General features: G+C 64.3%; 103 protein-coding genes, 1 tRNA gene and 1 other RNA gene (2 of these 105 only partly in view). 60 read left to right on the top strand and 45 right to left on the bottom strand.

What is annotated here, in order from left to right:
- Positions 1-115, bottom strand: partial view of an I78 family peptidase inhibitor gene (locus SH584_RS00615; protein ID WP_324807753.1) — the start only. It extends 179 nt beyond the left edge of the window; 115 of the gene's 294 nt are visible here — the first part of the coding sequence; the start codon lies at positions 113-115; the stop codon falls past the left edge of the window.
- A gap of 56 nt (positions 116-171) precedes the next feature.
- The gene (gene rnd, locus SH584_RS00620; protein ID WP_324807754.1) at positions 172-1,341 is read right to left on the bottom strand and encodes a ribonuclease D; all 1,170 of its coding nucleotides are present in this window, start codon (positions 1,339-1,341) and stop codon (positions 172-174) included.
- Between the two features lie 117 nt (positions 1,342-1,458).
- Here rnd and aspS point away from each other — a divergent pair, with 117 nt between their 5' ends.
- Together aspS and SH584_RS00630 are read left to right on the top strand one after the other, a co-directional pair.
- On the top strand, positions 1,459-3,249 hold the full coding sequence (gene aspS, locus SH584_RS00625; RefSeq protein ID WP_324807756.1) for an aspartate--tRNA ligase: 1,791 nt from the start codon (positions 1,459-1,461) through the stop codon (positions 3,247-3,249).
- Between the two features lie 85 nt (positions 3,250-3,334).
- Positions 3,335-4,105, top strand: a complete 771-nt coding sequence (locus SH584_RS00630) for a polyphosphate kinase 2 family protein (RefSeq protein WP_324807758.1) — start codon at positions 3,335-3,337, stop codon at positions 4,103-4,105.
- A gap of 6 nt (positions 4,106-4,111) precedes the next feature.
- On the opposite strand, the gene greB is transcribed toward SH584_RS00630, so the two are convergent.
- Entirely contained in the window at positions 4,112-4,612 is a 501-nt protein-coding gene (greB, locus tag SH584_RS00635; RefSeq protein WP_322840696.1) for a transcription elongation factor GreB, read from the bottom strand.
- Positions 4,612-6,588 (bottom strand): lytic transglycosylase domain-containing protein, encoded by a 1,977-nt coding sequence (locus SH584_RS00640; protein ID WP_324807761.1) that lies wholly within the window; start codon positions 6,586-6,588, stop codon positions 4,612-4,614. Before SH584_RS00640 ends, greB begins: the two co-directional genes overlap by 1 nt.
- Before the next feature lie 92 nt (positions 6,589-6,680).
- On the opposite strand from SH584_RS00640, the gene dapA reads away from it, so the two are divergent.
- From dapA to recA, 7 genes are all read left to right on the top strand, one after another.
- On the top strand, positions 6,681-7,553 hold the full coding sequence (gene dapA / locus SH584_RS00645; protein ID WP_324807763.1) for a 4-hydroxy-tetrahydrodipicolinate synthase: 873 nt from the start codon (positions 6,681-6,683) through the stop codon (positions 7,551-7,553).
- 51 nt (positions 7,554-7,604) lie between these two features.
- Positions 7,605-8,087: an SsrA-binding protein SmpB gene (gene smpB / locus SH584_RS00650; RefSeq protein WP_322840693.1), complete on the top strand. Its 483-nt coding sequence runs from the start codon at positions 7,605-7,607 to the stop codon at positions 8,085-8,087.
- Positions 8,080-8,655: a DUF2062 domain-containing protein gene (locus SH584_RS00655; protein ID WP_324807766.1), complete on the top strand. Its 576-nt coding sequence runs from the start codon at positions 8,080-8,082 to the stop codon at positions 8,653-8,655. Before smpB ends, SH584_RS00655 begins: the two co-directional genes overlap by 8 nt.
- A gap of 74 nt (positions 8,656-8,729) precedes the next feature.
- Positions 8,730-10,745 carry a M13 family metallopeptidase gene (locus tag SH584_RS00660; protein WP_324807768.1) on the top strand — a complete coding sequence of 672 codons (2,016 nt, stop codon included), beginning with the start codon at positions 8,730-8,732 and terminating at the stop codon, positions 10,743-10,745.
- 39 nt (positions 10,746-10,784) lie between these two features.
- Positions 10,785-13,139 carry a response regulator gene (locus SH584_RS00665; protein ID WP_416385179.1) on the top strand — a complete coding sequence of 785 codons (2,355 nt, stop codon included), beginning with the start codon at positions 10,785-10,787 and terminating at the stop codon, positions 13,137-13,139.
- 61 nt (positions 13,140-13,200) lie between these two features.
- On the top strand, positions 13,201-13,536 hold the full coding sequence (locus SH584_RS00670) for a response regulator (RefSeq protein WP_324807772.1): 336 nt from the start codon (positions 13,201-13,203) through the stop codon (positions 13,534-13,536).
- Between the two features lie 106 nt (positions 13,537-13,642).
- The gene (gene recA / locus SH584_RS00675; RefSeq protein ID WP_322840688.1) at positions 13,643-14,710 is read left to right on the top strand and encodes a recombinase RecA; all 1,068 of its coding nucleotides are present in this window, start codon (positions 13,643-13,645) and stop codon (positions 14,708-14,710) included.
- A 51-nt stretch (positions 14,711-14,761) separates the two neighbouring features.
- On the opposite strand, the gene SH584_RS00680 is transcribed toward recA, so the two are convergent.
- Positions 14,762-16,012: a multidrug effflux MFS transporter gene (locus SH584_RS00680; RefSeq protein WP_324807775.1), complete on the bottom strand. Its 1,251-nt coding sequence runs from the start codon at positions 16,010-16,012 to the stop codon at positions 14,762-14,764.
- Between the two features lie 71 nt (positions 16,013-16,083).
- Between SH584_RS00680 and SH584_RS00685 the strand changes: the two genes are divergently transcribed.
- Positions 16,084-17,337 (top strand): M24 family metallopeptidase, encoded by a 1,254-nt coding sequence (locus tag SH584_RS00685; RefSeq protein WP_324807776.1) that lies wholly within the window; start codon positions 16,084-16,086, stop codon positions 17,335-17,337.
- 53 nt (positions 17,338-17,390) lie between these two features.
- On the top strand, positions 17,391-18,713 hold the full coding sequence (locus tag SH584_RS00690; RefSeq protein ID WP_322840685.1) for a dicarboxylate/amino acid:cation symporter: 1,323 nt from the start codon (positions 17,391-17,393) through the stop codon (positions 18,711-18,713).
- A 3-nt stretch (positions 18,714-18,716) separates the two neighbouring features.
- Here the strand turns inward: SH584_RS00690 and SH584_RS00695 are convergent, their stop codons facing one another.
- From SH584_RS00695 to SH584_RS00705, 3 genes are all read right to left on the bottom strand, one after another.
- Positions 18,717-20,756: an elongation factor G gene (locus SH584_RS00695; RefSeq protein WP_324807777.1), complete on the bottom strand. Its 2,040-nt coding sequence runs from the start codon at positions 20,754-20,756 to the stop codon at positions 18,717-18,719.
- Positions 20,757-20,910: 154 nt separating this feature from the next.
- A complete protein-coding gene (gene rpoH, locus SH584_RS00700) occupies positions 20,911-21,837 on the bottom strand; it encodes an RNA polymerase sigma factor RpoH (protein ID WP_322840683.1) in 927 nt (308 codons plus the stop codon).
- Between the two features lie 45 nt (positions 21,838-21,882).
- Complete coding sequence (locus tag SH584_RS00705; protein ID WP_324807779.1) at positions 21,883-22,836, bottom strand: RluA family pseudouridine synthase; 954 nt, start codon at positions 22,834-22,836, stop codon at positions 21,883-21,885.
- Positions 22,837-22,920: 84 nt separating this feature from the next.
- On the opposite strand from SH584_RS00705, the gene SH584_RS00710 reads away from it, so the two are divergent.
- The 9 genes from SH584_RS00710 (at position 22,921) to SH584_RS00750 (ending at position 30,504) form a co-directional block, all read left to right on the top strand.
- Positions 22,921-23,559 carry a histidine phosphotransferase family protein gene (locus SH584_RS00710; RefSeq protein ID WP_324807781.1) on the top strand — a complete coding sequence of 213 codons (639 nt, stop codon included), beginning with the start codon at positions 22,921-22,923 and terminating at the stop codon, positions 23,557-23,559.
- A 71-nt stretch (positions 23,560-23,630) separates the two neighbouring features.
- Positions 23,631-25,967 carry a chemotaxis protein CheA gene (locus SH584_RS00715; RefSeq protein ID WP_324807782.1) on the top strand — a complete coding sequence of 779 codons (2,337 nt, stop codon included), beginning with the start codon at positions 23,631-23,633 and terminating at the stop codon, positions 25,965-25,967.
- Complete coding sequence (locus SH584_RS00720; protein WP_324807783.1) at positions 25,964-26,410, top strand: chemotaxis protein CheW; 447 nt, start codon at positions 25,964-25,966, stop codon at positions 26,408-26,410. Before SH584_RS00715 ends, SH584_RS00720 begins: the two co-directional genes overlap by 4 nt.
- A gap of 57 nt (positions 26,411-26,467) precedes the next feature.
- On the top strand, positions 26,468-26,833 hold the full coding sequence (locus SH584_RS00725) for a response regulator (protein WP_322840659.1): 366 nt from the start codon (positions 26,468-26,470) through the stop codon (positions 26,831-26,833).
- Between the two features lie 88 nt (positions 26,834-26,921).
- Complete coding sequence (gene cheB, locus SH584_RS00730) at positions 26,922-27,959, top strand: chemotaxis-specific protein-glutamate methyltransferase CheB (protein WP_324807786.1); 1,038 nt, start codon at positions 26,922-26,924, stop codon at positions 27,957-27,959.
- Between the two features lie 62 nt (positions 27,960-28,021).
- Positions 28,022-28,801, top strand: coding sequence for a CheR family methyltransferase (locus SH584_RS00735; RefSeq protein ID WP_324807787.1), 780 nt, complete (start codon positions 28,022-28,024; stop codon positions 28,799-28,801).
- A gap of 31 nt (positions 28,802-28,832) precedes the next feature.
- On the top strand, positions 28,833-29,513 hold the full coding sequence (locus SH584_RS00740; protein ID WP_324809579.1) for an N-acetylmuramoyl-L-alanine amidase: 681 nt from the start codon (positions 28,833-28,835) through the stop codon (positions 29,511-29,513).
- 15 nt (positions 29,514-29,528) lie between these two features.
- Positions 29,529-29,908, top strand: an RNA gene (gene rnpB, locus SH584_RS00745) — RNase P RNA component class A.
- A 53-nt stretch (positions 29,909-29,961) separates the two neighbouring features.
- A complete protein-coding gene (locus SH584_RS00750) occupies positions 29,962-30,504 on the top strand; it encodes a J domain-containing protein (RefSeq protein WP_322840656.1) in 543 nt (180 codons plus the stop codon).
- On the opposite strand, the gene SH584_RS00755 is transcribed toward SH584_RS00750, so the two are convergent.
- From SH584_RS00755 to pspA, 8 genes are read right to left on the bottom strand one after another with little or no spacing between them, the layout of a single operon-like run.
- A complete protein-coding gene (locus SH584_RS00755; protein ID WP_324807789.1) occupies positions 30,494-30,949 on the bottom strand; it encodes a PaaI family thioesterase in 456 nt (151 codons plus the stop codon). The two genes, SH584_RS00750 and SH584_RS00755, sit on opposite strands and share 11 nt — an antisense overlap.
- Positions 30,946-31,377 (bottom strand): SufE family protein, encoded by a 432-nt coding sequence (locus SH584_RS00760; protein WP_324807790.1) that lies wholly within the window; start codon positions 31,375-31,377, stop codon positions 30,946-30,948. Before SH584_RS00760 ends, SH584_RS00755 begins: the two co-directional genes overlap by 4 nt.
- A gap of 37 nt (positions 31,378-31,414) precedes the next feature.
- Complete coding sequence (locus SH584_RS00765; RefSeq protein ID WP_324807792.1) at positions 31,415-31,660, bottom strand: hypothetical protein; 246 nt, start codon at positions 31,658-31,660, stop codon at positions 31,415-31,417.
- The gene (locus tag SH584_RS00770) at positions 31,657-31,956 is read right to left on the bottom strand and encodes a hypothetical protein (RefSeq protein WP_322840652.1); all 300 of its coding nucleotides are present in this window, start codon (positions 31,954-31,956) and stop codon (positions 31,657-31,659) included. Before SH584_RS00770 ends, SH584_RS00765 begins: the two co-directional genes overlap by 4 nt.
- The gene (locus SH584_RS00775) at positions 31,956-32,291 is read right to left on the bottom strand and encodes a hypothetical protein (protein WP_416385136.1); all 336 of its coding nucleotides are present in this window, start codon (positions 32,289-32,291) and stop codon (positions 31,956-31,958) included. Before SH584_RS00775 ends, SH584_RS00770 begins: the two co-directional genes overlap by 1 nt.
- A 15-nt stretch (positions 32,292-32,306) precedes the next feature.
- Positions 32,307-32,696: an envelope stress response membrane protein PspC gene (gene pspC / locus SH584_RS00780; protein WP_322840651.1), complete on the bottom strand. Its 390-nt coding sequence runs from the start codon at positions 32,694-32,696 to the stop codon at positions 32,307-32,309.
- Positions 32,696-32,974, bottom strand: coding sequence for an envelope stress response membrane protein PspB (gene pspB, locus SH584_RS00785; protein ID WP_324807795.1), 279 nt, complete (start codon positions 32,972-32,974; stop codon positions 32,696-32,698). Before pspB ends, pspC begins: the two co-directional genes overlap by 1 nt.
- Complete coding sequence (gene pspA / locus SH584_RS00790; protein WP_324807797.1) at positions 32,975-33,643, bottom strand: phage shock protein PspA; 669 nt, start codon at positions 33,641-33,643, stop codon at positions 32,975-32,977.
- 157 nt (positions 33,644-33,800) lie between these two features.
- Between pspA and pspF the strand changes: the two genes are divergently transcribed.
- Both pspF and SH584_RS00800 read left to right on the top strand, forming a co-directional pair.
- A complete protein-coding gene (gene pspF, locus SH584_RS00795) occupies positions 33,801-34,862 on the top strand; it encodes a phage shock protein operon transcriptional activator (protein WP_322840648.1) in 1,062 nt (353 codons plus the stop codon).
- Positions 34,863-34,943: 81 nt separating this feature from the next.
- Positions 34,944-35,552 carry a superoxide dismutase gene (locus SH584_RS00800; RefSeq protein WP_324807799.1) on the top strand — a complete coding sequence of 203 codons (609 nt, stop codon included), beginning with the start codon at positions 34,944-34,946 and terminating at the stop codon, positions 35,550-35,552.
- A gap of 3 nt (positions 35,553-35,555) precedes the next feature.
- Here the strand turns inward: SH584_RS00800 and SH584_RS00805 are convergent, their stop codons facing one another.
- Genes SH584_RS00805 through dapF form a run of 6 tightly spaced genes read right to left on the bottom strand, consistent with a single transcriptional unit; the run spans position 35,556 to position 40,779 of the window.
- Positions 35,556-36,317, bottom strand: a complete 762-nt coding sequence (locus SH584_RS00805; protein ID WP_324807801.1) for an ABC transporter permease — start codon at positions 36,315-36,317, stop codon at positions 35,556-35,558.
- Positions 36,314-37,255 (bottom strand): ABC transporter ATP-binding protein, encoded by a 942-nt coding sequence (locus SH584_RS00810; protein WP_324807802.1) that lies wholly within the window; start codon positions 37,253-37,255, stop codon positions 36,314-36,316. Before SH584_RS00810 ends, SH584_RS00805 begins: the two co-directional genes overlap by 4 nt.
- The gene (locus SH584_RS00815) at positions 37,252-37,875 is read right to left on the bottom strand and encodes a septation protein A (RefSeq protein ID WP_324807804.1); all 624 of its coding nucleotides are present in this window, start codon (positions 37,873-37,875) and stop codon (positions 37,252-37,254) included. Before SH584_RS00815 ends, SH584_RS00810 begins: the two co-directional genes overlap by 4 nt.
- On the bottom strand, positions 37,872-38,786 hold the full coding sequence (gene ftsY, locus SH584_RS00820) for a signal recognition particle-docking protein FtsY (RefSeq protein WP_324807805.1): 915 nt from the start codon (positions 38,784-38,786) through the stop codon (positions 37,872-37,874). The genes SH584_RS00815 and ftsY overlap by 4 nt, the downstream gene beginning before the upstream one ends.
- Complete coding sequence (locus SH584_RS00825; RefSeq protein WP_324809404.1) at positions 38,783-39,982, bottom strand: MiaB/RimO family radical SAM methylthiotransferase; 1,200 nt, start codon at positions 39,980-39,982, stop codon at positions 38,783-38,785. Before SH584_RS00825 ends, ftsY begins: the two co-directional genes overlap by 4 nt.
- Positions 39,979-40,779, bottom strand: a complete 801-nt coding sequence (dapF, locus tag SH584_RS00830; RefSeq protein WP_324807807.1) for a diaminopimelate epimerase — start codon at positions 40,777-40,779, stop codon at positions 39,979-39,981. The genes SH584_RS00825 and dapF overlap by 4 nt, the downstream gene beginning before the upstream one ends.
- 25 nt (positions 40,780-40,804) lie before the next feature.
- Between dapF and SH584_RS00835 the strand changes: the two genes are divergently transcribed.
- The 4 genes from SH584_RS00835 (at position 40,805) to rimM (ending at position 44,047) form a co-directional block, all read left to right on the top strand.
- Positions 40,805-41,377 (top strand): DUF924 family protein, encoded by a 573-nt coding sequence (locus tag SH584_RS00835; RefSeq protein ID WP_324807808.1) that lies wholly within the window; start codon positions 40,805-40,807, stop codon positions 41,375-41,377.
- Between the two features lie 144 nt (positions 41,378-41,521).
- The gene (gene ffh / locus SH584_RS00840) at positions 41,522-43,000 is read left to right on the top strand and encodes a signal recognition particle protein (RefSeq protein WP_324807810.1); all 1,479 of its coding nucleotides are present in this window, start codon (positions 41,522-41,524) and stop codon (positions 42,998-43,000) included.
- Between the two features lie 25 nt (positions 43,001-43,025).
- Positions 43,026-43,547, top strand: coding sequence for a 30S ribosomal protein S16 (gene rpsP / locus SH584_RS00845; RefSeq protein WP_324807812.1), 522 nt, complete (start codon positions 43,026-43,028; stop codon positions 43,545-43,547).
- Between the two features lie 2 nt (positions 43,548-43,549).
- Positions 43,550-44,047 carry a ribosome maturation factor RimM gene (rimM, locus tag SH584_RS00850; RefSeq protein ID WP_324807813.1) on the top strand — a complete coding sequence of 166 codons (498 nt, stop codon included), beginning with the start codon at positions 43,550-43,552 and terminating at the stop codon, positions 44,045-44,047.
- Here rimM and SH584_RS00855 read toward each other — a convergent pair.
- Positions 44,044-44,970 carry an NAD(P)/FAD-dependent oxidoreductase gene (locus tag SH584_RS00855; RefSeq protein ID WP_324807815.1) on the bottom strand — a complete coding sequence of 309 codons (927 nt, stop codon included), beginning with the start codon at positions 44,968-44,970 and terminating at the stop codon, positions 44,044-44,046. The genes rimM and SH584_RS00855 overlap by 4 nt on opposite strands.
- A gap of 56 nt (positions 44,971-45,026) precedes the next feature.
- Here SH584_RS00855 and trmD point away from each other — a divergent pair, with 56 nt between their 5' ends.
- The 8 genes from trmD to SH584_RS00895 all read left to right on the top strand — a co-directional run bounded on the left by trmD (position 45,027) and on the right by SH584_RS00895 (position 54,056).
- Entirely contained in the window at positions 45,027-45,749 is a 723-nt protein-coding gene (trmD, locus tag SH584_RS00860; protein ID WP_324807816.1) for a tRNA (guanosine(37)-N1)-methyltransferase TrmD, read from the top strand.
- 14 nt (positions 45,750-45,763) lie between these two features.
- On the top strand, positions 45,764-46,159 hold the full coding sequence (gene rplS / locus SH584_RS00865; RefSeq protein WP_324807819.1) for a 50S ribosomal protein L19: 396 nt from the start codon (positions 45,764-45,766) through the stop codon (positions 46,157-46,159).
- Between the two features lie 127 nt (positions 46,160-46,286).
- On the top strand, positions 46,287-48,488 hold the full coding sequence (locus SH584_RS00870; RefSeq protein ID WP_324807820.1) for a S9 family peptidase: 2,202 nt from the start codon (positions 46,287-46,289) through the stop codon (positions 48,486-48,488).
- A gap of 77 nt (positions 48,489-48,565) precedes the next feature.
- On the top strand, positions 48,566-49,594 hold the full coding sequence (locus SH584_RS00875) for an aspartate-semialdehyde dehydrogenase (RefSeq protein ID WP_324807822.1): 1,029 nt from the start codon (positions 48,566-48,568) through the stop codon (positions 49,592-49,594).
- 36 nt (positions 49,595-49,630) lie between these two features.
- Complete coding sequence (locus SH584_RS00880; protein WP_324807824.1) at positions 49,631-50,119, top strand: DUF4440 domain-containing protein; 489 nt, start codon at positions 49,631-49,633, stop codon at positions 50,117-50,119.
- Positions 50,116-50,565 (top strand): GFA family protein, encoded by a 450-nt coding sequence (locus tag SH584_RS00885; RefSeq protein ID WP_324807825.1) that lies wholly within the window; start codon positions 50,116-50,118, stop codon positions 50,563-50,565. The genes SH584_RS00880 and SH584_RS00885 overlap by 4 nt, the downstream gene beginning before the upstream one ends.
- Positions 50,566-51,358: 793 nt before the next feature.
- On the top strand, positions 51,359-52,117 hold the full coding sequence (locus SH584_RS00890; protein WP_324807826.1) for an alpha/beta fold hydrolase: 759 nt from the start codon (positions 51,359-51,361) through the stop codon (positions 52,115-52,117).
- Between the two features lie 70 nt (positions 52,118-52,187).
- Positions 52,188-54,056 (top strand): M2 family metallopeptidase, encoded by a 1,869-nt coding sequence (locus tag SH584_RS00895; RefSeq protein ID WP_416385137.1) that lies wholly within the window; start codon positions 52,188-52,190, stop codon positions 54,054-54,056.
- Between the two features lie 72 nt (positions 54,057-54,128).
- Here the strand turns inward: SH584_RS00895 and SH584_RS00900 are convergent, their stop codons facing one another.
- On the bottom strand, positions 54,129-54,539 hold the full coding sequence (locus SH584_RS00900) for a hypothetical protein (RefSeq protein WP_324807828.1): 411 nt from the start codon (positions 54,537-54,539) through the stop codon (positions 54,129-54,131).
- Positions 54,540-54,617: 78 nt separating this feature from the next.
- Positions 54,618-55,097: a peroxiredoxin gene (locus tag SH584_RS00905; protein WP_322840627.1), complete on the bottom strand. Its 480-nt coding sequence runs from the start codon at positions 55,095-55,097 to the stop codon at positions 54,618-54,620.
- Between the two features lie 97 nt (positions 55,098-55,194).
- Between SH584_RS00905 and SH584_RS00910 the strand changes: the two genes are divergently transcribed.
- Together SH584_RS00910 and ahcY are read left to right on the top strand one after the other, a co-directional pair.
- On the top strand, positions 55,195-55,755 hold the full coding sequence (locus tag SH584_RS00910) for a YqgE/AlgH family protein (protein WP_324807831.1): 561 nt from the start codon (positions 55,195-55,197) through the stop codon (positions 55,753-55,755).
- 105 nt (positions 55,756-55,860) lie between these two features.
- A complete protein-coding gene (gene ahcY, locus SH584_RS00915) occupies positions 55,861-57,285 on the top strand; it encodes an adenosylhomocysteinase (protein WP_324807833.1) in 1,425 nt (474 codons plus the stop codon).
- A gap of 456 nt (positions 57,286-57,741) precedes the next feature.
- Here ahcY and SH584_RS00920 read toward each other — a convergent pair whose 3' ends face one another.
- The gene (locus SH584_RS00920; protein ID WP_324807835.1) at positions 57,742-61,062 is read right to left on the bottom strand and encodes a TonB-dependent receptor domain-containing protein; all 3,321 of its coding nucleotides are present in this window, start codon (positions 61,060-61,062) and stop codon (positions 57,742-57,744) included.
- A 280-nt stretch (positions 61,063-61,342) separates the two neighbouring features.
- Between SH584_RS00920 and SH584_RS00925 the strand changes: the two genes are divergently transcribed.
- From SH584_RS00925 to addB, 6 genes are all read left to right on the top strand, one after another.
- Positions 61,343-64,399 (top strand): TonB-dependent receptor domain-containing protein, encoded by a 3,057-nt coding sequence (locus SH584_RS00925; RefSeq protein WP_324807837.1) that lies wholly within the window; start codon positions 61,343-61,345, stop codon positions 64,397-64,399.
- A 163-nt stretch (positions 64,400-64,562) separates the two neighbouring features.
- Positions 64,563-66,914, top strand: a complete 2,352-nt coding sequence (locus tag SH584_RS00930; protein WP_324807839.1) for a sensor histidine kinase — start codon at positions 64,563-64,565, stop codon at positions 66,912-66,914.
- Positions 66,911-67,345, top strand: a complete 435-nt coding sequence (gene tsaE, locus SH584_RS00935) for a tRNA (adenosine(37)-N6)-threonylcarbamoyltransferase complex ATPase subunit type 1 TsaE (RefSeq protein ID WP_324807840.1) — start codon at positions 66,911-66,913, stop codon at positions 67,343-67,345. Before SH584_RS00930 ends, tsaE begins: the two co-directional genes overlap by 4 nt.
- Positions 67,342-68,340 (top strand): aminoglycoside phosphotransferase family protein, encoded by a 999-nt coding sequence (locus SH584_RS00940; RefSeq protein WP_324809407.1) that lies wholly within the window; start codon positions 67,342-67,344, stop codon positions 68,338-68,340. The genes tsaE and SH584_RS00940 overlap by 4 nt, the downstream gene beginning before the upstream one ends.
- Positions 68,337-69,098, top strand: a complete 762-nt coding sequence (locus SH584_RS00945; RefSeq protein WP_324807841.1) for a nucleotidyltransferase family protein — start codon at positions 68,337-68,339, stop codon at positions 69,096-69,098. The genes SH584_RS00940 and SH584_RS00945 overlap by 4 nt, the downstream gene beginning before the upstream one ends.
- The gene (addB, locus tag SH584_RS00950; protein ID WP_324807843.1) at positions 69,091-72,009 is read left to right on the top strand and encodes a double-strand break repair protein AddB; all 2,919 of its coding nucleotides are present in this window, start codon (positions 69,091-69,093) and stop codon (positions 72,007-72,009) included. Before SH584_RS00945 ends, addB begins: the two co-directional genes overlap by 8 nt.
- Position 72,010: 1 nt before the next feature.
- Here the strand turns inward: addB and SH584_RS00955 are convergent, their stop codons facing one another.
- Positions 72,011-72,172, bottom strand: coding sequence for a hypothetical protein (locus tag SH584_RS00955; RefSeq protein WP_324807844.1), 162 nt, complete (start codon positions 72,170-72,172; stop codon positions 72,011-72,013).
- A gap of 65 nt (positions 72,173-72,237) precedes the next feature.
- Here SH584_RS00955 and addA point away from each other — a divergent pair, with 65 nt between their 5' ends.
- The 4 genes from addA to putA all read left to right on the top strand — a co-directional run bounded on the left by addA (position 72,238) and on the right by putA (position 82,025).
- Positions 72,238-75,639 (top strand): double-strand break repair helicase AddA, encoded by a 3,402-nt coding sequence (gene addA, locus SH584_RS00960; protein WP_324807846.1) that lies wholly within the window; start codon positions 72,238-72,240, stop codon positions 75,637-75,639.
- Positions 75,640-75,692: 53 nt separating this feature from the next.
- Positions 75,693-76,022: a thioredoxin gene (gene trxA, locus SH584_RS00965; RefSeq protein ID WP_322840615.1), complete on the top strand. Its 330-nt coding sequence runs from the start codon at positions 75,693-75,695 to the stop codon at positions 76,020-76,022.
- A 131-nt stretch (positions 76,023-76,153) separates the two neighbouring features.
- Entirely contained in the window at positions 76,154-78,901 is a 2,748-nt protein-coding gene (gene secA / locus SH584_RS00970) for a preprotein translocase subunit SecA (protein WP_324807848.1), read from the top strand.
- Between the two features lie 13 nt (positions 78,902-78,914).
- Positions 78,915-82,025, top strand: coding sequence for a bifunctional proline dehydrogenase/L-glutamate gamma-semialdehyde dehydrogenase PutA (gene putA / locus SH584_RS00975; protein ID WP_324807850.1), 3,111 nt, complete (start codon positions 78,915-78,917; stop codon positions 82,023-82,025).
- A gap of 43 nt (positions 82,026-82,068) precedes the next feature.
- On the opposite strand, the gene SH584_RS00980 is transcribed toward putA, so the two are convergent.
- From SH584_RS00980 to SH584_RS00995, 4 genes are all read right to left on the bottom strand, one after another.
- Positions 82,069-82,143 (bottom strand) — tRNA-Asn (locus SH584_RS00980).
- Positions 82,144-82,225: 82 nt separating this feature from the next.
- Entirely contained in the window at positions 82,226-82,984 is a 759-nt protein-coding gene (locus SH584_RS00985) for an NAD kinase (protein WP_324809409.1), read from the bottom strand.
- Positions 82,985-83,209: 225 nt separating this feature from the next.
- On the bottom strand, positions 83,210-86,707 hold the full coding sequence (gene mfd, locus SH584_RS00990) for a transcription-repair coupling factor (protein WP_324807852.1): 3,498 nt from the start codon (positions 86,705-86,707) through the stop codon (positions 83,210-83,212).
- On the bottom strand, positions 86,704-86,964 hold the full coding sequence (locus SH584_RS00995; RefSeq protein WP_322840611.1) for an FAD assembly factor SdhE: 261 nt from the start codon (positions 86,962-86,964) through the stop codon (positions 86,704-86,706). The genes mfd and SH584_RS00995 overlap by 4 nt, the downstream gene beginning before the upstream one ends.
- A 100-nt stretch (positions 86,965-87,064) precedes the next feature.
- Here SH584_RS00995 and recG point away from each other — a divergent pair, with 100 nt between their 5' ends.
- The gene (gene recG, locus SH584_RS01000; RefSeq protein WP_324807855.1) at positions 87,065-89,122 is read left to right on the top strand and encodes an ATP-dependent DNA helicase RecG; all 2,058 of its coding nucleotides are present in this window, start codon (positions 87,065-87,067) and stop codon (positions 89,120-89,122) included.
- Here recG and tyrS read toward each other — a convergent pair.
- Positions 89,119-90,339, bottom strand: coding sequence for a tyrosine--tRNA ligase (gene tyrS / locus SH584_RS01005; protein WP_322840609.1), 1,221 nt, complete (start codon positions 90,337-90,339; stop codon positions 89,119-89,121). The two genes, recG and tyrS, sit on opposite strands and share 4 nt — an antisense overlap.
- An 80-nt stretch (positions 90,340-90,419) precedes the next feature.
- Between tyrS and SH584_RS01010 the strand changes: the two genes are divergently transcribed.
- Entirely contained in the window at positions 90,420-90,941 is a 522-nt protein-coding gene (locus SH584_RS01010; protein WP_324807858.1) for a DOMON-like domain-containing protein, read from the top strand.
- Entirely contained in the window at positions 90,938-92,137 is a 1,200-nt protein-coding gene (locus SH584_RS01015) for an exo-beta-N-acetylmuramidase NamZ family protein (protein ID WP_322840607.1), read from the top strand. The genes SH584_RS01010 and SH584_RS01015 overlap by 4 nt, the downstream gene beginning before the upstream one ends.
- Positions 92,138-92,144: 7 nt before the next feature.
- On the opposite strand, the gene SH584_RS01020 is transcribed toward SH584_RS01015, so the two are convergent.
- A complete protein-coding gene (locus SH584_RS01020; RefSeq protein WP_324807861.1) occupies positions 92,145-93,323 on the bottom strand; it encodes a vWA domain-containing protein in 1,179 nt (392 codons plus the stop codon).
- A gap of 119 nt (positions 93,324-93,442) precedes the next feature.
- On the opposite strand from SH584_RS01020, the gene SH584_RS01025 reads away from it, so the two are divergent.
- Positions 93,443-94,840: a methyl-accepting chemotaxis protein gene (locus SH584_RS01025; RefSeq protein ID WP_324807863.1), complete on the top strand. Its 1,398-nt coding sequence runs from the start codon at positions 93,443-93,445 to the stop codon at positions 94,838-94,840.
- Between the two features lies 1 nt (position 94,841).
- Here the strand turns inward: SH584_RS01025 and SH584_RS01030 are convergent, their stop codons facing one another.
- The 3 genes from SH584_RS01030 to SH584_RS01040 all read right to left on the bottom strand — a co-directional run bounded on the left by SH584_RS01030 (position 94,842) and on the right by SH584_RS01040 (position 96,828).
- A complete protein-coding gene (locus tag SH584_RS01030; RefSeq protein ID WP_324809411.1) occupies positions 94,842-95,684 on the bottom strand; it encodes an AAA family ATPase in 843 nt (280 codons plus the stop codon).
- Positions 95,685-95,719: 35 nt separating this feature from the next.
- Positions 95,720-96,391 (bottom strand): DUF6975 family protein, encoded by a 672-nt coding sequence (locus SH584_RS01035; protein WP_324807865.1) that lies wholly within the window; start codon positions 96,389-96,391, stop codon positions 95,720-95,722.
- A 149-nt stretch (positions 96,392-96,540) separates the two neighbouring features.
- Positions 96,541-96,828, bottom strand: a complete 288-nt coding sequence (locus SH584_RS01040) for a PspC domain-containing protein (protein WP_324807867.1) — start codon at positions 96,826-96,828, stop codon at positions 96,541-96,543.
- A gap of 389 nt (positions 96,829-97,217) precedes the next feature.
- On the opposite strand from SH584_RS01040, the gene SH584_RS01045 reads away from it, so the two are divergent.
- A complete protein-coding gene (locus tag SH584_RS01045) occupies positions 97,218-97,433 on the top strand; it encodes a hypothetical protein (protein WP_324807868.1) in 216 nt (71 codons plus the stop codon).
- Positions 97,434-97,435: 2 nt separating this feature from the next.
- On the opposite strand, the gene rpoD is transcribed toward SH584_RS01045, so the two are convergent.
- From rpoD to SH584_RS01065, 4 genes are read right to left on the bottom strand one after another with little or no spacing between them, the layout of a single operon-like run.
- On the bottom strand, positions 97,436-99,448 hold the full coding sequence (gene rpoD, locus SH584_RS01050; protein ID WP_324807870.1) for an RNA polymerase sigma factor RpoD: 2,013 nt from the start codon (positions 99,446-99,448) through the stop codon (positions 97,436-97,438).
- A 13-nt stretch (positions 99,449-99,461) separates the two neighbouring features.
- A complete protein-coding gene (gene dnaG / locus SH584_RS01055; RefSeq protein WP_416385157.1) occupies positions 99,462-101,315 on the bottom strand; it encodes a DNA primase in 1,854 nt (617 codons plus the stop codon).
- Positions 101,312-101,704, bottom strand: a complete 393-nt coding sequence (locus tag SH584_RS01060; RefSeq protein ID WP_324807872.1) for an endonuclease domain-containing protein — start codon at positions 101,702-101,704, stop codon at positions 101,312-101,314. Before SH584_RS01060 ends, dnaG begins: the two co-directional genes overlap by 4 nt.
- A gap of 46 nt (positions 101,705-101,750) precedes the next feature.
- Positions 101,751-102,206 (bottom strand): GatB/YqeY domain-containing protein, encoded by a 456-nt coding sequence (locus tag SH584_RS01065; RefSeq protein WP_324807874.1) that lies wholly within the window; start codon positions 102,204-102,206, stop codon positions 101,751-101,753.
- Positions 102,207-102,418: 212 nt separating this feature from the next.
- Here SH584_RS01065 and carA point away from each other — a divergent pair, with 212 nt between their 5' ends.
- The 5 genes from carA (at position 102,419) to SH584_RS01090 (ending at position 109,185) form a co-directional block, all read left to right on the top strand.
- Positions 102,419-103,573 (top strand): glutamine-hydrolyzing carbamoyl-phosphate synthase small subunit, encoded by a 1,155-nt coding sequence (carA, locus tag SH584_RS01070; protein ID WP_324809415.1) that lies wholly within the window; start codon positions 102,419-102,421, stop codon positions 103,571-103,573.
- Positions 103,573-106,908, top strand: coding sequence for a carbamoyl-phosphate synthase large subunit (gene carB, locus SH584_RS01075; RefSeq protein WP_324807876.1), 3,336 nt, complete (start codon positions 103,573-103,575; stop codon positions 106,906-106,908). The genes carA and carB overlap by 1 nt, the downstream gene beginning before the upstream one ends.
- Before the next feature lie 80 nt (positions 106,909-106,988).
- Complete coding sequence (greA, locus tag SH584_RS01080; protein ID WP_322840594.1) at positions 106,989-107,462, top strand: transcription elongation factor GreA; 474 nt, start codon at positions 106,989-106,991, stop codon at positions 107,460-107,462.
- A 113-nt stretch (positions 107,463-107,575) separates the two neighbouring features.
- Complete coding sequence (locus SH584_RS01085) at positions 107,576-108,130, top strand: rhomboid family intramembrane serine protease (RefSeq protein ID WP_324807877.1); 555 nt, start codon at positions 107,576-107,578, stop codon at positions 108,128-108,130.
- On the top strand, positions 108,127-109,185 hold the full coding sequence (locus SH584_RS01090; protein WP_324807878.1) for a winged helix-turn-helix domain-containing protein: 1,059 nt from the start codon (positions 108,127-108,129) through the stop codon (positions 109,183-109,185). Before SH584_RS01085 ends, SH584_RS01090 begins: the two co-directional genes overlap by 4 nt.
- On the opposite strand, the gene SH584_RS01095 is transcribed toward SH584_RS01090, so the two are convergent.
- From SH584_RS01095 to SH584_RS01115, 5 genes are read right to left on the bottom strand one after another with little or no spacing between them, the layout of a single operon-like run.
- The gene (locus tag SH584_RS01095) at positions 109,182-109,406 is read right to left on the bottom strand and encodes a DUF4170 domain-containing protein (RefSeq protein WP_324807880.1); all 225 of its coding nucleotides are present in this window, start codon (positions 109,404-109,406) and stop codon (positions 109,182-109,184) included. The genes SH584_RS01090 and SH584_RS01095 overlap by 4 nt on opposite strands.
- Positions 109,407-109,460: 54 nt before the next feature.
- Positions 109,461-109,931: a hypothetical protein gene (locus tag SH584_RS01100; RefSeq protein ID WP_324807882.1), complete on the bottom strand. Its 471-nt coding sequence runs from the start codon at positions 109,929-109,931 to the stop codon at positions 109,461-109,463.
- Positions 109,928-110,335, bottom strand: a complete 408-nt coding sequence (locus SH584_RS01105) for a DUF3618 domain-containing protein (protein WP_324807883.1) — start codon at positions 110,333-110,335, stop codon at positions 109,928-109,930. The genes SH584_RS01100 and SH584_RS01105 overlap by 4 nt, the downstream gene beginning before the upstream one ends.
- Positions 110,332-110,667 (bottom strand): phage holin family protein, encoded by a 336-nt coding sequence (locus SH584_RS01110; protein WP_324807885.1) that lies wholly within the window; start codon positions 110,665-110,667, stop codon positions 110,332-110,334. Before SH584_RS01110 ends, SH584_RS01105 begins: the two co-directional genes overlap by 4 nt.
- 3 nt (positions 110,668-110,670) lie before the next feature.
- Positions 110,671-111,171, bottom strand: a complete 501-nt coding sequence (locus SH584_RS01115; RefSeq protein WP_324807887.1) for a hypothetical protein — start codon at positions 111,169-111,171, stop codon at positions 110,671-110,673.
- 154 nt (positions 111,172-111,325) lie between these two features.
- Between SH584_RS01115 and eno the strand changes: the two genes are divergently transcribed.
- The 4 genes from eno to SH584_RS01135 form a co-directional block, all read left to right on the top strand.
- Positions 111,326-112,615 (top strand): phosphopyruvate hydratase, encoded by a 1,290-nt coding sequence (gene eno / locus SH584_RS01120; RefSeq protein ID WP_324807888.1) that lies wholly within the window; start codon positions 111,326-111,328, stop codon positions 112,613-112,615.
- A gap of 74 nt (positions 112,616-112,689) precedes the next feature.
- Positions 112,690-113,001, top strand: coding sequence for an FtsB family cell division protein (locus SH584_RS01125; protein ID WP_324807890.1), 312 nt, complete (start codon positions 112,690-112,692; stop codon positions 112,999-113,001).
- A 101-nt stretch (positions 113,002-113,102) separates the two neighbouring features.
- On the top strand, positions 113,103-114,155 hold the full coding sequence (gene pdhA / locus SH584_RS01130; RefSeq protein ID WP_324807892.1) for a pyruvate dehydrogenase (acetyl-transferring) E1 component subunit alpha: 1,053 nt from the start codon (positions 113,103-113,105) through the stop codon (positions 114,153-114,155).
- On the top strand, positions 114,155-115,343 hold the 5' portion of the coding sequence (locus SH584_RS01135; RefSeq protein ID WP_324807893.1) for a pyruvate dehydrogenase complex E1 component subunit beta. 203 nt of this gene lie beyond the right edge of the window; 1,189 of the gene's 1,392 nt are visible here — the first part of the coding sequence; the start codon lies at positions 114,155-114,157; the stop codon falls past the right edge of the window. The genes pdhA and SH584_RS01135 overlap by 1 nt, the downstream gene beginning before the upstream one ends.

Genomic DNA, 115,343 nt, shown 5'->3' on the forward strand with positions numbered 1-115,343 from the left:
CGAGACCGTCGCCGCGGCAGAGCGCGGCAGGATCGCTTACCGTCGGTGGGTCGGTCATGTTGCTAGTGCAGGCCGCCAGCGGAAGTGCGGCAAGGGCGAGGGGCAGATGACGCATGAAAATCTCCTTGTGAGGAGATAACGCGCGACGCCGTCGCCTTGGTTCCCCCCCGCCTAATTCTCGATGCGGCTGAGCTTGAGCTTGCCGTTTTCGGTGGCGAAACCGATGCGGCCTTCGACCAGGTCGAGCGCGTCGCGCCCGAATTCGTCGAAGCGCCAGCCCGAGAGGATGTTAAGCTGTTCGCGAACGCCCGCCGCAAGCGATTCCAGCTCGTCTGAGCGCGCGATGAGCTTTGCTGCGACGCCGGCTTCCTTGGCGCGGATCTTGAGCAGCAGCTTGAGCAGGTCGCTGACCAGCGCGGCGTCCTTGGTCAGGCCGGGTCGGCGAGGTTCGCGGTCGGGCAAGTCTTCGGGACCGAGCGGGGCCGACTTGGCGAGTGCGGCCATCATGCGCGCACCAATGTCGTTGTTGCGCCAGCCGGCGGACAGGCCGCGAACCTTGCCGAGGTCTTCCTGGGTCTTGGGCGGGTGGCCGGCGATGTCGGCCAATGTGTCGTCCTTGACGATGCGGCCGCGAGGCAGGTTCTTTCCGCGCGCTTCGGTTTCGCGCCATGCCGCGAGGGCCTTGAGGCGTCCGAGGACGGCGGGATTGCGGCTCGGCAGCTTGAGGCGTTTCCACGCATCCTCGGGCGGAAAGGCGAAGCTCGACGGATCGGCGAGGCGCTCCATTTCCTCGTCGAGCCACGCACCGCGACCGGTCTTCTTGAGCTTCGCGACAAGCTTCGGGAAGATGGTGGCGAGGTGGGTGACGTCGGCAATCGCATAGTCGATCTGGCGCTTGTCGAGCGGGCGGCGCGACCAGTCGGTGAATCGCGCGCCCTTGTCGAGCGTGTGGCCGAGCACGCTTTCGACGAGGTTCGAATAGCCGATCTGCTCGCCATAGCCGAGCGCCATCGCCGAAATCTGAGTGTCGAACAGCGGCACAGGCACCTTGCCGGTCAGGTTGTGGATGATTTCCAGGTCCTGCCCGCCGGCGTGGAAGACCTTCAGCACCTCGTCATTCTCGACCAGCAGGTCGAGCAAGGGCGTGAGGTCGAGGTCAGTCGCCATCGGATCGATCGCCGCCGCCTCGTCGGGGGTGGCGATCTGCAGCAGGCATAGCTCCGGCCAATAGGTGTTCTCGCGCATGAACTCGGTGTCGACGGCGACGAAGTCGTGGGCGGACATGCGTTGGATGAGAGCGGCGAGGGCGTCGGAGGTGGTGATCAGCGGGTGAATTTTCATGTGCGCGCGGCCATAGCCGCCCTTGCGCGCCTTGACAAAGCGCTTCCTGAAAGGCGAAGCGCCGCCGCACGATTTCGCCGCGCCAAACGGCCCTTTTCCAAGCGAGTTCAACGAACCATGCACGCCTATCGCACGCACAGCTGTGCCGACCTTACCGCCTCCGACGTGGGGTCGACCGTCCGCCTGTCGGGATGGATCCACCGCAAGCGCGACCATGGCGGCGTGTTGTTCGTCGATCTTCGCGATCATTACGGGCTGACCCAATTGGTGTGCGCGGCGGGCAGCGACGCGCTGAAGGCGCTCGATTCGCTTCGCGCCGAATCGGTGGTGACGATCACCGGTATCGTCGTCGCGCGCGAAGGCGGTGCGGTGAACACGCGGCTCGCGACGGGCGAGATCGAAGTGCAGGTGCGCGAGGTCGAGGTGCAGTCGTCGGCGGCCGAATTGCCGATGCCGGTCGCGGGCGAAGCGGAATATCCCGAGGATATCCGTCTCAAGTATCGCTACCTCGACCTTCGCCGCGAGCGACTTCACCGCAACATCATGCTTCGTTCCAAGGTGATCGCGTCGGTCCGCCAGCGCATGATCGACCAGGGCTTTACCGAATTCCAGACGCCGATCCTGACCGCGTCGAGCCCCGAGGGAGCGCGCGACTACCTAGTCCCAAGCCGCGTCCATCCGGGCAAGTTCTACGCGCTTCCGCAGGCGCCGCAGATGTTCAAACAGCTGCTGATGGTCGCCGGGTTCGATCGCTATTTCCAGATCGCGCCGTGCTTTCGCGATGAAGACGCGCGCGCCGACCGTAGCCCGGGCGAATTCTACCAGCTCGATTTCGAGATGAGCTTCGTCACGCAGGACGACGTCTTCAACGCGATCGAGCCGGTCCTGGCGGGACTGTTCGAGGAGTTCGCGGACGGAAAGACGGTTACCGCTGCAGGCGATTTCCCGCGTATTCCCTATCGCGAGGCGATGCTTCGCTATGGCAGCGACAAGCCCGACCTTCGCAATCCGTTGCTGGTCCATGATGTCGGCGACCACTTCAAGGGTTCGGGCTTCGGCCTATTCGCCGGGCTCGTCGAGAAGGGCATGGTCGTTCGCGCGATCCCGGCGCCGGGCACCGCCGAGAAGAGCCGCAAGTTCTTCGATGAGATGAACGACTGGGCGCGCGGCGAAGGCTTTGCCGGTCTTGGCTATGCGACCCGCAAGGGCGGCGAGTGGGGCGGGCCGATCGCCAAGAACCACGGCACCGAGGGCATGGACAAGATTGCCGAACAGCTGGGCATCGGTCCCGACGACGGCATCTTCTTCGCCGCGGGCCCCGAGGGTCAGGCCGCCAAGCTGGCCGGCGCAGCGCGCACGCGCGTGGCCGAGCAGCTTGGGCTGATCGAGGAAGGCGCGTTTCGTTTCTGCTGGATCGTCGATTTCCCGATGTTCGAATATGACGAGGACGCGAAGAAGGTCGACTTCAGCCACAATCCCTTCTCGATGCCGCAGGGCGGGATGGAAGCGCTGGAGACCAAGGATCCGCTCGACATCCTGGCGTGGCAGTATGACATCGTCTGCAACGGCGTGGAATTGAGCTCGGGCGCCATCCGTAACCATCGTCCCGACATCATGTACAAGGCGTTCGAAATCGCCGGTTACACGCCGGAAGAGGTCGACACCAATTTCCCGGGCATGATCGGCGCGTTCAAGTTCGGCGCACCGCCGCACGGCGGATCCGCGCCGGGCATCGACCGGATCGTCATGTTGCTGGCCGACGAACCGAACATCCGCGAAGTTATCGTCTTCCCGATGAACCAGAAGGCCGAGGATCTGTTGATGAACGCTCCGGCCGAGGTGACGCCGAAGCAGCTGAGGGAACTGTCGATCCGTATCGTCGGGGACGGAGCGCCGAAGCCCGCGTAAGTGGCTTTGCGGCATTCGTGCCACAACAGGACGAGTTGATTAGGGCCCGATTGCGAGGCGTATCCATTTTGGTTACGCATCGCGGGTGTCGATCGATTTAACGAAATTTGAACGCGGACAAGCGTTCGACGGTGATGCTTCGGCGGCGCTGGCCGGTCTGCAGGCGAGGTTGGCCCGGCTGCAGCTGTCGCAAATCGTTCATCGACGCCGAGCGATTATCCTGGTTGAAGGATGGATCGGGGCGGGCAAGAAGGCCGCGCTGCGGCGCATGGTCGGCGCTTGGGATCCGAGCCATTTGCAGGTCGTTCGTGTCGCCGCGCAGGAAGCCGACGACCATGGCCGCCACTGGTTGGCCCCGTTCTGGGGAAGCCTGCCCGCGGCGGGCGACACCAGCATTTTCTATCGCAGTTGGTATCGGCGGATCGTCGCCGATCGGCTGTACGGCGCGCTCGACGACAAGCGCTGGGCGCGCGCCTGTGACGAGGTCAACGAGTTCGAATCGCAGCAGCGCGACCATGGCACGCTGTTGGTGAAGCTGTTCTTCCACGTGTCGGGCGAGCGTCAACTGGCGGTGCTTCGCGAGCGGCAGGAGGACGAGTGGCGCCGCCATTTGCTGTCCGAAGAGGACGTTGCGGGGCTTGGCCAGCGCGAGCGCACGACTGAAATCCTTCACGACCTGTTCGCGCAGACCGACACGCGCTGGGCCCCTTGGACGGTGATCGACGCGGCCGACGAGATGGCGGGCAGCCTGGCAGCGTTGACGGCGGTTGCGGACCAGATGCAAAAAGCATTTCCGCAAAGCCCGCCTGCGCAGGGCGATACCGTCATTCATTTCCCGCACAAGAAGCTTGGCTGACCTCGCTCAGTCGGGATAGCGAATCGCAATGATCTCGTAGGATTTTTCGCCAGCGGGCAGGCGGACGATGCGTTCGTCGCCGACGCGGGCGCCGATCAGCGCGCGGGCGATCGGCGCGATCCAGCTGATCCGGCCGGCAGTGGCGTCGGCTTCGTCCATGCCGACCAGGGTCAGAATACGCCGCTCATCTTCCTCGTCGGCGACTTCGACGGTCGCCCCGAAGCGCACGCGGTCTCGCTCGGCCTGCGCGGCGGGATCGACGACCTTGGCCTGCTTCATCACCTTCGAAAGATAGGACAAGCGGCGGTCGATCTCGCGAAGGCGTTTGCGACCGTAGATATAGTCGCCGTTCTCCGATCGGTCGCCGTTGCCAGCGGCCCACGAAATGACGTCGACCAGCTTGGGCCGTTCGCTTCCGAACAATTGCTCATATTCTGCCCGGATTGCCGCGAAGCCGGCGGGCGTGATGAAGCGGGGAGGGCGGTCGCTGCCGCCTTCATCCGCCATCAGCCCGGCCGCGACGCCTTGCCGAGGTAGGCCGAGATGTGGACCGGCTGCGGGGTTCCCAGCGACGGATTGAGGCGGTCGTAGACGACGCTGTTTTCAAGGACACGCTGCACGTAGCCGCGGGTTTCCTCGAACGGGATCTTCTCGATCCACGACACGATGTCGACGTTGCCACGCGGGTCGCCATAGGCGCGAACCCATTTGCGGACGTTGCCTGCACCCGCATTGTAGCTTGCGACCGCGAGTGGATAATTGCCGTCCCATTGGGCAAGCAAGCGCTGGAAGTAGGCGCTGCCGAGCATGACGTTGTACGACGGATCGGACGTCAGGCGGCCATAGTCGTAGCCATAGCCCATCTTGCCAGCCTGCTCTCGCGCGGTTCCGGGCATCAACTGCATCATTCCGCGTGCCCCGGCGTGACTGACCGCGGCGCGGTCGAAGCTCGATTCCTGGCGAGTGATGCCATGGACCAGCGACCAGGTGCGGCCACCGGGGACGCTCGACGAATGCGTCGGGAAGGCAGGGCGGAAGTAAAAGGCGCTGCCCGAGTTGCGGGCCGAGCGTGCGGTCCAGACGGCAAGGTCCTGCCGCCCGATCGCGGTCGCCATTTCAGCGGCGAGCGCGCGGTCCTCGGTCGTCTTCAGATCCTCGGTGAGGGCGCGGATGAACAAGCTCTGCTCGTCGCGGCGGCCCTGCGATTGCAGAATCCGCACCGCGCGGACGAGACGCTTGTTCTGGAATGCCTGTCGCTGCGCCGGTCCCGCCAGGGCGGCCGACGCCGCCGCCGGTGCGGGAACGGCGCGACCGAGCCGTTCGAGCGCGAGTTGGCTGTAGAAAAGTTCGGGTGTCGCGGCCGCGCTCTCGAAATAGGCACGGGCACGGACGGGATCATTGGCCTGCGCCGCGGCGCGACCGGCCCAATAATAGCCCTTGCTGGCGACCTGGAGCGAGCGACCCCCCTTCGCGTAGCGGTCGAACATCGCCATCGCATCGCGCGGGCGACCGAGCCGTTCCAGCGCAGCCATCCCAGCGGTCCAGGTGAGCGTCGTATATTTGTCGCGGACGCCGTAGCTTTTCATGCTGAGGTCGACGCCGGGCGCGAAGCTGTCGTCGACCTGACGGGCAATGTCATACGCCGTCTGGAATTGCCGATCCGCCATCGCGGCCTTCGCCGTCAGCTCGAGCATCTCGTAGAAGCTGTCGACGTTGGTCGGACGGTGCACGAACCGATGGGGTCGGGCGAGCAACTGGCGAGCGGCCTGTTCGCGGTTGGTGGCGCGGAAGTAGCGCGCGCGGTCCATCAGCAGTCCGGCGTCGGTGCTGACCTGACCGGCGACCGCCGCGAAACGCACTTCCGCGTCGGGCATCTGGCTGAGCAGGGCAATGCGCGCGCTGAGCGCGGGACGCCGCGCGGCGCTGGTCCACGGCAGCATTCGATAGGCGTCGGTGGTCTTGCGAGCGAACAGCAACGCATCGACTCGCTTGTCGTGATCGTCGGTGGTCAGGCCGGACGCGAAGCGCGCGAAGAGCGATTGTTCGTCGTAGGCGGACAGATCGCCCGACGCCCAGGCACTGCGAGCGGCGGCAAGCGCCTCGACCTGTCGCCCGGTCGCCGCGTAGGATTCGGCCAGGCGCGCCCAGCCGCTGCCGCTTTGCGGTTCGGTCGAAGCGAAGAAGCTCAGCACGGTGGTCGGCACCTCGCCGGCGCGCATCTGTTTCTCGGCGGCGCGGCGCATCGCGGTCTCGCCCGGCCAACCCGGATTGCCGATGATGAAGCGGGCATAATCGCCGAACGCGTAACCGTCGCTCTGCCGAAGCCGGCGCCAGTCGTTGAGCGCGTAGCCTACGTCGTAATTGGAGCTGGCGGCGACCGGCGCGGGTCGCAGGGCGGGGTAGGGCTGTTGCTGGACGGCGGCGCCGGCGACGGTCGACAGCAGGAGCGGGACGATGATTGCGATTGGCCTCATAGTGGACATTCTCACTCCCCCGTCATTATCAGGTGCTGAACAACGCACCGCGATTAGTTAATTCTAACCACGCGCGTCTCATCAGGTGAAGGAAAGAATCCATGTTTTTCGGGTCGATACCGGCATTGGTGACTCCTTTTGCGGCGGGGCGAGTGGATGAGGCGGCGACCCGAGTCTTCATAGAGTGGCAGATCGACGAGGGCTCGAACGCGCTCGTTCCGTGCGGAACGACCGGCGAGGCGGCAACGCTTTCGCCCGAAGAGCATCGCCGCGTGATCGAGATCGCGGTCGAGGTCTCCCGTGGCCGCGTGCCGGTCATTGCCGGCTGCGGCGCGAACGACACGCGCCATGCGATTGCGCTGACGCGCGCTGCGAAAGAAGCAGGGGCTGACGCGGCCCTGCACGTGCCACCCTATTACAATCGCCCAAACCAGGACGGCATATACGCCCATCTTTCGGCGGTCGCCGACGAAGGCATCCCGATCGTGCTGTACAACGTGCCGGCGCGCACGGTGACGGACATTTCGGTCGAGACGATGGCGCGCCTGTCGCGGTTGCCGAACGTCGTCGGGGTTAAGGACGCGACGGGGAATCTTGCGCGCGTGTCGGCGCAGCGCGAGGCCTGCGGCGCCGAGTTCGTCCAGCTGAGTGGGAACGACGACATGGCGCTCGGCTTCAGCGCGATGGGCGGGAAGGGTTGCATCTCCGTCACCGCCAATGTCGCGCCGAAGCTTTGCGCGCAGTTTCAGGAGGCAATGCGCGAAGGCCGCTGGGACGAGGCGCTGCAGCTCCAGGATCGACTTTTTCCGCTGCACACGGCGATGTTCACCGACGCATCGCCGGGCCCGGTCAAATATGCGCTGTCGAAGGTGCGACCCGACTTCCCGACCGAACTTCGTCTGCCGATGACCGAGCCATCGGCGGCGTCGAAGGCCGCGGTCGATGCGGCGCTAGTCCATGCCGGTTTGATCTAGGCCGCGACGGAGCGCTTTGCAGGTGGCATCGGGCCGTCTAAGGCGGCGATCATGTCTGCGTCACCCGCTACCCCATTCGACAAGGCCAAGGTCGTCGCCGAGAACCGGCGCGCCCGGTACGAATATTTCGTCGAGGAGCGGTTCGAAGCCGGAATCGAGCTCAAGGGCACCGAGGTCAAGGCGTTGAGGACCGGCGAAGGATCGATCGCCGAGAGCTACGCGATGGTCGAGGGCGAGGAAGTCTTCCTCGTCAATTCGTCGATCCCGCAATATGGCAATGCCGGTTATTCCAGCCACGAACCGCGTCGCCGTCGCCGCCTGCTGCTGCGCGCCCGCGAGATTGCCAAGCTTTACGGCGCGATCAATCGGCAAGGCCTCACGCTGATCCCGCTGTCGATCTACTTCAACGGTCGCGGTCGGGCCAAGATCGAGCTTGCGCTCGCACGCGGCAAGAAGGTCCACGACAAGCGCGCGACGATCAAGGAACGCGACTGGAAGCGGGAGCAGGGACGCATCCTGAGGCATGGTGGCTGAGGCCCCCAACTTCTGGCAGCGCTTCATGCACCGTCACGCGCCGACGCGCGAGCAGGTGGTCGAAAGCCGATTCCTCCGCCCGTTCGGCGAGCGGATCAAGCGGTCGGACTTGTGGCGATTTACCCGCCGCTCGGTTCCCCGGGGCGTGTTCGCGGGCCTGCTGATCGGGATCTTCCTGATGATACCGGGCCTTCAGATCGTCGGCGCGGCGCTGCTGTCGATCCCGATGCGGGCCAATATCCCGATCGCGGCGGCGATGACCTTTTTGTCCAACCCGCTGACGACACCCTTTTTCCTTCTCGCCGCGATCCAGGTCGGCAACCGGCTGGGTTTCCACGCGGACATCGCTTCCTACCAGCGGCTGATGGCGAGCAAGGCGGATCTTGGTGAATGGGTTGGCTGGCTGCTGTCGGACGCGGCACCCTCGCTGATGTCGGGACTGTTCGTCCTTGGCCTTGGCGCGGCGTTGATCGGCTATCTGGTGTCGCTCGTCGGATGGCGGTGGTGGGTCGGACGCAAGTGGCGGCAGCGTGTGTCGCGTGACAGCGCGAGTCGCGCGATCGATTAGATTTACGACATGGGAGAGTGAGCATGGGTCGTTGGATGATGTTGTTGGCGGGTTCGACCGCTCTCGTGGGATGCATGGCGACGACGGCGCCCGAGCCTACTCCGGTCGCCAGTGCCGAGGCAGTCGCCGAGCCGGCCGCGCCCGAAGCGCCGAAGCCGCAACTGGGCACCTTCGGCTTCGATACGGCGGGCATGGACACCACCGTCCTGCCGGGAAACAACTTCTACCAATATGCCAACGGGACTTGGGCGAAGAACACGCCGATCCCCGCCGACAAGTCCAACTACGGCATGTTCGGCGCGCTCGACGATCTGTCGCGTGAGCGGACCCGCGTGATCATCGAGGAAGCGGCGAAGGATCCATCGAACAAGATCGGCGCGGCCTATTCCACGTACCTCGACACCAACGGCATCGAAGCCAAAGGCCTCGCGCCGTTTCAGCCGTGGCTGGGCGAGATCAAGGCGCTCGACAACCGCTCGGGCTATGCCTCGCTCCTGGCGAAGGCCGGTCGCTACGGTATCGGGACGCCGTTCGGCCTCGGCATCGGGCAGGACGACAAGAACCCCGATCGCTACGTCACCGGTCTTTACCAGGGCGGGCTCGGCATGCCCGACCGCGACTATTATCTGTCGGCCGATCCCAAGATCGTCGCGACGCGGACGCGCTATCTCGAGCATCTCACAACGATGATGACGCTGGCCGGGGAGGCAAATGCCGCCGCCCGCGCCAAGGCGCTGCTCGATTTCGAAACGCAGATCGCGCGCGTCCACTGGACGCGCACCGAGAGCCGTGACGCGACCAAGACCTACAATCTCATGTCGCTCGCCAAGCTTCGTGCGGCGTCGCCGGGCTTCGACATGGCCAGCTATATCAGCGAAAGCGGGATCCGCGCCGACGAGGTCAACGTCGCGCAGCCCAGCGCGATCACCGGGATTGCCCGGATCGTCTCGCGCGCACCGCTTGGCGTTCTCAGGGACCAACTGCTGATCCGCTCGCTCGACAGCTATGCGCACGTCCTGCCCTCGGCGATCGATCGCGAGAATTTCGCCTTCTACGGCACGACGCTGTCGGGCACGCCCGAGCAGGAAGTGCGCTGGAAGCGGGGCGTCAGCTTCGTCACCGGCGCGCTGTCGGACGATGTCAGCAAGATTTACGTCGAGCGTCACTTCCCGGCGGAGACCAAGGCGGCCGCGGACGCGCTGGTGAAGAATGTCGTCGAGGCGATGGGCCGCCGGATCGATGGCCTCGCCTGGATGGCGCCGGCGACCAAGCAGCGTGCGCGGGCCAAGCTTGCCAACTTCACCACCAAGATCGGCTATCCCGATCGCTGGCAGGACTATGCCGCGCTGACGATCACGCCGGGCGACGCGCTCGGTAACGCGCTGCGGGCGGCCGAGTGGCAGCACCAGGATTCGGTTTCAAAGCTTGGCCAGCCGATCCGTCGCTGGGAGTGGGGAATGACCCCGATGACGGTCAACGCCTATGCCAATTTCGGCATGCAGGAGATCGTCTTTCCGGCCGCCATCCTTCAGCCGCCCTTCTTCGATCCGAATGCCGATCCGGCGGTGAACTATGGCGGCATCGGTGCGGTCATCGGTCATGAGATCAGCCATCACTTCGACGACCAAGGCGCGAAGTACGATGAGCGCGGGCGGCTTCAGGAGTGGTGGACCGACGCCGATCGCAAGGCCTTTGCGGCATCAACCAAGGCGCTGGTCAGCCAATATGACGCGTACCAGGTCTTCCCGGGTGCGAACGTGAAGGGCGACTTCACGCTGGGCGAGAATATCGGCGACCTTGCCGGCCTGACCGTGGCGTATGATGCCTACCGCCATTCGCTGAACGGTGCGCAGCCGGTTGAGATTGACGGGACGACCGGCGACCAGCGCTTCTATCTGGGCTGGGCGCAGGTATGGCGTCGCAATTATCGCGAAGCCAATCTGCGTCAGCGCTTGATCACCGATCCGCACTCCCCGTCGGAGCAGCGCGTCGCGGTCGTGCGCAACCTCGACCCGTGGTATGATGCGTACAAGGTGCAACCGGGACAGGCGCTTTACCTGTCGCCGGAGCAACGCGTCAGGATCTGGTAGGCATTGCTATACGAACAGTTCGACCGCGCTGACGCCGACCTGGGTCGTGACGATACTCGCTGGCTGGTGCCGGCGCTCGTCGCGGCCGCGGCGGCCAGCGGGGCCGTGCTGTTCTTCCTGATCGACCAGCCGGTGTTCGGCGCGCTCTTCCTTGCCGGTTTCGTCGCGATGCTAGTGGCAGCGTTCGTCGTCGAGCGGCGCGGCGCCAAATCGGTGGTGGTCGAGCCACTGCCCGTCGCCGATCTGTCGTTGATCGGCGCTACGCTGGCCCTCCTTCCCGAACCCACGGCACTCACCAATGCCGAGGGGACGCTGCAATCGGTCAACGCGGCCTTTCGCGATCGCTTCGGCACCGAAGTCGCGCCGACCGACATCGCGGAGGGGGCAGCCAGAGAAGAGCTAGTGAAGGCGCGCGAGGCGGCTTGGCGGAATGGCCAAGCTTCGAGTGGCGCCCTGTCGGTGGCGGGGCACAATGTCGTCGTTCACGTTCAGCGCGTCGGGCTGCACCGCGACCAGCTGCTCTGGCATTTCGGATCGGAAGCAGCGCCCAGTCCGCTCGAGGTGGCGTCGCTGCAGATTGCGGGCGAGACCGGCACTCGACTGGCGAGCGCGGGCGTGATGGCTGCGCTGGTCGACGACGATGGACGATTGATCGCCGCCAACAAGAGCTTTGCCGATCGGGCATTGGGGCACTCGGCAAGTCAGGAGTCGCCGCGGCTCGACGAGTTGATCACCAGTGTCGATGGCGGGGTGCTTCATCTGGTGGCCGAGGGGGCAGACGCACCGGCATTGCGCGGGGTGCATCTGCCGATCGACCCGACTTCGGGTAGCGAGGCGGGGACGCTGATGCTGTTTGAGCAGGGGGGCAGCGCGAGCATGTCCACCTCGACCAATGTCCAGGTTCTTCTGGAAATGCTGCCGATCGGGCTGGCGCTGGTCGACCGCGATGGTCGCTTTCTGACGGTGAACCGGGCTTTCCGCATTGCCGGCGGGTTGGGCGAAGAGGTGATGCCGACCTATCCGGGCGACCTCGTCGTCAAGGAGGACAAGGGACCGGTTGCCGACGCGGTTCGCCGCAACGCGCGCGGCCCATCGATGTCGAGCGATCTTCCTGTACGACTGGCGCATCAACCGACCGAGCCGGTCGCGCTCACCGTTGCCGGGCTTCGTGGCCTTGGCGATGCCGCCGTCCTCTTGCTGCTGAAGGACAATAGCGAGGAAGCGAAGCTCAAGCGACAGGTCGCGCAGGCAACGAAGATGCAGGCGGTCGGACAGCTTGCGGGCGGCGTCGCGCACGATTTCAACAACATCCTGACCGCCATCATCGGCCATTGCGATCTGATGCTGATGCGTCACACGCCGGGCGACAGCGATTACGACGATATCCAGCAGATCAAGTCGAACTCGAACCGCGCGGCGGGATTGACCCGGCAATTGCTGGCCTTCTCGCGCCAGCAGACGCTGCGACCGCAGATCCTGCAGCTTCCCGACGTCGTCAGCGAGGTCTCGCACCTACTCAAGCGCCTGCTCGGCGAGACTGTCGAACTGGTAGTGAAGCACGGCCGCGACCTTGGCGCCGTCCGAGCGGATCCGGGGCAGCTGGAGCAGGTGATCGTCAACCTATCGGTCAATGCCCGCGACGCGATGGCGGAGACCGGTGGCGGCGTGCTGACCATCCAGACCTATGCGGTTCGCGCAGACCAGGTTGCGGACCTTGGCAGCGATATCCTCCCCATCGCGGACTATACCGCCCTGTCGATCGCGGACACGGGCAGTGGCATCGCGCCCGCGATCCTCGGCAAGGTGTTCGAGCCGTTCTTCACGACCAAGGAGGTCGGCAAGGGCACGGGGCTGGGCCTTTCGACCGTCTACGGGATCGTAAAGCAGTCGGGAGGGTACATCTTCGCCGATTCCAAGGTGGATGCCGGGACGCGCTTCACCATCTACCTTCCGGTCTATCATTCCGATCCCGAAGCGAAGTCGCCGGCCAAGGCATCGCGCGGGTCGCGCCCGGACACCGAATTGTGGGGAAGCGGCACGATCCTATTGGTCGAGGACGAGCCGATGGTCCGCACCGTTGCCGAACGCGCGCTGACCCGGCACGGCTATCACGTCCTGACCGCGACCAACGGCGAAGAAGCGCTAGAGATCGTCGAGCGGGGCGACGAGATCGCATTGTTGATTTCCGACGTCGTCATGCCGCTAATGGATGGGCCGACGATGGTGCGGGAGGCTCGCAAGTCGCGCCCCGAGGTGCCGATCCTATTCATGTCGGGCTATGCCGAGGAGCAGCTTCGCAATTCGATCGACATCGAGAATGTGGCGTTCCTTCCCAAGCCGTTTTCGGTCCAGGAATTGGCCGAGGCCGTCCGCCGCGCGCTCAACCAGAAATAAGTCTTTCCTATGCCGTAACGGATGCTATTGCCGCGCGATGATGTCGGGCAAGCGTTCCATCTTGATCGTCGAAGACGAGCCGCTGATCGCGATGATGCTGGAAGATTTCATCTTCTCGCTGGGCCACGATGTCAGCGCCAATTGCGACACGGTCGAGAGCGCGCTGGGCGAAGTGGGGAAGGGCGGTTTCGATCTCGCCATCCTCGACGTTAATCTGAAGGGAGAAAGCGTGTGGCCTGTCGCGACCGCGCTTCGTGAACTGGGTAAGCCGTTCGTCCTAGCTAGCGGCGGCCATGTCGATCCGCCACCTAGCGAATTCGAAAATGTGCCGATGATCGAGAAACCCTACACCATCGATCGCGTCTCCCCGATCATTGAAAAGGCACTCGCGGGCTAAGCCTCGCCTCCTCACAGTTCTGCTCTTGTTCTTATGGAACAAACAAGGTACGCACCGCTTTCGAACACGTCGCCGGACCGCGACGATTGACGGAAGGATGATGGGCATGGCAGCGCAGTTGAAAGTCATTGGCACGAGTGGAGACAGCGTGAGCACGGATCGTCAGAAAGCATTGGAAGCCGCGCTCGCGCAGATCGATCGCGCGTTCGGCAAGGGCTCGGCCATGAAGCTGGGCAGCCGCGAGAAGATCGAGATCGATACCGTGTCGACCGGAAGCCTGGGGCTCGACATTGCTCTTGGCGTCGGTGGCCTGCCGCGCGGCCGCGTCGTCGAGATCTACGGGCCGGAAAGCTCGGGCAAGACGACGCTTGCGCTGCACGCGATTGCCGAGGCGCAGAAGGAGGGCGGAACCGCCGCCTTCGTCGACGCAGAGCATGCGCTCGACCCGGTCTATGCTCGTAAGCTGGGCGTGAACATCGACGAACTGATCGTCTCTCAGCCCGACACGGGTGAGCAGGCGCTCGAAATCGTCGACACGCTGGTGCGTTCAAACGCGATCGACGTTCTGGTGGTCGATTCAGTTGCGGCGCTTGTGCCGCGCGCGGAAATCGAAGGCGAGATGGGCGACAGCCACGTTGGCCTTCAGGCACGCCTGATGAGCCAGGCGCTGCGCAAGCTGACGGGTTCGATCAGCCGTTCGCGCTGCACGGTCATCTTCATCAACCAAGTCCGCATGAAGATTGGCGTGATGTACGGCAATCCGGAAACCACGACCGGCGGCAATGCGCTGAAATTCTACGCCAGCGTTCGTCTCGACATCCGGCGCATCGGGCAGATCAAGGATCGTGACGATATCGTCGGCAACACGACCCGCGTGAAGGTTGTGAAGAACAAGGTCGCCCCGCCGTTCAAGCAGGTCGAATTCGACATCATGTACGGCGAAGGCGTCAGCAAGGTTGGCGAGATCCTCGACCTTGGCGTCAAGGCGGGCATCGTCGACAAGTCGGGTGCCTGGTTCAGCTACGACTCGATCCGAATCGGTCAGGGGCGCGAGAATTCGAAGGTGTTCCTGAAGGAAAATCCCGAGATCGCGCAGCGCATCGAGAATGCGGTACGCGGCCGCAAGGAAGAGGTCGCCGAAGCGTTGATGGTCGGGCCTGACGGCGACGAATAAGCGTCGCCGCCCACAAGAAGTGAAGGGGACGCGTGATGCGCGTCCCCTTTTTCATGCGCGGAGTACGGGGGGCTCGATCGGTCCGAAAAAGCGTCCGCGCTCGATGATCAGGACCGCGATCAACGCGACGATCGAGCAAGCTGCCATTCCGGCTAGGAACGGGATCTGCGTTCCATCGAAGCTTTGGCCGATGACGAACCCGATTGCGGCGCCGCCGATCGTCTGGATCGTGCCCTGCACTGACGAGGCGGTGCCGGCGAACTTGGCCATGTTGGTCATCGCCAGCGTGCCGAAATTCGACGAGGTGAAGGCGAAGCTTCCCATCGCAAGCGCTTGCAGGACGACGAACATCCACAATGTCTCGCCCATCGTCACCGCAATAAGCAGATGGCCAACCGAGGCGATGACGAAGGCAATCAGCCCGGCATGCCCGACCCGGCGCAGTCCGAAGCGGCCGACCAACCGCGAGTTGAGCCAAGAGCCGAACGCCATGGGCGCCGCGACCGCGGCGAAGACGGCGCCGATCGCTGCAGGTGCCTGGAACGTGTCGAACACGATCTGCTGGATCGAGGCGATGTAGCCCGTCAGCCCCCCGAACACTGCCGTCAGCCCGAGCGTGTAGCCCAGCGAAAGCCGCTCGCGCAGTGACGCCCCGACCGCGGTGCCGATCGTCCGCCACTCCAGCAGCCTGCGGTTGTCGGGGTGCAGCGTCTCGGACAGCCGGGCGTAGCTCCATAGCCACATGATCAGTGCGTAGACGGCGAGGACGATGAAGATCAGTCGCCAACTTCCAACCAGCAGGATCAGTTGCCCGACGCTGGGGGCCAGCATCGGGATGAGCATGAAGACCATGAAGACAAGGCTCATTACCCGCGCCATCTGCTCGCCTTCGAACAGGTCGCGGACCATCGCGGTGACAAGGACGCGGGTAACGGCGGCGGAGGCGCCCATGCCGAACCGCGCCGCGACGAGGATGGTAAAGTCGCTGGCGAAGCCGCACAGCGCCGCGAAGACGCCGTATAGGATGACGCCCAGCGCAAGGATCGGCTTGCGCCCGAAGCGATCCGCCAACGGACCCCACAGCAATTGGGTCGAGCCGAAGCCCGCCATGTAAAGGACAACGACAAGCTGGCGTCGGTTTTCGTCGGTGACGCCAAGCGATTCGCCGATTGCGGGCAGCGCGGGAAGCATGGCGTCGATCGCGAAAGCGTTGAGCGCCATCAAGCCGGCCAGAAGGGCGACGGTCTCCCGGGCGCCGATCCGGCGTTGGCCGGCGCGCGACTTGGGCATTTCGAAGGGCATTAGACCTCGCTGGCGAATGTTGCTCGCACGTGCAACAAGTGAAGGTGCCTTTTGTCTCCGGGAGAGTAAAATTGCTGTCGATCAGTCGCCGCCGCTGGATCCAGGGCTCGATGGCACTGGCCGCTTCGGCCGCAGCACCGGCCCTGAAGGCGCAGCCGTCGACGTCGCGGGCGCTGCCTGCGCCAATCGGTAAGGCGGAGCGGATGGCGCGCCTAGCCAAGGCGCGTCGCCTCATGGAGCGAGAGGGGCTTGGCTCAATCATCATCGAGCCGGGCGCCAGCCTCGATTACTTCACGGGTGTCCGCTGGAGCCGATCCGAGCGCCTGACCGCCGCGGTGATCCCGGTATCCGGTCCCCCGCTGATCGTGACCCCTTTTTTCGAGAAGCCCTCGGTCGCTGAAAGTCTTCAGGTCGATGCGGACATCCGCACGTGGGACGAGCATGAGGAACCGCTACGCACGGTCGCGGGCATCCTTCATGAAACGAAGGTCGCGGGCCAGCCGATCGGGATCGAGGAGACCAATCGCTTCTTCATCGTCGACCGGCTGAAGCAGCAATATCCCAAGGCGGTCACACGCAACGCCAACGGCGTCGTTCGCGGGTGCCGGATGATCAAGTCACCGGCCGAACTCGCGTTGATGCAGGAAGCGTCCGACATCACGCTCGATGCCATTCGTGAGATGCACGGCAAGCTGAAGTCGGGGATGACTCCGGACGACATTTCCACCCTGCTCGAGCAGGCGATGGTCAGCCGCGGTGGAAGCAGCCCGTGGGCGCTGGTCTTGATCGGGGAGGCAGCGGCCTATCCGCATGGCAGCGGAAAGCCGCAGGTCTTGCGCCCGGGCGAAATTTTGCTGGTCGATACAGGCTGCGCCGTGCGCGGATATCAGGCCGACATCTCACGCACCTTCGTGTTCGGGGCGGCGCCGACTGCCGATCAGCGGCGCGTGTGGGAACAGGTCGCGCAAGGCCAGAAGATTGCGATGCAGGCCGCGCGCATCGGTGTCACCGCGGGCAGCGTCGATGACGCTGTTCGCGCCGCTTATACGCGCTGGGGCTATGGCCCGGACTACAAGCTTCCCGGCCTGTCCCACCGCACCGGGCATGGGATCGGGATGGAGGGTCACGAACCGATCAATCTCGTCCGCGGCGAGGCGACCACGCTTGCTCCGGGCATGTGCTTTTCGAACGAGCCGGGGATCTACATTCCGGGCAAATTTGGGGTCCGGCTCGAAGACTGCTTCCACATGACGGCCGCCGGACCCAAGTGGTTCAGTGTGCCGCCTGCCTCGATCGACGACCCGTTCGGACGCTCCGGCGCTTGACGCGCCGCCTCCGCACCGCAACACACGGCGGCGAATAACGAGGGGACGACCGAATGACGAAGACCGAGCGCAAGGGCATCGCGCTGCAATGGCAGATGCTGATCGGCTTCCTCGTCGGATTGATCGCAGGCCTGATCGCCAATGCCGCGGGCGGCGGCGACGCGCCGTGGGTCGATGCGATCACCACCTACGTAACCGGGCCGATCGGCCAGATCTTCCTTCGCCTGCTGTTCATGCTCGTCATTCCCTTGCTCTTCTCGGCGCTCGTCGTCGGAATTGCGGAGATGGGTGACGTCCGGTCGCTGAAGCGCGTTGGGCTGAAAACCCTGTTCTTCACGGTCGCGGTGTCCGGGATCGCGGTGGTGATGGCGCTGTTCTTCACCAACCTAATCCAGCCCGGTGCGGGCGTCGACCAGGCACTGGCGGCGCAGCTACTTGCCGATGCGCGTGAAGGGGCGGGCGCGATCCTCAGCGGTCAGTCGGAGAAGCCGCAGGGTGTCAACGCGGTGCTGGCGATCATCCCCAACAACGTCGTCGCGGCGGCCGCGGACAACGACATCCTTGCGGTCATGTTCTTCGCGCTGATCTTTGGCATCGGCCTGTTGATCACCGACAGCCGCCCCGCGCAGGCGCTTCAGTCGGCGATCGAAGGCATCTTCCATGTCGCGATGACGCTGATCTCGATCATCATCAAGTTCGCGCCGATCGCCATCGCCTGCTTCATGTTCAACCTGTCGGCGGTGTTCGGATGGGAATTGCTGCTGCGGCTCGGCGCGTATGTCGGGGTCGTCCTGCTTGCGCTCGGCACACAGATGTTCGTCGTCTATCCGCTGGTGATCAAGTTCGCCGGCAAGATGTCGCCGCTGTTCTTCTTCCGGCAAAGCCAGGAAGCAATGGTCATGGCGTTCTCGACGGCCTCGTCGAACGCGACGCTGCCGACCGCGCTTCGGGTGGCCGAAACGAAGCTGAACCTGCCGCCGCGCGTGGCGCGCTTTGTGCTGACGATCGGCGCGACCGCCAACCAGAACGGGACCGCCATCTTCGAAGGCGTCACCGTGCTGTTCCTCGCGCAATTCTTCGGGGTCGAGCTGAGCCTTGCGCAACAAGCGCTCGTCTTGTTGGTCTGCATCCTCGGCGGCATCGGTACCGCGGGCGTTCCCGCCGGATCGCTACCAGTCGTGGCGTTGATCCTGGGCATGATCGGGGTGCCGCCTGAAGGAATCGGCCTCGTGCTCGGCGTCGACCGCTTCCTCGACATGTGCCGAACGACGCTCAACGTCACGGGTGACCTCGCCTGCGCGACCGTGGTCAGCCGCGGTGAGGAGGATGTCCCGGCGACGATCGCGACCGCACCGGAAAGCGCGGCCGCGATCTGATCGTCAGGCGGGCTCGGCGACCTGCTGCTTGCAGATCTTGTCCGCCAGCGTACCGTTGAGTTCGGCGAGATGGTCGAACGCCGCCTCGTAGCTGGCGAGGCCTTGGCTCAGCGAGCGTAGCTCGGCTTCAAGGCCGTCGAGCTCATTTTCCGGAACGAGCGCCTCGATCCGGTCCCAACCCGTCCACCCGTCGCGCGGGGCTAGCCCCAGCATTTGGCCGCGACGGCTTGCCACCGCCGACGAGACGCGACTGGTGGAAGAGGCGGGCGTGACCAGCACGAGCTTGTGCACCGGTTCGAGCAGATGCGCGGCGGCCACGGCCAAGGCGTCCTGCATCGCCATCCGTCCGGCGAGACGAAAGGCCAGCTCACTGGAGTCGACGCTGTGATAGCTGCCGTCGGTCAGCGTGACGGCCACGTCGACGACGGGGAAGCCGAGCGGTCCCTTGACCATCGCGTCGCGAACGCCTTGCTCGACCGCCGGGATCCACTGCTTGGGCACCGCGCCGCCGGAGATGTGCTCGCCGAACTTGAAACCGGCGCCGCGCGACAGCGGCCGGATTTCGATGACGACGTCTCCGAACTGTCCGTGTCCACCGGACTGCTTCTTGTGCCGTCCGCGCTGCGTAACGGGGCGACGGATCGATTCGCGATAGCCAATCGACGGTTGGCGGTGCGCAACCTCGACCCCGTATCGGCGCTTTAGCTTGGCCAGGCTGGTGCGAAGGTGCTCTTCGTTGACCCCGCGCAGTCGCATCTCGTGCGCCGACTCGTCCTGCTCTAGGCTTAGGCTTGGATCTTCCTCGAGGAGGCGGCCAAGCGCGCCCGACAGCTTGACGTCGTCCTTGCGGTCGGCCGGTTCGATTGCGAGCGTGCAATTGCGGGCGGGGAGGTCGAGCTCGAGCGGCGGGGGCAGGGGTCCTGCGCCAAGCCATTCGCCGGAATGAACCGCATCGACCTTGGCGACCGCGATCAGATCTCCATCGTTCGCTTCCGTGACCTTCGACGTTCGCTCGCCCTGCACCGAGAATAATGCGCCGAGCCGACCAGAGGCATCCGACGCGGTTCGGTAGTCGGTCCCCTCGCGGATCGAGCCACCAAGCGCGCGGGCCAGGGCGAGGCGACCCACCGATCCACCGTGCGATATCTTGAAGGCATATAAGGAGGGTGCTTCGACACCTAGTCGCAGCGCCGTGTCTCGGGGTCCCGGGGCTTCGTGGCGAAGGGCCTTGAGCAGCCGCCTGACCCCCCACCCATTCTGCGCCGACCCGAAGAGCACGGACACGCCGAGATTGTCACTGGTCTCCCGCTTTAGGTCGGCGAAGATCGCGGCAGGCTCTGGGACTTGGTCGTTCAAAAGCTGCTCGAGCAATTGATCATCATGGTCGGCCAATTGCTCGAGAAGATGGGTTCGCGCCTCCGCTTCGCGGGCGGCGACGTCGCCGGGGATGTCGATCGGTTGCGACGGCTTCCCGGGCACATAGTGATAGGCGCGTTCGAGCGCGACATCGACGAAACCGGTGACCTTGTCATTCTCCCGGATTGGAATTTGGCGTCCGATCAGCGGCGACACGCTCATCGGCTGCAAGGCTTCCAGCAGGTCACGGATCCGCCCGTGGGCTTGATCGATCCGGTTGACGAAGATGATGTGAGGAATGCCCTGCTCGTCGAGCATCCTCAGTGCGGGGGCCGCGAGCGCCGCGCGGGTCGGGTCGGGGTCGACGACGACAATGGCGAGGTCGGCCACCGCAACGCCGCGCGCAGCGTCGGAAGCAAAACCGATCGAGCCGGGAGCATCGATGATGGCGAAATGTTCGCCGAGATAATCGAAGTGGAGGACGTTGGTTTCGGTGGACCCGCCGCGCTGGCGGGCTTCGGCGCTGGAATCACCGATGCTGGTCCCGGCGGCGACCGAGCCTTGCCGGTCGATCGTTCCGCTGGCGAAGAGCAGCGCTTCCGCCAGGCTGGTCTTTCCGGCGCCGGCCGGTCCGACCAGCGCGATGACCCTCGTGCCTTGGGTGTTCTCCGATGCTGTCTTGGGCATGCGACTATCCTCCTCCGTGGTGGCGAAGGCGCCGAGTCGCAGGCAGCGGCCAGGCGCTGTGCAAGATCGGAGGGTCGGACTCACTGACCCCAAAAGCAAGAGGCGCCCGCACGGTCCGTCCGTGCGAGCGCCCCGTTGATCGGTTCAGTGCGGATCAGGCGGCGGGCAGGAGCCGCTGCTCACCGGCAAGACGGATCAGCGCCGACTGAAGCTTCTCGAACGCGCGCACCTCAATCTGGCGAATGCGTTCGCGGCTGACGCCATAGACTTGGCTCAGATCCTCAAGCGTCTTAGGCTCTTCGCTCAGGCGCCGCTCGGTCAGGATGAACTTCTCGCGATCGTTCAGGCTGCCCATCGCTTCGACCAGAAGATCGTGGCGAACCTGGCGCTCCTCGTCATCGGCGATCAATTCATCCTGAAGCGGACCGTTGTCGACCAGGAAGTCCTGCCATTGGCCTTCGCCATCGGTGTCGCGAAGCGGGGCATTGAGGCTGGTGTCGCCGCCCATGCCCATGCGGCGGTTCATCGAGATGACTTCCGCCTCGGTCACGCCGAGATCGGTCGCGATTTTCGTCACCGCTTCGGGCTTCAAGTCGCCTTCCTCGAACGCGTCGATCTGGTTCTTCATCCGGCGGAGATTGAAGAACAGCTTCTTCTGCGCCGCGGTGGTACCCATTTTCACGAGGCTCCACGAGCGCAGGATGAATTCCTGGATCGAGGCGCGAATCCACCACATGGCGTAGGTCGCGAGGCGGAAGCCGCGATCGGGCTCGAATTTCTTCACGCCCTGCATCAGGCCGATGTTGCCTTCGGAAATCAGCTCGCTGACCGGCAGGCCATAGCCGCGATAGCCCATGGCAATTTTGGCCACGAGGCGCAGGTGGGAGTTGACCAGACGCGCGGCCGCGTCGGTATCGCCCTGCTCACGCCAACGGGTGGCGAGCATGAATTCCTCTTCCGGCGCCAAGATCGGAAATTTCTTGATTTCGGAAAGATAGCGGTTGAGTCCGGCCTCGCCCCCCGCTGCGGGGATCGACATTGCCTTGGTACCCTTGGCCGCCTTCGCATTCGCCATCGTCATTTCACTCCCTGAGCATGGGATCGACGTCCCATACCGATTTAAAACTTATACACCAAGCGCGCTGAACAGTTCCTGCATGTCCGACGGAAGGGCGCTGTCGAACGACAAACGGGCCTTTGAGACAGGATGGACGAAGCCAAGGTGGGCAGCATGCAACGCCTGCCGGTGAAATCCCAGGCTCTTCAATAACTCGCGATGGGCCTTCCGGGTCCGTCCGTAAACCGGATCGCCGACCAGCGGGTGGCCAATCGACGCCATGTGCACGCGCACCTGGTGCGTCCGCCCCGTCTCAAGCCGACATTCGACCAGCGCCGCTTCGCGCAAGGGTTTGAGGCGCCGCCAGTGGGTGACGGCCCGCTTGCCTCGGTCCGCCGTGACGATCGCAACTTTCTTGCGATCGTGCGGCGAGCGGGCGAGCGGTGCGTCGACCGAGCCCTCGGCAAGGCGCGGAACGTCGGAAACGATGGCCAGATAACGGCGGTCGATCGAGTGGTCGGCGAACTGGCGGGCAAGGCCCTCATGCGCCACGTCATGCTTGGCCACGACCAAGAGGCCCGACGTGTCCTTGTCGATGCGATGCACGATACCGGGGCGGGCGACCCCGCCGATGCCGCTCAGGCTGCCGCCGCAGTGGTGCAGCAGGGCGTTGACTAAGGTGCCGTCGCGATTGCCCGCGGCGGGATGGACGACCAAGCCAGGAGGCTTGTCGACCACCAGCAGATGCTCATCCTCATAAGCGATCACCAACGCGATATCCTGCGCCTCGTTGTGCGCGGGCGCGGGATCGGGGACTGCCAGCAGATATTCTTCGTCGCCGCGCACCTTGATCGCCGGATCGCGAACCGCGGTTCCCGACCGGGTCAAGGCGCCGGATTTGGTCAGCACCTTCAACCGCTCGCGCGACATGGCTGGCAATTGCGCGGCGAGCGCCCGATCGAGGCGCCAGCCGGCGTGACTGCTGTCGAGTGCAACCTCGATGATGTGATGCCCCCCGGCCATTATCGAACATTTGGGAAGGCGCCGCGGCGGTTTCAATGGCCCGCATGTTGCCACTCGCGGTCCACTCGCGCACTACTCCGGCCCATGAACGCAATCGACCTTGCGAGCCTGATGTGCTCCCGCCTGTGCCACGACCTGCTGTCGCCCGTCGGGGCATTGAACAACGGCATCGAGCTGCTCGCCGACGAGCAGGACCCCGAGATGCGCGAGCGATGCATGGAATTGCTCGCCGACAGCGCTCGTGTGACGGCGAACAAGCTGAAATTCTTCAGGCTGGCGTTCGGCGCGGGCGGGGGGTTCGGTGACGAAATCGACACCGCCGAGGCGCGTGCGGCGGTCGACGGGCTCTACGGCGCGGAAAAGCGGATCGAGCTTGGCTGGATGATCGACGGCGGCAAATTGCCGAAGGGCGCGGTCAAGTTGCTGCTCAATCTTGCGATGATCGCGGGCGATGCGCTTGTTCGCGGCGGTCGGCTCGATGTGGGAGCCGAGCGGCGCGACGGCGCTTTGGAGATGGTCATTCGCGCTGAGGGGACGCGCATCCTGCTCGATCCCAAGATTCGCGAAACGATCGCGACGGGAGCCAGCGGTGGTCAGGTCGAGGCCCGGGCCGCCGGGGCCTGGCTTGCCCACAACCTCGCCGCCGAAGCGGGGGGCACGATCCGGCTCAGCGATCCGGCCGATGAAGTCCTTCTGATCGGGGTCACGCTGCCCGGCCTCTAGGGCTAACGCCGTCTTAACACCTCGGGTGCATAGCAGCCCCACGAACACATTCGTGGGACGATGGCGCACCGATGGACGACCTGATTGCCGACTTCGTGGCGGAATGCCGGGAAATGCTCGATTCACTGGGCGGAGAGATTGTGGCGTGGGAGGCACAGCCCGATGACCGGGCGCGTCTCGATAGCATTTTTCGCTTCGTCCACACGGTGAAGGGAAATTGCGGCTTCTTCGACTTTCCGCGCCTTGAGGCGCTGAGCCATGCAGCCGAGGATGCGCTTGCCGACTGCCGCGCCGGACGCCGCCAACCCGACCCGGCACTGGTTAGCGCGGTTCTCGCGGTGATCGACCGGATCGGCGACATGGTCGGGGCGATCGATGCCGGTGAGGACTTTCCTGACGGTGACGACAAACCCCTCATCGACGCGCTCGCGCCGGGCGCGGAGACCAGTAGCGTCAAGACGGCTGCCGGCACTGAGGTAATGAAGGGGCAGACCGCCGCGCCGCGCACGATCCGCCTGTCGGTGGAATTGCTCGACCGGGTGATGTCGGGCGTGAGCGACATGGTGCTGGCCCGCAACGAGCTGGCCCGGCGCCTGCGCGAATCGACCGGCGACGTGGCCGTCGATGGAGCGTTCGAGCGGCTGTCGGGAATCATTGCCGAGATGCGCGATGCGATTACCCGGACGCGGATGCAGCGCATCGAGAATCTTTTCTCCGCGCTTCCCCGGATGGTCCGCGACCTGTCGTCCGAACTGGGCAAGCATCTGCTGGTCGACGTCGACGGCGGCGATGTCGAACTCGATCGCGAAATGATCGAGATGATCCGCGATCCGCTGACGCACATCATCCGCAACGCGGTCGATCACGGCATCGAGAAGCCGGTTGATCGTCTGAAGGCGGGCAAGCGCGAGATCGGCATCCTGTCGGTGTCTGCGCGTCAGTCGGGTAACCAGATCCTGATCGACATCGTCGACGACGGACGCGGCATCGACGGGCAGAAGCTGGTCGACAAGGCGGTCGAAAACGGCCTGATCGACCGCGAAGAAGGCGCGCGGATGAGCCGCGCCGAGCAACTCGCGCTGATTTTTGAGGCCGGCCTGTCCACCGCTCGCGAAGTTACTTCGATCTCGGGCCGCGGTGTCGGCATGGACGTGGTGCGCTCGAACGTCGAGCGGATCGGCGGCGTGGTCGAGATCGATTCGGTGCCGGGCAAGGGCACTCGCATGACGCTCCGCGTTCCGCTGACCCTGACCATCATTCCCGCGCTGACGGTGTCGATAGGCAATCAGCATTTTGCCATTCCGCGGTCCGCGATCGAAGAGATCGTCCGCGCCAATGGCGAAAGCGTGACGCTCGAGCGGATCGGCGGAGCGGGGGTTGCCACCATCCGTGGTCGCCGAGTGCCTGAGGTGGCGCTTGCCGACGTCCTCGGCCTGTCGAGCGAATTGACCGACGACCAACGCACGATGGTCGTGCTTCGGCCGTCCGGTGGAGATGTCTACGCGCTCGCGGTCGATCGCATTCACGATCACGAGGAATTGGTGGTGAAGCCCGCGGCGCCCGCCGTCATGGCGACCGGTCTTTACGCGGGCACGACCCTGGCTGACGACGGAAGCCCGATCCTTCTGTTCGATCCCGCGGGACTTGCGCAGGCCGGCGGTATTCACCTCGAAGCCATCGATCGCGGCGCACGGATTGCCGATGCACCCGCCCCCACGCAGGACCGCGACGTGCCGGTCATGCTGTTCCGTGGTCTGGACGGTGGCCGCCGGGCGCTTCGTCTCGGCATCGTCGACCGGATCGAGGAAGTCCCGGCAAGCGCGATCCGCGAAGGCGCGGGACGTCTCCGCGTGCAGCTCGGCGAGGCCATCCTTCCTCTGGCCGGTGTCGACGGGCACGAGCTGCCGACTGACAAGGTCCGCCTGTTCCGCCTGAACGACGGCTTCCACGAGATCGGCTTTGCCTTCCGCGAGGTCATCGACCTGATGACGATCGACCGGAACGTCATTCCGGCCGACGTGCCTGGCGCGATCAGCGGTGTGACCCTGATCGGTGGCGAGCCTGCCGAGCTGATCGATGCGCACTGGCTGTTCGCCGAGCATCTGGGTTCTACCGCGACTCCGGCTGCTCAACAGGTCTGCCGCATACCGGCCGGCGATGCGTGGATGCAGAACATGCTTCGCCCAATCGTCGAGGCCGCAGGCTACCTCGTCATCGGTGAAGACGACGAACTTGCCGCCGACCTGACGATCATCGCCGACGGCGAACAGGTCGCCGAAGGGGCAGGACGAGTGTTGCGTCTTGCGACCGACCGCTCGGCTGCCGACGGGCGCGACCTCGTCTATCGCTACGATCGCGGGGGATTGCTGATGGCCCTAAAGGCCAATGGATCGGGGGTAGGACGATGAACGACCTTCTTCTCGTCGTGTCGATTGCCGACACGCGTGTCGCCTTTCCGGCGGCCGGCGTCGAAAGCGTTGTCGAGCTCGAGGCGCTGATCCCGGTGCCGCGCGCGCCAAGCCATGTCGCCGGCCTTTCCGCCCTGCGAAGCCGTGTTCTCACCGTGATCGATTGCAGGCGGTCACTTGGACTTGGACAGACCTGTCTTGACGATGGCCTGATCCACGAGGCGGCGGTCGTGGAGGTCGATGGGCATCATTACGCCCTGACTGTCGATGTCGTCGAAGACGTAGTGGAAACCCTGTCGGAGCCTTCGTCGATGCGCGTTGCGATGGGCCCGGGCTGGGAACGGGTTTCCAAGGGCGTAGTCGAAACCGAACAGGGTCCGCTGCTGCTGATCGACGTCGCCGCCCTTATTGCAGGTCCCGGGGTCGAGCAGCGCGCTGCTTAAGGCCTTCGTTACTCTTCGTCTTTAGAACTCAGACCGAACACAACGGGAAAGCGTTTCATGAAAACCTGCCTAATCGTCGACGACAGCAAGGTCATTCGCAAGGTCGCGCGTCATATCCTCGAGACGCTGGAGTTCCAGGTCGATGAGGCTGGCGACGGTCGCGAGGCGCTCGAACGCTGCGAAAGCCGGATGCCCGACGTCGTCCTGCTCGACTGGAACATGCCGGTGATGAGCGGGATGGAATTCCTCAAGCTCCTTCGCCAGCGCGGTCATTCGGACCAGCCCAAGGTCGTGTTCTGCACGACCGAGAACGACATGGCGCACATCCGCGCGGCGCTGGAAGCGGGGGCCGACGAATATGTCATGAAGCCGTTCGATCGCGAGACGCTCCACATCAAGCTCCAGCTCGTCGGCGTGGCCTGAGGCCAGCCCCATGAACATCCAGTCCGCGCGTTCGCGGAACAGTAGCGTCCCGTCATCCCGACCGTCGCTTTCGCGGCGCATCCGGCTGATGATCGTCGACGATTCAATGGTTGCGCGCGCGGTGCTCGGCCGGATGATCGAGAGCGACCCTACCTTCGACATCGTTGCGGTCGCTGGCACGGCCGAACACGCCATCGAGGCGCTTGGCCAGGTCATGGTCGATATCGTCCTGCTCGACCTCGAAATGCCGGGATTGGGCGGCTTGCGTTCGATCCCCGGGATCCTCGAAGCGGCGAAGGGGGCGAAGGTCCTGATCGTCTCGTCGCTCGCCGAGGAAGGGGCCGAGGCGACGCTTGCCGCGCTGGCCCTCGGCGCCGCCGACGCGCTTCCGAAACCCGGCACGGGCCGCTTCAACGGCACCTTTTCCGACGTCTTGCTCGGCAAGCTTCGTGAGCTTGGATTTGCCGAGCGCAAGACTCGCGACGTCTTCGCTCCGGGCAAGGTCGATGCAGCGTCGCTTCGTGCAGCGGTCGACGAACCGCTCGAACTGTTGGCGATCGGCGCATCGACGGGCGGCATTCCCGCGCTTGGCACCCTGTTCGCCGGCATGCCGAAAAAGATCGGCGTTCCGATCCTGCTCACCCAGCATTTGCCCCCAGCCTTCATGACGGTGTTCGCACGGCAGATGGCCGTCGCATCGGGGCGCGACTGTGTCGTGGCCGAGGATGGTATGCCGCTGGTGGCCGACCGAATTCATGTCGCCCCGGGCGATGCGCATCTGATTGTCGACCAGATCGGCAGCGCGCCGGTAATCCGCCTGTTGAAAACACGCGCAGCGAGCGGGTGCATGCCGTCGGTCGACCCGATGTTCGCGTCGGCGGGCAACGTCTTCGGCAAGGGCGCGCTTGGTGTCGTTCTGACCGGCATGGGCCGCGATGGCGTCGAGGGCGCACTTCATCTCGTCAACGCCGGCGGTGCAGTCATTGCGCAGGATCAGGCGAGCTGCGCCGTCTGGGGCATGCCGCGTGCTGTTACCGAGGCGGGCCTGGCCTGCGCGGTACTTCCGCCAGACAAGATCGCCCGCCGGATCGCTGGCCGCGTGTCAGAAGCTTCCTCGTGCAGGTAAGCGACAGCTCCAGCCGCATTCTCGCAGGCCTGCTTGAGGCCCGGACTGGTCAGCAGCTGACGATGAGCCGTCGCTGGCGAATTGAAACCGCGCTGTCCGCGCTGCTTCGCGAACGCCAGATTCCGACTCTCGACGAGCTGATCACGATCCTTGTGATGGGTCGCGACCCCAATCTTGCGACGCAGGTGGTGGAGGCGTTGCTGAACAACGAGACCTATTTCTTCCGCGACCGATCGCCATTCGACCTGGTCGCCAAGTCGGCGCTTCCCAAGCTGGCCAAGGCCCGCGAAGCGAGCCGTCGTCTGCGGATCTGGTCGGCTGGCTGTTCGACCGGGCAGGAAGCTTATTCCCTCGCGATGATGTTCGCCGAAGATCCGATCCGCTGGCGCGGCTGGACGATCGACATCGTCGGCAGCGACGTCAGCGAAAGCGCGGTGCGTCGCGCACGCGACGGGGTCTACACCCAGTTCGAAGTCCAGCGCGGCCTTGGCATCACGCAGATGATCCGCTGGTTCGAAGAGGTCGAAGGCGGCTGGCGCGCGATCGAGCCATTACGCCGGCACGTCCGCTTCCAGGTTCACAATTTGCTCGAACCCGCGCCGCATCCGGGTCAGTTCGACCTCGTTCTTTGCCGCAACGTCTTGCTGTACCTGAATGCCGATCGCCGGGCACAGGTGTTCGACCGGATCGCAGGCGCGATGGCGCCCGACGGGCTGCTGATGCTCGGGGCGGGCGAGACAGTCATCGGCCAGACTCGGCGACTGGAGGCGAGCACCGAGATGCGCGGCCTTTACGGTCTGGTCGAGAATGCTTCGGGCGGGCAGCGCGCGTTGGGGGCTTGACCGCGACCCCTGCGTCATGCGCCATGCCCGCATGGACGTGACGCGGCTTCCTTCCCCTAATCATGATGAGCGCCTGCTGCCCGTCTCGATGATTGTGCTCCATTATACGGGCATGCCAGATGCCCAGAGCGCCATCGATCGTCTTGGCAGCCCGGACGCGAAAGTATCCGCCCATTATGTCGTCCAGGAGGACGGCGCGATCCTGCAGATGGTCGATGAGGACCGACGCGCCTGGCATGCTGGCAAAAGCTATTGGCGCGGATTTACCGACGTCAATTCGGCGAGCGTCGGGATCGAAATCGTCAATCCGGGCCATGAGTTCGGCTATCGGCCGTTTCCGGACGAGCAGATCGCGGCGCTGATTCCTCTCGTCGCGGACATCAAGGAGCGCCACGGAATCGGCCGCGGCAACGTCGTCGGCCACTCGGACATCGCACCGAGCCGGAAGGAGGATCCCGGCGAACTCTTCCCTTGGCATGCACTGGCGCGGCGACGACTCGCACTGCCAAGCCCGAGCCGCGACCTGATGGACCCCTATTGGACTGACGCCGGCTTCCTGCTGGCGCTGGAACGGTTCGGTTACGACGTCACCGACAGCCTGAAGGCCGTGATCGCGTTCCAGCGGCGCTTTCGTCCGGAGCTGATCGACGGCATCGTCGACGGCGAGTGCCGGGCCAAGCTGCTCGCGCTCTTGCTGCCCCGCCCGCAATAGACCATATCGCGGCGGCCAGGGGACCGGGCGACCGCGGCCGTCCGCAAGGATGGGCGAGGAAAGTCCGGGCTCCACGGAACGACGGTGCCGGGTAACGCCCGGCGGACCTCGCGCTTGTCGAGGGGTTCAGGGAAAGTGCCACAGAAAGCATACCGCCCGTCTTCGGACGGGTAAGGGCGAAAGGGTGCGGCAAGAGCGCACCGCGCGGCCGGCAACGGGCGCGGCACGGTAAACCCCACCGGGTGCAAGACCGAATAGGGGTGGCACATGGGCCTGTTCCGGCTCGCCACCCGGGTTGGTTGCTTGAGCGGCGCGGTGACGCGTCGCCTAGAGGAATGGTCGCCCAGGCGTCGAAAGGCGCTGGACAGAACCCGGCTTACAGGTCCCCTGGCACATTCGCCCGTCGCTGCGCTCGCAATGACGGCACCGACCGATTAGACAGGACACGATGGCCAAGCCGACCCGATCCGATGACTGGGGATTTCCCCGCTGGCGCTCTTACGGCACCAAGGGCCGCGAAGCGGCGCGTGTCCGGCTGTGCGACCGCGAGGGCTGCAACGAGACCGGAGACCGGCCCGCCCCGAAGGCGCCCAACAGCCCCGAGCGCTGGATGTTCTGCCAGGCGCACGCGGCCGAATATAACAAGGGCTGGAATTACTTCGCGGGACTAAGCGCGGAAGAGGCCGCGAAACGCGCGGCCGATGAGGAAAGCGGCGCATCCGCCTTTCGCCAGAGCGCGCATTACCAGTGGGCAGGATCGGGAGACGGCAGCCGGTCGCGCGACGAAATGCGCGCGCTCGATGCGCTGGAAGTCGATCCCGATGCCGACTTCGCGGCGATCAAGGCCGCCTATCGTCGTCTCGCCAAGGAATTTCACCCCGACGTCAACCGGGACGACGAGGCCGCGGCCACGCGGTTCCAGCAGGTCCAGGCCGCCTACGAAGTGCTTCGCCGCTCCGAAGAGCGTCGAGCCGCGACGGCTACGGATTGAGCATGAACGTGCCGGTCGCCTGCGCGATCGGCCGGCTCTCGTCGCCGCCGTGCGCCATCCCTCGGACGAAGGCGACCTGGCGCGTCAGCTTGTAGCATTCGCAGCGCGCGATCACCGTTTCGCCACGCAGAGCCGGGCGGAGATAGTCCAGCCTGAGGTCGATGGTGACGATCGGCTGAAAGCGACCGAGCGCGATCCACACCGATGCACCGCCGCAGGTGTCGAGCAAACTGACGATGGCCCCCGACGCGAGAATGCCTTGCTCGGGAATGCCGACCAGTTCTTCGCGCCACGGCAGCGCCAATTCGATCCACTGATCCTCCGCAGCGCGGAACTCGAAGCCGACTGCGCGGCCGTGCCCAACCTCGCGAACCAGCGCGAAGAACCGCGCCGGGTCGAACCGGCCATCGACATTGGCGTGGGCGCGGTCGGGCGTCGCGGTCACGCGGCGAGCCGGGCGGCGGTCTCACGGACGAGCGCGATCATGTTGGGGATTCCCTGAGTCCGGTTCGACGACAGCTCGCGGCTAAGGTCGAACGGCGACAGCAGCGCGGCAATATCGGTGGTCGCCACCTCGGCGGCAGGCTTGTCCTGCACCGCCGTCAGCACAAGCGCCACGACTCCCTTGGTAATCGCGGCGTTGCTGTCGGCAAGGAAATGAAGGCGCCCGTCCGGCGTGGTGGTCGGGTAGACCCAAACCGACGCCGAACATCCGCGAACCTTGGTCGCGTCGGTCTTCAGCGCGTCGGGCATGGGTTCGAGCTTGCGACCCAGATCGATCAGCAGTCGATAGCGGTCGTCGCCGTCGAGAAATTCATACTCGTCGGCAAGGTCGGCGAGCGAGGGAAGGGAAGGAGCGGGTGCATCGGTCATCGCGGCACCGCCTAGCGCGCCGCGCCGCGCCCGTCACCTAGCGGTCGCGAAGCTGCTCGATCTGGCGCGACAGCGTGTCTTCCTTTTCGACCGCGATACGCTCGAGAACGTGGATGCGCTCCTTCAACTGGCGGACCTCGTCCTTGAGCCGAGCGCTCTCGGCGCTATCCTCCCGTTGGACGGGCGCGGACGATTGGTTCTGAAGATATTTGTAGCGGCTCTTCATCACCATCGCGAACATGACGATCGCGACGATCGCAACCGGGATCCATCCACCATTCACTGGACCTTGTCTCCTTGCGTCACTCGGGGCGTGCGAAGCGCTTCGATCTGTGCCGCGGTCTCCATACCCTTGTCGGTGACGATTTGCTCCAGGATTCGTACGCGCTGCTCAAGCCGCTCGGTGTGCGCTGCGTATTGAGCGGCCTTTTCGGCGGTCTGGTTGCCCAGCAACTCGAGTTCGCGCTCGCGAAATTTGAGGCGGCGTTTGTACATGTCACCGATGATCCCGAAGATGACGGGGATTCCGACGACAATCATGAAGAAGCCCAGGACGAAGAAGCCGGTGCTGCCGTCCATCAGGCGTTCCCTTCCTTGTCGAACGCCAGGCGGTCGATTTCCTGCGCCAATAGCGACGGGCGATCCGTGACGATCCGCTCGATCGTCTCCATGCGGTCCTTGATCGATCCAATCTCGGCGCGAAGCTGCGCATTCTCGCTCGTCAGCAATTTAATCCGCTCGGCCGCTTCCTGGTCGGTCTTGGGGTGAAGTGCCTGCCCCCAGGCCCCGTCGAGCGGATAACCGTTCTTGATGCGAAGCCAGGTGGTGATCACCCAGCCGAAGACGCCGGCAACGACGATGACGGAGATCATCGGGAAAGATTCGGTAGGGAAGGTGAACTTGTCGGGTTCCATCGCTCGACCCCTCGTTTAGCGAAGTTGCTCGATCTCGCGCGCGAGACTGCGGTTCTCGGTGGTGACGAAATATTCGACGTCCGCGAGGCGGCGATCGATCTCGCGCATCCGGCTGCGGATCTCCGCGGCCGAGCGCGAAGGGGAGGCGCGAACGCCCTGCCAGAATTTCTGCTGGTCGCGGTCGCCCTCGGCCAGTTCGAGCGGCTTGTTCGGCGCCACCACCGCAGTGATAAAGTAGAGCGGCAGCGTCATGCCGCCCGACAGCAGGACCGATGCGAAGAACATGATGCGCGTCAGCGTCACGTCCATGCCGGCATAGTCGGCGATGCCCGCGCAGACCCCGAACAACTTGCCGTTGCGGCGGTCTTTGTAAAAGCGGGTGCGGAACGGAGGCTGGGTGGACATTAGCGGTCACTCCCCGAGAGCATGCGGCTGCGAAGCGCGTTGAGTTCGTCGTCCGCGCCTGGAAGGCAGGACTGACGCCAGTTGGGGTTTTCGGCGCTCATGATGCGCTCGATCGTGCACATCCGGTCGTCGAGGCGCCGCGAAAGCTCGTAAAGGTCATCGAGCAGTTTCTCGTCGGACCCGGTCAGCGTTTTCGCCGTCTTCCACTTGGTGATGTAGTGAAACAGGATGATCGGGAAGGCGATGAAAATGCCTACGATCGCAACAACGTCTTCCATTTACGCCCCCTTAGATTTCATTGCGGCCTTCATGGCCTCCAGTTCGGCATCGACCTTCTCATTGGCGCGAAGGTCGGAGATTTCTTCCTCGAGGCTGCGCGGCCCGGTCATGCCGAGCGCATCCGCACGGCCCTCGGCAAAGTCGGCGCGCCGTTCAAGCAGTTCGAACTTTGAAAAGGCATCGTCGGTCCGCCCGCCGTGCAGCAATTCGCTGGTGCGGGCGCGCGTGACGGCGCTTTCGATCCGCGACGCGATCTGGTTCTGTCGCGACCGCGCTTCACGAAGCTTCCCCTGCAGCTTGGCGATGTCGATCTCGTAGGTCTTGAGCGTTTCCTCGATCGTGCCGAGTTCGGCGCGAAGGCCTTCGGCCATGTCGGCCGCCTTCTGCCGTTCGATCAGCGCCGCCTTGGCGAGATCCTCGCGGTCTTTCGACAGCGCGAGTTCGGCCTTTTCGGTCCAGCTTTCCTGCAGCTGATCGAGCCGACCCAGCGCGCGACGCATTTCCTTGCCGTCGGCGATCGAGCGCGCGGCGGAGGCGCGAACCTCGACCAGCGTTTCTTCCATTTCGAGAATGATCATGCGGATCATCCGCGCCGGATCTTCGGCACGGTCGAGCAGCTCGGTCATGTTGGCTGCGAAAATGTCCCGAGTTCGGGAAAAGATACCCATTGAGCACTCCAGATTGATGGCCCTGTTGGAATTTACAGAAGCAGGGATCGTGCCAAAAATTCGATAGCGTCAGATATCCCGCATTTCCCGCCATTTTCGACGAACGGCGGAGCGATAATAGTTGCCAGATGGTGGGATTTGCCACCACATGTTGGGCATGGAGCGCACCACTCAATTCGTCGGCCAAAGCCTTGCCTTTCTCGACGCCGTCGAGCGGGCGAGCAGGGCCGCTCCGCTCAATCGCCCGGTGCTGGTGATTGGCGAGCGTGGCACCGGCAAGGAACTGATCGCGGAGCGCCTTCATCACCTGTCGCAGCGCTGGGCGGGGCCGCTGGTGACGATGAACTGCGCCGCCTTGCCCGAGAATCTGATCGAAGCCGAATTGTTCGGGCATGAGGCGGGCAGCTTCACCGGCGCCGCGAAAACCCGACACGGCCGGTTCGAGGAGGCCGACGGCGGCACCCTCTTCCTCGACGAACTCGCGACCCTTTCGTCACCGGCACAGGACCGCCTGCTTCGCGCGGTCGAATATGGCGAAGTCACCCGCATCGGCGCGTCGAAGCCGATCCAGGTCGACGTTCGCATCGTCGCTGCGACGAATGAGCACCTTCCGCGGCTCGTCGAAGAGGGCCGCTTCCGCGCCGATCTTTTGGATCGATTGTCGTTCGAAGTCGTCACTCTTCCCCCGCTCAGGGTGCGAAAGGGGGACATTGTCCTTCTTGCCGAGCATTTCGGTAGGCGCATGGCGGTCGAGCTCGAATGGTCCAACTGGCCCGGCTTCTCTGCCCAGGCACAGGACGCGATGGAGAATTATCGCTGGCCGGGGAATGTCCGCGAGCTTCGCAACGCGGTCGAACGCGCCGTCTATCGGCACGAGAATCCCGAGCGCGAGATCGAGCAGCTTCAGTTTGATCCATTCAGTTCGCCATGGGCGCTGACCGAAGCGCCGGAAGCTGGCGGTTCGCAAGCGCCGGTATCGACGCCGTCACCGTCAGCTGCCGCAGTTTCAGAGGAAGGGCCTCCGGTCCCCGCCTCGGGCACGACAACTACCGACGACTTCCGGGCCGCTGTCTCGAATTATGAGAAGGCGCTGCTGGAGGACGCGTTGTCGCGCAATCGCTTCAACCAGCGCGCGACCGCCGCTGCGCTCGGACTGAGTTACGACCAGCTTCGCCACGCCCTGAAGCGGCACAAGTTGCTCGATGCAGGCGGTGCGTGAGCGCCGCCTTCGTTGACTTGCAACAGGCGACGCCTAGGGGCGTTAAATCAACGAACATCCACGCCATCAAGGAGCGACGCCATGGCCTTTTCCGTCCCCGACCTACCTTATGATTATGGTGCGCTTGCCCCGACGATCGATGAAGCGACGATGAAGCTGCATCATGACAAGCACCACCAGGCTTATGTCGACAAGCTCAACGACGCGGTGAAGGCCGATTCCTCGCTCGAGGGGAAGGACCTGGAAGATATTCTCGCGTCGATTTCGTCGCAGCCGGCCGCGGTCCGCAACAACGGTGGTGGTCACTGGAACCACAGCTTTTTCTGGGAAACGATGAAGCCGGGCGGCGGACAGCCATCGGGCGCACTTGCGGAAGCGATCGACAAGACCTTTGGCTCGCTCGACGCGATGAAGGAAAAGTTCAACGCTGCGGGCGTCGGCCAGTTCGGTTCGGGGTGGGTCTGGCTCGTCGCGGGCGAGGGCGGTGCCCTGGAAATCGTCGCGACGCCGAACCAGGACAATCCGCTAATGGATGTCGTTTCCTCGAACGGTACGCCGATCTTGGGCAACGACGTGTGGGAACACGCCTACTACCTCACCTACAACAATCGCCGTCCCGACTATCTCAAGGCGTGGTGGGACGTGGTGAATTGGGACAAGGCCAGCGAGCGGTACGACGCCGCCAAGTAAGGCCTAGCTCTTCAGGCGATATCCCGTCCTGAAGATCCAGACGATGGCGGCGAGCGGCAACAGGATCGCCGCCGCCATCACGGCCACGCTGGCCGCCAGTGGTACGTCGGCGTGACTGAAGAAGGTCCAGCGGAACCCCGACACGAGATAAAGGATCGGGTTGAGGTGGGTGACCGTCTTCCACGGCTCCCCGATCGCCTCGATCGAATAGAAGACCCCGCCGAGAAAGGTCAGGGGCGTGACGACGAGCAGCGGGATCACCTGCAACTGCTCGAAATTCTTCGCCCAGATGCCGATTGCAAAGCCCAGCAAGCAGAAACCGGCCGAAATCGCGATGAGCGACAGCAGCATCAGGATTGGATGGTCGATGCGCACGTCGACTAGCAATGCGGCGGTGGCGAGCGTCACGAGGGCAAGGACGACGCTCTTCGTCACGGCGGCACCAACATAAGCGAGCGTCGTCTCCAGCGGCGAAATCGGGGCTGAAAGCGTTTCGTAGATCGTGCCCGTAAACTTTGGAAAGAAAATGCCAAAACTGGCATTGAAGATCGACTGGGTCAGGATCGACAGCATGATCAGGCCCGGCACGATGAAGCTACCGTAGCCGACGCCGCCCATTGACGTCATCCGGCCGCCGATCGCGGTCCCGAACACGAGGAAATAGAGCGAGGTCGTGATGACCGGCGCGACCAGGCTTTGCCACAGGGTGCGACGCGCTCGCGCCATCTCGAACGCGTAGATTGCGCCAACGCCGTTCAAATTCATGCCGCATCCTCCGAACTGCCGTGGACCAGCGACACGAAGATATCCTCGAGGCTGGACTGCTGCGTCGACAGGTCCTTGTAGCCGACGCCAAGCTCGTCGAGCTTGCGCATCAGGCCGCTGATCCCGGTCTGGTCGGCGTGGCTGTCGAAGCGGTAGCAGAGCGTGTGGCCGTCATCTTCGAGCGCCGGCTGCCACGTTTCCAGTCCGGCCGGCAACGCCGGCAGGGCGGGATCGAGTGCGATCTTGAGCGTCTTCTTGCCCATCTGCTTCATCAGGGCCGACGTGTCGCCAAGCGCGACCAGTTCGCCCTTGCGGATGACGCCCACGCGGTCGGCCATTTCCTCGGCTTCTTCGATGTAGTGGGTCGTCAGGATGATCGTCGTCCCGTCGGCGCGAAGCTTGCGCACCAATTCCCACATGTCGCGGCGAAGTTCGACGTCGACGCCCGCGGTGGGCTCATCGAGAAACAGGATCGCCGGCTCGTGGCTGAGCGCTTTGGCGATCATCACCCGGCGTTTCATGCCGCCCGACAATTCCATCATCCGCGCTTTGCGCTTGTCCCACAGTGTGAGGCGGCGAAGGATATCCTCGATCTTGGCGTCGTCGCGCGGCTTGCCGAACAGGCCGCGCGAAAAGCGGACGGTGTCCCACACGGTTTCGAACGCGTCGGTGGTCAGTTCCTGCGGTACCAGGCCGATCATCGAGCGCGCTGCGCGGTAATCGGTCTGATTGTCGTGGCCGCCAATGTGGATCGTGCCGCCCGTGGGCGTGACAATCCCGCAGACGATCGAGATCAAGGTCGTCTTTCCCGCGCCGTTGGGCCCTAGCAGAGCAAGGATTTCCCCGCGCCGGATGTCGAGGTCGACACCCTTGAGCGCTTGCACGCCCCCGGCGTAGCTCTTGGTCAGACCCTCGATGCGGATGACAGGTTCGTTCAATCGATTGGTCCCGGTTCGGCGGCAGCCTTCTCTTCGGTCGTCAGACCGTGGCGGATCAGCATTGGCACGTTGGCGAAGGCGAAGAGCAGGGTGGCGGGAATGGCGCCCCACAGCTTGAAACCAATCCAGAAGTCGGTGGTCGAATTGCGCCACACGATCTCGTTGACGACGGCCATGACCGCGAAGAAGATCGCCCAGTTGCGCGTCAGCTTGCGCCAACCGTCCTCGTCGAGGCCGGGATAGGCGCTGCCAAGCACGGATTTCAGCAGCGATCGCCCGGTGAGCAAACCGAATGTTAGCAGGGCAGCGACGAGGCCGTAATAGATGGTCGGCTTGACCTTGATGAAGGTCTCGTTGTGAAGCCAGATCGTCAGCCCGCCGAGCACGACCACCATCACGCCCGAGAATAGGAGCAGGGGCGAGATGTGTTTGAACCGCACTGCCGAATAGACGAGCGCGGCCATCATCGCCGCCATGAAGGCGCCAGTCGCCACAAACACCTTGATCGGGCCGGGGACGGGGGCGAGGAAGTTGACGACGAAGAAGACCAGCAGCGGTCCGATATCGATCAGCAGGCGCGACATGCCGCCGGGTTCCTGCTTGGCGGGAGTCTCGCTCACTGGCCGAGCCCCGCGATGGCGCGGGCGACGGCGCGGGGGTCGAACGGGCGCAGGTCGTCGACGCCTTCGCCGACGCCGATCGCATGGATCGGCAGACCGAAACGTTCGGCCGCTGCCACGAGGACGCCGCCGCGCGCCGTCCCGTCGAGCTTGGTCATGATAAGGCCGGTCACCCCAGCACTCTCCTTGAACACTTCAATCTGGTTGAGGCCATTCTGGCCCGTCGTCGCATCGAGCACCAACAGGATGTCGTGCGGCGACTCCGGATTGATCCGCCCTAGGACGCGCCGGACCTTCGACAGTTCCTCCATCAGGTGCGCCTTGTTCTGAAGCCGACCCGCGGTATCGACGATCAGCGCGTCGATACCGGTGGCGGTGGCTTGCTTGACGGCGTCGAAGACGATCCCGGCAGCGTCGCCGCCTTCCTTGCCTGACATGACCGGCGCGCCGATGCGTGTTCCCCAGATCTTGAGTTGCTCGATCGCCGCGGCGCGAAAGGTGTCGCCCGCCGCCAGCATGACGCCATAGTCCTGCTCTTTCAGCAGGTGACCGATCTTGCCGATGGTCGTGGTCTTCCCCGATCCGTTGACGCCGATCACCAAGATGACATGCGGCCGCGGGAAGCCCCAGATGTCGAGCGGGCGTGCCACCGGCGCGAGGATCTTCTCAATCTCTTCGGCCAGGATCGTGCGCAGCCCGCGTTCGTCGAGTTGCTCGAACCGGCGCGCGGCGATGGCATTGCGAATCCGCTTCGACGCTTCGGGGCCGAGGTCGGAGGCGATCAGCGCCTCTTCGATGTCGTCGAGGGTCGAGGTATCTAGCGCCGCCTTGGTCGCGAGTCCGCCGATATTCTCTCCCAAACGATCCGCGGTCTTCTTGAAGCCGCCTGTCAGGCGGTCGATCCAACTCATTCAAATTCCCCGATTAGTAAGTCTTCGGTTCGGCCAGTGATTTTGGCCATGCCAAGGTCGCCGCGCCTCGAGCCTTCGATGCGCACTGGGGCAAAACCGTCGCTATGCCCCTTGGCACCATTCTCGATCAGCACGGTCTGGCGAGTCCCGATGAGGCTGTCGAGCCAGTCCGAACGGCGGCGGGCGGCAGTTTCACGAAGCTGGGCGGCGCGGGCCTTGATCAGGCCGCGATCAAGTTGCGGCATCCGGGCGGCGGGGGTGTTGGGGCGCGGCGAAAATGGGAAGACGTGGGCCGTGACGATCTCGCAATCGTCGATCAGCGCGCGGGTGTTTGCGGCGGCTTCTTCGCTTTCGGTCGGAAAGCCCGCGATCAGGTCGGCGCCGATCGTCACGTCCGAGCGGGCAGCCTTCAGCCGCTCGATCGTCGCCACCGCCTGAGCACGGCTGTGCCGACGCTTCATCCGCTTCAGGATCAAGTCGTCGCCGGCCTGAAGCGACAGGTGGAAATGCGGAAGCATCCGCTGCTCACCGGCCACGAGCTCAAGCAACGCATCGTCGATTTCGATACTGTCGAGCGAGGAAAGCCGGAGACGACGAAGCGCTGGCAGGTCGCGGAGCAGTAGCTGGCACAACAGCCCCAGCGACGGCTCGTAGCTTGTGATGTCGACGCCCGTCAGCACGATCTCGCGAGCGCCCGCGTCGAGTTCGCGTTGCACGGCCGACCGCACAGCCTCGTAAGGAAGCGAGCGCGACGGCCCACGTGCCTGCCAGATCGAGCAGAAGGTGCAACGGTGGTCGCAGCCGGTCTGGATCGCAACAAAGCTTCGGACGCGCTGCAGGAAACCCGCGGCCACGATGGGGGCGGGTGCAGTCATGACGTCGGACACGAGCGAGGGCGCGTCTCTGTGGAACGATGCAGCCAGATATTTGTCGGCGTTGCCGATCACCCGATCGACCTCGGGCATGGCCGCGAAGGTATCTGCGTCGAGCTGTACCGCGCACCCGGTCACGAAGATCCGCTTATCGGGCCGTTCGCGGTGGGCGCGGCGGATCGCCTGGCGTGTCTGGCGGACAGCCTCGTTGGTCACGGCGCAGCTGTTGACGATGATCGTGTCGTCGCCCGCCAGCGCGCGCATCGTCTCGCTCTCGGCGAAATTCAGCCGGCAGCCGAGCGTGATCGTCTCCGCGCCCATCAGGCAAGCGCCTCAAGGTCGATCTCGCCCGCGAAAACGTGCGTCGCTTCGCCGCGCATGCGGATTGGCGTTCCCGGCGCCCAAGCGATCGTCAGCGAACCGCCCTTCATCGTCACGCGCACGGGCGACATCGCTTTCTTCTGTCGGATTGCGGCGACTGCGGTCGCGCACGCACCCGTTCCGCAGGCCATTGTCAGGCCCGCGCCGCGTTCCCAGGTTCGAAGGAGAATGCCGTCGGCGACGATTTGCGCCACGTTGACGTTGATCCGCTCCGGGAAAGCGGGATCATGCTCGATCGACGGCCCGATTTCGACGAGCGCAGCCTCGTCGATTTCTTTGACGAAGAAAACCAGATGCGGATTGCCGACGTTGACCGCCATCGGCGCTTCGAGGTCGCCCCAGCTAAGGGGAAGAGCGGCCGTGTCCATTGGATCGGCGAGCGGGATCGCGTCCCAGTCGAAGCGTGGCTCGGCCATCGATACTTCGACATCGCTTCCCTCGATCGAGCCGTCAAGAATGCGCCCCTCGGCCTCGATCGTGGCCGCCCCCGTCAGCGCGACGACACAGCGCGTGGCGTTGCCGCAGGCCTCTGCGGGGGACCCGTCCGCGTTCCAGATCGACATACGCAACGCCGCGACGTCGCTCGGCTCGAGCAGGACCAATTGATCGAAGCCGATCCCGGTGTGGCGATCGCCAAGGGCCTTGGCGAGAGTGGGCGTGACCGTCACCGGATCGAGGCGGCCGTCGATCACAACGAAATCGTTGCCCAGTCCATGCATCTTGTGGAATTGCCGCGTCACGTTCGGCGACTTAGGGAGGCGGGCGATGACTGTCCACCTTGCCCCCGACACCCGCCCCGCCGACGCGGCCCCTGCCGTGCTGCGCTTCTGGTTCGACGAGGTGGGGCAGGAGCGATGGTTCGTGAAGGACCCCGTGCTGGATGCGGAGATCCGGAAGCGGTTCGGCGCGCTCAGCGATCACTTGGCGACGAGCGACTTGAACGGGTGGAGCGACACGCCTGAAACGCTGCTGGCGGCAGTCATTCTTATCGACCAATTTTCGCGCAACATTCATCGCGGGTCACCGAAGGCGTTTCGAGGCGATGCAGCGGCACGTCGTCTCACCATGGCGGCATTCGAACGGGGCTGGGACCGCAGCATGACCGACGACCAGCGACAGTTCCTGCTGATGCCGTTGATGCATAGTGAGGACATCGCCGCCCAGCGCCGCTCGGTGGACGAGTTCCGTCGGCTTGGGCGGGGCGAGCAAATCGATTTCGCGCACCGCCACCTCGACCAGATCGAGCGGTTCGGCCGCTTTCCCGGTCGCAATGAGGCGCTCGGCCGTCGGTCGACGGAGGCGGAGCAACGCGCGCTCGACGATGGCGCCGCCTTCTGAATCTTGACCTCGCGCCGCCCACGGCGTAGGGCGCATTCGTCTTCACGGACACACATTGATGGGCGCGTCTACGGATGCACGCTGGCCGGCGATGGTTCGCCCGCCGGCGTTTCATGCGTTTTTGCTCCGCATCGGGAGATTTTGATGTTCGAGTCCCTCAGCGATCGCCTTGGCGGCGTCTTCGACAAGCTTCGCGGCCGCGGCGCCTTGTCGGAAGACGACGTGCGTTCGGCGATGCGCGAAGTGCGCGTGGCGCTGCTGGAAGCCGACGTCGCCCTGCCGGTCGCGCGCGACTTTGTCGAAAAGGTCACGGAAAAGGCGGTCGGGCAGGACGTGATCCGGTCGATCACGCCGGGGCAGATGGTCGTCAAGATCGTCAATGACGCGCTGGTCGAGATGCTTGGCGGCGAAGGCAGCGACGGGCAGGGGGCCGAACTGCACCTCGACGTCAATCCGCCGGCCGTGGTGATGATGGTCGGGCTTCAGGGGTCGGGCAAGACCACGACGACCGCGAAGCTCGCTAAGCGGCTGACCTCGCGCGACCGCAAGAAGGTGCTGATGGCGTCGCTCGACGTCGCACGCCCTGCGGCGCAGGAGCAGCTCGCGGTCCTCGGTCGCCAAGCGGGCGTCGACACGCTGCCGATCGTCGCCGGCCAGTCGCCGGTGCAGATCGCCGAGCGAGCGCTGCAGTCGGCCAAGCTGCAGGGCTATGACGTCGTCATGCTCGACACCGCGGGTCGTCTGCATGTCGACGATGCGCTGATGGCGGAGATGAAGGCGGTCGCGACCGCCTCGCGCCCGGTCGAGACGCTGCTGGTCGTCGACAGCCTGACCGGTCAGGACGCGGTCAACGTTGCCAAGGGCTTCGCGGGTCAGGTCGAGATTTCCGGCGTTGTGCTGACGCGGATGGACGGCGACGCCCGCGGCGGCGCGGCGCTCAGCATGCGCGCGGTCACCGGCAAGCCGATCAAGTTTGCCGGCACGGGCGAAGGCCTCGACGCGATCGAAGCGTTTCACCCGAGCCGCGTTGCTGGCCGCATCCTCGGCATGGGCGACGTCGTCAGCCTGGTCGAGCGCGCGGCCGAGACGGTCAAGGTCGAGGACGCGGAAAGGCTCGCGGCCAAGATGGCCAAGGGCAAATTCGACCTCGATGATCTTCGCATGCAAATCCAGCAGATGCAGCGCATGGGCGGGCTCGGCGCGCTCGCGTCGATGATGCCGGGTATGAAGGCGATGAAGGGCGCGGCCAACGTCGACGACAAGGCGCTGGTCCGGCTCGAGGCGATGATGTCGTCGATGACCGCCAAGGAGCGGGCCAAGCCCGAACTGATCAACGCCAAGCGCAAGATCCGCGTGGCGAAGGGCAGCGGGACCACCGTTCAGGAGGTCAACAAGCTGCTCAAGATGCACCAGGAAATGGCCAACGCCATGAAGAAGCTCAAGAAGATGGGCGGCTTCGGAAAGCTGGCGGCGATGTTCTCGGGCGGCGGGATGGAAAAGGCGCTGGGCGATCTGTCGCAGGGCGGTCTGCCCGGCAACAAGATGCCGCAAATCCCTGGGCTTCCCGGCGGAGCGGCACCGTTCAACCTGCCGCCCGGCTTCAACAAATTCACAAAGAAATAAACGAACTCACTGAAAGGAATAGATTATGGCAGTTGCAATTCGTCTGGCCCGTGGCGGCTCCAAGAAGCGTCCCTATTACCGCGTCGTTGTCGCCGACAGCCGCAATTCGCGCGACGGTCGCTTCATCGAAAAGGTCGGCACCTACAATCCGCTGCTCGCCAAGGATTCGCCCGAGCGCGTCAAGCTCGACGCCGATCGCATTTCGCATTGGCTGAGCGTCGGCGCGCAGCCGTCGGACCGTGTCGCCCGCTTCCTCGATGCCGCCGGCATCAAGGAGCGCGCTGCTCGCAACAATCCGAAGAAGGCCGAACCGGGCGAGAAGGCCAAGGAGCGCGCCGAGGAGCGTGCGACCAAGCAGGCCGAAGCCGAGGAAGCCCGCAAGGCCGCTGAAGCCGCTCCGGTCGAAGAAGCCGCCGCTGAAGAGCCGGCCGCCGAAGAAGCCAACGAAGCAACCCCGAACACCGACGCGGGCGACGATGTCGCTGCCGTCAGCGGTGAGAGCGACCAGTCGCCGGCCGAGGGCGAAGCCGAAGCTAAGGCCGAATAATCATGTCAGCTTCGGCGACCGACAAACGCGTGGCGTTGGCTGCGGTCGCCGGAGCGCATGGCATCAAGGGCGAGGTTCGCCTGAAGCTGTTTGCGGACAGCGTCGAGAGCCTCGCCCGCCATTCGACCGTCTCGCTGGGTGGGGAGCCGCGTCGGCTGCTTTCCGCCAAGCTTGGCGGCAAGACGGTCATCGCCCGCTTCGAAGGCGTGGCCGACCGCACCGCAGCCGAAGCGCTTCGCGGCCAATTGGTCGAAGTCGATCGCGCTGCGCTTCCCCCGCTGGAAGACGGCGAATATTATCACGCTGACCTGATCGGGCTTCCCTGCGTCGATGGAGACGGCGCAACGTTGGGCACGGTGGCGGGGATCGAGGATTTCGGTGCTGGCGATCTGCTCGAAGTCGAGAAGCCGGACGGTAAGCGATCGCTGATCCCGTTCCGCGAACCGATCGCGGTGCTTGAAGAAAGCCGCGTCGTCCTCGACCCCGACTTTCTCGCCTAGGACGCTTCCCTCACAAGCGGCTGCTTCTGCGCCAGATCGTTACGGATCGTCGTCGCGGCCACGCCGCCTTCGCCCATCGCATGGCTGATCTGATCGAGGCCCAGGACCACGTCGCCCGCGGCGTAGACGCCCTCGATCCCGGTCCGCTGGTGCGAATCCACCTTGATGCAGGCATCGCCCGCAAGGCTCGCACCCAGCATTTCAGCAAGTTGAGTGTGCGTGTCGCTCCCAAGCGCGGGGTAGACGCTGGCGAAGTCATGACGCCCCGATGGTGTGACCAGGATGATCGTCTCGTCGCCAGGCTCGATCGCTTCAACCGGACCGTCGACGATGGTGATTCCCAGCCCCGTCAGTTCGGATCGATCATGCTCGCTCAATTCATGCGGGCCGTCCGGCGCAATGATCGTCAGATCGTCGGTGTAGCTTCGCAGGAAGCGGGCTTCGGCGGCGCCATTTTCATGCGTACCGATCACCCCGACCTTCTTGTCGGTCACCTCATAGCCGTCGCAGATCGGGCAGTATCGGATCAGCCCGCGAGCCATGGCGTCGTCATGAAGTTCCGGGTCCATCGGGGGGCGGCGATTGGTGACGCCCGTCGCCAGCAGGATCGATCGAGCGGTCACCGGCCCGGCCCCCCATTCGGCGGTGAACGAGCCATCGTCATTCTTTTCGATCCGGGTCACCTGACCGTCCTCGATCCGCGTGCCGTAAAGACGCGCCTGTTCCTTCATCCGGTCGAGCAGGTCCTTGCCGTTGATGCCTTCGGGGTAGCCAGCATGGTTGTGGCTCATCGGGATCCACGCCGCCCGGCTTTTGCCGCCATCGACGACCATGATGTCGAGATGAAAGCGCGAGAGGTAGATGGCCGCGGTCAGCCCCGCAGGGCCTCCGCCGATGACGAGGCAGTCGAGGGGCTTGTCCATTCGCCCCCAATGCCGGGCATGGCGTGGCGGTTCCGCTTGGGCTAACGGCGCCAGCAATGAGTTTCCGCGCGACCGTCCTGACCCTGTATCCGGAGATGTTCCCGGGACCGCTCGGCACGAGCCTGGCCGGGCGTGCATTGGGGGAGGGCGTCTGGAGCCTCGATACCCGCAATCTTCGTGACCACGCGATCGACAAGCATCGTACCGTCGACGACACGCCCGCGGGCGGCGGGGCGGGCATGGTGCTTCGCTGCGACGTGCTCGCCGCGGCGATCGATAGCGTTGCCGACGGTCGCCCCGTGCTGGCCATGACCCCACGCGGAGCGCCGCTTAGCCAACAGCGGGTCCGGCAACTGGCGGCGGGTGAGGGGGCGATCGTTCTGTGCGGCCGGTTCGAAGGCTTCGACGAGCGCATCTTCGAGGCGCGCGCGGTCGAGCCGGTCAGCATCGGCGACTACATCCTGTCCGGTGGAGAACTGGGCGCGATGGTGCTGCTCGACGCTTGCATTCGACTGCTCCCCGGCGTAATGGGCGCGGCCTCCAGTGGAGAGGAGGAGAGCTTCGAAGAAGGTCTCCTGGAATATCCGCACTATACCCGACCCGCCATATGGGAAGGACGCACGATCCCCGAAGTGCTGCGATCGGGGGATCATGCGAAGATCGCTGCGTGGCGAAAGCAACGCTCGATCGACGATACACGGCTACGGCGGCCGGACCTGATCGAGCGCCATGGGGGTGCTCGGGAGGCGTCGCCCTCTGGTGCGCAGCGTGAAAAATAGGGTTTGATCCAGTCATGAACCTCATCCAGACGCTCGAGGCCGAACAGGTCGCCGAGCTCTCCAAGCTCCGCCCGATCCCCGAATTCCGTCCCGGCGACACGCTGAAGGTCGGCGTGAAGGTCACCGAAGGCGAGCGCAGCCGCGTTCAGATGTACGAAGGCGTGTGCATCGCCCGTGCGAACAAGGGCGTGAATTCGAACTTCACCGTCCGCAAAATCAGCTTCGGCGAAGGCGTCGAGCGCGTGTTCCCGCTCTACTCGCCCGCGCTGGCTTCGATCGAAGTCGTTCGTCGCGGCGCGGTCCGTCGCGCAAAGCTCTATTATCTGCGCGGTCGCCGCGGCAAATCGGCACGTATCGCCGAACGTCGCGACACGCGTCCCGCCAAGGGCACCGAGAAGAGCGACAGCTAAGCTTTACCAATCCGCCGCAAGGCGCGATGAAGGGGGCGTCCGGTTCGATCCGGGCGCCCTTTTTCGTTGCCGGAAGGTCCTGTCTTTGCGTGCTCGTTCCCTGCTCCTCGCCTCCTTCGCTCTCATGATGATCCCGACGTCCGCGATCGCTCAGACCGCTCCCGCCACGGTCGGCACGACGCCGTTGACGCTGGAGCGCGTGTTCGCCAGCCCGTCACTCGCCGGCTCACCGCCGCGCTCGCTTGCCCTCTCTCCCGACGGGAAGTTGGTGACCTTGCTGCGGGGCCGTGCCGACGAGCTCGAGCGTCTCGATCTGTGGGCAATCGATCCGGCGACGGGTCAGGCGCGGATGCTGGTCGACAGCAAGAAGTTCGCGACCGGGGCGACGCTGAGCGAAGCCGAGCGGATGCAGCGCGAACGCGCGCGGATCGCCAATTTGCGCGGCATCGTGCGTTACGAATGGTCTAGCGACGGCAAGTCGATCCTCGTTCCGCTCGAAGGCGACATCTATCTTGCCAGCCTCAATGGCGAAGTGCGCCGCCTGACCAAGACCAAGGGCTCTGAACTCGACGCGCGGGTCAGCGAAAAGGGCGGCTTCGTGTCGTTCGTCCGCGACAACGAGCTGCACGTGCTCAACCTCGCGACTGGCAAGGATGTCCGCATCACTAAAGGCGCTAGCGAGACCGTGAGCTGGGGCCTCGCCGAGTTCATCGCGCAGGAGGAGCTTGGCCGCACGCGCGGTTACTGGTGGTCGCCGGATGACAAGCGGATCGCGGTCGCCCGCGTCGACGAGAGCGGAGTCGAGGTCGCGACCCGCGCTGCGATCGGCGCCGACAAGACGACCACCTTCCAGCAGCGCTATCCGCGCGCCGGGACCGACAATGCCAAAGTCGACCTCTATTTGATGAACCCGGACGGCAGCGGGATGATCAAGGCCGACCTCGGGACCAACGCCGATTATTATCTTGCGCGGGTCAACTGGCTTCCCGACGCGAGTGCGCTCGTGGTCCAGCGCCTCAGCCGCGACCAGAAGACGCTCGATTATCTCAAAATCGATCCGCGGACGGGCAAGTCGTCGCTGCTGATGAGCGACAAGGCCGAGAATTGGATCAACCTCCACGACGACTTCAAGCCGCTCAAGGACGGCTCCTTCCTGTTCTCGTCGGAGCGCTCGGGCTTTAATCATCTCTACCGGATGGCCGACGGCCGTGTGACGCAGTTGACCGATGGTCCTTGGGTCACCGGCGGGCTGGTCGGGGTCGACGAGCAGAGCGGCAAGCTGTTCTTCAGCGCCAATCGCGGCAACCCGATCGAATATCAGCTTCATTCGCTCGACTACCGGACCGCCAGCGCCCAGCCGCAACTGCTGACCCGGCCGGGAACGAACAACGGCGCGGTGATGGACAAGACCGGCAAGCTTGCGTTGGTCAGCACCAGCTATCCGGGGCAGCCGCAACAGGTGTGGCTAGCCGACGGCAGCGGCAAGCGCCTGGCGTGGATCCATGAGAATCGCGTCACTGGCGACCATCCCTATGCGCCGTTCGCGGGGCTCGACGCCAAGCCGACCTATGGCAAGCTGCTGGCCGCCGATGGCCGCACGCAGCTCGACTATCGCCTGATCATGCCGCGCCTTGCTCGCGGCCAGCGTGCGCCGGTGCTGATGACGGTGTATGGTGGCCCGCAGTCGCAGGACGTGATGAACGGCTATGTTTCGCCGCTCGATCAATATCTCGTGCAGCAGGGCTGGGCGTTGTTCCGGGTCAACAATCGCGGCCAAGAGGGGCGTGGCACCGCATTCCAAAAGCCGGTCTATCGTGCACTTGGAGGCGTCGAGGTGCAGGATCAGCTTGCCGGCCTCGCATGGCTGAAGAAGCAGCCGGGCGTTCAGGCCGACAAGGTTGCCGTCTATGGGCACAGCTATGGCGGCTACATGGTGCTCAAGCTGCTCGAAGCGGCTCCCAATGCATTTGCGGCGGGCGTGGCCGGTGCCCCGGTCACGCGCTGGGACCTCTACGACACACACTACACCGAGAAATATGCCGGCGACCCGCGTCAGCTTCGCGCAGCCTACGACAAGTCGGACGCGCTTCGCGAAAGCGGCAAGATCGCCGACCCGCTGATGCTCATCCACGGCATGAGCGACGACAATGTCCTGTTTCAGCATTCGACCGAACTGATGGCGCGGATGCAGGAGGCGAAGGTGCCGTTCGAAACGATGGTCTATCCGGGACTTGGCCACAGCATTTCGGGCACTAACATCTCGGTCCACCAGTGGAACACGATCCTCAATTTCCTGAAGCGGAACGAGGTCGCGCCCACCAAGCGCTAATCGGCGCGAAGTGCTGGACTAAGCGCGGTGCCGATCCCATATCGGCGCCGCACCCCGCATCGTCTCGGAGAATTTGAATGGGCTATCGTATCGTCGTGGTCGGCGCGACCGGAAATGTGGGGCGCGAAATCCTCAATGTCCTCGCGGAACGGCAGTTTCCCGCCGACGAAGTCGCCGCGGTCGCAAGTCCGCGTTCGACCGGCGACATCATCGACTTCGGCGACAGCGGCAAGGAACTGAAGGTCCAGAACATCGAGCATTTCGATTTCGAGGGCTGGGACATGGCGCTCTTCGCCGCCGGGTCCGAGGTCAGCCGCGTCCACGCGCCGCGCGCGGCGGCATCGGGTTGCACGGTCATCGACAATAGCTCGCTCTACCGGATGGATCCCGACGTTCCGCTGATCGTGCCGGAGGTCAATCCGGACGCAATCGCCGGCTATCGCGCGAAAAACATCATCGCCAATCCCAACTGCTCGACCGCGCAGATGGTCGTCGCGCTGAAGCCGCTCCACGACGTCGCGCGGATCAAGCGCGTGGTGGTGTCGACCTATCAGTCGGTCTCCGGCGCGGGGAAGGCGGGGATGGACGAGTTGTTCGAGCAAAGCCGCAACATCTTCGTCGGCGACAGCAACGAGGCGAAGAAATTCACCAAGCAGATTGCGTTCAACGTCATTCCGCACATCGACAGCTTCCTCGACGACGGGTCGACCAAGGAAGAATGGAAGATGGTTGTCGAGACGAAGAAGATCCTCGATCCCAAGATCAAGGTAACCGCGACCTGCGTTCGCGTGCCGGTGTTCGTCGGCCATTCAGAAAGCGTGAACATCGAATTCGAGGACGAGATCACCGCCGAGCAGGCGCAGAACATCCTGCGCGAGGCGCCGGGCGTGATGCTGGTCGATAAGCGCGAGGACGGCGGTTATGTCACGCCGGTCGAATGCGTCGGCGACTATGCGACCTTCGTCAGCCGCGTCCGCGAGGATTCGACGGTCGAAAATGGCCTCAGCATGTGGGTCGTCAGCGACAATCTGCGCAAGGGCGCCGCGCTCAACGCGGTACAGATCGCCGAACTGCTTGGCCGCCGCCACTTGCAGAAGGCCGCCTGACCGCTAGCATCGGCTGATCCTTCGAGGAGAAGTTCGATGCGTGGTTCGTTGATGATGACGCCGATCCTGGCGGTCGCTCTGGCGGCTTGCCAGTCGCAGGAGGCAGCGAAGGCACCGGCCGCCCCGCCAAGTCAGACCGATGCCGAAAAGGTCGTCGCCGACGCCGAGGCGGGGTGGAGCAGCGGTCAGGTCGAGCGGGTTATGGCGAACTATGCCAATGGCGCGGTGGTGTTCGATTCGAGCACACTCGCCCCGACGACCGATCGCAATGCCCAGACGCGCGCGAACGCCGCCTTTCTGACGATGAAGCCCGCCGATTTCCGAGTCGAACCTCGGCATGTGCAGGCGCTCGATGACGACACGATCGTCGCATCGGGCGTGCTTGCCTTTACCGCGCAGGTCGGCGCGACCCGCCAGCTTGTCCGCACGCGCTACAGCCAGGTCTATCAGAAACAGGCCGACGGCCGCTGGCTGATCGTTCACGAGCATATGTCTGCACCCCCCGCCGGAACCGCGATGCCGTGAGCGAGGCAGTGACCATGGCGGGAGGTTGCGCCTGCGGTGCGGTCCGGTTCGAGGCTGAGATCGCCGACGAGGACGCCTACCTCTGTCACTGCCGGATGTGTCAGCGGGCGACGGGCTCGGTCTCGATCGCCTTCAAGAATTTGGCGCAAAAGGACATGCGCTGGCTGTCGGGTCCCGATTGGTACGACAGCTCACCGATCGCCAGGCGCCCCTATTGCGCCAAGTGCGGAACGTCCCTCGGTTTCCAGTTCAAGGAGGGGCCCAACCTCGACCTGACCGTTGCCGCCTTCGACGACCCGTCGCGATTCAAGCCGACGTCGCACTTTGGCGCGGAGAGCATTCATCGGAACTGGCTTGACACCAAAGTGCTCCCCGAAACGCGCACCGACCAACATCAGAAGCTGGTCGATAAGTGGGAGGCAGCGGTCGGGAAAATGCCTGAGTAAATACGGGGAGACTTTGTCCGCTTTCGACCCATCGCGGACATTCGCTCTTTGCGAGAGTGTAAACTCATGTCTGAGTGCGATGATCATGTACTTTGGAGTGGTCGGCCTGCTCAGGGCTTAGCGTGGCGGCCGCAAGACTTTGGCCACACTGCAACCTACACTCTTGTGGGCGCAGTCGTGCTTTTCATGAGCATAAAAGGCGAGCATTGGTTCTTCTTTGCGCTCTCACTTGCTGTGCTAGCCTATGTCTTGGTGGGGCGATTCTACCACGATGCCGCTCTGCGAAAGCGCATCAGCTACATTCTGACAAAACGCGGTTTGGAAGTTTGGCGAGATGGAACGGCAAGACCCGAATGTCTTATTGACTTCCATCGACTGAACAATCTCCAGCCCCTCTTCATCACAAACTTGGGCCGAGGCACCGTTGAACTTCCGCCCGGAGGTTGGGCGAGGCAGCCGGAATGGTTTGACCGTTGGGATAGCATGGTGCCAGCCATGTATCCGTGCCGAAGACTCGAATTGCTCGATGACGTGCTACCAACACTGGAGACCATCCGCAGGGAAGCCTCCCTCACGAGAATTGGGCACCTGGAGCCATCACTCTCACCGACGTAGTGCGTCTGCTTTCCACCCTCAGCGGACATTGCAATACCGGACGTTGACTGACATTCGCTCACGATATGTGGAGCGCGATTGACACAGAATCAGTTTGGCAGAGGCAAGTGCGCCCCGGCATGATTGGCGTCATTGCTTGCACATTCGTCGCTAGTCAGGTTCGAGAAGATTGCCGATCATGATTGACGTTCCTATCCATCACTGGACCGCGTCGGACGGCGTTCGCCTGGCTTGGCGCGAGGTTGGGAGCGGGCGGCCGGTGATCCTTCTGCACGGTCTGTTCAGCGACGCTGTCACCAACTGGATCAAGTTTGGCGCCGCCGAGGCGATTGCGGCGCGCGGTAGGCGGGTGATCATGCCCGACCTTCGTGCGCATGGGGCCAGCGAAAAGCCGCAGGAGGTCGAGGCTTACCCGCGCGGCGTGCTCGCCCGCGACGCTCGCGAACTGATCGCCCACCTCGGCATCGACGACTATGACCTCGGCGGCTTTTCGCTCGGCGCGCGCACGACGGTGCAGGTGATCGGGGAGGGGGCCAAGCCTGCCAGTGCCGTTCTCGCCGGGATGGGGATCGAGGGGCTTCAGGACTGGAACCGCCGACAGGCTTTTTTCCACGAAGCCATCGCGCAGTTCGACATTGCGACGCGCGGCGACCGCTGGTGGATGGCGATCCAGTTCATGAAGACGATGAAGGTCGATCGTGTCGCCGCCGGCCACCTGCTGCGGACGTTTGAGGATGCCAATCCGGCGTGGATCGACGCCTTCACCATGAGGACGATGGTCCTGTGCGGGTCGGAGGATGACGACAACGGCTCGGCCCCCGAACTTGCCGAACGCCTGCCCAACGCCGAGTATGTCGCCATCCCGGGCACGCACATGTCGAGCGTGACCAAGCCCGAATTCGGCGCGGCGTTGGCGAGCTTCCTTGCCGTGTCTTGACCTTTTTTGGCGCTCGGCCCAATTCCTGCAGCCACGCGATCAGACCAAGTTTTCTCAAGGAGTTTCCGTCTTGAACCGTCTTGCTTTCTCCGCCTCGTTTCTTGCGCTCGCATTGGCCGGTTGCGCGACCACGGGTGCTCCCGACACCGTTGCTGTTGCCACGCCCGAGACGGCCGCGCCGGCCGAAGAGAGCACCGCGCTGACCGCGGCCGCTGCCGATGCGTTCGTTGCTGCGGCGGAAAAGGATCTGTTCGACTATTCGGTCGAGGCGAGCCGCATCAATTGGGAAAATGCGACCAACATCACCGACGCGACCGACGCCGCGGCGGCCAAGATCAACGCGGTCGGCACCGAAAAGAGCGTCAAATATGCGCTTGAGGCCGCCAAATATGCGCAGGTCGAAGGGCTGAGCTACGACACCAAGCGCAAGCTCGACATCCTGCGCACCGGAATCGTGCTTCCGGCGCCGACGACGCCGGGCGCCGCGACCGAACTCAACACGATCGCGACCAAGCTGCAGTCAGACTACGGCAAGGGCAAGGGAACGCTGAACGGCAAGCCGATCAATGGCAGCGACATCGAAGCCGAGATGGGCAACGTCAAGCGGACGCCCAAGGAGCTGGCCGAGATGTGGACCAGCTGGCACGACAATGTCGGGGCGCCGATGAAGAACGACTATGTGCGCATGGTCGGGATCGCCAACGGCGGCGCCAAGGAATTGGGCTTCAACGACGTCGGCGCGATGTGGCGTTCTGGCTACGACATGCCGCCCGAGCAGTTCGCGCAGGAAACAGAACGGCTGTGGCAGGAAGTGAAGCCGCTCTACATGTCGCTGCACACGTACGTGCGGAACAAGCTGAACAAGAAGTACGGCAGTTCGGTCCAGCCCGCGAACGGCCCGATCCGCGCCGACCTGCTCGGCAACATGTGGGCGCAGGAGTGGGGAAATATCTATCCGCTCGTTGCCCCAGCCGGTTCCGGCAATCTGGGCTTCGACATCACCGACCTTCTCGCCGCGAAGAAGTATGACGAGCTGAAGATGGTCAAGACCGGGGAAAACTTCTTCTCCTCGCTCGGCTTCGCGCCGCTGCCGCAGACCTTCTACGAACGTTCGATGTTCCTAAAGCCGGCTGACCGCGAAGTCGTCTGCCACGCGTCGGCCTGGAACCTCGACAACAAGGACGACGTCCGCATCAAGATGTGCATCAAGCGCAACGCGGACGATTTTGTGACGATCCATCACGAACTCGGCCACAATTATTACCAGCGGGCCTACAACCAGCAGCCCTATCTCTACCTGAACGGCGCCAATGACGGCTTCCACGAAGCGATCGGCGACGCCGTCGCACTGTCGATCACGCCGGAATATCTGGTCCAGGTCGGGCTGCTCGACCGGTCGCGCGTTCCCAGCGCCGACAAGGACGTCGGGCTGCTTCTCCGCCAAGCCATGGACAAGGTCGCCTTCCTGCCGTTCGGCCTGATGGTCGACCGCTACCGCTGGGGCATCTTCGACGGCACGATCGCGCCGGCCGACTACAACACCGCGTGGACCAAGATGCGCCTGGACTATCAGGGCATCACGCCGCCGACCGCTCGCGATCCCAATGGCTTCGACGCCGGTGGCAAGTTCCACATTCCGGGCAACACGCCGTACACCCGCTACTTCCTCGCGCGGATCCTGCAGTTCCAATTCTACAAGGCGGCGTGCGACGCGGCCGGGTGGAAGGGGCCGCTTCACCGCTGCAGCTTCTACGGCAACAAGGAAGTCGGAACGCGCTTGAATGCGATGCTCGAAATGGGCGCGTCCAAGCCGTGGCCCGACGCGCTCGAGGCGTTCACCGGCACTCGCCAGATGTCGGGCGCAGCGATGGCCGAGTATTTCGCTCCGCTGAAAGCCTGGCTGGACGAGCAGAACAAGGGCCAGACGCAAGGCTGGTAAGCCTTCGCCCATAAAAAAGGGGAGCGGCGCCATGGCACCGCTCCCCTTCTTTTCATTCAGGACTGGGGTCGATCAGTATGCGATCGCGCCGGCCTTCAGTTGGTCCTCGACGACAGGATCGGCGGGGATGCTGGTCTTCTTGCCGGTTTCCTTCAGCGACAGCGCCTCGGCTGCAAAATCGCTCTGGTCCTTGTCGGTCGCCGTGAAGCGATCCTTCACTTCGCGCAGCTTGTCGCCGGCGTCCGACAGGCCGCCCTTGATCTTCGCCGACAGTTCCTCGGCGGTCTCGTTGATCGACTTGTCGCGGCGCGAAAAGAAGAACGCGCCTGCGGCTGCCGCTGCGACGGCGGTCACCGCTCCGGTTGCGATGGCGGCGCTGGCGTAGGGGCGATCGCGAACCGTACGTCCGGCGCGGGCCGCGATGTTGTCGCTGGCCCTCTTCTTGGGGGCCGAGCGGGTTTTGGTCGTCTTGGTGGTCGCCATGCTTCTACTCCTCACAATGATGGTGTGAGGGCGTAACGCACGGCGGGCCATGAAGACCCGCCGCAGGTCGCAATAAGCTTACAGTTGGCCGAGAAGCGTCTCGGCGCTCGACGCCGAATATTCGCCCGGGGCTTCGACGTTCAGTTGCTCCACCACGCCGTCGTTGACGATCATCGAGTAGCGTTGGCTGCGCTTGCCCATGCCGAACTTCGACGCGTCCATCGACAGGCCGATCGCCTCGGCGAATTCGCCATTGCCGTCGGCCAGCATCGTGATCGCTTCCGAACCGGCATCCTTGTTCCACGCGCCCATGACGAACGGGTCGTTAATCGAGGTTCCGACGATCTCGTCGACACCCTTCGCCTTCAGTTCTTCCGCCTTCTCGACAAAGCTGGGCAGGTGACGCGCCGAGCAGGTCGGGGTGTAAGCGCCGGGGACGGCGAACAGGGCGACCTTCTTGCCCTTAAAGAATTCGCCGGTCTGGACCGGGATCGGGCCCTCGGCCGTGGCGAGGGTGAGGGGGACGTCGGGCAGGCGCTCTCCGACCTGGATGGTCATGGCAATTTCTCCTTGAGAATGGTGAGCCGCGAGATAGGCGCGACCTGCTGCACTCACAAGGCTTGCGCCTGCATCGGCCGCCGCGCATTTTGCAGGCATGACCGATCCGCGCTTCCTGTCAGGTAAGTTGCTGCTGGCGATGCCGGGCATCGGCGATCCGCGCTTCGAGCGGGCGGTGATCGCGATGTGCGCGCATGACGAGCATGGCGCGATCGGGATCGGCATCGGGCACCAGCGCGCCGATATCGGCGTGCGGGAGCTTTTGCAGCAGCTCGACATCGATCCCGGCGATGCTCCCGATGGTTCCGTCCTTCATGGTGGCCCGGTCGAGCCTGGACGTGGGTTCGTGCTCCACAGCGAAGACTGGGGCGGGCAGGACACGATCAAGGTGGCCGGGCTCGGCGCCATGACCGGCACGATCGACGTCCTCAGGGCGATATCGGAAGGCAAGGGGCCGAGCCGCTACCTCATCGCGTTGGGCTACGCGGGATGGGACGGCGGCCAACTCGATGCGGAGATGGCGCGTCCAGGCTGGTTTGCGGCGACGGGCCGCGAGGAAATCCTGTTCGAGACGGCGGTGGGCGACCGGTGGGAAGCAAGTTTTCGCGCCGACGGCATTGACCCGCGGTTGCTCGACGCAACCGCCGGCGAAGCGTGATATAAAGATATCCTTATATTTGCTTTTCGGCGCTCGCGCGGGTAGGGGCGGCGCAGATATTCCCGCGGCACGAATGCCGCCCCTATACGCACTGGAGACTGCTTCGTGGCCACTTCCGCCGATACGATGACGCGCGATTACTTCGTGAAGGACATCAGCCTTGCCGATTTCGGCCGCAAGGAAATCGAAATCGCCGAGACCGAAATGCCGGGCCTGATGGCGCTTCGCGAGGAGTTCGGCGCGGCGCAGCCGCTCAAGGGCGCGCGCATCGTCGGCTCGCTTCACATGACGATCCAGACCGCAGTGCTCATCGAAACGCTGACCGCGCTCGGCGCGACGGTTCGTTGGGCCTCGTGCAACATTTATTCGACTCAGGACCATGCCGCCGCCGCGATTGCCAAGTCGGGAGTGCCGGTCTTCGCGGTGAAGGGCGAGACGCTCGAAGAATATTGGGACTATGTCGTTCGCATCTTCGATTGGTCGACCGAAGCCGACCCGAACCAGACCTGCAACCTGATCCTCGACGACGGTGGCGATGCCACGATGTTTGCACTGTGGGGCGCGCGCGTCGAAGCGGGCGAGACGCTGTTCACGCCGCAGAACGAGGAAGAAGAGGTGTTCGCGGCGACGCTGACCCGCTTCCTCAAGGAGCGTCCGGGCTACCTCACCGCGACCGTCGCCAACATCAAGGGCGTCAGCGAAGAGACCACCACCGGCGTCCATCGCCTGTATGAGCTGTCGAAGTCGGGCAAGCTTCCTTTCCCGGCGATCAACGTCAACGACAGCGTGACCAAATCGAAGTTCGACAACCTGTACGGCTGCAAGGAAAGCCTGGTCGACGCGATCCGTCGCGGCACCGATGTCATGCTCGCCGGCAAGGTCGCCTGCGTCGCGGGATTCGGCGACGTCGGCAAGGGTTCGGCGGCCTCGCTCCGCAACGGCGGTGCCCGCGTCCTGGTGACCGAAGTCGATCCGATCTGCGCACTTCAGGCGGCGATGGAAGGCTATGAAGTCGTCACGATGGAAGAGGCCGCCAAGCGCGCCGACATCTTCGTCACCGCGACCGGCAACATGGACGTCATCACCGTCGACCACATGCGCGCGATGAAGAACATGGCGATCGTCTGCAACATCGGCCACTTCGACAGCGAGATCCAGATCGGCGCGCTGAGCAACATGAAGTGGACCGAAATCAAGCCGCAGGTCGACGAAGTCGAATTTGCCGACGGCAAGAAGCTGATCATCCTGTCGAAGGGCCGCCTGGTCAACCTCGGTAACGCCACCGGCCACCCGAGCTTCGTGATGTCGGCCAGCTTCACCAATCAGACGCTGGCGCAGATCGAACTGTGGACCAAGTCTGAGGCGTACAAGAACGACGTCTACGTCCTGCCGAAGCACCTCGACGAAAAGGTCGCTGCGCTTCACCTCGACAAGCTGGGCGTGCAGCTGACCAAGCTTAGCGACAAGCAGGCGTCTTACATCGGTGTGACTCCGGAAGGCCCGTTCAAGCCCGAGCACTACCGCTACTGATCGCTTCAAAGCGCTGAGAGAAATGACCATCGCGGCGCATCGCCGCGGTGGTTTTTCTTTGCGTGTCGCGCCGGTCCGCGCTCGGGAGAGGGAAGGGCTGTGCGGCTTGGAGCTGCACCCTGCGCACGGCTAGTTCGCGTTTGGCTGATCAAACCCAACGACAGACAAGCAGCCAAGCCTCGCTCTCAAACTTCCTCCGCGATGTGGGATCGACAATGAGCGCTGCAAGGCGGTGAGAACGAGAGCCGTTACGGAAGAGCGTGTCGATGACCGTTGTCGGGTTGCTGGGTTCGCTCCAGCCGCAAGTGAGGGATCGCCTGTAGTCCTTCGGATGGCTGCCGTCTTTACAGCCTCGACCGGCTTTTCCAGCGAATTAGATCGCCCATATTCGCCGGCCATGAAAAAGGGGCCGGGAGCAAAGCTCCCGACCCCCAATTCGATCGTACTCTCGCGCGTTTAAAAACGAGCGCGGAAGCCGGCGTAGTAGCTGCGGCCGCGGAACGAGTAGATCGCGCTGCCGGCGCCAGTCGCCGTGGTTGCACCCTTCGGAACGCCCTTGTCGAACACGTTGTCCACGCCAACGTAGAACTTGTAGGCGTTGCCACGTCCATCCTTCGCGATGTCGAAGTCGGCACGCAGATCGTGATACGACACTGCCTTGAACTTGCGATCCGGGAACGCATCGACGTCGGTGGCAGGCAGTCCGTTGATTTCGAACAGCGAGGCGTAGGTGTTGAAGTACATCGGGCCGATGTACCGCGCACGGTAGCCAAGCGTGACCGGTCCCAGGCCGAAGTCGAAGTCCCAGCGGAACTCGTCCTCCGGATCGCCGAGCTGACCCAGAACGCGAGTTTCGAAGTCGGGGTTGGTCGGGTCCTGGAAATTGCTGATCTCGAAGTTGTGCGTGTAGATCAGGTTGGTGTTGAAATCGATCGGGCCGAAGTCACGACGATAGGCGAAGTTGACGTCGATACCGCGACGCTTGCGCTCAGCGAAGTTCAGCGGCGCATTGATGAGCGAGTTGCCCAGAATGCGACCCGGGACTTCACCCAGCGGTCCGGGGCCAGTGCCACGATAACGCTCGAACTGCCCGCAGAAGATGTTGTTCAGCGAGGCCGAGTCGTAGCACTGGTTCACGATCGTCTGAGGAGCGACGGTCGCAATGATGCCCTTCACGGTGATGTCGTAATAGTCGACCGACAGGCTCATCCCCGGAATGAATCGGGGCTGGAAGACGCCGCCGACCGTGTACGAGTCCGACTTTTCCACATCGAGCGACGGGTTTGAACCGCTGACGATGGGAAGCGACTGAGTCGCGTCGGTCAGGTTCGCAAGCAACGGCCCGAGATCGGCGGCGCAGTTGGCGGCGCGAACCGGGTTACCTGCACGAGCCGTGGGGTTGCACGGATCGACGAAGCCGTTCGAGAAGTTCGGCACCAGCGGGAAGCCGGTTTCCGACACGTTCGGCGCACGCACCGCGCGGCTGTAGTTTGCACGGAAGCGCAGGTCGCGGAACGGAGCGTAATCCACGCCGGCGTTGTACGAGAAGACGCGGCCGACCGAACCCTGATACTTCGCGACGCGGCCTGCACCACTGAGCGTGAGCTCGTGGAACAGCGGAACGTCCTTGATGATCGGGATACGAAGTTCGCCGAAGGCTTCTTTCACCTTGAAGGCGTCCGGCTTGAACGCCGGGATCGAAACGCCGTTCGAGAAACCTTCGGTCGTGAACGGGTCCTGCTCATAGGAAGCATTTTCACGACGATATTCGGCACCAAGCGCGAAGCTGATCGGACCGCCGGGCAGTTCGAAGAGCTGGCTCGAATCGCCGGACATGAAGCCCGACAAGACGAGCTGATCGAGCGAGGACTTCGCGGTGAAAGTGCGACCGAAGTAGGCGACCGAGGCACTGTTATCGGCCGATCCGAACGGATTGTACGGAACGCAGGCGGCAATATCCGCGGCCAGGCGAGCGCTCTGCGCTGCCTGATATGCGGCCTGCCTCGCAGCATCGCCCGGACCGAAGCCGACCAGCTTGACCGCCGAAGCCGGATCGAACTGCGAACGGCACTGGATCTGGCCGGTGACCGGGTTACGGCCAGCGTCGAGCGCAAGCGCAAAACGCTGACGATCGATGTAGCCGCTGGCGCTGATGTCTTCCTTGAACTTACCGTAGTTCGCGGAGATTTCGTAGCTCCAGTCGGTGTTGAACGTGCCGCGGAGACCGCCGACGAAGCGATACGTATCGCGCTGGAACTTCTCGTCGCGAAGACCGACGTCGAGCAGGTTACGAGCGATAACGAAGCGATAGCTGCCGTTGGCGATATTGGCGCGATCGGTTGCGGTCAGGTTGCCGGCTGCAGGGCAGGTAACCTGAAGATCCGAGCGGCAACCAGAAGCCGAGATCAGGTTCGCCAGCGTGATGCGATCGGCCGGGTTCAGGAACGGGTTGTCCAACCGCTGACGCTCGCGGAAGTCGACCGTGCCGCCAGTTCCCTGGACGAACGACGGACCGGCGTTGTTGCCGAGCGCGTTCACGCGGTTCCACTTGCCTTCGAAGAAGACTTCAGCCGCCTGGCTGAATTCGAACTGGCTGAGGATGTTGAAGTTGTAGCGTTCGGTGAACGGAAGAACCGAGACGGTCTTTCCTTCACGACCGGACTGGCCGTTCGTGCCGACGATGCCGCTGTTGATGCCGGTGCCGAAGCGCGCGCCGGTCTGCTGCGTCAGGCGTCCATCCCCAGTGAAGATGTAAGTGCAGCTGAACGGCGCACCCAGGCTGTTGGTCCCACCGTTGTTCGGCGTCGTGGCATTGCCGCAAGCACCGCTTTCAAAACCCGGCGTCGCGGGGTCGTTCGACCGCTGGTTGATCGGGATGAGACCGCGATAATCGATCGTCGTGCTGCCAAGGCCCCGGAAGAAGGCACGATCGGGGAAGCCGTCGCCACCATTGACGATTCCGGCACCGCCGTCTGAATCGACGGGAGCGAAGTTGTCGTTGCTGCGGAAGGCCGGAACGTCCGACGCGAACACGCGGTCGGCGCGGGCATATTCGCCGTGAAGCGTTACGTTGCCGCGTCCGTCGGCGAAGTTCTTGCCGTACATGGCCGAAACATACTGGTTCCCGCCGAAGCCCTCTTCGGCGATGCCGGCCTGGCCGCGAAGCTGAAGGCCTTCGTAATCACGACGCAGGACGAAGTTGACGACGCCCGCGATCGCGTCCGAGCCATAGATGGCCGAGTTACCGCCGGTCACGATGTCGACGCGCTCGATGAGGTCGTTCGGGATCGTGTTGATGTCGGGCGACACGGCGTTGTTCAGAATGTCGGCGGCGACGTGACGACGGCCATTGACCAGGACCAGCGTGCGCTGGGTGCCGAGGCCGCGAAGATCGAGCAGGTTGAGACCGGCGATGCCGATGCCGAGACCCGGGTTCTGCTGCGCAAAGGTGCTGCGGAGCTGCGGCAGGTCGTTCAGCGTGTCGCCGACGTTGGTCTGGCCCTGCTGGAAGAAGGTCTCGCCGCCGATCGACGTGATCGGAACGGTCGATTCGAGGTTCGGGCGACGAATGCGCGAGCCGGTGACGACGACGGCCTGGCAGTTCTGTGCGTTCGGATCGGTCAGGCAGGGGTCGTTCTCCCCCGACTGAATTTCGACCTCGGTCGTCAGCGTGGCGGGCGGATCGGTGTCACCGGTCGTGTCCTGGGCGAACGCAGGCTGTGCGATCGCCATGGTGCCAAACAACGCGGTGGCACCGAGCAAAAATTCTTTTTTCATTAAATCCCCCTGAGCGAATATCGATTCGCAGCATGCCAAAATGCGGCACGGGTTCAATGGTGCAGCGGGCTGGAACAGACATTTCTATGGCAATGTATCTGAATCGTCACACCTAGGCGGACGGGGGAAGGGCCCAATCGAACTAAGTCGGCATCCCGACAAATGTGTCATTGTCGTCACACATATCGGAAAACACTGGGCGTAGGGATGTAAACGGTTTCACTCGAGCCATTAACCCTCCAATGAATCGCTTCGCCTCCCAAATTTATAAGGGTTTCCAATGCGATTCAGTACGCCGTTTGCTTTGTCGACTTCCGCGTTCGCTCTTGCCGTAAGTCTTGCCACGCCCGCCTTCGCGCAGACCGCGCCGGCCGCTCCCCAGGAAGAGGACGCCTGCGCGACCGTCGCCAATCCGGAAGAAAAGGCCGCGTGCCTCGCCGCCGAGAACCAGACGCCGGCTGAGGCCGCTGCGCCCTCGACCGCTGGCGAAGTCGTCGTAACTGGCAGCCGCATTCGTCGCGACGAGTTCACGACAGCCGAACCGCTGACCGTCATCACCGCCGAAGAAATCACCCAGGCTGGTTTCAACAGCGCAACCGACGCCCTTCAGAGCGCAGCGGTCACGCAGGGTTCGGGCCAGATCAACAACGCGTACGGCGGCTTCGTCACCGACGGCGGCACCGGCGCGAACACGCTCGGCCTGCGCGGCCTCGGGCCGGCACGCACGCTGATCCTGCTTAACGGCCGTCGCCTCGCTCCGGGCGGAACGCGCGGTTCGGTCCTCGCGGCCGATCTGAACGTCCTGCCGACTGCCATCGTCGACCGCATCGAAGTGCTGAAGGCTGGCGCGTCGTCGGTTTACGGTTCGGACGCCATCGCGGGCGTCGTGAACATCATCACCGACCGCAAGATGACGGGCCTGTCGGTCGACATGCAGGTCAACGTCCCCAAGGTTGGCGCTGGCGTCGACAAGCGTATCGCCACTTCCTTTGGCGTTCAGGCCGACCGCCTGAGCCTGATCGGTTCGCTCGAATATCGCAAGCGCGACGCTCTTGCGCGCAACGACGTGCGTTTCTTCGACTGCCCGGTTGGCGGCTTCCTCGACGGTGAGGGTTCGGACTTCGGTTCGGCCGACGGCGTCGGCTTCGACGGAACGTCTTGCTTCACGCTCGACAACGGCGGCGTCACCATCAACACGCTTGGCATTCCGACGCGCGACGGCATCGGTCGTACCAGCGGTCTGCCGGGTCGTTTCAACCGCTTCGTTCCGGCACCGGGCCAGACGACCGGTCCGTTCCCGGGTTACCTCGGCGTCGGCACCTATGACCGCGACACCTTCGATCCCGAGCAGGAGAAGGAGCCCCTGATCACCGGTGCGGAAATCTACACCGGTTATCTCTCGGGCACCTACGACGCCGGTTTCCTCGGCAACTCCGAAATCTACGGCGAGCTTCTCGTAACCCGTCGTAAATCGGAATCGCCGCTGTATCGCCAGCTCTCGCTCGACTATCTGCGTGGTAGCCCGCTGCTTCCGGCGAACATCCGTAACGGCCTGTTTGCCAACCCGACCCCGACGTCGAGCGGACAGCAGATCGCGGCGCGTGCGTTCATTGGTTACGGTCTCACCGACAGCAGCCAGACGGTCGACTATGCCCGTGCATCGGGCGGCATCCGCGGCGACTTCTTCTTCGACGGTTGGCGCTACGACGCCTATGTCGGAAAGTCGTGGAACGATGGCACGTACGAGATTGAATCGTTCCTGACGGATCGCCTCGCGAACTCGTTGAACGTCGTCCAGAACGCCGACGGCACCTTCCGCTGCGCCAGCCAGGCGTCGAACCCGACGTGCGTCGCAGCTCCGGCCCTCACGGCGGCGGTCATTGGTGGTGAGCTTCCCGAAGCCTACCGCGACTACATCGTCGACAATACGATTGGTAAGACCAAGTTCCGCGAAACGACCTTCGCGTTCGGCGTCGACGGCCCGCTGTTCAAGATGCCAGGCGGCGACGTCCAGCTGGCTCTTGGCGCGGAGTATCGCAAGCAGAGCATCAACGATCAGCCGGACCAGAACTCGATCAACGGCAACCTGTTCGGCCTCACCGCCGGCACACCGACGGTCGGTTCGGACAACGTCAAGGAAATCTACGGCGAAGTGTTCGTCCCGATCCTTGCGGATCGTCCGTTCTTCTATCGTCTGAACGCCAATGCGTCGGTGCGCTACACGGACTACAAGTCCTACGGCGGCGACACGACGTACAAGGTTGCGGGCGAATGGGAGCCCATCCGCGGCCTCGGTTTCCGCGGCAGCTATGGCACGTCCTACCGTGCTCCGGCTCTTGCGGAGCAGTTCCTTGGCGCCACCAGCGGGTTCCTCGGATCGGACAGCGATCCCTGCAGCGCGCTTCCGGATCCGTCGGAGCAGTCGCCTAACGAGCAGATCACGGCTGCCAACTGCGCGTCGATCGGTCTCCCGGCCGACTTCGAGCAGCGCAGCGGCATCACGGTGTTCCGCGTTGGCGGTGCCGAAGCTGGCCTGAAGGCAGAAACTTCGAAGAACTGGTCGGTCGGTGCGGTTCTCCGTCCTCGCCTGCCTGCTTCGTTCGGCCAGCTGTCGCTTTCGCTCGACTACTTCAACATCAAGGTCGAAAACGGTGTTTCGGATCTTGCTGGCGGGACGATCTTGAGCCGTTGCTATTCGGATCCGAATTTCGATCCGAACGCAGGGTTCTGCCGCTTCGTGACCCGCGACGCCAACCAGGCGCTGTCGGTTACCAGCAGCTTCGTGAACCTGTCGGAAGACATCGTGAAGGGCTATGAGTTCAACGGCCGTTACGCCAAGGATCTCTTCGGCGGACGCTTCGTGCTCAACGCCAATGTGACGAAGTACACCGAGCAGTCGAGCCGCCTGTTCCCTGAAGAGTTCCTGACGGATGCCAACGGCATCGTGACGGCGCCTGAATGGGTCGGCAACTTCGACGGCACCTTCGCCACGAAGCACGTCACCTTCCGCTACGGTGTCGATTGGATCGGCGGCGACCGCAAAGATACCTACGAGTATTTCGCGTTCGACAACTTGACCGGTGAATCCGATCCCGACCTGGTTCAGGCCTATCGCGATGCTTATTATCTCGAGACGCCGAACTACTTCCTGCACAATGCGTCGGTTCAGTTCGACATCGACCGCTACGAGTTGACGCTCGGCGTGCGGAACCTGTTCGACAAGGCTCCGCCGCGGATCACGGCAATCGGGTTCAACACCGTCGGCAACGCGCCGCTGTACTCGGGTTACGACTATCGCGGTCGCACGTTCTTCGCGAACGTGAACTTCAAGCTCTAAGCTAGAAGCGACCAACTCCAAGGGCTCCGGGAAATCGGGGCCCTTTTTTTGTCCCGGCGATTCTTCGCTCCTCGATCCGAGCCGTGCCTGGCAATGTTTGAGGCCCTCTTCCGCCGCTAGAAGGCGGCCCCTATGACAAAGGAATGTGGAGGGCACATTACTCGTGTTGATTGGGGCGAACGCGGCGGCAGCGGTCATCGTCCTTGCGGCATTGTGGCTCGCCGCGGGGGCGGCGTTGGCGATCTTGGCCACGCGAAGGCTGCGAACAGCTCGCCGCGTGCTTGGCGCCGCCAGGACGATGCGGAGCTTGCTCAGCGCTGCGCCCGGTCGTCCCGTCATCATCCACGGCGATCGCCGCGTCGAAATGGACGAGGGCGGGATGCGACTGCTCGGCCTGTCCGAGATGCCTCGGGTTTTCGCGGACCTTGGCGGCAAAGCGGGCTTTAGTGCGGACGATCTGCAAAGCTTGGCCGATGGGATTTCCACCGTCCGCCTAAGTGGTCGAGAGTTTCGCCAATCCTTTCAACTGTCGGGCGATGGCGCGTTTATCGAGGTTCGTGCCGAGCTCGCCCCGGCCTCGACGCCGCCGGGGAGCGTCCTTCTCTGGCTGCTGGACGTCAGCGACATGGAAGGTGCCCGCGGCAGCCTTCAGCACAAGCTTGCACAGAGCGAGGCAGGTCTCAACGCCCTCACACAACTGATTGAAAGCGCGCCATTCCCGATGTGGTATCGCGGGCCCGATCTCGCCCTCGGCCTGGTCAATTCGGCGTTTGTCGCGGCCGTTGATGCGCGCGATGCCGGGGAGGTCATCGACCGGGCGAGCGAATTGATTGACGCGGGTGGCGGCGAATCCGCGCGCCATGGAGCCGAAGAGGCACTTCGCACCGGCAAGCCTTATTCACGCACGCAGCCTGCCACCATTGGGCAGGAGCGCCGGATGCTTCGGCTTGTCGACGTTCCTTTGCCCAATGGCGCGGTGGCCGGTTTCGCGATCGATATTCAAGAGCTTGAGGACGCACGGATCGAGCTCGCCCGACACCAGGAATCGCAGCGCGAACTGTCCGACCGGATGACGGCGGGCGCGGCCCAGTTCGATGCCGATCGTCGCCTGTCCTTCTTCAACCAGCCGTTCGCGATCATGACTCAGATCGATACCGAATGGCTCGCCGACAAACCCGAGTTTGACCGGTTGCTTGAACGGATGCGCGAGCAGGGCCGGACTCCCGAGGTCCGCGATTTTCCGGCCTGGAAGCAGGAACGGCGCAATTGGTTCACTTCGCCCGATGAGGCCATCGAAGAGGATTGGATCCTCGCCAATGGCGACCACCTGCGGATCGTTGGCCAGCCAATGCCTGACGGCGGCCTTCGCCTCATTTTCGAGGATCGCACCGAGCAGGTCCGTCTTGCGTCGGCTCGCGACACGCTGCTGCGCGTGCGCGCGGCGACCTTCGACAATCTATTCGAGGTCATCAGCGTCTACGCGTCGGACGGTCGGCTTTACCTGTGGAATCGCCGCTTCAGCGAAGTGTGGAATCTCGACGAGGACTGGCTCGGCGAACATCCTCGAGTAGACGAACTCGTCCCAGCGATGGCCAAGCGCTTGGTCAATCCGACCGCCGCGGCGCAGGTCCGCGAACTCGTACGGTCGGCCACCAGCGGGCGCCAGTCCGGTACGGGGCGTGTCTCGTTGACCGACGGGCGCCATTTCGACTTCGCCGCCGTTCCATTGCCCGACGGGAATGCGCTTTTCACGATGATCGACGTTACCGACAGTTCGCGCATCGAAGCGGCGCTTCGCGAGCGGGCGACGGGCCTTGAAGAGGCGGATCGGGTGAAAACCGACTTCGTCGCCAACATGAGCTACGAACTGCGCACGCCGCTGACGTCGATCGGTGGCTTCGCGCAAATGCTTTCAGCCGGTTACGCGGGAAAGCTGCCTCCGGCCGCGACCGACTATGTCGGAGCGATCCTGGAAGCGGTCGAGCGGTTATCGAAACTCATCAACGACGTTCTCGACCTGACGCAGAGCGACACGCGCGGCGTGGTTCTGGAGCGCGAGCGGGTCGACATCGCGGGCCTCTGCCGAGCGGCGGCCGAAGCGCTCAGGCCGCGCGCCGAGGAAAAGCAGCAGCAATTGGACATCCGCATCGACAATGCGGTTGGCAGTGTCATCGGCGATGCCCGCCGACTGCGCGAGGCGGTCGAACATGTGCTTCGGAACGCAGTCACCTACACCAGCGAGAAGGGGCGGATCATCGTCGAGGCCCAAGGTGATGACCAGCAAGCCATGATCCGCATTTCCGATAATGGCCCGGGCATTGCCGCCGAGGACCAGGCGCAGGTTTTCGCGCGCTTCCACCGCAACTTCTCTGGCGGCCGTGGCGATGCCGCCTTGGGGCTGGGGCTTCCGCTGACCCAGCAATTCGTCGAGGCTCACGGCGGTCGTGTCGAGTTGGTCTCCGCGCCCGACGAGGGGACGCAAGTCACCTTGATCATCCCCCGGGCGCCGCAATGACCTTGTCCGACGAGGCGGCCACGCTCGCGGCCGGAGCAAGGCTTGCCGTAGCGCTGCGAGCCGGCGATGTCGTCACGCTCGACGGCGCGCTTGCCGCGGGAAAGACGACGCTGGTCCGCGGACTTCTCGCGGAACTCGGCCATCCGGGCGAAGTGCCCAGTCCGAGTTTTGCGATCGTCCAGCCTTATGATGCCCTCGTTCCCCCCGTCTGGCACGTCGACCTTTATCGGATCGAGAATCCCGCCGCGCTCGCGGAGCTCGGGCTCGACGAAATCCGCGAAGATGGCGTGTTGATCGTCGAATGGCCCGACCGGGCAGGGGCGGACGCATGGCCCGACGCGCTCGCTTTGTCGCTGACGGTGGCTCCTGACGGCGCGCGTGTCTTGACAGCCAAGGTGCCTCCCTCTTGGGAAGGGCGATGGCCACGATGATTCCGCCTGATGGCGCCGCTCGATTCCTTGCCGATCATGGCTGGAACGATTGCGATATTCTCCCGCTCGCCGGGGACGCCAGTTTTCGTCGTTATTTCCGGATTGTCGATCGGCGAGAGGATCGTCAGGCGGTGCTGATGGATGCGCCGCCACCGCACGAGGATCCGCGACCCTTCGTGAGGATGGCGGAATGGCTTGCCGAGGTCGGTCTGACCGCGCCGCGAGTGCTGGCGCAGGATCTTGGGCAGGGGCTTCTCCTGCTCAACGATCTTGGCGATGCGCGACTTCGCGAGACCTTGGACGATGACCCCGATTCGGAAGAGGCGATGTACGAAACGGCGGTCGATGTCCTGGTTCACCTCCATGATCAGCCGCCGCTCGCCGAACTTCCTGTTCACGGGCTCGAACAATGGATGGAGGAGGTCGGCCTCTTCCTTGATTGGTATGTTCCCGCCGTTGGTCTCCAATCGGTGGATCGCGCGGGATGGGACGCGGCATGGAACGCGGTTCTTTCGCCGGTCGCCGACGATGGGCTGGCTCCGGTGACGGTGCTGCGCGACTATCACGCGGAGAATATCATGCTGGTCGACGGGAAGGACGGCGTTCACCGCTTCGGCCTGCTCGATTTCCAAGACGCGCTTTCCGGTCACCCAGCGTACGATCTAGTGTCGGTGCTCGAGGACGCACGACGCGATGTCGATCCGGCGATCGAGACCAAAATGATCGAGCGATATCGGACCGTGACCAGTGCCGACCAGCGCTTCGACGATGCCTACTGGGCGCTCGCGGCGCAGCGCAACACGCGGATTCTCGGTGTCTTCTGCAGATTATGGAAGCGCGACGGGAAGGAGCGATACAAGTCGTTCCAGCTACGCATGTGGGGTCTGTTGGAGCGCGATCTTTCGCACCCGTCGCTCGCGCCGGTGAAAAATTGGTTCGACGCCAACGTGCCTGCGGATAAGCGAAGCGCCTTTTGGCAAGGCGCAAGCGAATGAAGCGCAAGGCGGTCGCCCTGAGCCTTCGTCCCGGGATCGATTCCGACGTGCCGACGACTGCGATGGTCATGGCAGCCGGACTCGGCAAGCGGATGCGGCCGCTAACTGCCACGCGGCCCAAGCCGCTGGTGGAGGTCGCGGGCAAGCCGCTGATTGACCACGTCCTCGACCGCCTTCGTGCCGCCGGCGTGTCCCGGATCGTAGTCAACGTCCATTACCTCGCCGACGCGCTGGAAGCGCATCTCGCGTCGCGCGCGACCGACTTCGACGTCTCGATCAGCGACGAACGGGAGTTGTTGCTGGAGACAGGTGGCGGCCTCGTGCGGGCACTGCCGAAGATCGACTCCGATCCTTTCCTGTCGATCAACAGCGACAATTTCTGGATCGACGGGCCGGCCGACACCTTCAAATTGCTGGCCGCGCAGTGGGACAGCGAGAAAATGGACGCGCTTCTCTTGCTCGTTCCGCAAGCGCGCGCGGGAAATCATTCGGGGCAGGGCGACTTCTACATGGACGCGCAGGGCAGGCTCAGTCGCCGAAAGCCGGGACGCGTCGCTCCCTTCGTTTATACCGGCATCCAGATGCTCTCGAAGAACCTGCTTCGGGACTCTCCGGACGGGGCCTTTTCGACCAATATCCTGTGGGATCGGGCGATCGAAGAGGGGCGCTGTTTCGGCGCGGTACATCAGGGCCTGTGGTTCGACGTCGGCTATCCCGGGGCGATCATCGCAACCGAGCACGCGCTTCAGAATGGCTGAAGCAGGACTTTGGGATCGCCGACAGTCGGGCGATCCGCTGGTCTATTCCATCCCGACGCATCGAAGTTTCGCCGATACGCTCGCCCACGGACTGATCCGCGCATACGGGCACGATCGCCTTGGCCTGGCGCGCGGTCGGATCATCCTGCCCACCAATCGAGCGGTGCGGGCCGTGATGGACGCATTCGTCCGCGCGAGCGGCGGTGGCCTGCTGCTTCCGCGCTTGATCCCGATCGGGGACTCGGAGCTTGACGAGCGGATCGGCGGCGCGCTCGATCCGATCGACGACAGTGAGGGCCTTCCGCCGGCAATTGACCCGCTCGAGCGGCAGTTGTCGCTCGCCAGGCTGCTTCGACAGGAGGGTGAAGGGACAGCCGAAGCGATGAGGCTGGCCGAAGATCTCGCGCGAACGATCGATGCGCTGACCGTCGAGGAAATTCCGCCCGCGCGTCTCTCGGAAGCGGTCGATGCAACGCCCGATCTGGCGGCGCATTGGCAAGCCGCACTGGCGCGCTTTCAGGGGCTGGTCGAGCGTTGGCCCGGTTTGCTCGAGGCGCGAGGCCAGATGGACCTTGCCGCTCGCCGCAATCACTTGCTCCGCTCGCTCGCGGATCGCTGGGCGACTAGCCCGCCGGACGGTTTCACCCTTGCTGCGGGCATTACGACGAGCGCGCCGGCGGTCGCCGCCTTGCTTTCGCGGATCGCGCGCCTCGAACGCGGCGCACTGCTATTGCCCGGACTTCCCGGCCCCCGCAGCCTGCCTGACGAGGAATGGGAAGCGCTTGGTCCCGACGAGGACGGCAATGCGGAGCAGAGCCATCCTGCTTTCCACCTGAAACGCCTGCTCGACCAGATCGGTGTGGCGCGCGGCGACGTCCGCGAATGGCCTGGCCATGGCCGGGCCTCATCCTCCGCGGCAAGGGGGCGCGCCGTCGTCAATGCGATGGTAGCGGCTCGTTTCAGCGACAAGTGGACCAGGCTTGCGCCGCCCGACCGCCGCTTGACCGGGATAAGGGTCGCCGAGTTCGGCGATCCCGCGAGCGAGGCACAAGGCATTGCCATCGCGCTTCGCGAGGCACTCGACACGCCGGGCCAGACTGCAGCACTCGTCACACCCGACCGCGCTCTCGCCAAACGCGTGTCGGCGCATCTTCGACGTTGGGACATCGAAGCGGACGACAGCGCCGGCCTGATCCTATCCACCACGCCCGCCGGGACCCTTCTACTCGCGATTGCGTCGGCCATCGTCGACGATTTGGCGCCGGTATCGCTCTTGGCGCTGCTCAAACACCCTTTGGTGGGAGGCGAGGGCGAAGAGCGACGTCTTTGGCTGGACGCCGTGAGGACGCTCGACCTGTCGCTGCGGGGTCCGCGGCCACCTGGCGGGCTGAACGGCCTCGACGACCATCTGGCTGCGGCGAAAGCAAGCGGCACAACCAAGGCGTGGCAATTGGTTCGACCCCTCGTCGAACCGCTCGCGGCGGCCGGCGGCAACACGCTGGCCCAATGGGCGTCGACGCTCCGCACGCTCACCGACACTTTGTGCGGTAACTCAGCGTGGCGCGCAGTCGACGGTCGAGCGGCGGCCGAATGGCTGTCTTCGATCGAAGCGCAGGCGGACGCCGCCGTCTTGCCCCTTGCGCCGGAAGAGGTCGTCCCGGTAGTTCGCCGGATGCTGGACTCCGTCAGCTTGCGGCGACCCTATGGCGGTCATCCAAGGATCTTCATCTGGGGGTTGCTCGAAGCGCGGCTCCAGCAGGCGGACCTGATGATCTTAGGCGGATTGAACGAAGGGGTGTGGCCGTCGCTGCCAACGCCCGATCCGTGGTTGCCGCCACGAGTGCGCCAAATCCTTGGCGTCCCCGGCCTCGACATGCGGTCGGGCCTCGCCGCGCACGATTTCATGAGCGCCCTCGGCGCGCCGCGCGTCCTTCTGACGCGCGCCCGTCGCGATGGTCGCTCGCCGACCGTGGCTTCCCGCCTATGGCTCCGGCTGCAAGCGATGACGGGGGGAGTCACTCGCGACCGGCGTTTGGAGCGACTGTCGCAGGCGCTCGATTCCAGCACCGAGCTTCGACCAGTCGGTCGCCCGCGCCCGTGCCCGCCGATCGATGCCCGGCCGAAGCGCATCGCGGTCACCGACCTCGACCGACTGAACGCCGACCCCTTTGCCTTTTACGCGCGCTCGATCCTGAAACTGTCCGCGAAGGATCCGGTTGACGCCAACCAACATGCGGCATGGAAAGGCACTGCGGTCCACGAAGTGCTCGAGCGATGGTTTCGCGACGAGAAGGCTGATCCCGCGCGCCTGCCCGCACTTGCCGAGGCGATGCTCGCGCATGAAGCCATCCATCCGATGTTGCGCGCGCTGTGGTCGCCGCGACTGATGGAGGCGATCCGCTGGATCGCGGACGAGGCGGCGAACGATTGGAACGCAGGGCGTATTCCGTTGGTGGCGGAGGCAAGGGGTGAAGCGGAGGTCGCTGGGGTCACGCTTTACGGGGTCGCCGATCGCATCGACCGAATGCCCGACGGGACGCTCGCCATCGTCGACTACAAGACGGGACAGGCACCAAGCCCCAAGGCGGTGAACGAAGGGTTTGCGCTTCAACTCGGCCTGCTGTCGCTCATCGCGAAATACGGCAGTTTTGCCGGCCTATCCGGCAACGTCAGCACTCACGAATATTGGTCGCTGGCCAAGAAGAATAGTCGGTTCGGTTATCGCCGGTCACCCGATGCCGCCGACGGTGCGGCCGATTTTATATATCGAGCTTATGCGCATTTCGGCGATGCCGCCGATAAATATCTGTTGGGCGACGAGCCCTTCGTTGCCAAGCTCAATCCCGCCTACGCCCCTTACGGCGACTATGATCAATTGATGCGTCTAGAGGAATGGTATGGCCGAGACTGACCTAGTCGGATTCGTGTCCGCCGGTCGATCCGCGGCGCGGCTTCTTTACCTTCGACGCATAGAGCAGGGCGGCGACGATCGCTGCCGATCCGATGCCGACCGCGACGCCGGCCTTGACCAGCTTGGTGCGTCGTTCGTCTTCCCGCTTGTCGCCCTGATCCATTCGGTCCTCGCTTCGTCAATATTTTCGCCGTCCTATGACGAACGGCTTTCGTTGGAAAGGGTGCCATGCCGCCCGGCTTGAAGCCTTTCCCGCCCCTGAAGGGTGCGCAGGACGCTGCGTCCGACCCGACGATCCACGCGGCGCTTTCGGCATCGGCGGGGACGGGGAAGACGCAGGTTCTGACCGCGCGGGTGATCCGTCTGCTGTTGCGCGGCGTTCCGCCGGAAGCGATCCTGTGCCTGACCTTTACCAAGGCCGGCGCGGCGGAGATGGCCAACCGGATTGCCGGCCGTCTCGCCCATTGGGTGCGGTTGCCCGATCCGGCGCTGGAAAAGGAATTGTTCGCGCTGGGCGAGGAGCGCGACAAGCCGGCGCTCCAGCGCGCCCGCCGCCTGTTCACGCGCGTGCTCGAAGCGCGAGGCGGAGGCTTGCGCATCCAGACGATCCACAGTTTCGCGCAGCAGTTGCTTGCCTCATTTCCTTCGGAAGCGGGCATCGCGCCGGGCCTCAAGCCGATCGAAGGCCGGGCCGAGCAGGAACTGGCGCGTCAGACGCTGGCATTGTTGCTCTCCGACGCCGAAGAAAGCGGTCGTCGCGGCCTGCTCAACGACGTTTCGGCGCTTAGCCTGCGATTGGGGGAAGAAGGCGCGCAATCCTATCTAATGGATTGCGCCCATGCGCATGAGGCGATGGCCGCGCTCGGCGACCCCTCTACTATCGAGCAACGTTTGTTCGAGCTGATCGGGATGCCTGGAGGCGCGGACGACTTCGAAGCCAAACTTGCCGACGATGCGATCGACCGATTGCTGTTCAATCGCCTGGTCCTCGCCAATCGAGCATGGAAAACAGCGACCGGCGACAAGATCGTCGCCAACCTCGGTCGCTTCATTGCCGCGAGCCCGTTAGAACGTGCCGATCTGCTTGACGGATTGGGGGCGAACCTCGTCACCGCCAAGGGAGAAATCTGCAAGGTAAAGGCCAAGCAGGTCGCGGCGGATCCGGATTATGAGCAGGTCGTGCAACAATTTGCCGATTGGTGGACCGAGCTTCGCTTGCTTCGTTCTGCGGGGACGCTGGCGAAGACCCAAGCCGCCGGCCTTCGCGCGGGTCAGGCCTTTGCCGCCGCCTATGTACGCGCCAAGCGCGCGGCGGGCGTGGCCGACTTCGACGACCTGATCCACTGGACGCAGGCGCTTTTCCAGAAGCTCGGGATGGGCGATTGGGTTCGCTACAAGCTCGACCAGCGGACCGACCACATCCTGGTCGACGAGGCGCAGGACACCAACCAGGATCAATGGGCCATCGTTGATGCGCTCGCGGGTGAATATTTTACCGGTAATCCAGAGGCCGAGGATCACTGGCGTACCCTGTTCATGGTCGGCGATTATAAGCAGGCGATCTTCGGTTTTCAGGGCACCAATCCGCGCGAATATGACAAGTATCGCTCGCTCGTCGCAGAGCGTGCATCCGCCGCGGGCGAGGCGGCAATGGACGCGGACCAAGCGGCACGCGAGTTCCGCGACCTTTCGATCGACGCCAGTTTTCGTTCGTCACCCGCGGTCCTCGAACTGGTCGATGCCATGATCGGCGACGTCGGTCCTTCGGCGATGGGCCTTCCCAACGCCCCGCCGCCGCATGTCGCTTTCCATTCTTCACGACCGGGAAGGGTCGAGCTGTGGCCGGCCTTCGAACCCGCGGTTGCGCCCGAAGAGGATACCGCCGACGAAGGATGGATCGATGAGCCGCTCAGGCTTTACGCCGACGCGATGGCCGCCACGATCAAGGGTTGGCTCGACGCGCCGCCGATGATGGGATCGACAGGCCGGCCGCTGACCGCTGGCGACATCCTGATCCTGGTACGCAGCCGGACCGAGTTTGCCTCGCTAATTGTCGCGCGCCTTTATGCGCAGGGCGTCCCTGTCGCCGGGATCGACCGTCTTCACCTGCACAAGCCGCTGGCGGTCAAGGATCTGCTGTCGGCGATCCGCTTCGTCGTTCAGCCGCTCGATGATTTGAATCTTGCTGGCCTGCTCGTGTCGCCGCTGCTTGGCTGGGATCAGCAACAACTTTACGACCTCGCCTTTGACCGTCCGGGACGGCTTTGGGCAGCGCTGTCGTCGCGCCGGGACGAGAAACCCCAGTTCGCCGAAGCGCACCGGACGCTGTCCGAATGGTTGGCGATGGCCGATTATGTCACGCCGGCGCGCTTTCTGGAGACGATCCTGTCGGGCCCGGTTCAGGGTCGGCATAAGTTGCTTGAACGGCTCGGCGAGGCGGCGCGCGATCCGATCGAGGAACTGGTTGCCAGCGCAGTACAGTTTGAGGGCGAGGAAATTGCCTCGCTCGACCGCTTCCTAGCGTGGTTCGACCGCGGCGATGTCGAGGTCAAGCGTGACGCGTCGTCCTCGGGGAACGCGGTTCGAGTGATGACCGTGCACGCAGCCAAGGGTCTCGAAGCGCCCCTCGTCATACTCGCCGATGCGACCCATGATCCAGCGGCGGTCGGCGGGACTTCGTCGACGATGGAATTTGGAATTCCAGATGTCGGCAACGTTCCCTTGATCCGGCCCCGCAAGGACGAGTGCGCGCCCCTGTTTCGCCTTCTCCTCGAAAAGACGAAAAAGGAGGACGAGGAAGAGCATTGGCGCCTTGCCTACGTAGGGCTGACTCGCGCGGCGGAGCGTCTAGTCATTGCTGGCGTGAAGAAGCGCCGCGACGTGCCGGAGAAGAGTTGGCACCAAGCAAGTGCGCGGGCGATGATGAGCCTCGGCGCTGCGTCGGAAGAAGTGGCGCCTTGGGGCTCGGCCCTCGTTTGGGAAAATGCCGGTCGCGTCGGGGCAAAGCGGTCGACGGAGAAGACGGCGCTGATCCCCCTTCAGGTTCCCGACAGCCTGCGCACCCCTGCGCCGATCGAGGCGCGACCACCGCAACCCCTAAGTCCATCGCAAATCGTCGACGATTTGGAAGCGGCGCCGCCTCCGACGCCGGCGATGCGTGCGGCGGCGCAGCGTGGAACGCTGCTCCACACACTGTTCGAACGTCTCCCTGCGGTCGACCCCGCTGAACGCCAAGCACTGGCGCTACGCTGGCTAGCAAAGGCGGGAGTGGCCGAGGAAGCGATGCGGGTCGAGATCGCAGAGGCCGCGTGCAAGGTGATTGCCGACCCCGCCTTTGCCGATGTCTTCGGACCTTCGTCGATCGGCGAGGCGCCGTTGGCGGCGACGCTGCCCGATGGCCGCGTTATCGCCGGTACCGTCGACCGATTGCTGATCGAAGACGATCGCGTGCAGGTGATCGACTTCAAGACCGGGCGCGCTGTGCCATCGGGACCCGCCGAAATCCCCGCGCAGCATCGTCGGCAGATGGAGGCTTATGCCGCCGCGCTGGCCGTGATCTTCCCCGATCGGACGATCGAGACGGCGCTGCTTTACACCAGCGGTCCGCGCCTCATCCCGATCAGCGCTTGAGCAGACCGGTCGCCACCCCATATGGAGAAGCGAACCGACATCAGGAGTATGCAATGGGTCAGAATACCAAAACCGTCACCGACATGAGCTTCGACGCCGACGTTCTGTCGTCCGACAAGCCGGTCCTCGTCGACTTTTGGGCGGAATGGTGCGGCCCATGCAAGGCGCTGGCGCCGACGCTCGACGCGATCGCGCAGGACTTTGACGGACGTTTGACGGTGGCTAAGGCGAACCTCGACGAAGCGGGTGATGCAGCCAACAAGGCCGGCGTCCGCACCATCCCGCTGCTGGTCCTGTTCGAGGGCGGCAAGGAAAAGGCGCGTTGGACGCGCGGCAACGCGCCGAAAGCGGTGTTGCAGGAATGGCTCGAAGGCCAGCTCTAGTCTCCTCGTCAGCCCTGCCGTTCGATTGACGGCGGGGCGGGCGGCTCCTACATCGCGGCCCGTCCACGCCCGCGCGCGATCAAGGGCATCAGCCTTCGCGCGCCGCGACCTTTTGAGGAATATTTCGCTCCATGCTCGCCTCCCTGGCCAAAAGCATCTTCGGGTCCGCCAACGACCGGTACGTCGCCAAGCTCGGCAAGATCGTCGAGGCGATCAACGCCTTCGAGCCCACCATCTCGGCCATGACCGACGACGAGCTTCGTAACCAGACGATGATCTTCCGTCAGCGACTGGCCGACGGCGTAAAGCTGGACGACATCCTCCCGGAAGCGTTTGCGACGGTGCGCGAAGCATCGATTCGCACGCTTGGACAACGCCATTACGATGTCCAGATGATCGGCGGCATCGTCCTTCATCGTGGCGAGATCGCCGAAATGAAGACGGGCGAGGGCAAGACCCTCGTCGCGACGCTCGCAACTTATCTCAACGCTTTGCCCGGCAAGGGCGTCCACGTCGTAACCGTCAACGATTATCTTGCCCGCCGCGACGCCGAGTGGATGGGGCAGGTCTATCGTTTCCTTGGTCTGGAAACCGGCATCATTGTCCCGAACATGGCCGATCACGAGCGGCGCGCGGCCTACCAGGCCGACATCACCTACGCGACGAATAACGAGCTCGGCTTCGACTACCTCCGCGACAACATGAAGTTCTCGCGCGACCTGATGGTCCAGCGCCCGTTCGGTTACGCCATCGTCGACGAGGTTGATTCGATCCTGATCGACGAAGCCCGTACCCCGCTGATCATTTCCGGACCAACCGACGACAAGTCGGAACTGTACATCGGCGTGGATGCGCTGGTGAAGCAGTTCGTCGAGAGCGACTATGAGAAGGACGAGAAGCAGCGCACGATCGTCCTGACAGAGGAAGGCACCGAAAAGGCCGAGCGAATGCTCGAGGACGCGGGGCTGCTCGAAGGCACCAACCTCTACGACATCGCCAACACGCAGGTGGTCCACCACCTCAACCAGTCGCTCAAGGCGAACATGATGTTCCGCAAGGACATCGATTACATCGTGAAGGACGGCAAGGTCGTCATTATCGATGAATTCACCGGCCGGATGATGGACGGCCGCCGCTGGTCCGATGGTCTCCACCAGGCGGTCGAGGCCAAGGAAGGCGTCGCGATCGAGCCGGAGAACCAGACGCTCGCCTCGATCACCTTCCAGAACTATTTCCGCATGTACCCGAAACTTGCGGGCATGACCGGCACCGCGCTGACCGAAGCGCCCGAATTCTTCGACATCTATCGGATGAACGTCGTGTCGATCCCGACGCACGTCCCGGTCCAGCGGATCGATGACGACGACGAATTCTATAAGAACATCAACGACAAGTTTGCGGCGATCGCGAAGGAGATCAAGAAGCGCCAGGAGATGGGCCAGCCCGTGCTCGTCGGGACCGTCTCGATCGAGAAGTCGGAAATGCTGAGCGAATTCCTTCACAAGGAAGGGATTACGCACGAAGTGCTCAACGCCCGCTTCCACGAGAGCGAAGCACACATCGTCGCGCAGGCGGGCCGGATGCGCGCCGTGACGATCGCCACCAACATGGCCGGTCGCGGGACCGACATCAAATTGGGCGGCAACCTCGAATTCCGGATCGAGGACGAGCTTCGCAACACTCCCGACGGACCCGAGCGTGACGCCGAGATTGCCCGCTTCCGCGAGGAAATCGAGGCCGAGAAGCAGCAGGTCCTCGCCGCCGGCGGCCTGTTCGTGCTCGGCACCGAACGCCACGAAAGCCGCCGCATCGACAACCAGCTTCGCGGGCGCTCCGGGCGTCAGGGTGACCCCGGCCTGTCGCGCTTCTATCTCAGCCTCGACGACGATCTGCTGCGCATTTTCGGCCCGCAGACCGCCTTCGCGCGCCTGATGAACAAGAATTTGGAAGACGGCGAAGCAATCGTCTCGCCGTGGATTTCCAAGGCGATCGAGACGGCCCAGAAAAAGGTCGAGGCGCGCAATTACGATATCCGCAAGCAGGTCGTCGAATTTGACGACGTCATGAACGACCAGCGCAAGGTCATCTACGACCAGCGCGCGGAGATCATGGATGCGGATCATGTCAGCGACGTGGTCGAAGACTTCCGTGCCGAAACCATCGCGGGGCTCGTGACGACACATTGCCCTCCCGGCACCTACCCCGAGCAGTGGGACGTCGAGGGCCTGCGCGTATCGACGGACGAAGTGCTCGACCTCCAGCCGCCGCTCGAGGAGTGGCTGGCTGAGGACGCGGTCGAACAGGACGTCATCATCGAGCGCCTGCAAGCGATGGCCGACGCGCGAATGGCGGAGAAGTCGCAGGGCCTCGAACCGCAGCGTTGGATCGAGATTGAGAAGAACCTCCTCATCCAGACGCTCGATCATCATTGGAAAGAGCATCTGTCCACGCTCGACGCCCTCCGCGCCGTCATCCACCTGCGCAGCTATGCGCAGAAGAAGCCGATCGACGAGTATAAGCAGGAAGCCTTCATGCTGTTCGAGCGGCTACTGGTCGCGATCCGCGAGGACGTGACGAAGCTGCTGATGCGGGCGCAGGTACAGTTTGAAGAGCCGCCGGTGCAGATGATGTCCGCGGGCGACTTCGCGCTTCCCGACTTCATCACCAACCACATCGACCCGCTATCTGGCGACGACGACACCGCCGACGTGGATGCGCGCGGGACCGTTATGTCGAGCCTGCCGCCGATGCAGTCGCCGCGACCGGCGCTTCCGACGGGAGACAATGGCGCGGTCGTCGAGCCGCCGGAAAGCCGCAACTCGCCTTGTCCGTGCGGGTCGGGGCTCAAGTACAAACATTGTCACGGCCAGGCCGCCTGAGCCGACATCCACGATGATCGACCGTACCGCGCTCCGCCACGCCTATCGCCCTGATGAAGAAAAGGTCGTCGCCGAAAGGCTTGAACAGGCGCGGTTGAGTGCCGCGGAGCTAGGCGAGGCGACCGCGTTGGCGCGGACGCTGGTCAAGGCGGTGCGCGGCCACAAGGCCGCCGGGCTGGATGCGTTTTTGCAGGCTTACGACCTCGGTTCGGACGAAGGCGTCGCGCTGATGTGCCTGGCGGAGGCGTTGCTTCGCATTCCCGACGCGGAAACCGCTGATGACCTGATCCACGACAAGCTGTCGGGTCCCGACTGGGCGGAGAAGCTGGGCGGAAGCCGCTCGACCTTCGTCAATGCCGCGACCTTTTCGCTGCTGCTGACGGGCAAGGTCCTCGACGAGGCCAACGACCGCACAGAAGGCTGGCGTTCGGCGCTGGGCCGCGCGGTTGGACGGCTCGGCGAGCCGGTCATCCGCACCGCGGTCGGACAGGCGATGAAGATCCTCGGTCGGCAATTCGTATTCGGGCGGACAATCGACGAGGCGCTCAGCCGCGCCGCCCCCGAGCGGGCAAAGGGCTGGAGCCACAGCTTCGACATGCTGGGCGAAGCCGCGCGCACCCACGAGGATGCTGCGCGGTACGCGAAGGCGTATGGCGAGGCGCTCGACACGATCGCTGCGAAGGCGAAGAATGGGTTTCGAGCCGAACCCGGCATTTCCGTCAAATTGTCGGCGCTCCATCCTCGCTACGAGTGGACGCACGCAGCCGAAGCCAAGGCCGCGATCATGCCGGTTGTTCGCGAACTGGCGCTGAAGGCGGCCGCAGCGGACCTGCACCTCACCATCGACGCCGAGGAGGCCGATCGCCTCGAACTGTCGATGGACATCATCGAAGCGCTGGTTGCCGACGATGGTCTGTTTGAAAGCGGGTGGGGCGGCTTCGGCCTTGCGCTTCAGGCTTATTCCAAGCGTGCCGTGCCGCTCGTCGACTGGACGGTTGCGCTGGCCCGCAAGCACGGCCGCAAGCTGATGGTTCGCCTGGTCAAGGGCGCCTACTGGGACAGCGAGATCAAGGTCGCGCAGGTCGCGGGTCTGTCGGACTATCCGGTCTTCACACGTAAGGTCGCGACCGACGTTTCCTATCTCGCCTGCGCGCGTCGGATGCTGGCGGCAAGCGATTGTATTTACGCCGCCTTCGCCACCCACAACGCCAACAGCATCGGCGCGATCAAGGCGATGGCGGGCAAGACCCCATTCGAGTTCCAGCGTCTGCACGGCATGGGCGAAGGCCTCTACGAAGAACTCGCCAAGCTCGAGCGCGGGATTGGCGACCCGGTCACTCCGGTGCGCATCTACGCGCCGGTTGGCAGCCACAAGGAGCTGCTCGCATACCTCGTTCGTCGGCTTTTGGAGAATGGCGCCAACAGCAGCTTCGTTAATCGCATCGCGGACGATGACGTTCCGCTCGACGACCTCGTTCGTGATCCGGTTGCGGAGCTGACTGCTCTCAAGCCCCGCCGCAACCCGGCGATTCCGTTGCCCGATTCGATCTTCGGCAAAGGGCGCAAGAACAGCGCTGGCGTGGACCTGAGCGATCCGCTCGTCCGCGAACCTTTGCAGAAGCGCATCAAGGACCTTGGGTCGCGTCAGTGGGAGGCTCAGCCGACCGTGGGCTCGAAGGCTGTTCCCGCCGCCGTCGTCTCGCCGTTCAATGGAGCCCATCGCGTCGGATCGGTGGTCGACGCGACCGCAGGCGATGTCGATCGCGCGGTTCGGGCGGCTGCTGCCGTCCAGACAGCTTGGGACCAGCGCGGCGGAACGGCGCGGGCCGAATTGCTCGACCGCGCCGCCGACCAGTTCGAGGAGCATCGCGAAGAGCTGTTTTCGCTCTGCATTCGCGAGGCGGGCAAGACTTTGCCCGACGCAGTGCTTGAAGTCCGCGAGGCGGTCGATTTTCTACGTTATTATGCCAGTGAGGCGCGGCGCTTGTTCGCGGGCGCGACGCCACTCCCGGGTCCAACCGGCGAAGTGAACGAACTGCGCCTGCACGGCCGCGGCGTGTTCGCGTGCATCAGCCCGTGGAATTTCCCGTTGGCGATCTTCATCGGACCGGTCGCCGCCGCGCTTGCGGCGGGGAACGCCGCGATCGCAAAGCCGGCCGAGCAGACGCCGCTAATCGGTGCCTTGGCAATCGAGCTGATGCATCGCGCAGGCATTCCCCGCGACATCGTGCAAATCGTCCCCGGGGACGGCAAGGTCGGCGCGGCGCTGACGAGCCATCCGCTGATCGCCGGCGTCGCCTTCACCGGGTCGACCGAGACGGCGCGCGCGATCAATCGCGGCTTGGCCGACCGTCCCGGCGCGATTATCCCGCTAATCGCCGAGACTGGCGGGCAGAATGCGATGATCGTCGATTCGTCGGCGCTGCCCGAACAGGTTACCCGCGACGTGGTCGCATCCAGTTTCCAGAGCGCGGGGCAGCGCTGTTCGGCGCTTCGCGTGCTGTTCGTGCAGGATGACGTCGCCGACACCATGCTCGGCATGATTGCGGGCGCGATGAAGGCGCTCTCGATCGGCGACCCTGCCGACATCACGACCGACGTCGGTCCGGTTATCGATGAGGACGCGAAGGAAGCGCTCAACGCGCACTTGGCCGAGCTAAATGCGAAAGCGACGTTGCTCGCCCGGTTGGAACTGCCGCAGACGGCAGCCGCCGGACATTTCGTCACGCCCGCGATGTACGAGATCAAGTCGCTGTCCGATCTCGACCGAGAGCATTTCGGGCCGATCCTTCACGTCGTGCGATGGAAGTCGGGCAAGCTCGCCGATGTGCTGCAGGCGATCAATGCGACCGGTTATGGCCTGACTCTCGGCCTGCAGAGCCGGATCGACACCACGCGCGAATATGTCGAGCGCGAGGCGCGTGTGGGCAACCTCTATGTCAACCGCAACCAGATCGGCGCGGTCGTCGAAAGCCAGCCGTTCGGTGGCGAGGGATTGAGTGGGACGGGCCCCAAGGCTGGCGGCCCGCACTACGTCGCGCGGTTCGCGACCGAGCGCGTCACCTGCATCGACACGACGGCGGCAGGCGGCAATGCCAGCCTGATGGCAGCAATCGAAGGCTAAGTCTGCGGGGGTCCCTGGCGGGTGGTGACGCCGGGGTGAAAAATGGCTCCTCGGGTAGGATTCGAACCTACGACCATTCGATTAACAGTCGAACGCTCTACCACTGAGCTACCGAGGATCGCCGTCTTCTTGCGAAGCGAGAGCGCCTATAACGCGCTCATCAGCGGTTGCAACCCGAAGTGCGTTGGAAATCGTCTTTTTCAGGTCGCAAATTGTTCGAGCGCGATGCGCTCGTCGAGCGCATGTTCGGGATCGAACAGCAAGGTGAGCGTCTGCGAAGGGTCGAGCGCAACCTTGACGGTTGCGACGTCGCGTACTTCGAACTGGTCGGCGACCGCGGCAACCGACCTTTTTTCCGCTTCCAGTACGCGAATCTGGATTTCGACGTCGTCGGGCAGTATCGCGCCGGTCCAGCGACGCGGACGAAAAGCGCTGATCGGCGTCAGCGCGAGCATCCTTGCCGCCAGCGGGAGGATCGGACCGTTGGCCGAAAGATTATACGCGGTCGAACCGGCGGGGGTCGCGACCAGAACGCCGTCCGCGACCAATTCGGGCATGACGACGCGCCCATTCACGCACAACTCGAGTTTCGCGGTCTGGCGCGTTTGGCGAAGCAGCGAGACCTCGTTGATGGCGGGGTAGGACCAAGTGTCCCCGCGGACCGTCGTCGCCTCCATCTTCAGCGGCGTGACCTTGATGTGCTTGGCGTTCGAGATCCGATCGATGAGCTGGTCGATCCGCCATTCGTTCATCAGGAAGCCGACCGTCCCGCGATTCATGCCGAACACCGGGCGGGCGTCATTCTCTTCGAGCATCTGGTGCAGCGTCTGAAGCATGAAGCCGTCGCCACCCAGCGCGACGAGCGTCTCCGCCTCCGCCTCGTCGGCCCACCGATAGCGTCGGCGCAGCAGCTTCTCTGCCGCCAATGCGGCCTGGGTATTCGACGCGACCAGTCCGATTCCGCGTGCGGCGAGATCCTTGTCCGGGGAAGCCGGGGAGAGGCTGGTGGCGTTCACGGGCGACACCATAAGGCTTCACTCGTCAAACGCCACCGTGTCCCGGAACGGAACGTCGCCAAGCGCGACGTTGCGCGATCCTCGCTCCAGTGGCAGGCCGATCTCACGCTACGCGACGAGCGGGAGCAGGCGGGTGTCGGATCGGGGGATCCGGCACCCGTTTTGCATTCAGGCCGGTTGCAGCTGACGCTGATCCTCGCTCGCCGCCAGGACGCGCATCAGGCCGCGCGAGATTTGCAGCGCTCCATTCAAACGCGCATCGCCGCTCGGCCAGTCGCGGCTGACGACGAGCTTGCTGTCGGGACGAAGCTTCGCCTGTCCCTTCAGCCGCGCGACATAGGCCAGCAACCCCGGCAGATCGGGGAAACCGCGATCGGCAAACGTGACCACGGCACCCTTTGCGCCAACGTCGAGTTTCGCGATGCACGCCTTTCGGCAATTGATCTTGGTCTCGACGATCAGCAGCAAGTTCTTGGTTTCGGGAGGAAGCTTGCCGAAGCGATCGATCATTTCCGCCGCAAAGGATTCCACGCCCTGACGGTCATCGAGGTCGCCGAGGCGGCGATACAGACCCATGCGGAGATCGAGATCGGGGACATAGGTTTCCGGGATAAGGATCGGGGCTTCGACGTTGATTTGCGGCGTGAATTCTTCCCGGCGTTCCGACGCGCCCGACTTCTGCTCTAGGATCGCGTCCTCGAGCATCGCCTGGTAAAGTTCGAAGCCGACCTCCTTGATATGCCCCGATTGCTCGTCGCCGAGCAGATTTCCGGCGCCGCGGATGTCGAGGTCGTGGCTTGCGAGCTGGAAGCCAGCGCCAAGGCTGTCGAGGTTGGCCAGCACCTGAAGACGCTTGTCCGCCCCCTCGGTCAGCGCCCGGTCGGGCGTCGTGGTGAGATAGGCATAGGCACGCGTCTTCGACCGTCCGACACGCCCACGTAGCTGGTAAAGCTGCGCCAGTCCGAAGCGATCGGCGCGATGGACGATCAGTGTGTTCGCCGACGGGATGTCGAGCCCGCTTTCGACAATCGTCGTCGATAGCAGAACGTCATACTTGCGGTCATAGAAGGCGCTCATTCGCTCCTCGACCTCGCCCGGGCTCATCTGTCCGTGCGCGGTGACGGCCTTCACTTCGGGCACCTCCTCACGAAGCCATTCCTCCAGATCGGGCAGATCGGCGATCCGTGGCGCGACGAGGAAGCTCTGCCCGCCGCGATAATGTTCGCGAAGCAATGCCTCGCGTACCACGACCGGATCCCATGGCGCCACGTAGGTTCGGACCGCAAGACGGTCGACCGGAGGCGTTTGGATCACGCTAAGCTCGCGCAGGCCCGACATCGCCATCTGTAGCGTTCGCGGGATCGGCGTGGCGGTCAGGGTCAGCACGTGCACGTCATCGCGGAGCGACTTCAGCCGCTCCTTGTGCGCGACTCCGAAATGCTGCTCCTCGTCGACAATCACGAGTCCCAACTTCTTGAACTTGATCGTTTTCGACAGCAGCGCGTGGGTGCCGATGATGATGTCGACGACGCCCTTTTCGAGCCCCTCGCGAGTCCTTTTCGCCTCCGCCGCGGGCACGAGTCGCGACAAGCGGCCCACCTCGATCGGGAAGCCCTGAAAGCGCGCGACGAAGTTCGAATAATGCTGACGAGCCAACAGCGTGGTCGGACCGATGACCGCGACTTGATAGCCGGCCATCGCCGCGACGAACGCCGCACGAAGCGCAACCTCGGTCTTGCCGAAGCCGACGTCGCCGCACACCAGGCGGTCCATCGGCTTGCCGCTCGCCAGATCCTCCAGAACCTCGGTGATGGCGCGATCCTGGTCGTCGGTTTCCTCATAAGGGAAGCGGTCGACGAATTGCGGATAGGCGGGATCGGCCTCGACCATCTGCCCTGGCCTGGTCGCGCGGACCGCGGCGGTCTTGATGAGCTCGCCGGCGATCTCGCGGATCCGCTCCTTCATCCGGCTCTTGCGGCGCTGCCACGCTTCGCCGCCAAGTTTGTCGAGCACCGCGCGCTCGCTGTCCGAGCCGTAGCGCGACAGCACGTCGATATTCTCGACCGGCAGGTAGAGCTTGTCGCCACCGGAGTAGGAGAGGGCGACGCAATCGTGCGGCGCGCGGCCGACCATGATCGACGTCAGCCCCTCGTACCGCGCAATGCCGTGATCGGCGTGAACGACCAGATCGCCCGGCGTCAGCGCTGCCAGCTCGGCAAGGAAGGCGTCGGCACTCTTCCGGCGCTTCTTGCGTCGCACCAGCCGGTCGCCGAGCATGTCCTGCTCGGTCAGGACCGCGACGTCGGGCGCGGTGAGGCCATGATCGAGCGGCAACACCAAGAGGCTCGCATCGGCCTTTCCGCCGAGCGCTTCCTGCCACGTCGTCGCCTGCGTCAGGCGATCGAGGCCGTGCTCCTCGAGCAGGCCCGAGAGACGTTCGCGTGCGCCTTCGCTGTAACTCGCGAGGATGATCTTCCGGCCTGATTTCCGCAGCTTGGCGACGTGCTTGACCACCGCCTCGTAAACGTTGGCGTTTTGTGCGCGCTCCGGCGCGAAGTCGCGGGGACCTTCGACGCCAAAGTCGATGACCTGATCGCTCGCGGGTTCGGGAAAGGTCGATGCGAAGTGGATCGGGCGTTCCGCGACCGACGACGTCCACTCCTTCCGCGACAGGTAGAGTGCCGACGGCGGAAGCGGCCGGTAGCTGCCCGGCTCGGCCTGCATCGCGCGTTCGCGATTGGCAAAATAGTCCTCGATCGCCTCGGCTCGCGACGTGATGGCGCCGTCGCTTCCCGAATCGCGGAGGATGACGTCGGCATCCGACAGATGATCGAACAGCGTCGCCAGCTTGTCCTCGAACAGCGGCAGCCAATGCTCCATGCCGGCGAGGCGCCGGCCCTCGCTGACCGCTTGATAAAGCGGATCACCGGTCGCGTTCGCACCGAATTTCTCGCGATAACGGGCGCGGAAGCGCTTGACGCTTTCCTCGTCGAGCAGCGCCTCTGAGGCCGGCATCAGCGTAAAGGCCCCGGCCTTCCCAACGCTTCGCTGGTCGGCAGGGTCGAACCGGCGCATCGTCTCGATCTCGTCGCCGAAGAAATCGAGGCGGATCGCCGAAGAGTCGCCGGCGGGATACAGGTCGACGATCGACCCACGCACCGCAAATTCGCCGGCATCGTGCACCGCGTCGGTTCGCTGGTAGCCATTGGCCACCAACTGCGAGACGAGATCGTCGCGCTCGATCCGCTCGCCTTCGTCGAGCCGACGCGTGAGCTGGCGAATTCGAAAAGGCGTCAGCGTCCGCTGCGTGACGGCATTGGCCGCAGCGATCAGCAACTGCGGCCGCTTCCTGGGCACCTGCAGCAGTTGCAGCGTCGCCAGTCGCTCCGCCATCACCCGAAGCGCGGGACTGGCGCGATCGTAGGGCAGGCAGTCCCAGGCGGGAAAAGTCAGGACCTCGACGTCCGGCGCGAACACCGGGACAGTCTCCGCCAGCGCGCGCATCGCCGCTTCGTCGGCGGCAATCACCACCGCGCGTCCGCCAACGCCGGTGCCATGCGCTGCCCGCGCAAGGTCGGACACCAGCCACGGCAGGAAGCCCGCAGGAACGCTCGCAAGCGTCAGCGGCGACGACGCCGCAAGAATCCGTCCTAAGTCGTTGCTCATTTTGGAACCTTGATGAAATCAAGACGGCGCATCGCTTCCATCAGCGGCCCTTGATACCGTTCGGGAACGTCCTGCGTCCCGATCGCCCACGCCATGATGTCGACATCGGTCTCCGCCAGAAGCGCGGCAAACAGCGCTCGCTCATGGCTGCCCCAACTCGAATGATGCGCGTCGAAAAAGCCGCCGATCATCATGTCGGCTTCGCGCGTCCCGCGGTGCCAGGCGCGGTAACGAAGAGCGCGCGAAACCTCGTCCATGTCGTCGCCTTTCAGACGCAAAAAGCCCGCATGGCGAAATCGCCGCGGGTCCGTGCGTGCTCATGTAGGCAGTGAGCAGCACGGTTGCTAGAGTGCGGCGATGCGCCCCGACGTCCTTAATCCCCTGTTCGCCGAGGTCGAAACCCTGAAGGGCGTCGGTCCGGGTATTGCCAAGGCGCTGGCAAGGCTCGGCATTACACGTGCCCTCGACCTTATCTACCATTTGCCAACCGGGACGATCGATCGAATCGCTGCGCCTGCGGCCGATGGAAGCCTGCTCGGTCGGATCGTCATTCTTGAGGTGACGCCGTTCGACATCCGCGCAGGCGCCGGCAGAGCGCCGATGCGGATTTTCGCCAGCGATTCAGCCGGCAACACGATCACCCTGACATTTTTCAACAATCCCGGGTGGGCAAGGAAACAGCTTCCGCTCGGTGAAGCGCGGACGATCGTTGGCAAACTCGATGCCTGGGGCGATCAGTGGCAGATCGTCCACCCCGATGTCCTCGATCCGGAAGCGGATGCCGGGATCGCCTTGCGAGAGCCGGTCTACGGCCTCACCGAGGGTATCTCGAACAAGCGGATGCGCGAGCTGGCGATGACCGCTCTGGAGCGAGCGCCAGACCTGCCCGAATGGATCGAGCCGTCGCAACTTGCGCGCGACGGTTGGGCGGCGTGGCGGTCTTCGCTCGCCTCGGCCCATCAGGATCCCGACGAAGCGACGCCGCGTAAACGGTTGGCGTATGACGAGATTTTCGCCAACCAGTTGGCGCTGCTGTTGCTGCGGCAGGTCGCCCGACGAAAGCGCGGCGTGCCGCTCCAGGGCGATGGCCGACTGACGAACCGCCTTCAGCTTCCCTATCGGCTGACGAACGCGCAGGCGCGCGTGATCGACGAAATTCGCGGCGACATGGCACAGGATCGTCCCATGCTCCGGTTGCTGCAGGGCGATGTCGGCTCGGGCAAAACGCTAGTCGCGCTGATGGCGATGCTGGAAGCGGTCGAGGCAGGCGCGCAAGCCGCAATGCTCGCCCCGACCGAGATCCTCGCGCGACAGCATTACGCCACGCTTCAACGTCAATGCGAGGCGTTGGGCGTCCGTGTTGCGATCCTGACCGGGCGCGAAAAGGGGCGGGCTCGGGAAGCGGTGCTAATGGGACTGGCGGGCGGGACAGCCGATATCCTCGTCGGGACGCACGCCATTTTTCAGCAGGCGGTGACCTACCATCGCCTCGGGCTCGTCGTGATCGATGAGCAGCATCGCTTTGGCGTGTCGCAACGCCTGCTGCTCAGCGAGAAGGCGGCACACCCGCCGCACCTGCTCGCCATGACCGCCACGCCCATTCCGCGGACGCTGACCTTGACCCACTATGGCGAAATGGACGTCAGCCGGATCGACGAGATGCCCCCGGGGCGAATGCCGATCGAGACGCTGGTCGTCGCGGACCATAAACTGTCGGAGGTCGTCGAGGGGCTTGGCCGCCACCTTGCCGCGGGTGGGCAGGCGTACTGGGTCTGCCCGCTGGTCGAGGAATCGGAGACGGTCGATGCGGCTGCGGCCGAGGAGCGCGCCGCCACCTTGCGAGCTCGTTTCGGCGAAGACGCAGTCGGTCTCGTCCATGGCCGAATGAAAGGTCCCGACAAGGATAGCGTCATGACGTCATTCGCGGCGGGCGATGTCGGTGTGTTGGTGGCGACGACCGTCATTGAAGTCGGGGTGGACGTGCCAAACGCGACGCTGATCGTCATCGAAGGCGCCGAGCGTTTCGGCTTGGCCCAACTTCACCAGCTTCGCGGCCGGGTCGGTCGAGGGACCGGTGCAAGCCGCTGCGTCCTGCTCCGCGGCGAAACGCTCAGCGAGACGGGGCGGGCACGGCTTGCCCTGATGCGTGAGACCAACGACGGCTTCCGCATCGCCGAAGAGGATCTCCGCCTGCGCGGCCCCGGCGAGGTCCTCGGTACGCGCCAGTCAGGGGAGCAGGGCTTCCGCGTCGCCACGCCCGAAGAAGTCGCCGAACTGGCCCCCATCGCGCAGGGCGATGCGCGACTGCTGCTCGATCGCGATGGCGGCCTCGCAGGACCGCGGGGACAAGCCGCGCGCCTCTGCCTTTACCTGTTCGAACGCGACGCGGCGGTCGGCTTGCTACGAAGCGGCTAAGGCGTCAGCAGCCCGTGCTTCTTCTTGCCCAGGCTGATCTTGACCGGCGCGTTCACCGCAATCTGTGCCTTGATGTCCGTCGCGGCGACGCCGTCGACCTTGACCGCCCCTTCCTCGATCTTCCGGCGCGCTTCGCCATTCGACGCCGCGAAGCCGAGCCCGGTCAGCGCCGCGACGATCCCGATCGAGCCCTCCGCTACGGTCAGGGTGGGCAAGTCCCCGCCGGCACCGCCACTCGCGAATGTGTCGCGTGCGGTCGCCTCGGCGCTCGCCGCGGCGTCCGCGCCATGCAGCAACGTCGTCGCTTCGTTCGCCAGGACGATTTTGGCGTCGTTGATAGCCTGGCCCTCGAGCCGACCAAGTTCTTCGATCCGCTCAAGCGGTAGGTCGGTGAACAGCTTCAGGAAGCGAACCACGTCCGCATCGGCGGTATTCCGCCAGAACTGCCAATAGTCGTAGGCGCTGAGTTGGTCGGCGTTGAGCCACACCGCGCCATTGGCGGTCTTGCCCATCTTCCCACCATCGGCGGTGGTGATGAGCGGCGTGGTGACCCCGAACACCTCCATCCCTTCCATGCGGCGCGTCAGGTCGATGCCGTTGACGATGTTGCCCCACTGGTCCGACCCGCCAAGCTGCAAGCGGCATCCCCGCGTCCGCGCTAGCTCGCGGAAATCGTAGCCCTGCAGGATCATGTAGTTGAATTCGAGGAAGCTCAGCGATTGCTCGCGGTCGAGGCGCAGCTTGACCGAATCGAAGCTCAGCATCCGGTTGATCGAAAAATGCTGCCCGACCTCGCGCAGGAACGGGATGTAGCGAAGCTCGTCGAGCCATCCGGCATTGTCGACCATCACTGCATCGGACGGACCGTCGCCGAACGTCAGGAAGCGATCGAAGACGCGTCGGATCGATGCGACATTGGCAGCGATCACCTCATCGGTCATCAGCTTGCGCGCTTCGTCCTTGAAGCTTGGATCGCCAATCTTGCCCGTCCCACCGCCCATTAGGACGATCGGTCGATGTCCGGCCTGCTGCAGCCGCCGCAGCATCATGATCTGGACCAGGCTGCCGACATGGAGCGACGGCGCCGTCGGGTCGAACCCGATGTAGCCGCTGATCACCTCCGACGAGGCAAGCGAGTCGAGCGCGGAGGCGTCGGTCACTTGGTGGATATAGCCTCGCTCGTCGAGCAGGCGCAGCAGCGTGGATTGAAACGTCATGGCGCGCGGCATTAGCAGCGCATCGCGCCGGTCCCAAGTGCGACTTGCGCGGCGGCAAGCGGCACGCGATAGCGACGGCGATGACGCTCCTCGTCCGCCACCCCGATACGCCGCCCGGCGCAATTCATGCCGTCGATGGCGAGATCGTCCGGATCGATGGCGGCGTGATCGCCACTTTTCGCGCAATCGGCAGGATCGACGAATTGGTCGTGCCCGACCCAGCCGCCCCGGAACGCACCGACGACCTATGGCGGCATACGTGCTTCGAATTGTTCGTGCAGGGTGAGGGCAGCGCGTACCGAGAATTCAACCTGTCTCCCTCAACGCAGTGGGCCGCGTACGAATTCGACGCGCACCGTGCTGGAATGCGTGAAGCACTCGCCGACGTCGACATTGAATGTTCTCGTGATTCCAGCGGGTTATCCCTCATCGCTACGGTGCGATCCGAAATCCCCAATCCCGCCCATGTCGCGCTTACCGCCGTGATCGAAGAGCGTGACGGTCAACTGCGCTACTGGGCGCTCGCCTTTGCCCCCGGCGCGCCCGACTTTCACGCGGAGGCGACGCGCGCCATGTTTCTTGATGGAGTCGACGGACAATGAAATTCGGCATCGAACGGTTGCTCGCCGACGCCGCGCTGCGGGCACCGCTGGCGGGAAAGCGCGTCGCGCTGGTTGCGCATCCGGCTTCGGTCACGCGCGATTTGCACCACAGCCTCGACGCGCTCGCCGCGCTCGGTGACGTCAAGCTGTCCGCCGCCTTCGGTCCCCAACACGGCCTGCGCGGCGACAAGCAGGACAATATGATGGAGAGCGAAGACTTCATCGATCCGGTCCACGAAATCCCGGTCTACAGCCTGTATGGGGAAGTCCGCCGACCGACCGGGCAGATGATGACCGGAAGCGACGTCATCCTGATCGACCTCCAGGATCTTGGCTGCCGCATCTACACCTTCATCACGACGTTGCTCTACATGCTCGAAGCCGCGGCCGAGCATGGCAAGAGCGTGTGGGTCCTCGACCGCCCCAATCCCGCGGGTCGCCCGACCGAGGGGCTGACCCTGCGCGAGGGTTGGGAGAGTTTCGTCGGTGCCGGCCCGATCCCCATGCGGCACGGCATGACGCTCGGCGAGCTTGGCCATTGGTTCGTCGATCATTTCAACATCGACGTCGACTATCGCGTGATCGAGATGGAAGGCTATCGACCCAACAAAGCACCCGGCTTCGGATGGCCGACCGATCGCCTGTGGATCAATCCCTCGCCCAACGCCCCGAACCTCAACATGGCACGATGCTACGCGGGCACCGTGATGCTGGAAGGCGCCACGCTCAGCGAAGGCAGGGGAACGACCCGTCCGCTCGAACTGTTCGGCGCACCCGACATCGACGCCCGCGCCGTCATCAAGGTGATGCACGACCTCGCTCCGCAATGGCTCGACGGCTGCACGCTCCGCGAGATCTGGTTCGAGCCCACCTTCCACAAGCACGTCGGGCAGCTCTGTAACGGCGTCCAAATCCACGCCGAGGGCAACGCCTACGACCATGAGGCGTTCAAGCCGTGGCGAGTTCAGGCGCTCGCATTCAAGGCGATCCGCACGCTATTCCCCGACTACGACCTGTGGCGCGACTTCCCGTACGAGTATGCGTTCGGAAAACTCCCGATTGACGTCATCAACGGCGGACCGGCCCTCCGCGAATGGGTCGACGATTCGGCGGCTGCTCCCGGCGACCTTGATGCGCTGACGATCCCTGACGAGGAAGCGTGGGAAATCGAGAGGAAACCCTTCTTGCTCTACTGAGCGAGTTCTACCGTTTCCGGCTCAGATCTCGCATCGCCTCGTCGAGGCCCTCCAGCGTCAGCGTGTACATCCGCTCGTCCATCAGCCGCTTGATCAGCGCGGTCGATGCGGAGTGGCCCCAATAGGTGTCGGGTGTCGGGTTGATCCACGCCGCTGACGGGTAGGCGTCGGTCAGCCGTTTCAGCCACACCGCGCCCGCTTCCTCGTTATAATGCTCGATCGAACCACCGGCATGGCTGATCTCGTACGGACTCATGGCGGCGTCGCCGACAATGACCAGCTTATGGTCGCGGCCAAACTTGTGAAGCACGTCGAGCGTCGGCGTCTTTTCGACATGACGTCGCCGATTGTCCTTCCACACGCCTTCGTAAATGCAATTGTGGAAGTAAAAATGCTCCAGGTGCTTAAACTCGGTCCGGCAGGCGGAAAACAGCTCTTCAGCGACTTTGACGTGGCCATCCATCGATCCGCCGATGTCCAGGAAGAGCAGCAGCTTGACCGCATTATGTCGTTCGGGACGCATGCGTACGTCGAGCCATCCCTGCCGCGCCGTGCCTTCAATTGTGCCGTCTAAGTCCAACTCCTCCGCGGCGCCCTCGCGCGCGAAGCGGCGCAGGCGGCGAAGCGCGATCTTGATGTTCCGCGTTCCCAATTCCCGCTCCCCATCGAGGTCGCGGAATTCGCGCTGCTCCCATACCTTGATCGCACGGCCGTGACGGCCCGGACCGCCGATGCGCACGCCTTCGGGATTGTACCCGCCGTGACCGAAGGGGGAGGTGCCTCCGGTGCCGATCCACTTGTTACCGCCCTGGTGGCGACCTTCCTGTTCCGCGAGCCGCTGCCGAAGCGCCTCCATGATCTCGTCCCATGAGCCAAGCGACTGGATCTTCGCCATTTCTTCGGGCGACAAATACTTTTCGGCGATCAGCTTCAGCCATTCCTCGGGGATGTCGGCGTGCAGCTCCTCGCCGGTCGAAAGCGCGCCCTTGAAAACGGTGCCGAACACTCGGTCGAACCGGTCAAGCTGGCTCTCGTCGTGAACGAACACGCTTCGGGCGAGATAATAGAATTGCTCGGGGTCGTTCTGAATGACGTCGGCATCGAGAGCTTCGAGCAGCAGCAGATGCTCCTTGAGCGACGCGGGAATGCCGCCCTTCCGCAATGCTTCGACGAAGGAAATGAACATCGGCGATCCATGACGCGTGCCACGGTGCAAGTCGAGGGCGCGCTCTGGTTAACTCGCCTTTAGGACATCGTCGCTACGCCAATGCCAACGAACACCGACCGAGTGGGAAATACAGGCAGATGGCAACGCTGGGCATCGAGGAAATTACCGAGAACGCAATCCGCGTGGTCGCGCGCGATTGCGGGTCGCTGTCGATCGAATGCAGTGACGTCGCCGGTTACGTCGAAGACGTCGCGACGCGCATCAACGAGCATATGAAAACGCTCGACGGGCTTGAGGACGTCACCACGCGCCTGCTCGCCGATCAGGCGCGGGTAAGCGATTCGACCGACGAGGCACGCCTCCTGTCCGAGCAGGCCAAGGCCAAACTCGAGGCGGGTCGCGAAGCGATCGAGGACACGATCAAGGGCTTCAAGGGCCTGACCGAGCTTGTCGTCCAACTCGGCGATCGCATGGCCGGCTTTGCGACCGCCATGCACCAGGTGCAGAGCGTCTCTTCGACCATCGAAACCATCGCCCGCAAGACCAACATGCTTGCGCTCAACGCGACGATCGAGGCTGCGCGCGCCGGCGACGCTGGCCGCAGCTTCGCGGTTGTGGCCGCGGAGGTGAAGAAACTCGCACATGATACTCGCGCGGCGACCAGCCAGATCGCCTCGACCATCGGTGAACTGACGCGGGAAGCCAGCGCGGTCACCAGCGAGATCAAGACGGGCGTCGAGCGCAGCCGCGCGGCGCAGGCAGGCTTCGGCCAGATCAGCGACACCGTTCACGAAGTGACCGAGATCGTCAGCATGGTCGATCGACAGACCGAAGGCATTGCGCACTCGACCAGCTTGATTCAGACCAGCGTCGACCGCGTGAAGGCGGGCCTCAGCGACTTCGCGGGCGGCGCGCGGGATAACGGCGGTCAGCTTGTCAAGGCGCAGAAGCGACTCTCGCATCTCGAATTGCTGTCAAACACGATGCTCGACACGCTTGCCAATTCAGGCGCCGAGATTGACGACACGCCGATGATCCTGCTCGCCCAGCAAGCCGCTCGAGCAATCACTGCCGCGGTCGAAAAGGGTATCGACGCGGGCGAGATTGGGCTGCCCCAGGTGCTCGATCGCAATTATGTGCCGATCGAGGGGACCGATCCCGTCCAGTATGACAACGGCTTCGCGGATTTCGCGGACCTTTACGTTCGGCCGCTGCTCGACCGCTTCAAGGCGCGCGAGCCGCGCATCATCGGCTCGGCGATCACCAATCTCGACGGCTACTTACCAACTCACCTCAGCGAGCGTTGCCATCGCCCAGGGCCCGATCCGGTGTGGAACGACGAGCACTGCCGCAACCGCCGTATCTTCATGGACGAAACCACGCGCAACGCCTGCAACAGCGACAAGCCGGCGATGCTCGCAACTTACCGGATGGAGCTTGGCGACAAGTATATTCCGGTGAAGAACGTGTTCGTCCCGCTGTCGTTCAAGGGACGTCGGTGGGGCAACTTCGAACTCGCCTACCGCGACGAGTAGGTCAGACCTTGCGCCTAGCCATGAACGCCAGGCGCTCGAACAGCATTACGTCCTGCTCGTTCTTAAGCAGCGCGCCGTGCAATGGCGGAATCGCCTTCGTCGGATCGCGGTCCTGCAGAACTTCCAGTGGCATGTCCTCGTGCAAGATCAACTTAAGCCAGTCGAGTAATTCGCTCGTCGATGGCTTCTTCTTGATCCCCGGCACCTCGCGCACCTCGTAAAATAGGTCGAGCGCCCGACTGACCAGCATCTTCTGGATCCCCGGAAAATGCACCTCCACGATTTGGGTCATCGTTTGGCGGGTGGGGAAGCGGATGTAGTGGAAGAAGCAGCGGCGGAGGAACGCGTCGGGGAGTTCCTTTTCGTTGTTCGAGGTGATGACGACGACGGGGCGGTCGACCGCCTTTACCGTCTCGCCGGTTTCGTAGACGTGGAATTCCATCCGATCGAGCTCCTGCAGGAGGTCGTTGGGGAATTCGATGTCGGCCTTGTCGATCTCGTCGATCAGCAGCACGGGGAGCTTGGGCGCGGTGAAGGCTTCCCACAGCTTGCCGCGGCGGATGTAGTTGGAAATGTCGTGCACGCGCGGGTCGCCGAGCTGCCCGTCGCGAAGCCGCGCGACCGCGTCATATTCGTAAAGGCCCTGGTGGGCGCGGCTGGTCGACTTGATGTTCCAGCTGATGAGCGGCGCGCCGATCGCCTCGGCGATCTGTTCGGCCAGCACGGTCTTGCCGGTGCCGGGCTCGCCCTTGACGAGCAAGGGGCGGCGGAGGGTGACGGCGGCGTTGACCGCCACCTTGAGGTCGTCGGTGGCGACGTAGTCGGCAGTGCCTTCGAAGCGGATCATGGGCCAGCCCTATGGCCGCCCGGACTCCAAGTCTAGTCGTCGCCGCGGGCGGCGGCGCGGGCTTCGAGGAGGTCGAACAGGCCGCGGTTCTGGAGCAAGAGCTGCTCGCCGCCGAAGCCGAGGCCACGTTCGGCCGCCATGCCCGACACGCCGGCGTCGATGACGGCGGCGATGGCGTCGGCGTCGGAGAGGCGGAGCGCGGGGACGTCGAGCCCCATGCGGGTCGCGGCGCGGTCGAGCGCGGCGCGAATCACCGGCCAATCGCCGATCAGCGCGGTCGCGGCGCCCAGCGCGCAGCCGCCGCGTTCGGAACCGGCGAGGGTTTCGATGGCATGGCGCTGCGAGGCGAGGACGGCCTCGGTCTCGGCCGCGCCGGGGGTCGAGGGAAGCGGGCCGACCGCGGCGGTGAGGCGGACGAGATAGAGACGCTCACGTTCATAGGCGTCGGACGCTTCGAGCAGCCAGTCGCGGACGGGGCCGGCGGGGCAGCGGGCGAGCGCAAGCTCGATCAGGCCGGGATGGCGACCGTAGAGCGAGCAGAACAAATGGACGAAATCGGCGAGGTCGCGCGCGGCGTTGGGACCGGCAGCGGTGGCGAGACGGCGGGCATAGGGATGCGCGGCGGAGCCAAGCGCTTCGACCCGCGCCCGCTGGGCGCCGGCGGGGGTGACCGCCTGTGGCTCGACTGCCCGCTCGATTGCCATGTCCCGCACTCTCCCGTTTCGATTTGTCGTCGTTGGGTCGCTTGTAGGGGGCGTGGGTAAAGAGGGGGTTTAGGCGCGCATAAGGTTTTGGTGAGGGAGGTTAAGAAGCGGCCCGAAACGGGACATTCCGGGCCGCTTTCGACCAGTTTTTACGCGGCGAGGCGAAGATCGTCGTCGGATGCCGCCTCGGCCTGGACCGGCTGGTCGAGTCGTTCGACCGTGGCGGTCGGAACGGCGCGGTCGGGCGCGGCGAAGCTGGCGAGCGCAACGATCACGCCAAGGCCGAGATAGACGCCGATGGTGGCGAGGGGGAAAAAGAACAGCGGGCCGATGAAGGCGAGGCGGAGCCACAGCGGATTGAAGCCGAGATCGCGGCCAAGGCCTTCGCACACGCCAAGCACGGTGTCGTTGCGGAGGAGGAGGTTGCTGGTCGCCATGTCTTGTCCCTTTTTCGTGTCGGCATCAGTGCCGGTGGATTGTGACTGGATAGAAGCAAGCGGCGTGCCAGTTGGAAAAAGCGTGGGAATACAGTGGGTCGTGGTGGGGTAGGTGCGGGGGTTGGGGGATTTTTCCCCCAAGGGTTGGTGGGAATTACTAAGGTTCGTTTTCGCGTGGGGGCCGTCACGGGAGTGAATCCCGTGACGTCAGTCTGCTCGCCCTAGCGCGCGCAGACTGGCCGCCTTTCGTGCTCTCTTCGTGCAATCGCGCTCGCTGGCGCGAGCCCGCGATTGCACTCGGGCACTCAAGCGAACCACATCGGTTCGTCTTCGCTTGAAATGTAGGGAAACAATTGCTCCGTCGTTTGACGGGCGGAGGCGGTGATGGGTTGGACGAAGAAGGGTGGGCGATCGGGACCGGTGGGGAGCCGGGTCCGGGTCGGGCCGACGGGGCGCACGCAAAAGGTGCGGACCAATGGGTGCAATGGTCGGACGAGGCCGAGGAGATTTTCTTCAACGCGCTGGCGGCGAGCAGCCACGTGACCGCGGCAGCGGCGGAAGCGGGATTTTCGACCCCGACGGTCTATCGGACAAGGCCTCGCTAGCGTTATTGGTCGAGAAACGACCTCATCTTCCGGCTCCGCGACGGATGCTTTAGCTTCCGCAAGGCCTTGGCCTCGATCTGCCTAATCCGCTCGCGAGTCACCGAGAACTGCTGCCCGACCTCTTCAAGCGTGTGGTCGGTGTTCATGCCGATGCCGAAGCGCATGCGCAGGACGCGCTCCTCGCGCGGCGTTAGCGACGCCAGCACCCGCGTGACGGTTTCCTTCAGGTTCGCCTGGATCGCGGCGTCGACCGGGATGACGGCGTTCTTGTCCTCGATGAAATCGCCGAGGTGGCTGTCTTCCTCGTCGCCGATCGGGGTTTCGAGGCTGATCGGTTCCTTGGCGATCTTCATCACCTTGCGGACCTTTTCGAGCGGCATCGACAGGCGCTCGGCGAGTTCCTCGGGCGTGGGTTCGCGGCCGGTTTCGTGGAGGAACTGACGGCTCGTGCGGACCAGCTTGTTGATCGTTTCGATCATGTGGACCGGGATGCGGATGGTGCGCGCCTGGTCGGCGATGCTGCGCGTGATCGCTTGGCGAATCCACCAGGTGGCATAGGTGCTGAACTTGTAGCCGCGGCGGTATTCGAACTTGTCGACCGCCTTCATCAGGCCGATGTTGCCTTCCTGGATGAGGTCGAGGAACTGCAGCCCGCGGTTGGTGTATTTCTTGGCGATCGAGATGACGAGGCGCAGGTTCGCCTCGACCATTTCCTTCTTGGCGATGCGCGCTTCGCGTTCGCCCTTCTGGACTTGGTTGACGATGCGGCGGAACTCGGGGAGCGCCATGCCGGTCGATTGCGCGATCTCGGCGATTTCACCGCGGATGCGCTCGACGCTGTCGGCCTCCGCGGAGGCGAAGGCGGCGAACTTCTTGTCGATCTTCGACGCGCGGGCGAGCCAGCCGTCGTCGAGCTCGTTGCCCATGTAGCTGTCAAGGAAGGCGCGGCGGGGGACGCGGTGACGCTCGGCCAGGCGGAGCATCTGGCCGCCGAGCGCGGTCAGGCGGCGGTTGTAGGCGTAGAGCTGATCGACGAGATATTCGATCTTGGCAGCGTGGAACTGCACGCTCTCGACCTCGGCGGTGAGCTGTTCGGAGAGCTTCTGATACTTCTTCTCGTCGGCGGCCGGGAAGGCGTCGCCGGCGCCGAGCGCGGCGAGGCGCGCCTGCTGAAGCTTCGAGAATTTCTTGTAGAGGCCGGTGATCGAGGCGAACTTCTCGAGCGCGACGGGTTTGAGCGCCTCTTCCATCTGGGCGAGGGAGAGGGTGTTGTCCTCCTCCTCTTCCTCGGCGGGGCGGGGGCGGCGCTCGTTGAGCTCGTCCTCGTCGTCGGCGGCGGCTTCCTCCTCGACGGGCTCCTCATCCTCCTTGATGGTCGGACCGGCGTTCTTCTCGCTGATCTCGTCATCGTCGCCGTCTTCGCCGGCGGCGATCTGGTCGGGAGTCGGGCCCTTCGACAGCATCGCCTCGAGATCGAGGATCTCGCGCAGCTGCATCGTGCCTTCGTTGAGGTTGTTCGACCATTCGATGATGGCGTTGAAGGTGATCGGGCTTTCGCACAGGCCCCAGATCATCGTGTCGCGGCCGGCCTCAATGCGCTTGGCAATGGCGATTTCGCCCTCGCGGCTGAGCAGCTCGACCGCGCCCATCTCGCGCAGGTACATGCGGACGGGATCGTCGGTGCGGTCGACGGCTTCCTTCTTGACCGCGGCAGCCGGGCGCGGGCCGCCGTCGTCGAGCGGATCGACCTCTTCCTCGGGCTGTTCCTTCTCGGCGTCCTCGTCGTCGCTGTCGTCATTCTCAACAACGGTCACGCCCATTTCGGACAGGGTCGACATGAGGTCCTCGATGGCCTCGTTCTGATCCTGGGGCAGCGCCTCATTGATCTCGTCGATGGTGATGATGCCGCGCTTCTTGGCACGGGCGACCAATTTCTTGATCGACGCATCGTTGAGATCGATGAGCGGCGCGTCGCCGGTCTCGGTTTCAGTGTCCTGGGTGTCGTTCTTCGCCATATGGGGGTGCCGCTTACTCATTGCCGGCCAAGTTAGCCAGTCGTTCCTTCATGGCCCCGCGCGAAGCGTGGAGCCGCTGCTGTTCCTCGAAGGCGGAGTCGTCGCCCGCCTTCAGACGCTGCGTGGCCGAAGCCAGCGCCCTGTCAATCTCTCGCGTCGCCATCAACGCTTCCATCGCATGCGCCAGATCCCGCCGGGCCTGGCCGGGATCGCAGTCGCGCTGGGTGAAGGAAAAGCCGATATCGCCGCCTTTGGAAACGTCGCGCCAGGCGGCGCCTGTCTCCTCGCCCATCAATATGGGAGCAAGCGCGTCGCGATCAAGTTCCTCGCCGGCGAGCGCAAGATCGACCATCCGGTCGCGCACCGTTGCGGCGGCGCGGTCGTCGATCGGCAGTGCGGCGAGTGCTTCGACGTGATCGTAGATCGCCTGCGGGAAAAGCGCATGGCCGAGCACCAGCGCGCGGGCAGTGGCGCGGTCGATGCTGCCGCTGTCGGCGCCGATCGCGCGCGCGGCCTCGCCGGGCGGCGGAGGGGGCGGGGCGAAGCGGCCGTCCTTGCCCTTTTTCCATGCGGCGCGCGGCGAAAAGGAGCCACGCGTTCCGGCATTTGGACGAACGAGCGCGTCGAAGCGCTGGAGCCATTCGTCGCGATATAGCTGGCGCAGGCTGGGATCGGCGATGGTCGCGGCATGATCCATCAGCCTTGCCTTCAGGCCCGCGCGCGCCTCGGGCGTATCGAGCGGAGCAGCCTCGACCTCATGCCGCCACAGGCGCTCGACGAGCGGTTCGGCCTTGGCGAGCAGTTCTTCCATCGCCGCGCGGCCGCCCGAGCGGACGAGGTCGTCGGGATCCTGACCCGAGGGAAGAGCGACGAAGCGCAGAGTCCGTTCGGGGGCAAGGTGGGGAAGGGCGCGGACGGCGGCGCGCACGGCGGCCTTCACCCCGGCGGAATCGCCGTCGAAGCAGAAGATCGGGGCGGGCTCGAGCCGCCACAGGCGTTCCAGTTGTGCCTCGGTCACCGCGGTTCCAAGCGGCGCGACGACTTCGCCGATCCCGGCCTGGTCGAGCGCGATGACGTCCATCTGCCCTTCGACGACGAGCACGCGGCCCGCCTTCCGGCTCGCGGGGCTGGCGAGGTCGATGTTGAACAGGCTGCGGCCTTTGTCGAACAGCGGCGTATCGGGAGAGTTGAGATATTTGGGCTCGCCGGCGCCGAGGATCCGCGCGCTGAACGCGATCACCCGGCCGCGCTGGTCCTTGATCGGATAGGTCAGGCGGCCGCGGAAGCGATCGTAGGGGTCTCGGTTGTCGTCGGGGGCGATGAGCAGTCCCGCCTCGACGAGATTGTCGACGCCGAACGACGCCAGCGCGGACTTGAGCTTGCCGCGCGTGTCGGGGGCGAAGCCGAAGCCGAACTTCGTGCGGGTCGCGGGGGAGATGCCGCGCTGCTTGAGATAGGCCCGCGCCGCGCCGCCATCGACTCCGTCGAATTGTTCGGCGAACCAGGCCTGAGCCGCGGCCATGACGTCGTGAAGCGAATTGGCGCGGTCCTGCCGCTCCTGCGCCCGGGGATCGGGAGCGGGGACGTCGATGCCCGCCTTTCCCGCCAGTTCCTTGACCGCGTCCATGAAGGGCAGGCCGCGCGCGTCGGTGAGGAAGCGGATGGCGTCACCATGTGCGCCGCAGCCGAAGCAGTGATAGAAATGCTTTTCGTCGTTGACGTAAAAGCTGGGCGTCTTCTCATTGTGGAACGGGCAGCACGCCTTGAACTCACGCCCCGCCTTGGTGAGCTTCACTGACGGCGCGATGATTGCGCTGAGCGTGGTGCGGGCGCGCAATTCGTCGAGGAACTGGGGGGAGAGGGTCAGAAGCCCCTCCCGCTGGCGGGAGGAGTTGGGGAGGGACTGTTCTTCAATGCCTGCACGATCACCTGAAGCACGCCCTCGATGTTGTCCGCTACCTCGTTGTTCCAGAAACGCAGGACGCGATAGCCCTTCGTCTGCAGAAAATGGGTGCGCGCATTATCCGTCGCAAGATTGATTGCGTGCTGCCCGCCATCCACTTCGATGATGAGCTTGCCCGAGCGCGAGACGAAGTCGCAAATGAATGGTCCGATCGGCACCTGCCGGTTAAACCGGACGCCCTCGACCTGTCGGTTCCTAAGACTGCGCCAGAGCATCGCTTCCGCTGGCGTGGGCAAATTCCGCAAGATGCGCGAGCGTAAGGTTTGCGATCGGTCGTGGGCTTTGTCGATCAACAGGCCCTCCCCAACCCCTCCCGCCAGCGGGAGGGGCTTTGTTCGTTCAGCCGGCCAATGCGGCTTTCACCAGCGCACTCGCCCTTGCCGGTTCGATGCTGGTTGCGTGGCGGGTTTTTACTTCAGCCATGACTCGGCCCATGTCCTTCATCGACGAGGCGCCAAGTTCGGCGATGATCGCCTGGACCGCGGCGCTCGCATCGGCTTCGTCCATCTGGGTGGGCAGGAAGCGTTCGATTACCCCGATTTCGGATTCTTCGGTGGCGGCGAGTTCGGCGCGGCCGCCGGCCTTGTACATTTCGACCGATTCGCGGCGCTGCTTGATCATCTTCTGGAGCACTTCAGTGACGAGCAGGTCGTCGTCGGGCTGGGTCGTTGCGGTGCGCAGTTCGATGTCGCGGTTCTTGATCGCGGAGCTGATCATCCGGATGGTGCCGGTCGACGCCTTGTCCCCGCCCTTCATGGCAGCGACCAATGCGGTCTTGATATCGTCGCGTATCATCGTGATCCCGTTTCGGTTGAGCGTGAAAGTGCCCTGTTAGCGGCTGGACGCACGCTTTCACAGCGTTGACGTCGCGGTCCAACCGGCCTAGCGCCCATCGCTTAGCGACATCGCCGGTTTTTCGACGTGCAGGAGCCCCTTGCTTGGCCATTCCTCGTTCCTTTTCCGCGCGCCGCGCATCGGCGGTTCCCGCCGGGGCGACCGGGGTGATCATGTTCGCCGACGGGCGCACGATCTGGGGCCGGGGTTTCGGCGCCGAGGGACAGGCGGTGGCCGAGCTGTGCTTCAACACCGCTATGACCGGATATCAGGAAGTGATGACCGACCCGTCCTATGCGCGGCAGGTGATCGCCTTCACCTTTCCGCACATTGGCAATGTCGGCGCGAACGACGAGGACCATGAGGCCGACGCGGCGCATGCGGTCGGCGCGATCGTCCGCGAGGCGGTGACGTCGCCGTCCAACTTCCGCTCCGGGCAGGATTTCCCGTCATGGATGGCCGCCACCGGGCGGATCGGAATTTCAGGCGTAGATACGCGCGCGCTGACGCGGTTGGTGCGGCGCGAGGGGCCGCCGACGGTGGCGATCGCGCACAATGCCAAGGGCGAGTTCGACCTCGACGCGCTGCAGAAGCTGGCGAGCGAATGGCCGGGGCTGGAGGGCATGGATCTGGCCAAGGACGTATCGCGCGCGCAGGTCGAAGCGTGGAGTGGTGGCAAATGGTCGTTGGGGGTGGGGTATGCCGGTGCTGCGCCTTCGTCCGACATTCCCTCCCCTGACCCCTCCCGCGAACGGGAGGGGGATAAGGTCCCCCATGTCGTGGCGATCGATTATGGGGCGAAGCGCAACATCTTTCGCAACCTTGTCGAGGCCGGGGCGCGGGTGACGGTGGTGCCGGCAGGGGCGAGCTATGACGAGATCATGGCACTGTCGCCCGACGGTTTCTTCCTGTCGAACGGGCCGGGCGATCCGGCGGCGACGGGCACCTATGCCGTGCCGTTGATCCGCAAGCTGCTGGAGACGAACAAGCCGCTCTTCGGCATCTGTCTTGGTCATCAGCTGCTCGCGCTAGCGGTCGGCGGAAAGACCGCCAAGATGTTCCAAGGGCATCGCGGGGCTAATCATCCGGTCAAAAGGCTGAGCGACGGCGCGGTCGAGATCACCAGCATGAATCACGGCTTTGCGGTCGAGCGCGACGGCCTTCCCGACACGGTCCGCGAGACACACGTCAGCCTGTTCGACGACAGCAATTGCGGGATCGAACTGACCGACCGCCCAGCATTCAGCGTCCAGTACCACCCCGAGGCGAGCCCGGGGCCGATGGACAGCTTCTACCTGTTCGAAAAATTCGTAGGAATGATGCGCTAATGCCCCGTCGGACCGACATTTCCTCGATCCTGATCATCGGCGCCGGGCCGATCGTCATCGGCCAGGCGGCCGAGTTCGATTATTCCGGAAGTCAGGCCGTCAAGGCGCTGAAGGAAGAGGGCTATCGGGTCATCGTCGTCAATTCGAACCCGGCGACGATCATGACCGACCCCGAACTGGCTGACGCGACCTATATCGAGCCGATCACGCCCGAGGTGGTCGCCAAGATCATCGAGCAGGAAAAGCCTGACGCTTTGCTGCCGACGATGGGTGGGCAGACCGCGCTCAACACCGCGCTGAGCCTTGCCAAGGACGGCACGCTCGAGCGGCTTGGCGTCACGCTGATCGGTGCCAATGCCGACGCGATCGAGATGGCCGAGGACCGCATCAAGTTCCGTGACGCGATGGACCGGATCGGGCTCGATTCGGCCAAGTCGGGGATCGCCCACAGCCTGGATGAGGCGCTGGCGGTGCTGGAGCGGACGGGCCTGCCGTCGATCATCCGTCCGTCCTTCACGTTGGGCGGGACCGGGGGCGGGGTCGCCTACAACCGCGAGGAATTCGAGGCGATCGTTCGATCCGGCCTCGACGCCAGTCCGACCACCGAGGTGCTGATCGAAGAATCGCTGCTCGGCTGGAAGGAATATGAGATGGAGGTTGTGCGCGACCGCGCCGACAACGCCATCATCATCTGCAGTATCGAGAACATCGACCCGATGGGGGTGCATACCGGCGATTCGATCACGGTTGCGCCGGCGCTGACGCTGACCGACAAGGAATATCAGCGGATGCGGTCGGCTTCGATCGCGGTGCTTCGCGAAATCGGTGTCGAAACAGGCGGTTCCAACGTGCAGTTCGCGGTCGATCCGAAGACCGGGCGGATGATCGTCATCGAGATGAACCCGCGCGTGTCGCGGTCGTCGGCGCTGGCGTCGAAGGCGACGGGCTTCCCGATTGCCAAGGTCGCGGCGAAGCTGTCGGTCGGCTACACGCTCGACGAGATCGCCAACGACATCACCGGCGGCGCGACCCCGGCGTCATTCGAGCCGACGATCGACTATGTCGTCACCAAGATCCCGCGCTTCGCCTTCGAGAAATTCAAGGGCGCCGAGCCGTTGCTGTCGACCGCGATGAAGTCGGTCGGCGAAGTGATGGCGATCGGACGGTCGTTCGCCGAGAGCCTGCAGAAGGCGCTGCGCGGGCTGGAAGTTGGGCTGTGCGGGCTCGACCGCGTGCGCGAGCTTGAGGACGCAACCCCGGCGGAGATCGAGAATGCGCTGGCGCGGGCGACCCCGGATCGGCTGATGATCGCGGGCGAGGCGCTTCGCCACGGCTTTTCGGTGCAGCGGATCCACGAGATCGCCGGGTTCGACCCGTGGTTTCTCGAGCGGCTGGCGGAGATCGTGGCGGCGGAGGAGCAGGTTCGCGCCGAGGGCATTCCGCAGGAGGCCGAGGGATTGCGTCGGCTCAAGGCGATGGGCTTTTCGGATGCGCGGCTGGCGCAACTTGCGCTTCGTTCGGCACACGTCGGGCGCGAAATGAGCGAGGCAGCCGCCTATGGTTCGGGCATCGTCCATGACGCACTGCGCGCGATGACCGGCGGCGTGACCGCCGACGAAGTGCGCGCGACGCGGCTGAAGCTTGGCGTACGTCCGGTCTACAAGCGGATCGACAGCTGCGCGGCGGAATTCGATGCGGCGACGCCCTATCTCTACTCGACCTATGAGGCGCCGACGTTCGGCGAGGCCGAGGACGAGGCCGACATCAGCGACCGGCGCAAGATCGTCATCCTGGGCGGCGGGCCGAACCGGATCGGGCAGGGGATCGAGTTCGATTATTGCTGCTGTCACGCGGCCTTCGCGCTGAAGGATGCGGGTTTCGAGACGATCATGGTCAACTGCAATCCCGAGACCGTGTCGACCGATCCGGACACGTCGGACCGGCTTTATTTCGAGCCGCTGACGGCGGAAGACGTGCTCGAGATTCTCCGGCGCGAATCCGAGAAGGGCGAACTGGTCGGGGTGATCGTGCAGTTGGGCGGGCAAACGCCGCTCAAGCTGGCCGAGGAAATCCAGGCGGCGGGCTATCCGATCCTGGGGACGAGCCCGGACAGCATCGACCTGGCCGAAGACCGCGAGCGGTTTGCCAAGCTGGTCGACAAGCTTGGTCTTCGCCAGCCCGAGAATGGGCTTGCGCGCAGCCGCGACGAGGCGGTCGCGGTGGCGGCGCGGATCGGATATCCGGTGCTGCTGCGGCCAAGCTATGTGCTCGGCGGGCGGGCGATGGAGGTGGTCGACGGGCCCGAGCAGCTCGATCACTACATCGCGACCGCGGTGCAGGTGTCGGGAAGCTCGCCGGTGCTGATCGACCGCTATCTGCGCGACGCGATCGAGGTCGATGTCGACGCGATCTGCGATGGGGCCGAGGTCGCGGTGACCGGGATCCTGCAGCATATCGAGGAAGCCGGGGTCCACTCGGGCGACAGCGCCTGCTCGATCCCGCCGTACAGCCTGGGCGCCGACATCATTGCCGAGATCGAGCGGCAGACGCGCGCGCTGGCGCTGGCGCTTGAAGTGCGCGGGCTGATGAACGTGCAGTTCGCGGTCAAGGACGGCGAGGTCTATCTGATCGAGGTCAATCCGCGCGCGAGCCGGACGGTGCCGTTCGTCGCCAAGGCGATCGGGCGGCCGATCGCGAAGATTGCGGCGCGAGTGATGGCGGGGGCGTCCTTGAGCGACTTCGAAGCCATCGATCGTGATATCGCGCACGTCGCGGTGAAGGAGAGCGTGTTCCCGTTCGCGCGGTTCCCGGGGACCGACCCGGTGTTGTCACCCGAAATGAAGAGCACCGGCGAAGTCATGGGGATTTCGGACAATTTCGATATTGCCTTCGCCAAATCGCAGCTGGGCGGCGGGATCGTGCTGCCGACCGCAGGCGCGGTATTCGTGTCGGTGAAGGACAGCGACAAGGATGCGATCGTCGTCGCGGCGCGCAAGATGGTCGAGCTTGGCTTCACGCTGATCGCGACCGGCGGGACGGCGACGCACCTGGAACAGGCGGGTTTGCCGGTCGAAAAGGTCAACAAGGTGGCGCAGGGTCGGCCGCATATCGTCGACCGGATCGTCGACGGCGACGTGGCGATGGCCTTCAACACGACCGAGGGGTGGCAGTCGCTGAAGGACAGCCAGGCGATCCGCGAAGCGGTGCTGAAGGCGAAGATTCCGTACTTCACGACGACGCCGGCGAGCGTCGCGGTGGCGAACGCGATCGGAGCGCTTCGGGGGCATGCGCTTGAAGTCCGGTCGCTCCAGTCCTATTATTCCGCCTCCAGATAGGTTTTTCATCACAATCCGACCGGTCGAGCGCCGCCTCATTGGCCGGCGCCGGGGCGGATTTTGGCAAGGGGACGGACGAAATGGCGAGCGAAAAGGTGCCGATGCTGGCCGAGGGCCACCGCCAGCTGACCGAGGAGGCCAAGCGCCTCAAGCTCGAGCGGCCGGAGATCATCGACGCGATCGAGGAAGCGCGTGCCCACGGCGATCTTAGCGAAAATGCCGAATATCATGCCGCCAAGGAGCGTCAGGGTCAGGTCGAGGCGATGCTGGCCGATGTCGAAGATCGCTTGGCGCGCGCGCTGGTGATCGATCCGACGACGCTGAGCGGCGACAAGGTCGTGTTCGGTGCGACGGTGACGCTGCTCGATGAGGACGACAAGGAAATCAAATATCAGCTGGTCGGCCAGACCGAGGCCGACGCCAAGGTCGGCCGGATCAGCTACAATTCGCCGCTCGGCCGTGCGCTGATCGGGCGGCAGAAGGGCGAGGAAGTCGAAGTTTCGACCCCTGCCGGCGACCGCTATTACGAAATTTCCAAGATCGAGTTCGTCTGATCCTTCGGCCGGCGCCCCGCACGACCACCGGCGGTCCGGCGACGACGCCGAGCCGCTGGCGCAGCGGGACCGGAATTATCGCGATCATCACCGTCGCCGTGTCGGCAATGGCGATGGTCGGCGGGCTTGATTATTTCATCATGCTGCTGGGGTTCATCCCGGCGCGACTGTCGGGGCTGATCGAGCTTCCGGGAGTTCCGGCGCTGCTGACGCCCTTCACCTCGACCGTCGTTCACGGCGGTTGGCTGCACCTGGGCATCAACATGTTGATGCTGATGATCGTCGGCCCGCAGGTCGAACGAGTGGTCGGCACCGGTGGGTTGGTCGCGGCCTATGTCGCGGGCGCGGTCGCGGCGGCTACGGCGCAATATTTCGTCGATCCCGCGAGCAACATCCCGGTGATCGGCGCGAGCGGCGCGATCAGCGCGCTGTTCGGCCTCTATGCCATCTTCTTCGGCACCCCGAAGCCATTCACCCAGAATGTGCGACTCAATCGCTGGATACACATCGCCTGGCTGCTCGCGGCCTGGGTGGTGATCCAGCTGATGACCGGCGCGCTGGCGGGCGGGCAGGGGATGCTGCTGGCGATCCCGGCGCATATCGGCGGCTTCGTCGCGGGCCTCGCGCTCCACCGGCCGCTGCTGCTGTGGCGTTACCGCAAAGCATGAGCCGCGAGCGGTTCCGCTTCGGCCGGTTCACGCTCGATCCCGCCGATCGCCGACTGACCGACGATGGCGCGCCGATCGATCTCAACGCCCGCTACCTCGACGCGCTGATCCTGCTGCTTCGCGAGCAGGGGCGCCTGGTCGCCAAGGACCGCTTTATGGCCGAGGTGTGGCGCGGAATCCCGGTCACCGACGAGGCGCTGACGCAGTGTATCAAGTCGTTGCGGCGACTGCTCGGCGACAATGCCTCCGCCCCATCGTTCATCGAAACGGTGCCCAAGCACGGCTATCGATTCATCGCACCGGTGGAGTGGGACAAGGGCGAAATCCTTTCGGCTCCTCCTGCGGTCGGCCGGCAGGGCTGGGGCGAGACGGCGCGACTGACAGCGGCGGGGACGCTCGGTGGAGCGATCGCGGGCGCGGTCGGTGGACTGTTCTACGGCGCGTCGGCAGCGGTCGAGCCGGGGGTCGGGGCAAGCTCGTCGATCGTCGTGCTGACCTTGCTGACCATTCTGCTTGCAGCGATCGGTGCGGCGGGGGTGAGTGGCGGGATCGCGCTTGCCCGCCGATGGGTCGAGCGGCCCGGTCCCTGGTTGATGGTCGGCGGCGCGGCCGGCGGATTGCTGGTCGGCGCAATCACCAAGCTGATCGGGCTCGACGCCTTTCGCTTGCTGTTCGGGACCGCGCCAGCCGATTTTGCCGGGGCGACCGAAGGCGCGCTGCTTGGCTGGGGCGTGGGTCTTGGTGCCATGCTTGCCGCTTCAGAAATTGCGTCGCAATCGGCGCGGCGCGCGATCGTGCTGTCGGGGGCGATCGGCGCGGCAATGGGGCTGGCGATCACCGCGCTCGGCGGGCGGATCATGGGTGGTAGCCTGGCCGCGCTCGCCAGCGAATTCCCGCAATCGCGGCTGCAACTGGGGTCGATCGGCCGCCTGTTCGGCGAGGCCGGGTTCGGACCGATCAGCCTGGCCACGACCGCCGCGCTCGAAGGTGCGCTGTTCAGCGCTTGCGTCGTCGGTGCGCTGGCGATTTCGGCGAGGCGATCGAGCAGGCGCTAGGCGGTAGGGGGCGTTTCCGGTTCGAGCAGCCGGTGGAGATGCACGACGACATATTTCATTTCGGCGTCATCGACGGTTCGCTGGGCCGAGGAGCGCCAAGCCTCTTCGGCGTCGGCGTAATTGTCGAACAGGCCGACGAGATCGACCGCGTTGAGATCGACGAAATCGAGACCCTGGGGATCCTTGACCCGACCGCCGAATACCAGATGAAGCTTGCTCATGGCCGGCCCGCTAGCATCAATCGACGCATTTGCGAACCGGCCATTTTCGTAACGTCAGTCGGTCTTGCGCACGGTGCCGAGTGCGGCCTGGCCCGAGGTCTTGGCGGCTTCGCCGATGCCCTTGAGGATCGACTGGATGGCATCGCTGCCCGCGTCCTTGGTCAGGTTGAGTTCTTCAAGCTTTCCTTTTCCGGCTTCCTTGGCGGCATCGACTGCAGCGCGAGCGGTGTCGCTGATGCGGCCGCCGACATTGCCGAGCAATTTGTCTTCGGCGCGGGTCTTGGGAAGAAAAGCGGCGATGAGCGCGCCGAGCGCAAGCCCGCCGCCCAGTGCGAGAAGCGGTGCCTCGCCGATGCCTTCCTTGGTCTTGGCCTTGGCGGCCGAAGCCGAGCTTCGCGCCGAATCATAGGCGTCGATCGCGCGCTCGCGGGCGCCGTCGATCAGATCTTCGGTCCGATCGCGGATCGTCGCCGGCTTGGCCGAGCCAGCCTTCGTGTCGGTGCGGTTGGTCTGATTGGCGGTCATGTTGCCTTCTCCGTTTTTGGCTTGCGTCGCGAGGGGGAGCGCGGACGCGGCCGGGTCGATGTTGGTTGGGTGTTCGTGTCGTTCAACGCGGGCGACGGCTCGTTGGGTTCATCCTTTGACGTCATGGCGTCGTAGAAATGGACCGCTGCGTCCTTGATCGGCTTGCGCGCGAGCAGGAGTGCGAGCGCAGCGACGACGCCGCCAGCCGCGGCCGGGCGGCTACGCACCGCATCGACCGCCTCTTCCGCGAGATCAGCGCCCTTGTTCTTGGCCTTTTCCCACGCCTCCGTGGCGAGTGTCTTTGGGGCGAGACGCTGCTGCAGCAGCTGGACGGTCTCGACCATCTCCGCCTTCGCGCGCTCCGCCTCGATCCGAGCGGCGATCATTTTCGGCGTGTCGTTCATTTGCCGGCCGCCAGCTTGTTGCGGGCGATGAGGGCCAGCAGGCCAGCGAGGCCGAAGGCAAGCAACGTCGCGACGGCGCCGCCGGCGACGGGGCCGATGAGGGTCGCAAGTCCGAGCGCAATCGTCATGAAGAGCACGACGGTCCCGGCGACGACGCAAAGCAGCGCCGCCGCCAGCAGGCCCGCGGGGGCCTTGATCCGATCCGCCTTAGCCTCCGCGCTCGCCTTGACGTAGCCGACCTCGGCACGGGCGTAGGCCTTGCCCTGGTCGACGAGTGTCGAGAAGAGTTCGCCGACCGAGCGGTCGTCCTGATCAATGCCCCCGCTGTCCATGTTCTAGCCTTGCTTGTTCTTGTCCTGGTCGAGACCGGACTTGACCAGCCGAACCAGTGCGAAGCCAAGCACGGCCGCGCCAGCCAGCGCAACGCCCGGGCTTTTGCGGACGAAGTCGCGCGTATCCTCGATCAGTTCGTCGGCGTTCTTCGTCGCCAGCTTGTTGGCGACGTCGTCGATCGCGGTCGCGGCCTTGCGGGCGTAATCGCCATATTCTGCGCCAAGGCGCTCATCGATCCCGGCGGCGGTATCGCCGACCATGCGCGAGACATTGGCAAGCGCTTCCGACGAGCGTTCGAGGCCCTGGCCGACGAAGCCGCGTGCCTTGTCGGCGGCCTGGCCAGACAATTTGTCGGTTCCGCTGCGCAGCGACTCGACGGCCTTGCTGCGCGTGCTGTTGGTGTTGGTGGGTTCGCGCACGATCAGTTGCTCCTCACGTTCGGTGGTCGAGGCGCCCGCGACGATGCTGTCGGTGCCCTCGGGAAGTTCGTTGGTGTTCGCCATCGCTCATTCTCCTTTGCTCACTCAACACGGCAGCCGGTGGGTCGTTCCGGCTCCATGCAAAGTTGCACCCTTGTCGCCGCGCCGTATAGGGGCGTCAGCAGCGCCGACCGATTGCGGCCGCCGCTTCATCGAATTTGCTTGAAGGACCGCCACCATGACCGCGATCGTCGACATTCACGCCCGCCAGATCCTCGACAGCCGCGGCAATCCGACGGTGGAAGTCGACGTGACGCTGGACGACGGGTCGCTCGGCCGCGCCGCGGTGCCTTCGGGCGCCTCGACCGGCGCGCACGAAGCGGTCGAGAAGCGCGATGGCGACAAGAGCCGCTGGGGCGGCAAGGGCGTCGAGGATGCGGTGCAGGCGGTTAATGGGCCGATCGCCGACGCGATCATCGGCTTCGAGGCCGAAGACCAGGGCGACATCGACATGACGATGATCGACCTCGACGGGACCGACAACAAGAGCAAGCTGGGCGCGAACGCAATTCTGGGCTTCAGCCTGGCGGTGGCACGGGCCGCGGCCGAGGCGCGCGGATTGCCGCTGTATCGCTATGTCGGCGGGGTCGGAGCGCATCTGCTGCCGGTGCCGATGATGAACATCCTGAACGGCGGCGCGCATGCCGACAATCCGATCGATTTCCAGGAATTTATGGTGATGCCGGTCGGCGCCGACGATTTTTCCGAAGCGCTGCGCTGCGGCTCCGAGATTTTCCACGCGCTGAAGTCGGCGCTTCACAAGCAGGGGCTGTCGACCTCGGTCGGGGACGAAGGCGGCTTCGCGCCGAACATCGGGTCGCCGCGCGCCGCGCTCGACCTGATCTGCGAGGCGACCGAGGCGGCGGGATATGTCCCGGGAAGCGACGTGTTGCTGGCGCTCGACTGCGCCGCCACTGAATTCTTCCGTGGCGGCGATTATGTCATGGCGGGTGAGGGACGAACGCTAAACCCCGAGGAAATGGCGGGTTATCTGGCCGAGCTGGCCGACGAATATCCGATCGCCTCGATCGAGGACGGGATGAGCGAAGACGACATGGTCGGGTGGAAAGCGCTGACCGACCTGATCGGCGACCGGGTGCAGCTGGTCGGGGACGACCTGTTCGTGACCAACGAAGCGCGCCTCGCGCAGGGGATCGAGGACGGCATCGCCAATTCGATTCTGATCAAGGTCAACCAGATCGGGACGTTGTCGGAGACGATCGCGGCCGTGCGGCTGGCACAATCGTCGGGCTATACCGCGGTAATGAGTCACCGTTCGGGCGAGACCGAGGATTCGACCATCGCCGACCTCGCGGTCGCGCTCGGCTGCGGGCAGATCAAGACCGGAAGCCTGGCGCGAAGCGACCGTACCGCCAAGTACAATCAGCTGCTTCGGATCGAGGAAGAATTGGGTGCGTCCGCGCGTTATCCGGGGATCGACGCGCTTCGTCGCTACAACGCCGGCTAACCACCCGGAAAAATTCCGGGAATCGCGAGATAAAGCGCTTGCCTTCATGGCGTCTTTCTGATTCTTGTAACGATATGGCCAACGGCACCAAAAGCATCGGATTGATCCGCCGCGCGATGTGGCCCGCGGTGGCGCTTGTCATCGTCGGGACCTTTGCCGGCCATGCGATTGCTGGGCCCAACGGACTGTTTGCCTGGCGCGGCTATTCGCAGGACCTTGGCAAGCGTCAGGTCGAGCTGGCGAGCCTGGAGGCCGAGCGCGATCGGCTTCGCCATCGCTCGGCGTTGCTCGATCCGCGCAAGGCCGATCCCGACATGGCCGACGAACTGGTCCGCCGCGACCTTGGCCTCGTTCGCCCCGACGAGGTCATCCTTCCGCTCGAATAGGCGCGCGCCGCCGCCACCGTTCGATCCGGCGTTCGGTCGGTTGCCTTTGCCGTAACGGCAACCCTATAGGGCGCGTGACACGATGACATGTGGAGAGTGATGTGGCTCGAACCGCCAAGAAGGCCGTGACCGAAGCGTCGGCACCGCCGCCCAACCGCGAACGCCCGGCCGAGCCGACCCGCTATCAGGCGTCGAAGGACGAGCTGCTCGACTTCTACAAGCAGATGCTACTTATCCGGCGCTTCGAGGAGCGGGCGGGGCAGCTGTACGGGCTGGGGCTGATCGGCGGCTTCTGCCACCTCTACATCGGTCAGGAAGCGGTCGCGGTCGGGCTGCAGAGCGCGATGAAGGTCGGGCGCGACAGCGTCATCACTGGCTATCGCGACCATGGCCACATGCTCGCCTATGGCATCGATCCCAACGTCATCATGGCCGAACTCACCGGCCGCGCGGCAGGGATTTCCAAGGGCAAGGGCGGTTCGATGCACATGTTCAGCGTCGAGCATGGCTTCTACGGCGGGCACGGCATCGTCGGCGCGCAGGTCTCGCTCGGCACCGGGCTCGCGTTCAAGCACCAATATGCCAAGGATGGCGGCACCTGCCTTGCCTATTTCGGCGACGGCGCGGCGAACCAGGGCCAGGTCTACGAAAGCTTCAACATGGCGAAGCTGTGGGACCTGCCGGTGATCTACGCGATCGAGAATAACCAATATGCGATGGGCACGAGCGTCGAGCGGTCGGCGTCGGAGCCCGATTTCTACAAGCGCGGCGAAAGCTTCCAGATTCCGGGCCTGCAGGTCGACGGGATGGACGTGCTCGCGGTGCGCGGCGCGGCCGAGGAAGCGATGGCGTGGACGCAGGCGGGCAAGGGGCCGATCATCCTCGAGCTGAAGACGTATCGTTATCGCGGGCACTCGATGAGCGATCCGGCCAAGTATCGCTCGCGCGAGGAAGTGCAGAGCTTCCGCGAGGGCAAGGATCCGATCGACCACGCCGCCAAGGAACTGGAATCGATGGGCGTATCGGCCGACGAGCTGAAGGCGATCGACAAGGAAATCAAGGACATCGTGGTCGCTTCCGCCAAGTTCGCTGAAGAAGCTCCCGAGCCCGAAGCGGGCGAATTGTACACCGACGTGCTGGTGGAGAATTACTGATGGGCGTCGAACTGAAGATGCCGGCGCTGTCGCCGACGATGGAAGAAGGCACGCTCGCCAAGTGGCTGGTGAAGGAAGGCGACACCGTGTCGTCGGGCGATATCCTGGCCGAAATCGAGACCGACAAGGCGACGATGGAGTTCGAGGCGGTCGACGAGGGCACGATCTCGAAGATCCTCGTCCCGGAAGGCTCCGACGGGGTTAAAGTCGGCACCGTCATCGCGATGATGGGTGGTGAGGGTGATGAGGCGGCTGAGCCAGCGGCGGCTCCGGCCCCTGCGGTCGAGCAGAAGGTGGCCGAGAGCGAGGCGCCCGAGCCGAAGCAGGTCGAGACCGGCGCGCGGCAGTTGTTCGAAGCGGCGCATCACCAGCCCGAAACGCGCGACCCCGAAGTGCCCGAAGGCACCGAGATGCGGGCGACGAGCGTTCGCGAAGCGCTCCGCGATGCCATGGCCGAGGAAATGCGCGCAGACGACCGCGTGTTCGTGATGGGCGAGGAAGTCGCGCAGTATCAGGGCGCGTACAAGGTGACGCAGGGACTGCTCGACGAATTCGGGCCGCGCCGGGTGATCGATACGCCGATCACCGAATATGGCTTCGCTGGCCTTGGTTCGGGCGCAGCGATGGGCGGGTTGAAGCCGGTCATCGAATTCATGACCTTCAATTTCGCGATGCAGGCGATCGACCACATCATCAATTCGGCTGCGAAGACCAATTACATGTCGGGCGGTCAGATGCGCTGCCCGATCGTGTTTCGCGGTCCCAACGGCGCGGCCAGCCGGGTCGGCGCTCAGCACAGCCAGAATTACGGGCCGTGGTATGCGAGCGTTCCGGGACTGGTGGTGATTGCGCCGTATGACAGTGCCGATGCCAAGGGTCTACTGAAGGCAGCGATCCGCAGCGACGATCCGGTCGTCTTCCTTGAGAACGAGCTGCTCTACGGACAGAGCTTCGACGTGCCGGTGCTCGACGATTTCGTGCTGCCGATCGGCAAGGCGCGGATCATGCGCGAGGGCAAGGACGTCACGCTGGTCAGCTATTCGATCGGGGTCGGGGTCAGCCTGGAAGCCGCCGACAAGCTGGCGGGCGAGGGGATCGAGGCCGAGGTCATCGACCTGCGCACGCTGCGCCCGCTCGACAAGCAGGCAGTGCTGACGAGCCTGAAGAAGACCAACCGCGTGGTGGTGG

The organism is Sphingomonas sp. LY29, assembly GCF_035593985.1.
Taxonomy (GTDB): domain Bacteria; phylum Pseudomonadota; class Alphaproteobacteria; order Sphingomonadales; family Sphingomonadaceae; genus Sphingomicrobium.

What these genes read in the sequence shown, in the direction of transcription:
- SH584_RS01115 (WP_324807887.1), bottom strand. Translation starts at nt 111,171, where the DNA reads ATGGCGAACACCAACGAACTTCCCGAGGGCACCGACAGCATCGTCGCG.
- SH584_RS00695 (WP_324807777.1), bottom strand. Translation starts at nt 20,756, where the DNA reads ATGCCCAAGACAGCATCGGAGAACACCCAAGGCACGAGGGTCATCGCG.
- SH584_RS00775 (WP_416385136.1), bottom strand. Translation starts at nt 32,291, where the DNA reads ATGGAACCCGACAAGTTCACCTTCCCTACCGAATCTTTCCCGATGATC.
- dapA (WP_324807763.1), top strand. Translation starts at nt 6,681, where the DNA reads ATGTTTTTCGGGTCGATACCGGCATTGGTGACTCCTTTTGCGGCGGGG.
- recA (WP_322840688.1), top strand. Translation starts at nt 13,643, where the DNA reads ATGGCAGCGCAGTTGAAAGTCATTGGCACGAGTGGAGACAGCGTGAGC.
- SH584_RS00925 (WP_324807837.1), top strand. Translation starts at nt 61,343, where the DNA reads ATGCGATTCAGTACGCCGTTTGCTTTGTCGACTTCCGCGTTCGCTCTT.
- SH584_RS01125 (WP_324807890.1), top strand. Translation starts at nt 112,690, where the DNA reads ATGGCCAACGGCACCAAAAGCATCGGATTGATCCGCCGCGCGATGTGG.
- SH584_RS00715 (WP_324807782.1), top strand. Translation starts at nt 23,631, where the DNA reads ATGGACGACCTGATTGCCGACTTCGTGGCGGAATGCCGGGAAATGCTC.
- aspS (WP_324807756.1), top strand. Translation starts at nt 1,459, where the DNA reads ATGCACGCCTATCGCACGCACAGCTGTGCCGACCTTACCGCCTCCGAC.
- SH584_RS00835 (WP_324807808.1), top strand. Translation starts at nt 40,805, where the DNA reads ATGACTGTCCACCTTGCCCCCGACACCCGCCCCGCCGACGCGGCCCCT.
- ftsY (WP_324807805.1), bottom strand. Translation starts at nt 38,786, where the DNA reads ATGAGTTGGATCGACCGCCTGACAGGCGGCTTCAAGAAGACCGCGGAT.
- SH584_RS00660 (WP_324807768.1), top strand. Translation starts at nt 8,730, where the DNA reads ATGGCGACGACGGCGCCCGAGCCTACTCCGGTCGCCAGTGCCGAGGCA.
- eno (WP_324807888.1), top strand. Translation starts at nt 111,326, where the DNA reads ATGACCGCGATCGTCGACATTCACGCCCGCCAGATCCTCGACAGCCGC.
- pspB (WP_324807795.1), bottom strand. Translation starts at nt 32,974, where the DNA reads ATGGAAGACGTTGTTGCGATCGTAGGCATTTTCATCGCCTTCCCGATC.
- SH584_RS00995 (WP_322840611.1), bottom strand. Translation starts at nt 86,964, where the DNA reads ATGGACGAGGTTTCGCGCGCTCTTCGTTACCGCGCCTGGCACCGCGGG.
- SH584_RS00680 (WP_324807775.1), bottom strand. Translation starts at nt 16,012, where the DNA reads ATGCCCTTCGAAATGCCCAAGTCGCGCGCCGGCCAACGCCGGATCGGC.
- trxA (WP_322840615.1), top strand. Translation starts at nt 75,693, where the DNA reads ATGGGTCAGAATACCAAAACCGTCACCGACATGAGCTTCGACGCCGAC.
- rpsP (WP_324807812.1), top strand. Translation starts at nt 43,026, where the DNA reads ATGGCAGTTGCAATTCGTCTGGCCCGTGGCGGCTCCAAGAAGCGTCCC.
- addB (WP_324807843.1), top strand. Translation starts at nt 69,091, where the DNA reads ATGGCTGAAGCAGGACTTTGGGATCGCCGACAGTCGGGCGATCCGCTG.
- carB (WP_324807876.1), top strand. Translation starts at nt 103,573, where the DNA reads ATGCCCCGTCGGACCGACATTTCCTCGATCCTGATCATCGGCGCCGGG.
- SH584_RS00910 (WP_324807831.1), top strand. Translation starts at nt 55,195, where the DNA reads ATGACCGATCCGCGCTTCCTGTCAGGTAAGTTGCTGCTGGCGATGCCG.
- SH584_RS01040 (WP_324807867.1), bottom strand. Translation starts at nt 96,828, where the DNA reads ATGGCGACCAGCAACCTCCTCCTCCGCAACGACACCGTGCTTGGCGTG.
- trmD (WP_324807816.1), top strand. Translation starts at nt 45,027, where the DNA reads ATGAGTTTCCGCGCGACCGTCCTGACCCTGTATCCGGAGATGTTCCCG.
- rimM (WP_324807813.1), top strand. Translation starts at nt 43,550, where the DNA reads ATGTCAGCTTCGGCGACCGACAAACGCGTGGCGTTGGCTGCGGTCGCC.
- SH584_RS00855 (WP_324807815.1), bottom strand. Translation starts at nt 44,970, where the DNA reads ATGGACAAGCCCCTCGACTGCCTCGTCATCGGCGGAGGCCCTGCGGGG.
- SH584_RS01090 (WP_324807878.1), top strand. Translation starts at nt 108,127, where the DNA reads ATGAGCCGCGAGCGGTTCCGCTTCGGCCGGTTCACGCTCGATCCCGCC.
- SH584_RS01035 (WP_324807865.1), bottom strand. Translation starts at nt 96,391, where the DNA reads ATGGCAATCGAGCGGGCAGTCGAGCCACAGGCGGTCACCCCCGCCGGC.
- SH584_RS00705 (WP_324807779.1), bottom strand. Translation starts at nt 22,836, where the DNA reads ATGGCCGGGGGGCATCACATCATCGAGGTTGCACTCGACAGCAGTCAC.
- rpoD (WP_324807870.1), bottom strand. Translation starts at nt 99,448, where the DNA reads ATGGCGAAGAACGACACCCAGGACACTGAAACCGAGACCGGCGACGCG.
- SH584_RS01025 (WP_324807863.1), top strand. Translation starts at nt 93,443, where the DNA reads ATGGCAACGCTGGGCATCGAGGAAATTACCGAGAACGCAATCCGCGTG.
- SH584_RS00870 (WP_324807820.1), top strand. Translation starts at nt 46,287, where the DNA reads ATGATCCCGACGTCCGCGATCGCTCAGACCGCTCCCGCCACGGTCGGC.
- addA (WP_324807846.1), top strand. Translation starts at nt 72,238, where the DNA reads ATGCCGCCCGGCTTGAAGCCTTTCCCGCCCCTGAAGGGTGCGCAGGAC.
- SH584_RS01095 (WP_324807880.1), bottom strand. Translation starts at nt 109,406, where the DNA reads ATGAGCAAGCTTCATCTGGTATTCGGCGGTCGGGTCAAGGATCCCCAG.
- SH584_RS00880 (WP_324807824.1), top strand. Translation starts at nt 49,631, where the DNA reads ATGCGTGGTTCGTTGATGATGACGCCGATCCTGGCGGTCGCTCTGGCG.
- SH584_RS00720 (WP_324807783.1), top strand. Translation starts at nt 25,964, where the DNA reads ATGAACGACCTTCTTCTCGTCGTGTCGATTGCCGACACGCGTGTCGCC.
- SH584_RS01100 (WP_324807882.1), bottom strand. Translation starts at nt 109,931, where the DNA reads ATGACCGCCAATCAGACCAACCGCACCGACACGAAGGCTGGCTCGGCC.
- rpoH (WP_322840683.1), bottom strand. Translation starts at nt 21,837, where the DNA reads ATGACGATGGCGAATGCGAAGGCGGCCAAGGGTACCAAGGCAATGTCG.
- tsaE (WP_324807840.1), top strand. Translation starts at nt 66,911, where the DNA reads ATGACCTTGTCCGACGAGGCGGCCACGCTCGCGGCCGGAGCAAGGCTT.
- mfd (WP_324807852.1), bottom strand. Translation starts at nt 86,707, where the DNA reads ATGAGCAACGACTTAGGACGGATTCTTGCGGCGTCGTCGCCGCTGACG.
- SH584_RS00735 (WP_324807787.1), top strand. Translation starts at nt 28,022, where the DNA reads ATGAGCCGTCGCTGGCGAATTGAAACCGCGCTGTCCGCGCTGCTTCGC.
- SH584_RS00725 (WP_322840659.1), top strand. Translation starts at nt 26,468, where the DNA reads ATGAAAACCTGCCTAATCGTCGACGACAGCAAGGTCATTCGCAAGGTC.
- recG (WP_324807855.1), top strand. Translation starts at nt 87,065, where the DNA reads ATGCGCCCCGACGTCCTTAATCCCCTGTTCGCCGAGGTCGAAACCCTG.
- SH584_RS01020 (WP_324807861.1), bottom strand. Translation starts at nt 93,323, where the DNA reads ATGTTCATTTCCTTCGTCGAAGCATTGCGGAAGGGCGGCATTCCCGCG.
- rplS (WP_324807819.1), top strand. Translation starts at nt 45,764, where the DNA reads ATGAACCTCATCCAGACGCTCGAGGCCGAACAGGTCGCCGAGCTCTCC.
- secA (WP_324807848.1), top strand. Translation starts at nt 76,154, where the DNA reads ATGCTCGCCTCCCTGGCCAAAAGCATCTTCGGGTCCGCCAACGACCGG.
- SH584_RS01085 (WP_324807877.1), top strand. Translation starts at nt 107,576, where the DNA reads ATGGTCGGCGGGCTTGATTATTTCATCATGCTGCTGGGGTTCATCCCG.
- pspF (WP_322840648.1), top strand. Translation starts at nt 33,801, where the DNA reads ATGGAGCGCACCACTCAATTCGTCGGCCAAAGCCTTGCCTTTCTCGAC.
- putA (WP_324807850.1), top strand. Translation starts at nt 78,915, where the DNA reads ATGATCGACCGTACCGCGCTCCGCCACGCCTATCGCCCTGATGAAGAA.
- rnd (WP_324807754.1), bottom strand. Translation starts at nt 1,341, where the DNA reads ATGAAAATTCACCCGCTGATCACCACCTCCGACGCCCTCGCCGCTCTC.
- greA (WP_322840594.1), top strand. Translation starts at nt 106,989, where the DNA reads ATGGCGAGCGAAAAGGTGCCGATGCTGGCCGAGGGCCACCGCCAGCTG.
- cheB (WP_324807786.1), top strand. Translation starts at nt 26,922, where the DNA reads ATGATCGTCGACGATTCAATGGTTGCGCGCGCGGTGCTCGGCCGGATG.
- tyrS (WP_322840609.1), bottom strand. Translation starts at nt 90,339, where the DNA reads ATGACGTTTCAATCCACGCTGCTGCGCCTGCTCGACGAGCGAGGCTAT.
- SH584_RS00750 (WP_322840656.1), top strand. Translation starts at nt 29,962, where the DNA reads ATGGCCAAGCCGACCCGATCCGATGACTGGGGATTTCCCCGCTGGCGC.
- SH584_RS00890 (WP_324807826.1), top strand. Translation starts at nt 51,359, where the DNA reads ATGATTGACGTTCCTATCCATCACTGGACCGCGTCGGACGGCGTTCGC.
- SH584_RS00945 (WP_324807841.1), top strand. Translation starts at nt 68,337, where the DNA reads ATGAAGCGCAAGGCGGTCGCCCTGAGCCTTCGTCCCGGGATCGATTCC.
- SH584_RS00905 (WP_322840627.1), bottom strand. Translation starts at nt 55,097, where the DNA reads ATGACCATCCAGGTCGGAGAGCGCCTGCCCGACGTCCCCCTCACCCTC.
- SH584_RS01105 (WP_324807883.1), bottom strand. Translation starts at nt 110,335, where the DNA reads ATGAACGACACGCCGAAAATGATCGCCGCTCGGATCGAGGCGGAGCGC.
- SH584_RS00920 (WP_324807835.1), bottom strand. Translation starts at nt 61,062, where the DNA reads ATGAAAAAAGAATTTTTGCTCGGTGCCACCGCGTTGTTTGGCACCATG.
- carA (WP_324809415.1), top strand. Translation starts at nt 102,419, where the DNA reads ATGTTCGCCGACGGGCGCACGATCTGGGGCCGGGGTTTCGGCGCCGAG.
- SH584_RS00955 (WP_324807844.1), bottom strand. Translation starts at nt 72,172, where the DNA reads ATGGATCAGGGCGACAAGCGGGAAGACGAACGACGCACCAAGCTGGTC.
- pspA (WP_324807797.1), bottom strand. Translation starts at nt 33,643, where the DNA reads ATGGGTATCTTTTCCCGAACTCGGGACATTTTCGCAGCCAACATGACC.
- greB (WP_322840696.1), bottom strand. Translation starts at nt 4,612, where the DNA reads ATGGCGGATGAAGGCGGCAGCGACCGCCCTCCCCGCTTCATCACGCCC.
- SH584_RS01010 (WP_324807858.1), top strand. Translation starts at nt 90,420, where the DNA reads ATGACGCTCCTCGTCCGCCACCCCGATACGCCGCCCGGCGCAATTCAT.
- SH584_RS01110 (WP_324807885.1), bottom strand. Translation starts at nt 110,667, where the DNA reads ATGGACAGCGGGGGCATTGATCAGGACGACCGCTCGGTCGGCGAACTC.
- SH584_RS00800 (WP_324807799.1), top strand. Translation starts at nt 34,944, where the DNA reads ATGGCCTTTTCCGTCCCCGACCTACCTTATGATTATGGTGCGCTTGCC.
- ffh (WP_324807810.1), top strand. Translation starts at nt 41,522, where the DNA reads ATGTTCGAGTCCCTCAGCGATCGCCTTGGCGGCGTCTTCGACAAGCTT.
- SH584_RS00805 (WP_324807801.1), bottom strand. Translation starts at nt 36,317, where the DNA reads ATGAATTTGAACGGCGTTGGCGCAATCTACGCGTTCGAGATGGCGCGA.
- SH584_RS00940 (WP_324809407.1), top strand. Translation starts at nt 67,342, where the DNA reads ATGATTCCGCCTGATGGCGCCGCTCGATTCCTTGCCGATCATGGCTGG.
- SH584_RS00760 (WP_324807790.1), bottom strand. Translation starts at nt 31,377, where the DNA reads ATGACCGATGCACCCGCTCCTTCCCTTCCCTCGCTCGCCGACCTTGCC.
- SH584_RS00690 (WP_322840685.1), top strand. Translation starts at nt 17,391, where the DNA reads ATGACGAAGACCGAGCGCAAGGGCATCGCGCTGCAATGGCAGATGCTG.
- pspC (WP_322840651.1), bottom strand. Translation starts at nt 32,696, where the DNA reads ATGTCCACCCAGCCTCCGTTCCGCACCCGCTTTTACAAAGACCGCCGC.
- SH584_RS00900 (WP_324807828.1), bottom strand. Translation starts at nt 54,539, where the DNA reads ATGGCGACCACCAAGACGACCAAAACCCGCTCGGCCCCCAAGAAGAGG.
- SH584_RS00640 (WP_324807761.1), bottom strand. Translation starts at nt 6,588, where the DNA reads ATGTCCACTATGAGGCCAATCGCAATCATCGTCCCGCTCCTGCTGTCG.
- SH584_RS00875 (WP_324807822.1), top strand. Translation starts at nt 48,566, where the DNA reads ATGGGCTATCGTATCGTCGTGGTCGGCGCGACCGGAAATGTGGGGCGC.
- SH584_RS00770 (WP_322840652.1), bottom strand. Translation starts at nt 31,956, where the DNA reads ATGGACGGCAGCACCGGCTTCTTCGTCCTGGGCTTCTTCATGATTGTC.
- smpB (WP_322840693.1), top strand. Translation starts at nt 7,605, where the DNA reads ATGTCTGCGTCACCCGCTACCCCATTCGACAAGGCCAAGGTCGTCGCC.
- SH584_RS01065 (WP_324807874.1), bottom strand. Translation starts at nt 102,206, where the DNA reads ATGATACGCGACGATATCAAGACCGCATTGGTCGCTGCCATGAAGGGC.
- SH584_RS00740 (WP_324809579.1), top strand. Translation starts at nt 28,833, where the DNA reads ATGGACGTGACGCGGCTTCCTTCCCCTAATCATGATGAGCGCCTGCTG.
- SH584_RS01015 (WP_322840607.1), top strand. Translation starts at nt 90,938, where the DNA reads ATGAAATTCGGCATCGAACGGTTGCTCGCCGACGCCGCGCTGCGGGCA.
- SH584_RS00710 (WP_324807781.1), top strand. Translation starts at nt 22,921, where the DNA reads ATGAACGCAATCGACCTTGCGAGCCTGATGTGCTCCCGCCTGTGCCAC.